The following is a 115,343-nucleotide window of genomic DNA, read 5'->3' as shown; positions in this document are numbered from 1 at the left end:
CCTGAGGCTTCTCTCGGTGGAGCACCGAAGATGATTGTGTGGGCTGCGGTTGCGGAACATTCTTCGCTCTTTAGTCTGGGCATGATGTTCTTCATGTACAGTCATGATCGAAAGTTCACCTGGCACATTCCGTACTTTGCAATTCTGGCTTCCCTCAACGCAGCGCTGATGCATGATCTTGCTCATGGAATCGGTGTGGCGCTGATTAGCCTGGTGTTCTTCATCGTTGTATACCTGAAGAACGTTCCGGTACTTGCAAAGGGTCCGCTGAATTTCTTGGGACGTATTTCCTACCCCCTGTACTTGGGCCACGCTATGGTCGGCTATATGCTGGTGGATCTGTTCTACCCGGTGGCTGGTCCCTGGGGGGCACGTATTATTGCATTGGTTTTGGTGGTTTGCTTCGCCTACCTGGTGCATATTTCCATTGAAACTAAGGTTTCTGCATCCTTCCGTTCTTTCCTCACTCGAAAGTTGACTAAGGCATGACCTCTACACCAACGGCTCTATGGGTCGTTCCGGTTCCCGATTTTGGCGGGGTAGCTCGGCACGTTGTCGATATGGCACGTGCCGGGCTCCCCGGCTTTAACCTGGTGGTTCTCGCACCCGAGGGTAAGCTCACGAACCGCCTTGAGGAACTGGGCGTCACCGTCATCAAAGCTGACTTCGGCCCCGACTACGGTTTTAAGACTTCCTTTGCTTCTCTACAGAAGGCTATTGAGCAGGTCCGCCCGGATATCGTGCACAGCCACCTGGCGTATGCGGACGTTGTAGCGACCGCTGTAGTCAACGCGCTACGCATCCGTAGCGTCATCAAGCGCGGCACCTGTGTGCCGAAGCTCCTGACCACTGAGCACGGTATCGCCGGTAATGACTCCGTGTATCACGGTAGCTCTTGGCGTTCTAAGCTCATGGAGACCGTACACCGTGTGCGTCTGTGGGGTACCAATCAGGCGATTGCTGTTTCTCGTTCTACCGCTGATCAGATGCGTGCCAAGTGGGGCGCTCGTGGCGTGGAGCTGGTGTACAACGGCGTGGATATTCCCGAGGTGCACGCGGCTGTTGAGCAGCAGTGTGTGCCTGCTGATGGCGGTCCGCGTATTCTTTCGCTGTCTCGCCTGTCCCCTGAGAAGGGTATTGACGTGCTGCTGGACGCTTTTGCGCAGCTTCGTGCTGATTACCCGCAGGCTCATCTTGAGATTGCGGGCTCTGGCGATTTGGCTTCCGAGTTGCAGGCTCAGGCTCAGCGCCTGAAGCTGGGTGATTCGGTGACCTTTAGCGGTTTCGTTAACCCGATTGAGGCGATGGGCCGCAGCGACATGATTGTTCAGCTGTCGGTGTGGGAGAACTGCTCCTACACTCTGCTGGATGCTAAGGCAGCCGGCTTGAAGACGGTCGCTACCGCTGTGGGCGGCAACCCGGAGATTCTGGGCGCCGATGAGCTGGTGGACCGCCAGAGTGCAACTCTGACTCAGGATGTTCTGCAGGCTATGCGCGCGCAACTGCAGAAGGGGGAATCGGTGCCTTTTACCTGGATCTCAAACGCGCAGATGGCTGCTCAGACCGCCGAGATATACGCTCGTATTTTGGAGAAGAAATGACTGTAGCTCACTCTCAACCTGCATCTGGAACCCAGTATCCAGGTGCCGCATCGAGCAATGCCACTCGCTTTGGGCAGGCTGCGAAGGCTGAAGCAAAGTACCTTGCTGGTAGTGTGTCCAAGCTATCGATGCTCGATTTCTGGGCGGGGTTCGGCCTGATTTTTATTGGTATTACAACAGCGTTCTTCGCCATGCCAGTTGGAACTGTTGTGGTGATGGTGCTTGTACTCTACAACTTGACTAAGCCTGCCAAAATCGAGAACACCTACAACGGCTTGTTCTTTACGATTCTTCTGTTGGCCATTGGCTGGGCACTATTTGAGACTTTGACGTTCAACAGCTTCCCTGTTGAATATGCGATTCGTCGTGCTGTGCGTATGGCGGTTGTGGTACTGCTTGCTCTGCAGATTGCGCAGAAGAAGATTGATATCCGTTCTCTACTGTTTGGTGTGGCCTTTGGCCTCTTGATCAACGTCATTGGCTTCTACGCGGGTATCGCACCTGATAACTATGGTGGTACGTTGACCGGTTGGCTCAATGATAAGAACCAATCGGGTCTGTACTATGCGCTTTTCGGTTTCCTCTTTGTCGCTATGGTCAGAAAGACAAGCCACCGTATTGCTGCTATTGCTGTTAGCGCGGGCATGTTGTGGCTGACTGGTTCTCGCACTTCATTGGCGGCGTACGCATTCGCCGTCCTGTGGTTGTACTTCTCCTACCGTCTGAATCTCTTCGGCAAAGCTGTTCTGGCGTATCTGTTCTATCTAGGCGTGAACTACCTGGAAGATAACTTTGCTCGTGCTGGTGCTTTCTCGGATCGCCTCGGTAGTGACCTATTGCGTCAGCGAATTGACGAAGGAATGTACCGCATGATTGATGTGGTTCCGTGGTACGGCGGCGGTTTGGGTACTGCACAGGTTCCGCTACAAGACCGATACTTTTACTTCCACAACTCATATATGACGCTGGTCCAGGAGGCCGGATGGGTCTATATGATTGTGGTTGTATCCTTGATGATTTCTGCCGCATTCATCTGGAAGCAGCAGCGTACTCAGCGCATTGTTATTGCCGAAGCCGCAATGGTGATTATCATTATTACCTCTCAGCGTCTTGGAGAGGTGATTCTGACTGTGCCGTGGGCTATCGTGGTGGGTCTTGCATTGCTGTACCTGAACCCGGATAAGGATCTGGATGCTTCAGATAGCGGACAGCAGGAACCAGGTGCTATGCAGAAGGTGCAGAGTAGCGATAAAAAACCTGCGCTGCAGAACGGCGAGCTCATCGAGAATGAAGCTCCTGCCTCTGTAACCCATCAAGAAACGCCTAAGAAGTTGACTACTTCTAAATCGTTTGACGTCAGTTCTATCCGTCAGCAGGCGAGGAAAGTATAACGATGAAAGAACTCTACATCGCCACCAATAACGGTGACATGGGCGGCGGCGAGGTCATGCTCCTGAACATTGCCCGCGCAGCCCGTAGCCTTGGCTACAAGGTCACTATTGTGGGTCCTTCCGAGCCGAAGCAGCTTGTAGAAGCTGCTGCGGATGAGGGGTTCCCCCGCATTGTCTTGCCAGCTAAGAACCGCGCACAGTACATGGTGGCTCTGCGTAGCTGGCACGCTCGCCATAAGGACGTTCTGTTGTGGTGCAATGGTCTGGTTCCCGCAGCGGCAACGGGCGGCCGTAAGAACCGCATCGTGCACCTGCACCAGCTGCCTACCGGTGTGAACGCGAAGCTCGTACCCTTTGCCCGCCATAAGGCGTCTGTCACCCTGGTGCCTAGCCGCTATGTGGCTCGTGCCTGCCCCGGTAGCGAGCTGTTCGCGAACTGGGTCAGTGGCGTATCCACCGAGCTGGATCACCGTGTGGGGGAGCGCCGACTTCGCGTCGGTTACCTGGGGCGTTTGACTCCGTCTAAGGGCATCGCGACCCTGTGCCAGGCGATGAGTTCCTTGAACTCTAACGGTATTGAATACGACCTGGTGATTGGTGGCGAGCCTGTCTTCGCATCTGATGAAGAACGTGCTGAGGTTGAGGACGCCCTAGCCCGTGTTGCTACGTTCAGCACGCGTTTGGGCTGGACTACCCCAGACCGTCTTTTCGGTGACATTGACATGCTTGTTGTACCTTCGATTGCCCCTGAGTCCTTTGGCTTGGTGGTCGCTGAAGCGATGAGCGCGCGCGTCCCTGTGGTGGTCAGTGATGCTGGTGCTCTGTCGGAGGTGCTGGGCGGCGCGTCGTACCCGTACGTTGTGCCTGCTGATCAGCCGGTAGCTCTTGCGCAGGCCATTAAGAGCCTGGGTACTGAGCTTCGAGAAGATACGGATGCCCTGGCGGAGCGAACCTCCGAGCTGTTCTGGCGTTGGCAGGAGAATTACTCGCCTGAAGCAGGCAAGGTCCGTGTTGGTGAGATTCTGGAGCGTTTTATCCGCTAAGGTGCCTCTAAACGTATAGGCCATTCCCAACGGATATCCTCTCACTCAAACCCCGAAGGAAAATTATGACGACTACTCACCGCTACAAGGCTGCGGTTATCATTCCGTCTCGCGGTGGTGCAGATATTCTGCACTACCCGCTGGATGCGCTTGCCGCCCAGACCGAGAAGGACTTCCAAGTTATCGTGGTCCTCGACGGCGATATCGATAACAGTGAAGCTGTGCTTGACCGCTACATTGCCGAAGGCAAGCTGAACCTGACCAAGATCGTTTTCGAGGAGAACCGTGGCCGCGTGGCTGCGCTGAACGCTGGCCACCGTGCGGCTGATGCGGATGTCCTCATCCGTTGCGATGACGATCTTGAGCCGGCATCCGACTACGTCGAGGCGCAGATCCGCCTGCACCGTGATTATGACGGTGTGATTGGTACCTTGAAGAACGTGTACCCGGACACTCCCTACTCTCGTGTGTACGGTAACTTCCGCGATGCTCGATTCAAAGAGGGCGCCCTCAGTGTAGCTGAAGAAGGCCGTTGGCTGTACTGGAACGGTAACTCTTCTATCTCTGCGGAGTACTTTGAGCGTACTGGCGGCTACGACCCCGCGTACCGTCTCTACGGCTGGGAAGACGTAGACATGGGCAAAATGGTTCATGACGCTGGTGGCCGCATCATCATCTCTGATGAGGTTGAGGTCAAGCACTACGCCGAGGCTACCACCACTGCTGTGCGTGCCCTGCGTGCCCTGCACTCGGGTTCTGCCCGCACTATCTTCGTGCGTAAGCATGGTGAAGAAGCACACCCCGCCCCGAATCCGACGGGTCCGTGGGGTTTGCTGGTCAAGACCCTCGCTCGTTTCACCACGGAGAAGACCATTAAGGCTCTGGGCGATGCGAGCGATAAGATTCTGCTGAAGCTGCCCGCTAAGGCCGCTGAGAAGCTTGTGGCACTGCAGGTTGAGGCTGCATCTTACGCCGGTATTCACTACCCTGAGCGTGCTCAGAAAGTCTTTTAGGAGGAAAAGAAAATGTCACTCACTCAGCTCTTGACCTCCGCTCCGTTTACCGGGCCGAAGAACCCTGACGCGGTGCTCGCGGATATCCCGAAGAGCCTCAAGAAGCTTGCCCATCTGGCGCGCCGTTACGTGCCGCTGGTCAAGCCTGAGGCTACTGAAGAGATAGCAATTGCCCACGACTACCTGACTCAGCGTGGCGGTGCGGAGCGTGTTGTGCTGGCAATGCATCGTGCATTCCCTGACGCACCGATTTACACGACTTTGTACGACCCGGAGGGCACCTTCCCGGAGTTCAAAGATGCGAAAATCATCACCAGCCCGCTGAACAAGATTGGTTACCTACGTCGTAACCACCGCATGGCTCTGCCAATTCTGCCGATTGCTTCTTCTTTCCTGAAGGTACCGGCTGAGCGCGCTGTGGTATCGACGACCGGTTGGGCGCACGGCTTCAACTTCGCCGGCCGCAAGTTCATTTACTGCCATTCGCCGGCGCGATGGCTGTACTTGAGCGATCAGTACCTGGGCGAGAAGAGCACCGGTCCCGTGCCGCTGTTGCTGAAGACCTTGCGTCCTGCACTGATGCTGTGGGATCACTGGGCTGCTCACCGCTCGGCTGTGTATGTGGCGAATGCGAGCGTCATTAAGAAGCGTATTGAGAATGTCTACGGTAAGAAGGACGTTCCGATTTTCTTCCCGCCGCACTCGGTAGACACCACCGCACCGGTTGAGCCTATCCCGGGCCTGGAAGAGTTCACCGAATCGGACGATTATTTCCTGATCGTTTCTCGCCTGCTGCCCTACAAGAATGTTGATAAGGCTGTTGAAGCCTGCAATGAGTTGGGTAAGAAGCTGCTGGTGGTTGGTCGCGGCCCGGAAAAGGAACGCCTTGAAGCGCTTGCAGGCCCCACTGTTCGTATCGTTTCTGGCATTTCGGACGCCCAGCTGCGTTACGCGTACCGGCACTGTCTGGCTCTGCTGGCTATCTCCTATGAAGACTTCGGTATTACTCCGTTGGAGGCTGGCGCCAGCGGTAAGGCTGTGATTGCGTACCGTGCGGGCGGCTTCCTGGACACCATCCAGGAGGGCAAGACCGGCATGTTCATCAACCAGCCGACCGTGGAGCAGCTGGTGGAAGCTCTCAAGGCTTTCAACCCGACTGACTGGGACGCTGACTATATCCGCGAGCACGTTGACGGTTTCTCGGAGGCTCGTTTCATTAGCCGTCTAAAGACGTACGTGCAGGCTCTGCCCGAAGACTAAAAAGAGCTAGGCTGCTCATAGAAGAAGGCGGGGCGGTAGAAACTTTATAGTTTCTACCGCCCCGCCTTCTTTGTGTCTTCTGGGAGGCCTAGCGGGCTTCTAGGAGCCCCTTGGCTAGCAGCTCGGGGATAAACCCCTCGATCTGCGGTCCCATGGTCTCTACGGGCTGTTCATACATTTCGCAGAGCAAATCGATAGCTTCCTGTAGAGACATTGGGTCCTCAAAGATACTCCAAATAATGGAGGCAGAATCCTGAAGAACAGACAGCTCACCATTGGCAAGATTTGCAAGATACGTTGCTGTGGGGGAGTACTTAGCGAACTCTTCAGAATGAACGTACGCGATGTTCTCGGGGATACCGTAGACGGTCTGGAGGGAATCTACCGGGTTGCTCATTTTTTCACCTTGATTCCGAAACGTTCAAAGAACTTGGCACGAATTTCAGCCTTGGTGGGGGTACGTCCCAGCTGCATCGCCAAGTGGTCCTTATTCACGAAGAAAATATTTTTGAGGGTGCGTAGCTTATCGTGCAGGGTGGTCGCCGCCTGCAGGCGCCCAACCCACTGAATATAGTGGGGGACGTCCTGAGAGACAGACAGCCACAGCAGGTAGTCGCGGTCGTCACGGTACTGCTCCAAGCCGCCCATAGCCGCGCTATACGCCAGGGATGAGTCAAGCTCCTCCGCGCGGGCTCGCAGGCGCTGCCAATCGCTGTACGAGAGCAGAGAGACCAGATAGTTAATATCTGCGCTGTAGCGTGATGCTGCGCGGGCGCGGTGAAGCACCACGAGAAGACGCGCGTCCAAATCACTGGGGACAACGCAGGGACGGTGAGCAATCATACGGGTCTTGCGTGCCGCCCAGACGCGTTCAAAAGCCTTCTCATAATCGCCGTGGCGTCCAAGACCGGGGAAGAAACGATGAATATCGGTCAGACCCCATGAAGCGTGGTAGAGCGTCATCGCGTGTTCGAACACGGAGCCTGTCTCGAAATGGGCTTGGATACGCCATCCATCTGCCAAAAGGATCTCTACAAAGCGGTCCACGTGAGAGGGACGGACCAGCAGGTCGGCATCGGAACTGTACCTGCCTTTGCGGTAAATTTCCTGGGAGAAAGCGTAGCCTTTGACATGCATAATATCGATGGAGTGCATGTCGGCAATTCGCTGGAAGTAGGCGTGCGCAAGCCGAATCCGTGCCGCAAGAGGAGTGGTCTGCGGCTCCGGCGTATTGGGTGAGTGAGTGGTCACAATAGCCTTTCGGTGCACATGTATACCAGATAAGTATAAGGCGGGACGGGCAGAAAAACTGCCCATCCCGCCCTAAGTCGCTCCCTATGTTTTAGGGCGCTTATTACGTTATTACTTCTTGGTCGAGGACTTCTTTGACGACTTCTTGTCGCCTTCCTTGCCGTAACCGTAGTAGGTTGCATAGCCAACGTAGGCACTTGCGTAACCGAAGCCGTAGTAGGAGTTACCCAGACCCTTACGGGGAGCACGGTTCAGAACCATACCGAGGAGGTTAGCGTTGACCTTCTTCAGGATGTTGGAAGCTTCAGTCATCTGTTCACGGTGGCTTCGGCCGATAGAACCAACGAGAATCACGCCATCCACGGAGTGGGAGAGCAACGAAGCGTCGGTCACGGGCAGCAGCGGCGGAACGTCGACGACCACGATGAACTCTTCGGAGAGTTCGTTAATCAGCTGGCGCATCTTATCCGAGCCCAGAAGTTCGGAGGGGTTCGGGGGGATACGGCCTGCAGGCAGGACGAAGAGGTTCGACTCACCAAGCTGGTGCACAGCGTTAGCAATCTCAACCTGGCCAGCCAGAACCTGGGTCAGACCAACCTTAGCGTCCAGCTTCAGCTTCTTAGCCACAGTCGGGCGGCGGAGGTCGGCGTCAATGAGGATGACGGGTGAACCCGCATCAGCCATTGCGCGAGCCAGCGACAGCGACACGGTCGACTTACCTTCACCGGGCACCGCGGAGGTGACGATGAACGAACGCGGGGGAGTGTCAACGTTCACGAAGCGCAGGTTGGTGCGCAACTGACGAATGGATTCCTGAGCGATGTGGTCGTCGGTGTCGCCCTTAACGATGTTGTCTTCGTTCAGGTCGTCACTGACGGGCAGAACACCGAGGACGCTTGCGCCGGTTGCCTTGGTAGCGTCGTCACGGGTACGGATGCGCTGATCCAGTGCACGGCGCAGGAAGATTGCCGCGTAGACCAGAACCAAACCGGTGCCAGCACCGATGAGCACGTTCTGCTGGTAGTTCGGAGCTACCAGCGGCGGGTTCACGCTCGCGTTATTCAGCGGAATCACGCGAACGGTGTTGCCACCGGTCGGGGTTGCGCCGGTGTTTTCGCCGTTCACCAGAGCCTGAGCGTTACCGGGGTTCTGCTCAATTTCCTTGATGTAGTCGGCAGTAGCCTGCAATGCACCGTTAGCAAGCAACTGTGCATTCTTCGGGGAAGAAGCCTTAGCGCTCACGGTAATCAGTGCAGCGTTTTCACCTGCAGTTGCGGTGAGGCTACCGCGAATTTGACCGGTGGTCATCGATAATTCGGGGTTGTTCTGCTTAATCTTCTGTGCCACGGCCTCAGAGGAGACGATAGCTGCATAGGAGCGAGCGCGCTCCTTAGCGGCTGTAGAGCCAGAGAGAACATCCACCGTACCGGATTCGCCCACGGTCACGTAGCCCGAGGAGGACGCGGCGTAGACCTTCGGCTGCAGTGATGCATAGCCGAAGCCCGCTGCGGCACCGACAACGATGCCAATAATCAGCAGCCAGAGGTTAGCCCTCGTGGTGCGGAAAAATTCCAAAATGGTCATGGTAGTGAGAATACTCCAGAAAGTTTGAGTTAGTGTACCTGCAACGTGGAGTGTTGTTGCAGGCGGTGAAGGGATACGAAGATCCCCTGGTGGGTTATTAGCGGAGCAATCCGAGCAGGTAGCTACCGTAGCCGCTCTTGACGAGGGGGGTAGCGATGTCGCGCAACTGATCATCGGAGAGCCAGCCGTGGCGCCACGCAATTTCCTCCGGGCAACCAACTGACAGGCCCTGACGGCTCTGAACGGTGCGGATGAAGTTAGTGGCATCAGCGAGTGAATCAAAGGTTCCGGTATCGAGCCACGCAGTGCCACGAGGCAGAACCTCAACCTTCAGTTTACCCTGTTCCAGGTAGACGCGGTTAAGGTCAGTGATTTCCAACTCACCGCGCGGAGAAGGCTTAATCTGACGTGCATACTCTACAACCTTCGAGTCGTAGAAGTACAGACCCGGAATTGCGTAGTCGCTCTTGGGGTTCTCGGGCTTCTCTTCGATAGACAGCGCGTTGAAGTTCTCATCGAATTCCACCACACCGTAGGCGCGAGGGTCAGCAACCCGGTAAGCGAAGACGGTTGCGCCGTCCTTCTGCTCGTAGGTGGCAAGCTGAGTACCCAGGCCGGGGCCGTAGAAGATATTGTCACCGAGCACGAGTGCTACAGGGTCGTTACCAATAAAGTCAGCACCCAGAATGAATGCCTGTGCCAGGCCATCCGGAGAAGGCTGCACCTTGTATTCGAGATTAATACCGAAACGGGAACCGTCACCGAGCAATCGCTGGAACTGCTCCTGATCGGCAGGAGTGGTAATAATCAAAATATCGCGGATACCCGCCAGCATGAGAGTGGACAGCGGGTAGTAAATCATCGGCTTGTCATAGACCGGAGTGAGCTGCTTGCTAATACCCTGAGTGATAGGGTGCAAACGGCTTCCGGTACCGCCGGCAAGAATAATTCCCTTCATAACTTCTTATTGTGTCATGTTTATCTCGTTGTTGAGGCATAAAAATCACCGTTTAGCCAGGTAAAATCTACCGTATGGCTCACATTCTTGTTACCGGCGGTGCCGGTTTTATTGGTTCGAACTTTGTTCACCACCTCATCGATAACACTGATCACACTATTACTGTGCTGGATAAGATGACCTACGCCGCAAATGCTGCGTCTTTGGAGGGTCTTCCTGAATCCCGCTTCAAGCTCGTCGTAGGCGACATCGCCGACCGCGAGCTGGCTGACGAACTGGTCGGCAAGGCAGACGCTGTCGTTCACTACGCTGCGGAATCGCACAACGACAACTCCCTGTCCAACCCCGAACCGTTCATCCACACTAACCTCATCGGTACTTTCAGCCTTCTGGAAGCAGTCCGTAAGCACGGCACTCGCTACCACCACATCTCCACCGACGAGGTCTTCGGCGACCTCGAGCTGGACGATCCTGCAAAGTTCACCGAAACCACCCCCTACAACCCCTCTTCTCCTTACTCCTCCACCAAGGCAGGTTCCGACCTGCTCGTGCGTGCATGGGTCCGCTCCTTCGGTATTGAAGCAACCATCTCTAACTGCTCCAACAACTACGGCCCCTACCAGCACATCGAGAAGTTCATCCCCCGCCAGATCACTAACATCCTCTCGGGCCTGACCCCGAAGCTGTACGGCGAGGGTCTGAACGTTCGTGACTGGATTCACGCATCCGACCACTCTTCTGCTGTGCTGCGCATCCTGGAGCAGGGCAAGATTGGTGAAACCTACCTCATCGGTGCAGACGGCGAAGAGAACAACATCACCGTTCTGCGCACCATCCTGCGCCTGATGGGTAAGGATGAGAACGACTTCGAGCACGTGGTTGACCGCCCCGGTCACGACCTGCGTTACGCAATCGACGGTAGCCGCCTGCGTGCAGAGCTCGGCTGGGAGCCGAAGTTCACCGACTTCGAGTCCGGTCTTGCCGACACCATTAAGTGGTACACCGACAACCGCGGCTGGTGGGAGCCCCTGAAGGCTGAGGTTGAGGCTAAGTATGCAAAGGCTGGCCAGTAATGACCAAGGAATTGAAGGTTACTGAAACCGAGATTCCCGGCCTGCTCATCATTGACCTGCCGGTTCACGGCGATAACCGCGGCTGGTTCAAGGAAAACTGGCAGCGCGAAAAGATGGTCGCAGCCGGTCTGCCCGACTTCAACCCGGTGCAGAACAACATTTCCTTCAACGCTTCGGTAGGTACCACCCGTGGTATCCACGCCGAGCCGTGGGATAAGTACGTTTCTGTTGCAACCGGTCGTATCTTCGGTGCGTGGGTTGACCTGCGCGCCGGCGAGTCCTTCGGCAAGGTCGTCACCGTTGAGCTGGGCCCGGACACCGCAATTTTCGTGCCCCGCGGCGTGGGCAACTCCTTCCAGACCCTGGAAGAGAACACCGCCTACACCTACCTGGTGAATGACCACTGGTCGGCGGACGCAGTATCCGGCTACAGCTTCCTGAACCTTGCCGATGAGACCGTCGCAATTGACTGGCCCATCGACCTGGCGAAGGCTGAGCTCTCTGAGAAGGACCGTAACCACCCGCGTCTGAACGAGATTAAGCCCCTGGAAGCCGACCCGATCCTGATTATTGGCGCGGGCGGTCAGCTCGGCACCGAGCTGGTTCGCCAGCTCACCGAGCAGAACGTACCCTTCCTGGCTGTGGACCGCGACCGCCTCGACCTGGGTAAGCCCGAGCAGTGGCGCGACGCATTCCGCTGGCGCTCCTTCCGTGCGGTCATCAACGCTGCAGCGTACACCGCAGTGGATCAGGCAGAAACCCCCGAGGGTCGCCGCGACGCCTGGGCAGCTAACGCCCTGGGCGTGAGCGCTCTTGCCTCCATCTGTGAAGAAGCTAACCTGCCGCTGGTACACGTATCCACCGACTACGTCTTTGACGGTTCCCTGCCCCTGGGTGAGGAATACCCGGAGGATCACCCCTTGGCACCGCTGAGCGTCTACGGCGCATCCAAGGCAGCCGGTGAGGTTGCCGCCGCCGCGTGGCGTAAGCACTACACCCTGCGCACCAGCTGGGTTGTCGGTGCTGGCAAGAACTTCGTGGGCACCATGGCCTCCCTGGCAGAGCGCGGCATCGACCCGTCCGTGGTCGCCGACCAGTGGGGTCGCCCGACCTTCACCCAGGATTTGGCAGCTGCTGCTCTGCACCTGCTCTTCTCGGGCGCGGAATACGGCACCTACAACGTGTCGAACACCGGCGAGGTCATCAACTGGGCGCAGTTCGCCCGCGCGGTGTACGAGGGTACCGGCCACGACCCGGCACGCGTCAGCGACACCACCACCGAGGCCTACTTCGCCAACGTTGAGCTTTTCGCTCACCGTCCGACGAACTCGGCAATGGACCTGTCCAAGCTGATTGCTGCAGGCTTCACCCCGCGTGATCACCGCGAGGCGCTTGCCGCCTACTTGGCAGAAATGGGCTCCTAATCCTCTAAGGAATTGGCTCTATATCTGCTGACAACAGCATAAAAGGCGTGAAAAGCGCCATATCACAGGTTCCCGGCCCTTGAAGAAGAGCCGGGAACCTGTACAATATTGTCTTGGCCAAGGCGGTGGAATACACGAAACGTGTAGGTCCGTAACTGACGGTGGCTGGTTGGAAAGAGATTTCTGGCGCCAGTCCCTATTCCACTTGGCGCATAACTTCTAACCAAGAAAGGGTGGACAACTCATGTCAGATACCATCAAAATTTCAGCTACCGTACGTAGCGACTTCGGCAAGGGCTACGCGCGCCGCATCCGCATGGCAGGCGACATCCCCGCCGTCATCTACGGCCACGGCGAAGAGCCCAAGCACGTAGTACTCCCCGGCCACGCAACCACCCTGGCTGCCCGCGTCCCCAACGCTATCCTCGACCTCGACATCGAAGGTGAATCACACCTCGCAATGATCAAGGACATCCAGCGTCACGCAATCCGCCCTGAACTGCAGCACATCGACCTGCTGACCGTTAAGCGCGGCGAGCGCGTTGAGATTGAGGTTCCTGTACACGTTGAAGGCGAGCCTGCTGTTGGCGCCGTTGCTAACCAGGAAGAAACCGTTCTTCTGGTTGAAGCTGACGCATTGAAGGCACCCGAAGCTTTGACCGTGAGCATCGAAGGCCGCGAAGCTGGCGCTCACGTTCTGGCATCAGACGTTGAACTGCCCTCAGGCGTAACCCTGGTTGCAGACGCTGAACTGCTGATCGTTAACGTTTCTGAGCCCGAGGAACTCGACGTTCCCGAGCCCGGTGAAGAAGGCGAAAACGCACCCGAGGGTGACATCGTTGAAGCTTCCGAGGAATCAGATCAGGCTGGCGAAGCTCACGACTCAGATAACTCAAAGCACTAGACCGCGCCCTGCGCCTAGCGCAACAATGATTTGTGGATGGCCCGCCGCTACCTCTCTTCTGAGGTGGTAGCGGGCCATACTCATAGAATGGTGTAGTCCATGAATTTTCTAAAAACCTTTTACAGCGCCGTGGAAAGGGCGAAGATATGTCTGATGCGTGGCTCATTGTTGGTCTGGGGAACCCGGGCCCGGAGTACGAGAAAACCCGCCATAACATCGGCCAGATGGTGGTTGATGAACTGGCGCGTGAAGTAGGCGGTGGCTTCAAGAAGCACGGACGCGCGCGCGCCCAGGTGCTGGAAGGACGTTTGGGTATAGGCGGACCCAAGGTAGTGCTGGCCAAGCCCCTGACCTATATGAACACCTCGGGCGGCCCGGTATCGGCTCTAGCCCAGTTCTACGATATTAACCCCGACCGTATCATCGCGGTGCACGATGAACTGGATATCCCCTTCGACACCATTAAGCTCAAGATTGGTGGGGGAGAGGGCGGCCATAACGGTCTGCGTGATATCACCAAGGCGCTGGGCACCAAGGACTACTACCGCGTGCGTACCGGCATCGGTCGTCCGCCCGGACGCATGGACACCGCGGACTTCGTGCTCAAACCCTTCAGCAGCACCGAAGCGAAGGCTCTGCCGTTCCTCATCTCGAACGCCGCGGATGCAACCGTCATGCTCATCAAGGAGGGCCTACAGGCTACCCAGCAGCGCTACCACGGGGCCGCATCCTAGCCGATTGCCTCGCCGCTGTGCGCCCCGCGAACTAGGCTCTACCTAACTATGCAAGAGCCACTCAAGGGAATAAGCTAGAAAAGAATGACGTTATACGCTCCACGACGGGAAAATACCCGCCCCGTGGAGCGTATGAGCGAGAGAAGAAGGTACCCGTGGCTGAATACTCCACCCCCGCCAACATCCCCCTGAGCGACGACGTTGTGCGTCAGCTCCGCCAGGACTTCCCGATCCTCAACACCGAGGTCAACGGGCACCCCCTGGTCTACCTGGATTCCGGGGCTACGAGCCAGAAACCCCTGCAGGTTCTCGACGCAGAACGCGACTTCTACCTGCGCGCCAACTCCGCCGTACACCGCGGCGCGCACACCCTTGCCGTCGAGGCGACCGACCTCTTCGAGGACGCTCGCCGCACCGTGGCCGGCTTCGTGGGTGCCACGGAGGAGGAGCTGGTGTGGACCTCCAACGCCACCGAGGCGCTGAACCTCATCGCCTACAGCATCGGTAACGCCTCCCAGGGCATCGGCGGCAAGCCTGCCGAGCGTTTTGCGCTGGGCCCCGGCGACGAAATCGTCACCACCGAGATTGAGCACCACGCGAACCTGATTCCCTGGCAGATTCTTGCCCAGCGTACCGGCGCAACCCTGCGCCACATCCCCTCCACCGAGGATGGTCAGCTCGACTATGAGGCAGCCGAGGGCATCATTAACGAGAAGACCCGCATTGTCGCGTTCACCCACGTCTCGAACGTGACCGGCGCGATTACCGATGTGCCCCGCATGGTCGCCATGGCTCGCAAGCACGGCGCGCTCGTTGTGCTGGACGCCTGCCAGTCCGTGCCACACATGCCCGTAGACTTCCACGCCCTGGACGTCGACTTCGCGGCGTTCTCCGGTCACAAGATGCTGGCGCCCACCGGCATTGGCGCCCTCTACGGCCGCGCCGAACTGCTGAACGCCCTGCCGCCCTTCCTGACCGGTGGCTCCATGATTACTCGCGTGGGTCTGCAGGACGCCGAGTACATGCCCGCCCCCATCAAGTTTGAGGCAGGCACCCAGCGCGTCTCCCAGGCGGTAGCTTTCGCCGCCGCTGTGCGCTACCTGCAGCACCTGGGCATGGAGAACGTTGAGGCATGGGAACACGAACTGGGCGCTCGCCTGGTTGAGGGTGTTCAGAAGATTGAAGGCGTGCGCCTGCTTGGCCCCACTGACCCCTCCAAGCGTGCCGGCCTGGTTGCTCTCGCAATCGACGGCGTGCACCCGCACGATGTCGGCCAGCTGCTCGACACCCAGGGCATCGCCGTGCGCGTGGGCCACCACTGCGCCCAGCCACTGCACCGCTGCGCCGGTGTGACCGCCTCGACCCGTGCCTCCACCTACATCTACAACACCACCGAAGACGTGGACGCTTTCCTGAAGGCACTTGCTGAGGTGCGCCCCTACTTCGGTCTCTAAAACAGACGCGTTAGACGCTAACGCCCCAATTTTTCAGACATACCAACTGACGGAAGAAGAACACAGTGTCTCTTGAATCCCTGTACCAGGAAATCATTCTGGAGCATTCTAAGCAGCGCAGCGGCGAGCACCTCGTTGAGGTACCCGCCGGCCATGCAAGCGCCGATAACCACCAGTACAACCCCACCTGCGGTGACGAAATCAACCTGCGTGTGGTGCTCTCTGACGAGCTGAAGGACGGCGAGAAGACCATCGAGTCTATCTCTTGGGAAGGTGACGGTTGCTCCATCTCCATGGCTGCCGCTTCTGTGCTTTCTGAAATGGCTCCCGGTATGACTACCTCCGAGCTTCAGCGCCACGTGGATGCGTTCCGCGAGATGTTGCGCTCGCGCGGCAAGGTGACCCTGGACGAAGAAGAGTACGGCGATATGGCGGCATTCTCAGGCGTTTCGAAGTTTATGGCGCGCGTGAAGTGCGCAATGCTTTCCTGGGTTGCTGTTGAAGAAGCTACCAAGGAAGCTGTCGCGAAGAACTAACTCTGTGCTGGGAAGTCAGACTGAAACGGCGGGGGAGTAGCCAATATTTGAACGCCAATCGAAAATACCGAATGGCTACTCAACCTAAAAGATTGCACGAGAACGTAAGCATGCGCGGTCAAAGCCTGCAGAAAATACTGGCTAAAAATCTTCGCTAAAACCTAGCAAATAATTGTTTATCTATATAAGCTTTCTTTGATTTCAGGTAAGGTATAGAAAATATGAGGCGGATACTACACTGTATCCGCCTCATATTTATATCTTCCCCTTTTTCCTCCAAAAAGGTGACTGGTAAAATAAAAGGACGAAGGGCGCCCAACCAGCACCCTCGAGAAACTCTTTTCGGACCCGCACGTTCTAAGGCAACAGCGCGAAGAAATAGGGCAATATAAGAAAATATTTTCTCAATATTGCACATTCTTCGTTTCATCTCATGCTCTCACCCTAGACCGCGGATACGTTTCTCACCCTCCGGTACCTCAACCACACCGGAATACCCATCGCCGCTACCAACCACAAGGAAGCCCCATGATTATTGGCTACGCCGCAGGCGCCTACGACCTTTTCCACTACGGCCACCTCGAGATTCTCCGCAAGGCCAAGGAAAACTGCGACTACCTCATTGCAGGCGTCGTGCACGACGACGTCCTGGAAGTAACCAAGGGCCGCCGCCCGGTCATCCCCATCGAAGAGCGTGCCGCCATCGTCAGCCACATCGACTACGTGGACGAAGTGCACGTCGAAACCACCCCCGACAAGCTCGAAACCTGGAAGCAGAAGCCCTTCAACGTCTTCTTCAAGGGCGACGACTGGAAGGGCACCGACAAGGGTAACGCTCTCGAAGCACGCTTCGCAGAGGTCGGCGTGGAGGTACACTACTTCCCCTACACCGAGCACACCTCCAGCACCAAGCTCCGCAAGGTTGTTGATCTGCTCGAAGCAGAACACGACCTGCGCGTAGAGATGCGCCGCTTCGCCGAGCTGCTCGGCGAGCGCGAGTACTCCGAGGCGATTGTTGCTTCCTAACGCTGTCGCTTCCTAACGCGCATAGGCCCTCATACGGGCGCTAGAGCTCGTAGAGAACCATAAAGAACAGAGGATCCCCGCCGTAATTACTTACGACGGGGATCCTCTGTATATCGGCGTATCTAGCCGTATATCAGCTACACCTCCAAAGGCGAGCGTTTATAAGCTTTAGCGCTGTGCCAGCCACTTCTCAGCGGAGGTGCCCAGAACCTTCAGCACGCGGCCAACCTGCGGCTCAGCTGCGGCAGCGATCTTCTTGCCCACCAGCGGGATGGAGCAAGAAACCTCGCCGTTGACGTCCAGGCGGGTCTGCTCACCCTCGGGGGTCAGCTTCTGGGTAGCCTGAGCGGAAACGGGCACGCCGTTAACCTTCACCTCGGTGGAGACGGTGCGTGCACCATCAGCTGCCGGTGCGCTCACGGTGTCCACCTGAGTCATGGAGACACCGCTACCGACGAACTTACGAGCGATGTCCGGTACGCGCTCAGCGGGCACGGTGCGCTCGGTGGTTGCGGTGAACTCTGCGGAGGTGTCACCGGAAACGGAGAAGCTACCGAACTCAACGCCAACCTCGGAGCAGACGAAGCGTGCGAAGTCCTCGCTGGAGAACGCCTCGATAACCTGCTCAACGCTTGCGTTGATAACGGTCGATTCCTGAACTGCCATAATTGTTCCTTTCGTAGTGCGCGAAAACCCCGCGCATTATCCCTTACTAAGGATACGGTGCGCGGGGTTTCGCAACCAATGTAAAGACGCGAATCCACCTGAGAATATGCCGTGAACAAGGGAAAACATCCACAGCCTCTCACAGGGTGGTTGGAGGATTCGCATGCCGGTCTAAAAATGTGGGAAGCACCCGGCAGAGCACCTCCCACACCGCATCACGAGGATGCTGAGCTTAGAAAGCAAGAAAACCTTAGGCGCTGGGAGCCATCGCGTCGATGCGAGCCATCTCAGCCTTACCCGCACGGTGCGCGCGAGCGGCCTGCTTCAGACGGCCCCAGAAGGAATCCTTACGGTGGGTCTTGCCAGCGAGCAGGTCCTGCAGTTCCTCGCCCAGCTGAGCTGCGGAAATCTCCGGGGTGGAGACGTACGGGTCAGCGGTGCGGAACAGGGAGGGGTTCGCTAGAGCAAGATCGAGCTTAGCGAAGAGATCTTCACGGCTCTCAACAACAACAGCGTGGCCGCGCTTCTCCATCAAAGCGGTGAAGGGGACCTGGTGGTTGTCAACAACCTCATCGAACTCTGCGCGGCGCGGAACAGCCAGGGGCAGAGCGCCGGTGCGGCGGGCATCCTGGATAGAGCCGGGGCCGCCCTGAACCAGCACCACGCGTGCGGTTGCGTAGTAGTCCAGCAGTTCGGAGGCGGGAAGAAGCTTAAGGTTGTCTGCGTGCTTAATGGGCGCAGTGTGACCGTGCTGCACGAGGCAGGTGACCTCGGGGTGAGCCTCAAGGTAAGCCTCAACCCAGCGCAGAAGACGATCAAAAGTGTGAACGTCGGTGCCGAGGGACACCACCAAATCGTAAGTCTTGGTAGGAATACGAACGGGCGCGACGGCAGGGGTAAATACGGGCAGGTCGAACTTGGAAGTATCAACGCTGACGCGGGGGAAGTTCTGAATAGACATCGCCTATTCCTCTCTATGTATTTATCGGTAGTAACCCCGTATACCTGACGCAAAAATCCGGAGGGCATCATGGGTATACGCGGTGGCGTCGTGCCGGAGAAAATGGTGAGTAATCTCCGCATACGCTTCTCTGGCGAGTGGTTAGTTCGCTTGGATGGTGAGTCCACAGTGGAGCGCACGACTTATGCGTATCTGTATGTATTAATAAATACTATACCCTGAAAATAACGCCCCCAGCACACGCGGGGACGCTATTTTCAGGATAAATTCATCACTCTTAGAAAATGGGATGAATTACACGAGAATCAGGGAAATTCTCCTGCTGTTCCTCGCTCTGAACAATAATTCGATCAGCAAAGGTGTACAGCATCTTGCCGGTCATCGTCGGCAGAGTCGGGCGGTCAAAACACTCAATATAAAGAGTCTTTACGCCAAAAAGTTTAGCCGCAACAAAGAAAGGAACAGCAACACCCGCACCCGCAGAAACAACCGCATCCGGGCGTTCCTTCGGGAAAATACGAAATGCCAAGAACAAATTACGAATAGCGTTCTTAATATTTCGAGTGGTCGGGTAATACGCCCAATAGGTCTTCTCGTCAGCGAGAGAAGATTCAACATCGGGCTGCTTAAAGCTAACCCACACACGGTCATAATCCTGCCACGCAGCAGAAGTAGCCGTCAGATGCTTCAAGTGTCCGCCACTGCTAGAAACTAGCAGAAGCTTCTTCTTCGGTGCCTGAGAGGAAGTTGCCTCAGTCATAGTGTTCTCCTAAAGCCCCAATACAAGAGAAAAATAAGAAGAGAAGATAAGGGTGAGCTGCCGGGCCCGGCAACACCTGCATCAACAGACCTGCCGCAACAGACCTGCCGCAACAGATCCGCCTCAGCAGGTGTCACCGCACCCTACGCTCAAGGACGAAGGACGAACCCGCACAGCAGCGAGGCATCCATTAATAGACCCCGATTACTCGCGAGCCAACTATTCGCGGTCCAGGAACACAGCCAGAGCGTTCACGCCCTCAAGCTGATCCAGCTGAGCGAAGAGCTCACGAACCTGCTGCAGAGAAGTAGCCGCAGTCACCGGAACCAGAGCCACGCCGCCAGCCTGCACGAAACGCAGCTGGGTCGACAGGGGAGTAGCGGTGCTCAGGCTAATCACCAGAGGAGTCTCGCTCTTCTCAACCAGCGACTCGGGAGTGTGGCGGGTCAGAGCGTCACGGACCGAAGCGTAATCGGTGAAACGTGCGTACTCGGTCGGCAGAACACGCTGCAGCATCTGGTACAGATGCTCAACACCTCGGTCAGTACCGGGCAGAATCACAATGCCGGAAGCGCCAGCGCTCTTCACATCGCCGTCAGGAGCACCAATGGTGCGCAGCAGCATGAACGCGTCATTCGCCTCAGAAGTGGAGCCCAGCTCGTGAACCGGGATGCCAGCATCCTCCAGACGATCAGCGTAACCAACGTGACGCATGGTGCGGTCACGACCATACGCCAGCACAGCACCAATCAGCAGACCGGCAACAGCACCAACAATACCCATCTTCACCGGGCCAAGAGCCGAGGACGAAGAAGGAACCTGAGCCTCGCTCATCACGCGGCCACCGGTGGTGGAAGTCAGCTGAATCTGAGCGCGACGCTCCTGCAGCTGAGAGAGCAGAGCCGCACGGTTGTTATCACCCTCGAGAGCAGAAATCTGCTCATCAATCTGGTGCAGAGCAGAATCAACGCTGCTCTTCAGCGCCTCAGAACGAACCTGCAGGTACGCGTTCGCCATAGCGTTAGCGTAACGTGCCGCTTCCGTGCCGTTAGAGCGGGTCACCTCAATATCCAGAACAGCAGTCTGGGAGGTGCCAGTCACCTTGACGGAGTTCATCAGGCGGCTGGTCAGCTGAGCCTCAGAGAGGGTATCGCCATTAGCAATCAGAGACTTTGCCGCGTTCTGTGCAACCTCGCGAGAGGATGCAACGCGAGACTCGGTCGCAATATCCACCTTCGCGGAGTTAGCGCTACCGGTACCGGCGGGATCAACCACCAGCGGGTAAACAACCAGCGAAGCCTTAGAAGTGTACTTGCTATTGGTCATGTAGCCGTAGACGGCACCCGCCACAGCAAAAACCACAACCGACAGCAGAATCAGCAGACGGTGTCGGAAAATGCGACGTACCTGGCTGCCAAGGGTAACCGAGGAGGTATGAGAGGTGTTATCCATGAGGACATCCTTGAGGAAGAGAAACGGACACTAAATATCGGAGAAAAACTGTAGAAGAAGCGGAAGGCTAAGACTTCGCTCGGCGGGCGGAAAGGAAACGCTCAATACCGAGTGCTTTGCGGAAGCGGAACAGCACCGCACCGTATACCGGCACCAGCAGCACCACGTACACGATGACACCCAGCACGCTCTGACCCAAGACGGCCAAAGACGCCAGAGCACACACCGTCGGAACAGCCGCACCCAAGAAGAGCGACGGAGCCATCTCACGAACCGAAGCGCGAATACCGACCAAACGGAACACCTGGTAGCTCGCCAGGAAGGTATCAATCAGCAGAGCAGACGCCCACGCCGTTACCGCACCGTACAGGCCCCAGATCGGAACCAAAGTGAAGTTCAAGGTCACAGCCACCACCAGCGAGGAGAGCTTGTTCAACAGCTGCCAGCGGCTCTTACCGCTCATCAGCAGAACGGACTGCACGCCACCGGCACTCATCGACAGCATCGCTGCCGGGCAAATCACCCAGAGAATACCGGCGCCAGCCTCAAAGCCCTTGCCGAAGAAATGCAACAGCACGGGACCGAAGAACGCCAGAGAGAGGTAGAACGGCCAAGACAGCGCAGTCAACACGCGAGTGGTCGACAGGAAAATCTCTCGAGCACGATCTAGCTGACGGGTAGCCAACGCCGCACTAATCGACGGGCCGGTCACCACGCGTCCGGTGTGCTCAATCATGGTGCCCACACGAACACAACGGTTCACAGCACCATAGATACCACCGGCAGCGGCACCCAAGAACGCCGTCACGACCAGCACGTCAATCCACTCCAGGATTGTCTCCACAACGGTAGCGACACCGCGTGCAGAACTGAAACCCCAGAACGACCGGAACGTTTCGGTCGGAGAATCCTCAGAAGGAAGAACCTCCACATGCTCCTCGGAGGGGAACGCCCGCTCCAAAAGCCACAGGGCAACCACCGCAGTAATCGCCACCGGAACAGTCCAGGCGTACACCAGATCCATGAGCTGACCCGAGAACAGAACCACCAAACCCACAGCCGCAAAACGCAGCGTAGGAAGCAGAACATTCTGCAGAACCGTAAAGGTCACCACACGGTGCAGGCCACGCAGAGCACCGAAAAACACCGTCATCAGCGCCGCCACCAGCACGAAAGCCGAGCTGACGCGCATCGCCGCCTGATACTCGGGAGCCATCGGCACCATAGCGGTGTAGATGTACACGCCCGCCACCAGAAGCACCGAAGTCACCAGCGAAGGAATCAGACCGTACCGAATCAGCTGCGGAAGCACACCGTAACGACCCAGCGCACGCTGAGCACTCATCGTACGAACCAAGCCAGTATCCGCGCCAAAGGTCACCAGCGAAATCGCAATCGCGAACAGCGCCATCAGACGGAAAAACTCGCCCGAACCCTCAGCACCAATACCATTCGACACCACCATCGTGGTCACGAACGCGATACCCGCACCGTACATTACGCACAGAGAAGCAAGAGAGCCGCTCTTCGCGAGGCTGGGCTGCTTACCCTTAGCGGGAGCCTTCTTGACTGGTGCATTGACTGGCGTATTGACCGGTGCATCCTTCACGGAGGCGCTATCAGCCTGCGCCTTAGAATCGGCAGACTCAGCAGTAGCCGAGGCAACCCGACGGGAACCGGGCAGATGAGCACCCGCTACAGCGGTGGCGCTCGCATCTGCAGAATCTGCTGCCTCGGAACCCGCTACCAAAGAACCGGGAAGCGGTTCCTTAGCGGCAAAGCCCTGAGCCGGAGGCACAATCGACAGCGCCGTAGTCGCCGGAAAACGACCCGAACGGATGTCGTCCACCGTGGGAGCAAACTCATCGGCAGAAGACTCTGCCTGCGGGTCAGCCTGCTCCACTACCGGCTCCACATACTCGCCGCTCTCACGCAGACGCGCACGGCGGCTAGGGTGACCACCCGTCGAATACGCATCCTCGAAAGATGAAACCGCAGAAGTATCTAAGCCACGAGGGGACTGATTCTTCGTCATAGCCCCTCACCATCCCGAATGGAACGAATGCACGCCATTGACGCGAGCATCAGAATGGTCAGCTGAGCAATATCGAAGCTGTAGAAGATAAAGACGACGCAGCACGCGACCGGCACGCTATGCAGCCAGTACCCGGAGGCGGTCTTCACCCGCGCGCCGCTTGCCACAGTGCACACCATGAAGAGCGCGAACAGGGCCAGGCCCACGAAACCGAAGCAGAACATCAGAGTCCACAGGTAACCCTGGGTACCCATCGACACGCCAATGCTCGGTTCCATACGCGGAGTGCCATAACCAATAATCGGGGACTCCAAGGTCGCCTTCCAGGTAGCGCGGTAGAGCGCCGCACGACCACCGGTGGAGTCCGAGTAGTCCTGACGACCCAGAATATTGTCCACGGTGCCTGAAGCAAAGAGTGCAACAACCACAGCTGCAATCGCCGCAATACCCATACCTACAGCACGCCAATTAGCCGCCAGGAACTGACGAAGCAGTACGTACGCCGCGCTAATACCCAGGCCAATAAACATGCCGCGGTTACTGGTAGCAATTGCCGGCACGGTAGAAAGAGCCATACCGACCAGCAGTGCAATACGCAGCCAGATGGAACGCAGACGCAACAGGCAGGCCAGCATCACCGGAGTAAGCAGGGTATACGCCAAACCCCAACTATTCGCGTAAGGGAACGGCGCGGAGGGGCGAATATACGCCTCGGGCGCGCCCCACGGACGCTGAACCTCCGCCAGCGGAGGAAGCATGTAGTCGCGCACCAGGGGGTTCTGCATAAAGCCAGAAGGCATGATGAAGCTCATCGGGGTACGCAGACGGAACTCAGGGAAGAGCACACCGCCGTAACCCAGAACAATGAGGGTCACCCACAGAGTCGCCAGACCACCCAACAACCTGTTGAGGCTAATAGAGGAACGCGCATTGTAGTAGTACAGGGCGTAAATGCCTGCACTGAGAATGTTCACAAAACGCAGACCCCAACCGATCATGTCGGTGGAACGGGTCAGAGCAAGCGCCGCAACAACAACCCACACGCAGAATGCACCCCACACCCACAGGGAGCCGGGCACACGCACATTACCTCGAATAATGAGGTAAAAGAGCATGATCGCTGCCAGTACCAGCGGCGCAATCTGAAGCAACCCCATAGCCCACAGTGCCGGGAAGCCATAGAGCAACGCCAGCAGGGGCCAGGCAGGGAGCTTCTTCTGCGCTGTCGACATCGGGCGGATGCGCGCGCGGGCACGCAGAATACCGCTGGGCGGCGTACTAGCCGACCCCGCGGAATCCTTTAGCGCCACGGGCGAAGCACCCGGATGAGAAAGAACGGAAGAAGAAACCATGTCTGTGCGATACCTGGTTAGAGACCTCGACCGGTCTTCTGGACGAGATCAAGAAGAGTAGCGGGCTTAATAACACCGGTGGACACAACATACGCCGCCCACGCACGAAGCTGCTTGGGGTCGCGACGCAGAGCCGCGCGAGCGTAAGCGCGCGCCTCCTTGTTGTTGCCCAGGGACGCCTGAGCGTAGGCAATCTGACCGGCAATACGTGCCAGGCCCTTGGGATCCTGCTCAAATTCGGGGAACTTACGCAGAATGTAGCTCAGGCCGTCAACCATGGACTGCCACTTGCCGGAGAAGAAGGAGGGGCGGTCCCAGAGCACCAGAATCAGCGGCTCGGGCACGCTCAGTACATCGCCGTGGCGGGTTGCGCGCAGCAGCAGGTCGTAGTCTTCGCCGTATGCGGCGGGCAGCTCCTCATCGACCAGGCCGATGCGGGCGGGCTGACCGTCAACGCCGAGCAGGTCCTCGCGGGAGTACAGCATGGCGGAGGGGTGAATTTCGGTGATGCGCGAACGCAGGAAGTCCGCGAAGGTTGCGCGCTCGGGCGCCAGGCGTACGATGTCCTGACCGCCGGAGCGGACGGTAATACCCGAAGAGATAGCGGCTGCTTCGGGGTTTTCGCGCCAGAGAGCGACCTGCTGGGTGAGCTTGGACGGCATCCAGTAGTCGTCGTCATCGCAGAAGCCAATCATCTCACCGCTGGAGGCGATAATGCCGCTGTTGCGGCCGCCCGCCAGACCGCCGGAGCGGGTGTTGGAGACAATCTTCAGGGCACGGTTCTCACCGACCTCAATATCTTCGAGGCGGTCGGGCTCAACACGGTCAAAGACGACAACAACCTCAACGAAGCCGCGGTAGCTCTGCTCAAGGATGGAACGGACCGCCACGCGCAGCAGTTCGGGGCGCTTGCCGTTGGTTGCAATCACGGCGGAAACAGCGGGGGTGCGAGAGGTGAAGTGCATCATTGGGTTTCTCCTTACTCAGCGGGGGTCGCGAGGCTAACGTACTTGCGACGCATGGACAGCAGGACGGTTGCGGCGTTAGCCAGCAGAAGCAGCGCGTAGACGATGACGAATACGGGGCCGAAACCAACGAAAATGTAAATCCAGCAGAGGGTGCCGGCGTCCATGTGCAGGTTGATGAAAGAACGCAGGGGGCCACCGGTCGGAGGAGCAGCGGTCTTGCGGTTGTTGCGCAGCTGCTCAGCAAGAATCTGGCTCATGAAGTGACCTGCGGTCAGCGCGGTGAAAATCATCGGCATAGCAATAATCCAGCCGTTGAATGCGCTGGAGCCGGTGAAGGAGTAGTGCGCCGGGTAGAGCAGGAAGGAAAGCAGAGTTGCCATGTGCACGGAGGGCACGCGGATGGAGTCGACCACGTGGTCGAGCCACTCACCGGCGGGGGAGGACGCACCGGTCACGCGAGCAACCTGGCCGTCAGCGGAATCCAGACCGTAACCGAGAGCGAAAAGCAATGCAACGCAGATACCCACACCAACGCTAGGCGGGCAGGTAATCAGAACGATGAGGCCAGCTGCAGAACATGCAGCGGAAATAGCGGTGACGCCGTTGGGAGTGATGCCCAGTGCGACAGCTGCCGCAGCGAAGTAGCGTGCTACTCGGCGGTTGACCCAGCGGGTGTAGGCGGGAACGCCAATGCCGGGCTTCTGCGCTGCCTCAAGGGAGCGCAGGGTGTGGGAGAACTTCGCAGAAAATCCCGAAGCGGGTGCGGAGTTCGGGGCGTGAGGTGCCTCAGAGGTGGACATGCACATTCCTTTTTAATCGGTGAGAGGAGTGAAGGAGAGTGAATTACTCCCTTTCGGGGTGGTTGCGAGAAAGTCCGGAAGTCCCGCACGCGAAAAAAGAGGTGGTTGGTCCCTTTTTTCACATACACCACTATATAGATATTTTACAACGAGATAAAGTGCGACAGGGTGGGTGTGGTCAGGGTCAATAATTGTGTCGCAAAAAGCCCCTGACAATGCGCTTTAGTGCAGATTTGCGGGATTCATTAGGTGGGTTCGGCGTGCTGTTAGGCGGGGTTATCGGCGCTTTGTTCCTGTGAATTCTGGCTTTAGAAAATATTTCTGAACATTGTGCAGAGACACACATAACAGAATCACAAATAATGGGAATAAATGATGCAAAAAACACAGAAAAGTGGGGAGCATACGCAAATGGGGTTTGATTTCCTGAATCGTTCAGAAAATCAAACCCCATTTAGCTGAGATTGTCTAGAAGGTATTAGTTCCTTCGGGACTGCATCGGAACGCGGGTTCCGACTCCGTTATTGGCGACGCGTCGCTCGCCCTGGTCGGCTGCTGCGTTGTTCGCGTTATCGACCACGGGCTGCTCAGCCTCGTTTGCGGCGGGAGCCTCCGCCTCCTTGTCGGCTTCCTTCTCGGCGGGCTGCTCAGCAACCGGTGCCTTGGAAGTAGCCTGCAGATCGAAGCTCACGTTCGGTAGAATATTGCGTCGAGTGAATGCCGGGTGAACCTCAACAGCAATCAGGTTCTCGCCAGCCTTCAGCTGAGAAGCCGGAACCGTGAAGGTCACCGGAGTCTTCTGGGCCTCAGCGGTATCTACCGAGCTGGAAGCTACCACGCTATTCCACAGCTTGCCCCTGGTGTCGAAGTTGGAACGACCAACCTCTTCACCGTTGACACCCACCGCAATAGCGTCATCCGCGTAGGTGGTCAGCACCAGGTCGCGGCTCGCCTGCTCACGAGTGAGCTGGATGGTGGTGTAGGCGTAGATGTTGTGGCGGGTACGCACGAGCGGAACATTAACGGAGGTGTTGAGGTTACCGGTACCGACACCAATCGGGGTCTTGCCGGTCTGCCATGCTTCCTGCGCGATATCTTCCAGGGTGAAGTGGAAGTTGTACTTCCAACCGTACTTACGGTTGGGAGCATTGGCAGCAACCATGTACTTCCACTCGGATGCGTAGGGCAGAACAATCTGGTCCTTAGCGGCCTCATCCTTCTGATCGTCCTTAGGAGTTTCTTCCTTCGGGTCCTCGGGCTTAGGATCAGCAGGCTTAGGCTCCTCAGGCTTCGGATTCTCTTCCTTCGGTGCCTCAGTAGTTGCTTCTGCACTCGGGGTAGCGCTTGCCGAAGCACTGGGGTCAGCGCTCGCGGTCGGGTCAGCACTTGCCGTCGGATCAGCGCTAGGAGTCTCGGTCGCGGTCTCCGTGGGGGTAGGAGTCGGGCGAACCGGAGCTACCTGAACCGGAGTGGACGCAGAGTAGTTGTCCGAGCTGTCCACAGCGCGCACAAAGTAACGTGCGTTATCGGTGTGGTCAATCTCGAACTTCGTACCCGAAGTGCTAGCAATGACGCGGTCATCACGCAGAATCTGGTAGCGGACACTACCGGTATCCTGTACAGCATCCCAGGTCAGAACGTCCTTATCGTCCTTCAGCTCAACCTGCAGGTTCTGCGGGGTAGCCGGAGGAGTCACATCGCGGGCCTCAAAGCGCGCAAAACCGACGGTGTCCTGAGTGCCGTGAACACCCAGCGAACGGTGAATATCGCCACCAACCCACAGGGTGCCCTTCGAATCCACGAAAGACTCCCAGATACCGAAACCGTGGTCACCCTTAATCGCGGGGGAGAACTCCGGCAGCATCTTACCGCTGTCCTTATCGAACGCAGCAACCAGCTTGACCGAGTGAATCACGCTCGAACCGCCCACGGGGGTCCGCTTGTTACGCGAATCCTGGTAGAGGAAATCACCGCAGTGGCAGGCGCCATAGATGGTGTTACCGTGCAGGTGCAGATCCTGGAAGTCGCCACCTTCGCGGGTAATCGCGGTGTAGGTGGGGGTCAGAGAGGCCTTATCGTAACGAGAGATGAGGTGCTCAGTACCGCCCACCCAGACGCCGGTACCGGCATCCTGGACGTCGAACTGGAAACCCCAAATTTTGGTTTCATTACGCAGGTCAGAGACATTAGCGCCGGCAGGAATCTCAGAATGCTGGTACGCCCACGGGCTGCCCTTCTGCATATGCTGAGTAATATCAGCCACGCGGTAGGCAAGGCCGCCGTTGAGCCAGGTGAAGTAACCGGCTACGTAAACATGAGAGTTATCAGCGGAGGCGCTAATACCGTTGACAGTACCGTTGAACACCTGGCGCCAGTTACGGTCTATACTCACAATACCGGGCACACCGTTAGAAGGCTCGCCCAACTTAAAACGGGCAATATTGCGCGAATACGCCTCACCCGCCTTTTCACTTTCATAAATGTGGGTAAAGGTGCCGCCAATATACACGTAGTCACCCTGACGGTGAATGGTCTTCACCGTCATGACCTCGGTACGAATGCGATCTTCGACTTTAACCTGGGCCCATTCAGGGGCAACTTCACCGGTCGTAGCGTCAACAACGACGAAGCTCTCATGCTTCTTACCGTTAACCAGGGTAAAGGTGCCGCCAACCGCCAGACGGTTATTCGGCAGAGCCTCAACAGCCTTCACCTGACCATTAACAGTCAGCTTGAAGTCGCGGCGCAACTCGCCGGTTTCCGGGTCAAAAGCAGCAATATTAGATTGCGCAACATGCTCACCGGTAGAGGACTCAAGGTACTCGAAGTCGCCGCCAATAAACACGCTGGAGGTGCCGTTGCCGTGATCGACCTCGGTGATGGCCTCAACATAGGTGTTCATCTCGCCGGTTTTACCGGAGGCGGTCTTAGCACTGGTGCGCCAGCGCCAATCCGCCGAACGGCTACTGGGCAGGGCACGACGAGCGCTCGCCTGAGTACCGGAATCCGGGATAGCGCCCAGATGCAAATCGTTCTGGGTCAGCTTCGGGCGCAGGAACATCTGGGTGTAACCGAAAGAGGTTTCACCTTTGCTTTCCTTGCCGTAGATGTAGGAGTTCTGCGCGTCGGTCATCGCCGGCTCAGAGCCATCCTGCGAAATGGGAGCGTTCGCACCGTAACGGAAGCCCATACGGTAATCCTGCGAGGCCATTTCCTCAAAGAGCATCGTCCTGAAGCCGTAGTTCTGGCCGCCCAGCATATGGTCCTGCCACTCGCCGTTAAGCCAGTCCCTGCGGCCATTCTCGTCGTAGGAAGAGAACTCGCTAGGGTTCGTGACGACCGCGTTAGACCAGACAGCGTTCGAACGCAGAGCCCAGGTCCACTCGGAGGTCTGACGGCGCTCCACCGTCGCCTCCTGCCACTTAGTGCCAGAAGTGTTTACAGCGCGACGGAAACGGTAACCATCGGACAGCTGATCGGGGCGGGTGCCGTTGAGCAGCTGAGAAATAGTGGTACCCGAAAGCTGAATCGGGGTCTTTGCGGCGGGCAGGGAGCTCAGAGGCTTGCCCTGCTCGAGAGTCAAACCGGACGATGCGGGGGCGGCATCGCTGTAGAGCTGGGAGGTGTCACCCTGGCCCTCATAGTTTTCGGTCCAGCCGTCACGGCCCTCACCAATCTTGACCCAGCCGCCGCCATCAGTCTCCTGATCGCAGTAGAACTGAGTCGGCTGGCTCATCGCGGGAGTGTACAGCCAGTAGGCGCCGCTCTTTGCCTCGGGGTTAGCCTGCTTGGCTTCCCAACAGCTAGCGGCAGCACGCTCGGAGGTCGTGCCATTGTAGAAAGCAGAGTCCCTTTTATCCGCAGTCTGTTCGACAGCGGTACTCGGCGTAATAGCGGGGATAGCTACGGGCAAAGCCAAGGCCGTAGCAATGCTCAAGCAAAGAGTTGAGCGGGTTATAGCAGAACGAGAAAAGCCTGAGCCCGTCATGCCAAGTTGGGCTTTCATAATATCTCCAAATGAATGCCAAGAAATGTTATTGAACGCGCATCAACATTAATGCGCTATGGACGATAATGCGCGGTTTCCAGCGAATCATAGCTGGAAACCGGCATCTTTAGTTAGACCCTAACAATCAGGATTGTTCGGGAAATCATGGGTCGCAATCTTCCACTGACCATCGACCTGAACGAGGGTGTAAATATTGAGTGAACGCTTGGGAGAATTGTCATCCTTAACGGGCTGATTATTCTCGTCATAGATCTTCACAGAGGAAGAATCCATGCATACTTCCAGCATGCGTGCGGGCTGACCCTTGTACTGAGTTGCAGTCATACGGGGAGTGCCCACCACAGTGGAAGAACCTTCATAGTGCCAGCCTGCCAGTGCGTATTCGGAAGCCTGCACGGCAAACTCAGCCGCAGCGGAATCAACAGCCACAGCCTCGATGGAGCGAATCGTCTCATCATCGAGAACGGCACGAGCCTGCTCAACGTTCTGCTGCTCAGCCTCTTCATCACTGCTCGGGTCAGCGGTGCGTTCGGGAGAGGGAGCAGCGGAAGGAGCTGCCTTAACCTTGGTCAGAATGTTCTCAAAAGAATTGACCAGCTCGGTAGTCTTCTTCACTTCTTCAGTATCAACGGGCACGGAAGAAGCATTCTTCATTTCCTCCGAACCGGTGTAAATCTCTTCAAGCTTCTGGCCATCAGAAGAAGTAGCCTTAGCATCCGCCTTGGGGGACGCCTCGCCCGAAGCCTCAGCGGATGCAGAAGCGGTGCCCTGTTCAGAGACCTGGGGAGAGGTGCTCGACGACTGGTTTGACGAAGCGTGTGCAGAAGCGGAAACGCTTGCGGAAGCAGAAGCAGAGGAAGAGCTGTCGGTGCTCGGGTTTTCAGTGGCGCATGCGCTCAGAACCAGAGCAGATACTGCAAGGGTGCCCAGAGTGCCCAGAACGCGGGACCGGGAGGGCTGCTTGAAGAATGCTGACATAGGAAGCCTCTTTAGTGGTTGGAGTGAGATTGACTATATTCCGGAAGATAATACCTTGCGCGATGGCAAAGCACCTAAAGGCTAGCACGCAAAGCTGGGAGAATACTTAGACTCGCAAAAATAACGTTTTTATAAATGATGAGAATAGAACCTAGATAATGACCTAATATGCCCTATTTAGAAGGTAAATGTATATCTCTGGCTGAAAAAACCTTCATGTAAATGAATGAAATAGATTCACTATGTGCAAAAAAGTCCCGGACTGGTTATAAAACCAGCCCGGGACTATAGGACGAACGTCACTAAAATTCTTTGTCATAAAAGTGCATATCGTCCTGATGAGGGGTTATGCCGCCTGAACTGCCTCGGTACTTGCCGAATAGTTATCCGCAGTATCTACCGCACGCACATAGTATCGGGCGCCGTCGCGGTGGTCCACCGAATAGCTCGTACCAGTCACCGTTGCAATCGGACGATCATCGCGCAGAACCTGGTACTTCACATTACGTTCGGAAATACCCGACCAAGTCAGCTGATCCTTCGAGCCGTTCTTCGTCACCTTCAGGTTGCTCGGGGTAACCGGAGGAGCCACATCGCGAGGTGCGTAACGAGCGAAGCCAATAGTCGGCTGCACACCATTAGCACCCAGTGACTTACGGATATCGCCGCCAACCCACAGAGTGCCAGTAGAATCCACGAAGGACTCCCACACACCGTAGCCATACGCGCCGCTCATAATCGGTGCGAACTCCGGCAGCATCTTGCCGCTGTCCTTATCGAAGGCAGCTACCAGGCGAATAGTCTGAGCATCCTGTGCACTCTCCCACGCTTTCTCCCAAGTAGTTGAGTTCTGGTAGATGTAATCACCACAGTGGCACGCACCGTAAATAGTGTTGCCGTTCAGGTGCAGATCCTGGAAATCGCCACCCTCACGAGTAATCGCGCTATACGTGCGGCGCATGGTTGCCTTATCGTAACGGCTAATCATGTGCTCAGTACCGCCAAGCCACACCGAAGAACCAGCATCCTGAACGTCGAACTGGAAGCCCCACATCAGACGCTCATTCTTCAGATCATTCAGACGGGCACCTTCAGGAATATACGAAGGCTGGTGGTTCCAATTGCTGCCCTTCTGAGAGCCCGACTTCATGTGTGCAATACGGAAAGCCTCAGCACCATTGAGCTGAGTGAAGTAACCAGCGACGTACACATCGGTGTTGCCCTCAGAAGCGCTCACGCCGTTGACCGTACCGTTAAAGACCGGACGCCAGTTCCAGTCCACCTCGCCATTGCTCAACTTAATGCGAGCCAGGTTCCTAGCGTACGCATAAGTGGGGGAGGTCTGACCCTTCAGGTGAGTGAAGGAGCCACCAATATACAGGTAACCATCACGCACATGCAGAGTCTTAATCTGCACCGGGACAGAAGCAATGCGGCTCACCGGGCGGATATCCCAGTCCTTAGCGATCTGACCGGTCTGCGGATCCAGAATCACGAAGCCATTGTAGTACTCACCGTTCACCTGGGTGAAGGAACCGCCCACAGCAAGCAGACCGTTCGGCAGGGCCTCAACGGACTTCACCTGACCGTTAATCTTCGGGCGGAAGGAACGGCGCAGCTCGCCGGTACCCACCTCGTAACCCGCCAGGAACGCCTGCTCAACCTTCTCGCCGCTTGCCGACTCAACGTACGCGAAATCGCCACCGGTAAAGACAGCGCCACCAACCTCGGTGATAGCCTCAACCTGGGTGTTCATCTCACCCTTCTTGCCGGTGCCGGTGTCAGCGCTGGTGCGCCACTTCCACTTCTCAGAGTAGCTATTGGGTAGTGCGCGGCGATTACTTGCCGGAGCACCCTGCTGACCGTAAGCGTGCAGACCCTTAGCCGCCAAATCGTTCTGAGTCACCTTCGGGCGCAAGAACATCTGAGTGAATACCAGGGGAGGGTTTGTATCATTCGCCGGGCGGTAAATGTACGAGGACTGGTTGTTCATCTTGTACGCAGTCAGCCAGTTACCAATCTGGGCATGCACACCATACGAGAAACCCTGCTTATATCCCTGAGAGGCTTGCTCCACAAAGTACAAGCCGCGGAAGTCGTACGCATCATGGGAGAAAATACGACCCATCTGCGACTCGCGGGAAGAATAGTTATAACGAGTGTAGGGGTAAGGGTTCTTGATCGTAATATCAGACCAGTACATCCTCGCACGCAAAGACCAAGACCACTGGGGGCTTGCCACACGCTTAGCGGTGAAATCCTGCCACTTAGTTCCTTCAACATTCAACGAACGGTGGAAACGCACGCCATCCGCCAAATCCTGCGGGCGACTACCGTTCAATAGAGCATCCACCTTATTCGAGGGAAGCTGCACCGCATCAAAACCGGTAGGGTTCTTATACAGCTGGTCAGCGTTACCACGACCGTAGTAGTTCTCGGTCCAGCTCTCACGACCGCGGCCAATCATGACCCAGCCGCCACCTTCAGTTTCCTGATCGCAATAGAACTGCTCAGGAGCACTCATCGCAGGAGTGTACAGCCAATAAGCGCCGCTCTTAGCCTGCGGATTATTCTGCTTAACCTCCCAACAGCTGGCTGCGGCTCGCTCGCTCGACGAACCATCGTAGTAGCGCGCATCAGCAGCCTGAGCGCCCGAAGCAATTGGGCCCAAAGAAGCCGCAACCATCGCAAAAGAAGCCGCCGCCGCACCCAAAGCGCGGGAGCCAGAACGAGAAGCTACGCGAGAGCCCTCAAAAGCGGAGGAAGCAACGCCCTGCGAACGCCCTCCACGCGTGAACGGAAGAAAATTCATTTGTCTCTCCTAGAGACCTCAACCGGCACATAGCAGAAAAATGCAATTCACACAGCAACACCCACCCAACACAAGGCACAGCATAGTGACCACGCATCGGGGAAAGAAGAAGCGGTATGAACTGCACTAACAGCGAGTCTGCTGCCGGAATCAGTGAGTGTAGTTATCGGAAATTGAATGAATACGCCCCACAACATCAGGCACGAAGCCAACAATGGCAACGCACCCGTACGAAGCGGAACGCTAAAAATCTGTGAAGCCTCCCCTGCCGTACCAACAGCGAAGAAACACTACAGACAAAGATTCAGCCCATCATTGAAAAGGACGGAAGCAACCCATCCGACGCAATGAATCCCAACCCATCATAGCCGCCACAGGGGCGAAGAGATAGCAAACTGGGAAATCCGGACCAAACCAAAACTATAGGGGGGGCATACACCCCGGGTGCACCACCGCCTGATCCGGACCCCGCAAACCCTGCAGAGCCCGAATCAGGCGGCGGATCAAAGAAACTAGATCAGCAACCTGACCTAAGCCTGAGCAGCTCCCGTAGAAGCCGAGAAATTCTCAGACGCATCGATGGAACGCACGTAGTAGCGAGCGCCATCGGTGTGCTCAACCTCGTAGCTGGTGCCCGAGACCGTAGCAATCACACGGTCATCACGCAGCACCTGGTAACGGGTGCCCGCCTCGCGAACGCCAGACCAAGACAGCTTATCCATCGAACCATCACGCTGAACCGACAGGTTCGACGGGGTCGACGGGGGAGTTACATCGCGAGGCGCAAAGCGAGCGAAACCGACAGTGCGCTGCTCACCATTAGCACCCAGCGAACGGTTGATGTCGCCGCCAACCCACAGGTTGCCGCGAGAATCCACGAAGGACTCCCAGACACCGTAGCCGCTAGCACCCTTCAGAACCGGGCTGAACTCGCCAACAACCTCGCCACTGTCCTTATCGAACGCTGCGACCAGGCGCATACGGTGAACCGCCTTCGACTCCTTCCAATAGGTGTGGTAGCCGGTGGAACCCTCAAAGAGAACGTCACCGCAGTGGCACGCACCGTAAATGGTGTTACCGCTCAGGTGCAGATCCTGCCAGTCGCCACCGTACTTAGAAATCGCGGTGGAGATACGGCCGTAACCGTTCTTCGAGTAGTTCGCAATCAGGTGGTCAGCGCCAGCAGTCCACACGGTCGAGCCGGCATCCTGAACATCGAACTGGAACGCGTACACAATACGGTCAGTAATGTTCAGCTTCAGCGACGGCTCCCACTCCCACTTAATGTTCGAAGCGTTAGAGCCATTCAGCGCAGCCAAGCGGAACGCACGCTGGTTATTCAGCTCAGTGAAGTAACCCGCAGCGTGAACAGTAGAGTTATCGGACGCGGCGGTAATGCCGTTGACCGTACCGTTGAAGTTCGGGCGCCAGTTCCAATCCACCGCACCGTTCGAAAGATTAATACGAGCGGCACCACGAGAGTAAGCGTACGCCTTAGAAGTGTTGCCCTTCACGTGGGTGAAGTTACCGCCAATGTACAGGTAACCATCCTGAACCAGCAGGGTCTTCACCTGAGCCGCAGCACCGTTACGGCGCTGAACCTGAACATCCCACGTGCGGTCAATCTGACCGGTGGTCGCATCCAGAATGACGAAGTGATCAACCTTCTCGCCGTTGACCTCGGTGAACTCGCCACCGACCGCCAGGCGGTTATTCGGCAGCGCCTCAAGAGCCTTAATCTGACCGTTGAAGGTCGGGCGGAAGGAACGAACCAGCTCGCCCGAATCCACGTTGTAGCCAGCCAGGTACGACTGGTCCACGCGCTCGCCGCCAGCAGACTCAACGTACTTGAAGTCGCCACCGGTGAAGACGGTGTCACCCACCTGAGTAATAGCCTGAACGTAGGTGTTCATCTCGTTCTTCTTGCCGGTGCCAGTCTGCTCACTGGTGCGCCAGCGAACGGGCATCGTGTAGCTATTCGGCAGGGCGCGGCGGTTACTAGCCGCGGATCCAGAACCAATCTGCGAGAAGTGCAGGTCACGCTGAGTCAGCTTCGGACGCAGGAACACCTGAGTGAAGGGGATAGAGTAACCGGCAGAACCGCGCTTGTGGTAAATGTACGAATCCGAGTTCTCGTTACCAAAGTTCACCAGCGCACCGTACGCAAAACCGATCTGGTAGCCCTGGTTCGGGTTAGCGAAGAAACGCACCGAGCTGGTGGTAATACCCGGAGCCATCTCCGAAGCGGAACCGCCCATGTGAGCGGTGCGGTTAATGCCGGCACCGGTGAACTTCACGGTGCCCCAACGCTGACCGTAGCTCATCGCCCAGGTCCACTGCTCAGTCTGAGGACGCTGAACATAAACGTTCTGCCACTGGGTGCCCCTCGCATTGTGGGCACGGTGCAGGCGCATACCGTCGGGAAGATCCTGAGGCTTAATGCCGTTCAGCAGAGCATCGACAGTGTTTGCGGGAAGCTGGACCGGAGTAAAAGCGGAAGGACCGGTAGGGTTCTGGTGCAACTGGTTCGGGTCGCCGGTGCCATTGTAGGACTCGGTCCAACCTTCGCGACCGCGGCCAATCATGACCCAGCCGCCGCCATCAGTTTCCTGATCGCAATAGAACTGCGCCGGGCCGCTCATCTGCGGGGTGTACAGCCAGTAAGTGCCAGAAGAGGCAGAAGGATTAACCTGCTTGACCTCGTAGCAGGAAGCAGCCGCCTTATCGCTACTAGAGCCGTCATGGGTTCCGGTTGCAGCCGAGGCGGGGGTAGTAGGAGTAAGCGGTGCCGCAGTAAAAGCAGTACCAAAAGCGAGTGCGAAAGCGGCCCACTTCTTAGAGGACCATGAACGGGCATGGTGCTTTTCGGCGGGTTTGTTCGTGTATGTGGTTGTCATATGCGTCTTTCTGATGCGACGTTCCGGAAGAAACATCGAAAGATACGGTGAATTATTGCACTAGAAAAACCGCAGTAAATACTGAAAACCTGAGGTTGGTTGGAAGAGGCAAACAGAATCCGGAAGAGGATATACCGTCTGGTTTTTCTGTAAGTGTTAATGATTAGGGTACAGGATTAAGCTGTGAAAATAATGGTGCACAAAGTGCAAAGATGCCTGTGAGTGTGTGATTTACGCCCCATGTAATGGGCGTTGTGACACAGGAAAAGACACAGAAGAAAACCATATTCAAATATCACCCATGAAAGTGACAGCCGAGTGCAAAAAGACATATATTCCACCGCGGAAGAACGCAGGAGAAAAATGCCAGAAAATGCAGACAAGTCCTACAATGGAAAAGTCGCATAAAACACCCCAAAACACACAAAAGCACCGTGAAATAAAGGCAAAACCACTCGGGTACCCAACACGGCACACACCACCGACGTACCCGCCCCAACCGAGGACCGCAGATTCAGGAGAACCCGTGAGCACCACCCGAAAAGCTACCGCACAGCCCCTCGAGGCGCCCCTGCAGCCCCTCCTGAACACCCTCAACCAACTCAGTAACTGGGCGGCGATCCGCACCGCCGCCTCCGCACAGCCCAGCGAACGCAGTGCACGCACCCTCATCGGCGCAGTTGCTGGAACCCACGCCGCACTCATCGCAGACATCTCCACCGCAGTACGCGGTGCCACCGGTGAAGCGCTCAGCCTCATCATCGCCCCCACCGACCGCCAGGCAGAAGACCTCGCCGCAGCGCTGCGCTCCTACCTGCCTGCCGCCGACATCGCGCTCTTCCCTGCTTGGGAAACCCTTCCGCACGAACGCCTCTCACCGCGCTCCGACACCGTCGGCCGCCGCCTGCAGGTGCTACGCGCCATCACTGGGGAAGCATCCAAACGCCCCCAGGTTGTCATCGCACCCGTGCGCGCCGTCATCCAGCCCATCGTCACCGGCATCGAAAAGCTCGAACCCGTGCACCTGGTCCGCGGTGAAGAATACCCCTTTAAAGACGTAGTACGAGGCCTCAACGATGCCGCCTACTCCCGCGTAGACCTCGTCGCCAAGCGCGGCGAGTACGCGGTGCGCGGCGGCATTATCGACGTCTTCCCGCCCACCGCAACCACCCCCGTACGCCTCGAATTCTTCGGCGACGAACTCGACGAAATGCGTCACTTCTCCGTCGCCGACCAGCGCACCCTCAATGGGGGAGAGGAACTCACCGAACTCACCCTGCTGCCCTGCCGTGAACTGCTCATCACCCCCGAGGTGATGAGCCGCGCCGCACGCCTGAAGGCAGACTACCCTGCCGCCGCAACCATGCTCGAAAAGATTGCGGGCGGAATCTACGTCGAAGGCATGGAATCACTCACCCCGCTACTCATCGAATCCATGAACACCCTCACCGCGCTGCTGCCGGCAGGGTCCATGATCATCAACGTCGAACCCGAACGCGTGCGCGCCCGCGCCGAAGACCTCGTCGCCACCAACGAGGAATTCCTCGCCGCCGCCTGGGACACCTCCGCAGAAGCCGATGCTGTAGCACCCATCGACCTGGGCCAGCTGCGCATGAGCGACAGCGGATTCCGAACTATTGACCAAACCACCGCACAGGCACTCGAAGCCAAGCTCAGCTGGTGGGAAATCACCGAACTCGTCACCGACGCAGACCTGCTCGAAGACGCCGCCGGAGCAATCCAGAGCCAGAGCATCGCCGACGCTATCGAAGACGGAATCGACACCTACACCGTCAATGCTACCCCCGCAACCGCATTCAACGGCTCCGTCGAACGCATGCTCAGCCAGGTTGGCGACCTCATCCAGAAGCAGTGGACCGTCCTCGCCCTCACCAACGGCCGCGGCTCCACCGACCGCCTCATCGATCTCTTCCACTCCGGGGAAGGGGCGCCCGCCGTACCTGCAGCCCGCCGCACCAGCCTCGAGGAGGACCCCGCCGGCGACCTCGAACACGGCATCGTTGAGGTGTGCGAAGCGCCCGCCTCCGCAGGCTTCCTGATTGAGGAGGCGAAACTCGCCGTCTTCACCGAGGCCGAGCTACTCGGCCGCCGCGGCACCTACGCACCCCGAGGCGCCGCCGGACAGAAATTCAAGACCCGCCGTCGCCGTAACGCAGTCGATCCGCTCGCGCTGAACCCCGGCGACTACGTGGTGCACGAACGCCACGGCATCGGTCGCTTTGTCGAGATGACCTCCCGACCGGTGGCGGGTGCCTCCCCGGTCAACGGCGTGCAGCCCATGAAGGAATACCTGGTCATCGAGTACGCCCCCGCCAAGCGCGGTGGCGCGCCCGACCGTCTCTTCGTGCCCTCCGACCAGCTGGATTTGATCTCCAACTATGTGGGTGGCGAGAACCCGAGCCTGTCCAAGATGGGTGGCAGCGACTGGGCGAAGACCAAGTCCCGCGCCCGTAAGGCAGTCAAGGAAATCGCCGCCGACCTGGTGAAACTCTACTCGGCACGCCAGGCATCGCGCGGTCACGCCTTCGCCGCAGACACCCCCTGGCAGCGTGAGCTGGAAGAGTCCTTCCCCTACAACGAGACTCCCGACCAGCTCACCGCCATCCACGAGGTGAAGGAGGATATGGAGAAAGAAATCCCCATGGACCGCCTCATCTCTGGCGACGTGGGCTTCGGTAAAACCGAGGTCGCCGTGCGTGCTGCGTTCAAGGCGGTGCAGGACGGCAAGCAGGTCGCCGTGCTCGTGCCTACGACCCTGCTCGCCCAGCAGCACTACGAGACGTTCAGCGAGCGTTTCTCTGGCTTCCCCGTGAAGATTCGCGTGCTCTCCCGCTTCCAGAAGGCGAAGGAAACCCGCCAGATTGCCGAAGAAATCGCCTCCGGCGCGGTGGACGTGGTGATTGGTACGCACCGCATCCTCTCGGACAGCGTGGTGTTCAAGGACCTGGGCCTGGTCATTATTGATGAGGAACAGCGCTTTGGCGTGGAGCACAAGGAAAAGCTCAAGCAGATGCGCACGAATGTGGACGTGCTCGCCATGAGTGCGACCCCGATTCCGCGCACCCTGGAGATGTCGCTGACCGGTATTCGTGAGACCTCCACCCTGGCGACCGCGCCGGAGGAACGCCACCCCGTGCTGACCTTCGTGGGACCGCGCACCGACAGCCAAATTACGGCTGCGATTCGCCGCGAGCTCATGCGCGAGGGCCAGGTGTTCTTCGTGCACAACCGAGTGGCTGATATTGACGATGTTGCCGCAGAAATCGGCAAGCTCGTGCCGGAGGCGCGCATCGCCACCGCCCATGGCCGTATGAGCGAGTCGCGCCTGGAACAGATTATCGTGGACTTCTGGGAGCGCCGCTTTGACGTGCTGGTGTGCACGACCATCGTGGAGACTGGTCTGGATATTTCGAACGCGAACACGCTCATTGTGGATCACGCTCAGAACTACGGCCTGAGTCAGCTGCACCAGCTGCGTGGACGTGTGGGTCGTGGCCGCGAGCGCGCCTACGCGTACTTCCTGTACCCGGTGGATAAGACCCTCGGCGAGATTGCGCACGAGCGTCTGAAGGCTGTGGCGACCCATAACGAGCTGGGTGCGGGCCTGCAGCTGGCCATGAAGGACCTGGAGATTCGCGGTGCCGGCAACCTGCTCGGCGGCGAGCAATCCGGTCATATTGCCGGCGTTGGTTTTGACCTGTACCTGCGCCTGGTCGGTGAGGCGGTGGCGAACTACCGCGGCGAGAAGGAAGAGCGCGAGGTCGAAACGAAGATTGACCTGCCCGTCAACGCGCATATTCCCCACACCTACATTGATTCTGAGCGTCTGCGCTTGCAGGCGTACCGCCAGATTGCTGCCGCCGATACCGAAGAGAAGATCGCGGAGGCACGCGAGGAGCTGGTCGACCGTTACGGCGAACTGCCGGAGGCGGTGGAGAACCTGCTTGCCGTGGCGACGGTGCGTATGCACGCCCGTGCCGCCGGTATTCACGAGCTGGTGGTGTTGGGCCCGAAGGTGCGCGTGGTGACTGCTACGCCGCTGCCGGAGTCCCGCCAGATGCGTCTGAAGCGCGTGTACCCGGGTTCCACGCACGCCCAGCCGAAGGGTATGGACACTTGGCTGACTCTGGTGCCGCGCCCGAAGACCATGCCGGTTGGCGGCAAGGACCTGGTGGATGGTGCGATGCTGCAGTGGGCTGAGAAGTTCATCAACTCGATTTATGCCGAGAAACCGCAGGCTCTCGAAGAGTAGGGGAGCGCCCCGTCTAGCCGGCATGCCTCAAGTAAATGCTCGCCGTGCAGGTTGCCATAATGTGGCATATCTGCACGGCGAGTGCGTTTGCCCCGTAGCGGCGGCATAGCTCACAATTAAGGCATGACTTCAACGGTGAACTATGCATCTCAGCGAATTGTAATTATTGGTGGTGGCCCCGGTGGCTACGAGGCAGCGATGGTGGCTGCCGCATCCAACGCGGACGTGACTCTGATTGAGCGCAATGCCATTGGTGGCTCCGCCGTTCTGACCGACGTTGTGCCCTCTAAGACCCTGATCGCTACGGCGGATATGATGACCCGCTTCTCCGAGGCAGGTAGCTTGGGCATTGAGAACACGAAGGGCAAGGCGCCTCAGCTGCGTGTTGATATGGACCGCGTGAACCGCCGAGTCCGCGACCTGGCTCAACAGCAGTCTGCCGACATCAAGCGTGCCCTGGCTTCTGCTGGTGTGAAGATTATTCACGGTACCGGTAAGCTCCTGGACCGCCACACCGTTCAGGTGACTGATGAGGCTGGTCTGGTCTACCCCCTGCAGGCGGACTTTGTGCTGCTGTCGGTGGGTACGCATCCGCGTGAAATGGCGACCGGTATGCCTGACGGTGAGCGCATTCTGACCTGGACTCAGCTGTACAACCTTTGCGAGGTTCCCGAGGAACTGATTGTGATTGGTTCGGGTGTGACCGGTGCGGAGTTCGCCTCGGCATATAACGGCCTGGGTTCGAAGGTGACCTTGGTGTCTTCGCGTGACCGTGTGCTTCCCGGCGAGGACGAGGACGCAGCCCGTGTGCTGGAGGACGTCTTTGAGCGTCGCGGCGTGCGAGTGATGCCGCGTTCTCGTGCCGCTGCTGTTGAGCGCACTGAGGATGGTACCGGCGTCATCGTGACCCTGTCGGACGGCCGTAAGGTCTCTGGCACTCACTGCCTGGTTGCTATTGGTTCGATTCCGAACACTGAGGATTTGGGCCTGGAAGCTGCCGGTGTGGAGCAGACCTCGAGCGGCCACATTAAGGTGGACGGTGTGTCCCGCACGAGCGTGAACAGCATTTACGCCGCTGGTGACTGCACGGGCGTGTACCCGTTGGCTTCCGTGGCTGCGATGCAGGGCCGTATTGCTATGGCGCACATCCTCGGTGATGCGGTGCGTCCGTTGCGTACCGATAAGGTTGCCGCGAATATCTTCACCTCCCCGGAGATTGCGACCGTGGGTGTGAGCGAGAAGGATCTTGCCGAGGGCGCCTACCGTGGTGATGTGGTAACCCTGCAGCTGGGTACGAACCCGCGCGCGAAGATGATGGCGATGCGCGATGGCTTCGTGAAGATTTTTGCACGCCGCCACTCCGGCACTGTCATTGGTGGCGTGGTGGTTGGTCAGCGTGCTTCCGAGCTGATTTACCCCATTGCCCTGGCGGTGGAGAAGAAGCTCGCGGTGGATGACCTGGCGGATACCTTCACGGTCTACCCCTCGCTCTCCGGCTCGATTGCTGAGGCTGCGCGCAAGCTGCACACTCGCGGCCTGTAGGCGTCAACCTGTTAGGTGCTGAGCCGGGCGTTGCCCGCCTGGCGCAGTATCCCGGAAGAAAACATTAAAGCGGTGGGGGTCGCCTCCTGAAATCTAAGGAATTCAGGAGGCGACCCCCACCGCTTTGCCGTTAGGAGGCGTTAGCTGCTCGAAGCGTTACTTCGTGGTGCTGACAGCGTTCATATCCACGTCACGGGTTTCGTGAGTGAGCAGGATGAAGACAACGCTCAGGATCGAGGCGAATGCCAGGTAGCCGCCCACAGCGCCCACACCGTAGGAGGAGTTCAGCCACACTGCCACGAACGGGGTCAGCGCCGCACCGAGGATGGACGCCACGTTGTAGGCGATACCGCTGGCGGTGTAGCGCACGTTGGTGGGGTACAGCTCCGGCAGGTATGCGGACATGGAACCGAAGGACAGACCCATCAGGCACATACCGATAAAGATGAAGAGGGTAACCACAGTTGCGTTCGCGTTCTGACCGGTACCAACGACGGAGGGGGAGATGAACAGGCCGAAGGACAGACCGAAGACTGCCATAGCGATGGTGGTCCACAGCTGCTGGGTGCGGCGGCCGTACTTATCAGCCAGCCAGCCCGAGATTGGGATGAAGATTGCGAAGCCAATAATGGAGATCAGCTGAATAATCAGGAACTCGCGGTAGGGGATAGCCAGACCGCCCTTATCGACCTTGCCGATGCCGTAGGAGAGAACCCACGCGGTCATCAGGTAGAACAGTACGTAGCACGCAACCATGATGAAGGTACCCTGAATCATGGGCCACCAAGCAACCTTGAACGCCTCAACGAGCGGGGTCTTAACCTTCTCGTTGTTAGCGGCAGCCTTGGCGAAGACGGGGGTCTCCTCCAGCTTGAAACGCACGTACAGGCCGACAGCGACCATCACGATGGACATCAGGAACGGAATACGCCAACCCCAGATGAGGAAGGGGTGATCAAAGTTCTTAGCGTCGGTTGCGGAGTTGAAGGAAATCCAGCTGGTCAGCAGCAGCATGAAGCCGTTCGCAAGCACGAAGCCGATGGGTGCACCGAGTTGAGGCCACATGGCGGCGCGGGCACGCTTACCGTCCTCAGCGTATTCGCTGGCGAGCAGTGCCGCACCGGACCATTCGCCGCCCAGGCCCAGGCCCTGGCAGAAACGCATAATGGTCAGCATGGTCGGTGCCCACAGGCCAATCTGGTGGTAGGTGGGCAGCAGACCAATGATGAAGGTTGCCAGACCCATGGTGAGCAGTGCACCGACGAGGGTTGCCTTACGGCCAATCTTGTCACCGAAGTGACCGAAGATCACGGAACCGAGGGGGCGCGCGATGAAGGCGACGCCGAAGGTTGCGAAAGACGCCAGAAGCTCGGTGGTTGCGTCCTTCGAGGGGAAGAACAGCACGGGGAACACTGCCACTGCTGCGGTGGCGTAAATGTAGAAATCGTAGAACTCGATGGTGGTACCAACGAGCGAGGCAAGAATAACTCGACTGCGAGGAGTCGTATTCTTCACCGATGCAGCGGACGCTTTCGTGTCGGGTGCAGAGGTGCTCATGAGGAAAACTCCCGAAAAGGTGAACTGTGTGTACAGATGGAGCCGGGGCGTCCGTTACCGATCAGCGCGGGAGGCGGGTGTGCCGTAGGCGCGTACCGGGTGCCGTGACCGCACCGGGTGGGGTGCAGTGGGCGTAGGAATCTGAAAGGCTCCTCTAAAGTGCAACATTATAACTCTGTTCAGAAGAGACCCAACAAATACAGCCACTATTTGGACGTAATCGCAATAGATAGTCGCTCAAACCCCACAGAAACAGACAAGAGCGCAGAAATAGACAGGAGCGGAGAAATAGACAAGGGCGGACATAGAAAATCCCCCGGAAAGATACGAGAGAGGACCTCATACCCTTCCGGGGGATTCGTATAGCCTATAGCGCTTGCGTGACCGCGGTATCGCGGCGAAGCGTTACTTGATGGTAGCCAGCACCGCACCGGAGGTGACGGTATCGCCGGCCTTAGCGGACAGACCCGAAACCTTACCCGCCTTGTGCGCGGTAATGGGCTGCTCCATCTTCATAGCCTCCAGCACCAGAATCAGGTCGCCTTCAGCGACGGTGTCGCCGTCAGAAGCCGCCACCTTCACGATGGTGCCCTGCATGGGGCTGGTCAGCTCGTCGCCGCCACCCTTTGCCGCGCTACGTGCCGAACGGGACTTGCGGGTCTTGGCGGCGGGCTTAGCGGCAGGCTTCGCGCCACCGCTCAGATCCGGCAGGGACACCTCCATGCGCTTGCCGTTGACCTCAACGACCACGGTGGTGCGCTCATCCTCATCGGAATCCACGCTGCCGGGCGCGCCGGAGTACATGGGGATGGTGTTGTTGAACTCGGTCTCAATCCAGCGGGTGTGCACCTTGAAATCGCCGCCCTCAGCCGGCGCGAAAGCGGGGTCATCCAGCACGACGCGGTGGAACGGAATGACGGTCGGCATGCCCTCAATGGTCAGCTCAGCCAGGGCACGGCGGGCACGCTGCAGAGCCTGCTTGCGGTCCGCGCCGGTGACAATGAGCTTAGCCAGCATGGAATCGAAGTTACCGCCGATAACGTCGCCAGCCACAAAGCCGGAATCCCAGCGAACACCGGGGCCGGTGGGCACGGTCATCTTCTCGATGGTGCCGGGGGCGGGCATGAAGGAACGGCCCGCATCCTCACCGTTAATACGGAACTCGAAGGAGTGACCGCGCAGAACCGGGTCCTTCTCCTCAATCTTCTCGCCGCGGGCAATACGGAACTGCTCGCGAACCAGGTCCAGACCGGAAATCTCCTCGGAGACCGGGTGCTCCACCTGCAGTCGAGTGTTCACCTCAAGGAAGGAGATCGTGCCGTCAGTGCCGACCAGGAACTCACAGGTGCCGGCGCCCTGGTAGCCAGCCTCACGCAGAATCGCGCGGGACGCCTCGTACAGGCGCTCGTTCTGCTTATCGCTCAGGTAGGGGGCGGGCGCCTCCTCAACGAGCTTCTGGTTACGGCGCTGCAGGGAGCAGTCACGGGTGGAAACCACCACGACGTTGCCGTGCGCATCCGCCAGGCACTGGGTCTCAACGTGGCGGGGCGAATCTAAGAAACGCTCGATGAAGCACTCACCGCGACCGAACGCCGCGGTAGCCTCGCGAACAGCGGACTCGTACATCTCAACAATGCTCTCGCGGTCGCGTGCCACCTTAATGCCGCGGCCACCGCCACCAAATGCGGCCTTCACCGCAATGGGCAGGCCGTGCTCATCAGCGAACGCGACAACCTCATCGGCGGACTTAACGGGATCCTTGGTGCCGGGCACCAGGGGAGCACCCACCTTCTGCGCGATGTGGCGTGCCGCCACCTTATCGCCCAGCTGGGTAATGGACTCGGGGGAGGGGCCAATCCAGGTCAGACCCGCGTCGATGCACTTCTGAGCGAACTGCGCGTTCTCGGAAAGGAAGCCGTAGCCGGGGTGTACAGCGTCAGCGCCGGAGCGGATAGCAATCTCAATGAGCTTGTCCATCACCAGGTAGGACTGCGCCGCGGTGGCACCGCCGAGAGCGTAGGCTTCATCGGCAAGCTTCACATGCTGGGCGTCGCGGTCCGGGTCAGCGTAGACGGCGACGGTCTGCAGACCCTCATCGCGGGCTGCACGAATCACGCGGACAGCAATTTCACCGCGGTTAGCGATCAGAATCTTGCTGACCGGGCCGGTGTGGCGGCCGGGGACTGCAGTAAATTTCTTGGCGGCTTCTGCCTGGTGCTGAGTCACTTAAAGCTCTCCTTTAATCTCCTGCTCCAAGGATACATCGGCAGGATTGGCGAATATAACGCGCATCATACTGTTCTATCTTATCGATTGGTGTTCAACAATGTATATTTCAGGGCGCGCTTTGAGACAGATTTATGCTGTGGGTTGGTTCTAATTCTCTTCCTCAGGCGGTAGCCACAAATCGGTCACCGCTACTTCGCGGCGGCGCAGCATATCGCGTAGCGCGTGGATGGATAGACCCACCACCGTATGGAACTCGCCCTCAATACCGCGAATGAACGCGGAACCGTAACCGTCCAGGGTGAAAGAACCCGCCACCCAGAGCGGCTCGCCGGTGGCAATGTATGCCTCGATTTCTTCGGGGGTGAGTTCGTCAAAGTGGACGGTGGCGCTGCGCAGTTCGGAAACGGTAGGCAGGTCGGAAGCAACAGGCAACTCGGCGCCCGGCTCAATACCGCGCAAATCCACGAGCGCGTGACCGGTGTGCAGTACGCCGTGGTTGCCACTCATCGCACTGATGCGCTCGCGTGCCGCCTCGGCAGTGTGCGGCTTGCCGTAGGCGACGCCCTCAAACTCGAAGACCGAATCGCAACCCAGAACCAGCGCATCGTGCACACCCTCGGCGGCAAGTTCCGCGGCAACCGCTTGCGCCTTCAACTGCGCCAGCAGGGAGGCGGTTTCAGCCGGGGTGAGTCCCGCACGTCCCTGCCCTCGCGCCTGCTCGTTGGCGGCGGCGAGCGCAGCGTCCTCATCGACGGAGGAGACGCGCACCGTAAAAGCAATGCGGGAATCCTCCAGGAGCTTGCGCCGCGCGGGGGACGCGGAGGCGAGAATCAGGCGAATCGGTGTGGTACTCATAGGTTCTATTTTAGTGCCTCGCGGGTGAGGTTTACCCTCGGGTGCAGATTGAAGGGCACTGAGAAGCTGGGGAAGGGGGAGGTGAGGGGATATGAAAAGAGCGTGTCCCATCCCCCTCAACCACGTAGGAGATGGAACACGCCGTTCAAAATCATAACTCTTCTCAAACGTTAAAGAAAAGAAGAATCAATAGTGACACTTTTATGACGCTTGACAAATGTATTTCGCCCATGCTGAGGCACGAGATTAAGAAAGCTACACGGCGCTAGGCAGTACAGCCTAGCGCCGTGTAGCTTCAAGAGTTGCCAGGTTAGCGGCGTGCCGCGACGGTGTTGTCCTCCACCTCGTGCAGACGCTGCGCCTCACCGGCGATACGCTCATCGTAGAATTCCTGAGCCACGAAGCCGCCCTCCGAGCGGGGAGCGTTGTAGAGCTCCTCATCCAGGATGCCCTCGCGGCGAGCCACAATCGCGGGAACCAGAGCTTGACCGGCAACGTTCAGGGCGGTACGACCCATGTCAACGATCGGGTCAATCGCCAGGAGCAGACCCACACCGTCCAGCGGCAGACCCAGAGTGGAAAGGGTCAGGGTCAGCATCACGATAGCGCCGGTGGTACCGGCGGTTGCGGCCGAGCCGAGCACGGACACCATCACAATCAGCAGGTACTGGGTGAAGTCCAGCTGAATACCGTAGAACTGCGCCACGAAAATTGCGGCAAGAGCCGGGTAAACCGAGGCACAGCCGTCCATCTTAGTGGTTGCACCCAGCGGAACCGCGAAGGATGCGTAGGCGCGGGGCACGCCCAGGTTGCGTTCTGCAACGGTCTGGGTCATCGGCATCGAACCCATCGAGGAACGGGAAACGAAGCCCAGCTGGAGCGCCGGCCACACGCCCGAGAAGTACTGGCGGACCGACAGGTCGTTCGCGCGCACAATAATCGGGTAGACCACGAGGAAGACCAGCAGCAGGCCAATGTAGAGGGCGATAACGAACGCGACCAGCGAACCCATCGACGCCCAACCGTACGCGAACACTGCCTTAGCAATCAGACCCACGGTGCCCAGTGGTGCCAGGCGGATAATCCACCACAGGATCTTCTGGATAATCGCCAGAGCGCTCTTGACCACGTCGATGAAGGATTTAGCTGCCTCGCCGACCTTCAGCGCGGCAATGCCGACCGCACCGGAAATGACCAGAATCTGCAGTACGTTAAAGGACGCCGACGCGGTGATGCCGGAATCACCGGACTTGGCGCTGACGCCCAGACCCAGGAAGTTCACCGGAATCAGGCCGGTCAGGAATGCGGTCCACGAACCGGTCGAGCCGGTGTACGCCTTGCCCTGCACCTGCGCACCCACGCCCGGCTGAACGATCAGGCCCATCGCAATACCGATGAGCACAGCGAAGAATGCGGTAATCGCGAACCAGATGAGCGTGTTAACCGCCAGGCGTGCCGCGTTCGTCACCTGCGACAGGTTCGAGATGGAGGCGACCACGGCGGTGAAAATCAGCGGAACAACAGCCGCCTTCAGCAGGGTGACGTAGGAGGAACCGATGGTATCCAGGGTCACCATGAGCCAGTTGGGGTTGCTCTTCGCGTCCCCGCCCAGTGCGAGGGCGAGCGCGCCAAGAACAATACCCAGAATGAGGGAGGCAATGATTTGGTTGCCGAAAGACGTAGCCCACTTGGGCAGACGTGAACGAGATGATGCATGCGGTGTAGACATGTGGCATACTCTAAAACTTTTGTGCACTCGCGCGCGAGTTTGTGTGAAGAAGTGTTTCAACCAGGCGCAGGGCAGGGCTGATGTGACGAATCGTGACCTTCCGGCTGGCCTGCCTGCAAGCGAGCGTAACGGCAGTTCGTTGAGGTAGATAGAGGCAGATATTTAAGGGGGAATCATCACAAAAGCAAACAGCAGGGAAACAACTGCGCAACAAGCGGCGAAGCTTACTGAGATTTTGCCGTCAGCTAAGAACCCGAAAGCTGGGGCTTGATATGCTGGAATCACACCGATAGTCCGGCGAAAGTCGCCGGATGATGCTGTACCCACTCAGCTTCATGTACGCGTTGAGCGTTACGCCACGCACCACCCCTCAAGGAGAGATGCATGAGTTCTGCTCCCCAATACCCCGGCGGAACCACCACCCCCAACGGCCCGAAGAAGCCTCGCAACCGCATGGAAGCGGTCGCAGATTTCGCTACCCGCGCCGCACAGACCTCTGCCCAGCAGACCCTGAACCTGGGTGCGACCCGCCCCGGCATCGCCAAGATGATTGCCGTAGCTGGCGCTGGCGTGCTGCTGGTTGGCGGTGGCATCTTCGCCTACAACTCCATGCACCAGGAAGAGAACGCATTCCTGTCGCAGGGCGAAGAGTACGCCCGCGTCTGCCAGGACGCGAAGACCGGCCTGCGCGTGGAAGATAGCGAATGTGAGAAGGCAGGCGTTCAGGAGCCGACCGACTCATCCAGCAACGGCTCGTCCAGCAGTGATTCCTCGGGTTCCTCTAACTCCTCTGGCTCCTCCAGCTCTTCCGGTTCGTCTGGTTCCTCGGGCTCATCTGGTTCGACCACCAGCCACAATACGTCGAATGCTTTCCTCTGGTACTACCTGGGCCGCCAAAGTGCCGCGAACTCTACCGGCACCCCCACGGTTCCCGGTGTGGGCACCAAGCTCTCCGGAGGCAGCACCACCCGCCCCAGCAACGGCACCGTCTACAGCGGTGTGTCCTCCAAGGGCGGTAGCTTCGAAGACTCCTACCGCAGCGCGAAGAAGTCCTCCACCGTCTCCTCCGGCAAGGTGACCAGCACCAATAACTCCGGTAAGACCTCCACGGTGCGTAACAAGACCACCGGCTCGGTCTCCAGCGGTAAGCAGGGCACCAGCAATAGCGGTAGCACCGGCTCCTACAGCAAGTCGAACACCTCCAAGTCGGGTTCGTCCTCGAAGTCTGGTTCCTCGTCCAAGTCTGGCTCTTCCTCGAAGTCCGGTAGCAAGGGCGGTTTCGGTGGCGGCTCGAAGTCCGGTGGCGGCCGCTCCGGCGGCTAAGCCATCAGCCATGACACTGAATGCGGGCAGGGACTGAGCGGTCCCGCCCGCATTTTCCTCACTAGAACAACCACACCCGCGGTGACGTAACAACACCGCTTTCCATTCACTACTTCGAAGGAGCCTAGCCCCTCATGCGCCGCGAAGAATTTCCCGTCGGCCGACCCGACTGGGAGAACGTCATCATTGAGGAAGGCCTCACCTACAGCGTGGACGGCCCCCACGACACCGACCACTATTGGAACGAATACGCCGCCTACATTTTCAGCCCGCAAGAAATGGACTCTGTGCGCGCCCAGGCGGAAGAAATGCACCGCATGTGCTTGGAAACCGTCGAGTACATTGCCTCCGGCGCGTTCGGCACCCTCGGCCTGCCCCAGGCGGCGTTCAACCTTGCCGTAGAATCCTGGAACCGCCGCGACGCCGACTTCTACGGACGCTTCGACTTTAGCTACTCCGGTGTGCCCGGCGACCCGATGAAGCTGCTCGAATACAACGCAGACACCCCCACCGGCATCGTGGAGGCGGCAGTCAGCCAGAAAACCTGGGCGAAAGACCAGCGCCTCGACACCCGCGGCTACGCCCACTGGGGTGAAATCGGCGAAGCCTTCACCAACCGTTGGCGCCACATCTTCGCCCCCGAAATCACCGCGGGCGTGCAGCCCGTACTGCACCTGGCACACGTGCCCCCCGAGATTGACGAGACCAACGAGGACTACAACAACCTCTGGCTCATCGCCTACTCGGCACAGCAGGCGGGCATCAAAACCCACATGATTCCCATCGACGAAGTCATCTTCAACGAAGACACCAAGAGCTGGGAAGACGCACAGGGACGGCGCATCACCAACCTCTTCAAGCTCTACCCCTGGGAAGACCTCGTCACCGACAGCGAAGCAGGCTACGACAAGCTCCTCTTCGCCTACCACGGCGCCATGGACCGCTGGATCGAGCCTGCGTGGAAGATGTTCCTCTCCAATAAGCTGCTGCTCGCCGCGCTCTGGGACAAGTACCCCGGACACCCGAACCTCGTACCCACCTACGCGGGGCACCGCGGCGGTATGCGCAACTGGGTTCGCAAGCCCCTCTTCGGACGTGAAGGCGACGGCGTAGAAATCTACGCCCCCGACTACGACGTCTTCATCAAGCCCGAAGAGGACGACTTCTTCGCCAACGCCCCCGAAAGCGAATTCATCTACCAGGAATACATCCCGGCACCGCGCTACGAAGGCATCATCAACCCGGTTAGCCACCCCATCCTCGGCGTGTGGGTGGTCGACGGACGCACCGTAGGTGTGGGCATCCGCGAATCGAACGGGGCGCTCACCGACTACTGGTGCCGTTTCGCCCCGCACCTGGTGGACCTGAACGACTCCACCGGCATGGGATTCGGCACCACGGACCCCGGCACCGCAAACTTCGGATAGCCCAGAATCCCGATAGATAAACCTCGCACGAAAATACAGCGAAGCCCCCGCCTCAGCCACAAAGCTGAAGCGGGGGCTTCATCTATAGAGCATCTCCCGGAGATACTCCAGAAGCGGTGAGGAGCGAGCAGACTAGAATCTACTCGTCGTCGTCCTCATCGTCGTCATCCTCAGTGTCCAGAGGAAGCATCATCTCATCAGTCAGCGCGCGGCGCAGAGTGTCCAGACCCACCGAACCGAGCAGAAGCGCACGCGTGTGGAATGCACGCATGTCATCGCCGCGGCGCACAGCCTGATCGCGCAACTCCAGCCAGAGGCGCTCGCCAATCTTGTAGCTCGGCGCCTGACCCGGCCAACCCAGGTAACGCAGGAACTCGAAACGCAGGTGGCCCTCGGACTCGTCCAGGTTCAGCTTCAAGAACTCGTAACCCAGCTCAGAAGTCCAGATGGTGCCCGGCTCAACGCCCAGCTGCTCAGCCCACTCATCGGGAATCGGCATCTCGCAGTGAACACCAATATCGAAGACCACGCGGGCGGCGCGCATACGCTGAGCATTCAGCATGCCCATGCGGTCACCCGGATCCTTCAGGTAGCCCAGCTCCTCCATGAGGCGCTCGGCGTACAGCGCCCAGCCCTCACCGTGACCGGACACCCACAGCATGTTCGTACGCCAGGAGTTCATGGTGCCCTGCAGAGCCGTAGCAATCGCAATCTGCAGGTGGTGACCCGGAACGCCCTCGTGGTACACAGTGGAGGTTTCACGCCAGGTCGTGAACGTGTCCTCACCCTCGGGAACCGACCACCACATGCGGCCCGGACGCGAGAAATCAGGGGAGGGGCCGGTGTAGTAAATACCGCCCTCGTTCGTGGGCGCAATGCAGCACTCAATACGGCGCATGGGGCCGCCAATTTCGAAGTGGCTACCCGCCAGGTTCTCCACGGCGGCGTCGGCGAGCTTCTGCATCCACGCCTTCAGCTCATCGGTGCCGTGCAGCTGACGCGCCGGATCCTCATCGAGCAGCTGCTTAGCGCGCTCAATGCTTGCGCCCGGCTCAATCTCCTCGGCAACCTCACGCTGACGAGCGATAATGCTCTCCAGCTCCTTCACGCCCCAGGCGTAGGTCTCGTCCAGGTCAATGGTGGTGCCCAGGAACGAATGGGAGTGCAGGCTGTACGCCTTACGGCCCACAGCGTCGCGGGAGGGCGCGACCGGCTGCAGCTTCTCCACCAGGTAGCTGTTGAGGCGGCGGTAGCCTTCCTTCGCAGCCTCGGCACCTGCGGCAGCCTCGTCCTTCAGTGCGGGGACAGCCTCGGCGACCTCAGCCGCCAGCTCATCAAAGAAACCACCGGGGGCGTAGTACGCGGCGGTCTGCTCAATGACAATATCCACCTGGCGGCGCGGGGCGACCTTGCCCTCTTCACGAGCCGCCTCCAGGGTCTGGATGTAGCCTTCCAGCGCCTCGGTGACGCGGTGCATACGACTGACAATGTGCTCCCAATCCTGCTGGGTGTTGCGCTTCATCAGGTCAAAGACCGAACGAACTTCCTGCGGGACGGAGGCAATATTGTTCATCTGCCAGCCGCCAAAACCAGCCTTGTACTGCTTGCGGTACAGGCTCAGACGCTCCTGCAGAGCATCCAGGGTGACCAGGTCGACGTCATCAATAGGCAGGACGTTATCGACCTTCTTCAGAGTCTTCTTCGCAAGGCGCGCGAAAGCCTTCTCGCCGGCGGGCGAGTAATCGGGGTACAGGGTCTCTACGCCCTTACGACCAAGCTCGGTTGCATGGACGGGGTTCAGGTCGAGGACCTTTTCAAAGTATTCGTTAGCAATCTGATCGACGTCGGTCAGCGAGCGCTTCAATCGGTAGATGCTGGGAAGTTCCTGGTAAGTGCTCATGTTCATATCCTAACGCAGGGGTGTGCCTCCGACCACGATTTTCGGTGATTTAGCTCGCTCGAACTGGCAATATTACGAAGTGAGATATACCGAACGCGACGAAAACAGCCCGGCTGTGGACAACGCATCGGGGGTGCAAGCGCGGGCATAGTCGCAGTCACAGGCGCAGCCGCGGGCACGGGCGTAGCGTGAGCGCTGCAGGAACGTTGCATGAGCGCAGGTACGAAAACGCCCCGGCTTTCTCCCTCAAACATATAGAAGGGGAGAAAACCGGGGCGGCTTCAAAACGGCTGGCCGCTACTAGCTTGACCTAGCCGGCGAAGTACTCGCCGTTCAGCTCGAGCAGACCGTTCGCGCCCTCAACCACACCGAGGCGGTGCGCAATGAGGCGGTCCTGTAGCTCATCGCCGGACACCAAGTCCACCAGGATGTTCGGGTACTTGGTCGAGCAGCGGATGAACTCGTCGTACGCCTCGTCGCTGAACGCGGCGTTCGTGATGAAGGTGCCGAGCTGGCCGCCACGGGCGTGAATCGCCAGGAAGAACGCGGTAATGTCCTGCGGCTGAACGCCCGCGGACAGCACACCGTTCGCTGCCGGGCGCAGAGTACGAACGTAGAACGCCCGCTCTTTTTCACCGGTGGCGGGGGTAGCCACGCCGTCCACACCCTGAGCCTCCAGAGCCTCCACGGTGTAGCCGCGCATCAGGAACAGATCGAAACCAATACGGCGGAAACGCTCCTCAGACACCTGAGCCAGCGCCGGAGCCAGCGCCTCACGGCGGAAGACCTGACGGTAACGCTTCAGGGCCTCACGCACCTGCGCGGCAGCCACCTGCAGCGCGGTCGACGGGTCACCGGCAGAAGGCGACTGAGCTACAACAGCCGGAACGGAAGCAGCAATAGCAGGAGCAGTCGCCGCAGGCTTGGCGGCAGCAACCGGTGCCGCCGGAACCTCAGCGGGAGCCTGCGCAGAAGCCGTCACCGGCGCACCAGCCGGACGCGCCAGCAGAGCCGGAGAAGCACCCGGCACCGGAGCCAGCGGCTCACGCGAAGCGCCCTCACGAGCCCCCAGGCGAGCCTGACGCTCCGCAGCACGCGCCTCCTTCGCAGCCTGAAGAGCCTCCTCACGAGCTTGCAGTTCAGCCGCAATATCCAGAGGCAGCTTATGCTTGAGCGACTGCGGCGGCAACGGCGCCATGCGGGCGGTCACCGCCTCCGGAGCACCCTCCGGGAAACGCTTGAGTAGCTCCTTACCCGCCTCGCTCAGCTCGTAACGCTCCGGGTTCTTGCGGGACGTGCGGCCCGTACCCTCACGCAGAGCGTTCAGGTAGCGCTCGCCCTTCAGAACGTGCATCGCCACCGAGTAGCGGTTACGCAGACGCGGGGTCAGCTTGTAGCGGTGCGGCGCGACCTCACCCTGCAGGTAGGGGATGTCCAGGGCGATCTTCAGCTCATCGTAAATGTCGTAGTAGGAGATGCGGGGGTTCTCCTCAACCAGCTTCAGAATCGGGTACAGCAGCTGATGCGGGTACGGCAGGGCATCCACCGCTGCAGGATCCAGCAGAGCCGAAGCCACCAGCTTCTGAACGCTCGGCTCAGCCATCTGTGCCAGAGTGGGCGCAAACGCGGAACCCAGCGAGTAGACGGTCTCACGCTCGGACAGGTAGTGGTGGGCGATCAGCACATCGTAGAGGTAATCCTGCGCGTCAATCTGCACAAAATAGGGGTTCGAGGACGCCTGCTGAATACGCTCGTCGCGGTCAAAGACCTGCTCCAGGCTCGGAAGGCTCAGCTCCACATCGGCGCCGTGGTCGTTGAGAGTATCGAGCAGAAGTACGCCCATGTGGGTCAGCAGAGCATCGGTTGCGGCAATATCCTCGGCAGTAATCGAGGTGCCCTCATCCTTCACCAACGCCAACACGGAGCTCAGCTCGCTCGCGGGCACACCGGTCTCCTCGTGACGAGCCACCAGCTCCTTCGCCGACGGCGACAGCGAGTACAGGGTCACCGGCGAATCCGTGTGCTCGTGAAGAGTCTTGGTGCGCAGGTAGCCCTCGCGGGTCAGGATGCTCAACGCCTGAGCAATCACCGGTTCCACAATGCGCTGCTCCAGGTACGACAGGCCGTACCAGCCCTGCACGAAACCGCACTCGCGCAGCACCAGCTCACGAATCTTCACGGGAGCCGCCGCGGGGTAGGCCGGGGTAACGCTCAGAACGATGGGCAGAAGCTCACGCACCGTAATGTGCGAGAGCAGAATCGGGTAGAACTGCTTCAGATAGTGCAGGTACACGCCGCTCTGCAGAGGCAGAACCGGCAGAAGAGCCTGCGCCTGCTGCTCCTTCGCGGTGCCCAGAAGCTCGCGGCCCGCCTCGCTCAGAGTGTAGTGCAGATTGCCCGGATGCAGCTGACTGAGGGACACCTCAAGATAGTCAGCGTTGACCAGCGCCGCAATCAGCTTATTAAGCGCCTCACGGAAGAGGACATTGTCACCCACCGCAATGAAACGCTGAGTCATATTGAAACCCAGGTCTACGCCAACCGGGGTGTACATATCGGGGAAGAAAACCTTCTCGCCACGATCCTGCGCGCGCTCAAAATGGCGGAGCAGAGAGAAAGCCGCAGCAACGCTGAGAGTGCGTGCTTCCTCAGGTAGAGCCTCCCACGAGGTTTCCTGCTGCAAAGAGTGCAATTCGGAATGATCGATATGGAGCATTGTTTTATTCACAAAAGCCACGCCGGGCTCCTTATCTAGTGTTATTTATCGTGCAGGCGTTCTTCATGAAGTGCAGTCATACGAACGGGAAAATAATCACGAAAGTGAGCGGCACCATCTTTATTTTTGGGCCGGCACTTTGAAATCCCGCAGTGAAGAGAAGCAGGGTAGGTAGTTTTTCTCAACCCGTCCCGCTTACGCACCGTCTTCAACGACGAACACCTTAGAAAGAACGCTATAAATTGGGGTGAAGTGCTGATACCGTCACGGGTATATTCACTTCGTGAAATAATGCGAAGAATATATAACGCATTACCTTCTCATTGTATCGGCTGGTTCGAGAAATAACCCAAATTTCTAAAACCAGCCGATATGTGAAAAATATCCTCAAGGAAAAGTGAAAATACATTAAGTGAAATGACGCGGGAAATGCGTGAAGATCAGAGATATTCGGAGAGAAATACTCGCCCCAAAACACCCCCGGCTACTCCATGCCACGGGCAAAATACTCCTCGTCAATGCGGTAACCGCATTCGCCCTCACCATCAAGAACACCCACACGGTGACGAATCATCAACTCCACCAACTGGTGCCGATCAACCAGCGCAATATTGCGAGCGCCTGGCAAACCCTGCAGATACTCGGGAACCGGATGCGCAAAAGCACCGCAGGTCACCAAAACACCCTGCAGGCCGCCGTGCAAAAGCACTGCACCGGCAAGCTTCTGAACCTCGTTCGGGGTGACCTTCATGGTTCCGCAATAATGCTTCACCTGAATATAAATCGGCGCAAAATCCAGACCGTCAGAATAGCGGGCAATAACATCCACGCCCTTATCGTCGGCACCTCCGGTTACCTCGGTCGTAAAACCGAGAGCCGTAAAAATATCGGCAACAATCTGCTCAAAGTACTCCGGCGTCACCGCGTGAATATGTTGAATCAAATCCTGCGTAAAATGCTCCGCAAATTCTGCCTGAGCGTGAATGACCGGCGAATCGCTGGCACGCAAAATAATATCCAGAGGCGACTGACCGGCGGGCCAGGACCCCGCAGCCTCCGCAGTGCCTGCAGAATTCAAAGCATGCGCAAGATGCGCCGCGCCGGTTGCCTCATAAGCAGCGGTGGCGGCATCAGCATGATCAGCGTCTGAGAAAGACGGTAGCGCATTAAGCGCACCGGTATCAGTAGCACCAAAAATGAGGCGATGCTCCGCCTCCGCAGTCTCCAGTAGGGCATTCGCCTGCTTCTTCAGCTTCTTCGTGGTCCTCGCCGTCAGACTCTGAGCACACAGAGCATGCACCTGCTTCACCACACGCGGCGGCACCGAACCGTGCAGATGCGGGGTGCAGGTCAGCTCAGCACCCAGAGGTGTGAGCAGATACTTTCTCTTCTCCCACGGGGTCAGGCGAGGCATCAACTGGGCATAACGAAGCGCCACCAAGATTTTCAAGGTGGTACGCACAGCCACCGCAAAATCGGTGGATTCAAGATCGGGTAGGTTCTTCTTCGACCCCAACGCCTTAGTCTGCTGCCGCAACTGCTCGCTAACATAGGCTGCGGTGCGAGGTACAGTCTTCGACAAGCGCCGTAGCGTCGGCAACAGAAGCGCGATATAGACATCCGGTGGGGGCCTATGGTTTTTATTCAGCATCTTTGCCATGGTCCCTGCCAATTTATTAACACTAATGTGATGGTATATACATCGTAGCATCAGTACGTATCATCATGACTTTATCGTTTCTAATATGACAAAACCGCGAGAATCAACGCATTAGATGTTGAATAACGCAATATAAATCTTGAATTTGAGGCAAAACAAGAAATTCCCGCCGCACCAGTCGGTGCAACGGGAATTTACTATTCAAATGAGCCACCCACACTACATGGGGCGGGCGCGCCTCCACGAACCGGGGCCCGGACGCAAGGACGCACCCAGGCGCTGGCGACGGTTCAGCAGACGCGATGCCGCACCCACCAGTGAGTTCTGCTCCTGCTTCGCGGCGCTCGCCTGCATCATCGCCACCACGGCGGTCAGCGCGGCAATCTCCTCCGGAGTGGGGGAGCCCTTGACCACCTTCAGCAGCGGCTCCTGTTCAGTATCAGTATCTACCGAAGACTGAACGGGTTCCTTCGTTGCGCTGGACGCGGTAGCCGAGCGTGCCGAAGACCGAGCGGAGCCACGCTCAAGCTGCTCGGAACCCTCAGCGGACTCCGAACTATCCTTCTTCTTGCCGAACGAGAAATAACTCAGCGGATTGTAGCCTGCCAAAGGCACGCCTCCTTAGAAACCTAAAATCGTGCGAACGCCTGCACCACAAACGGTGCGGGCACAACGGAAGCCTACAGCGGGATGTTGCCGTGCTTCTTTGCCGGGGTAGACGCACGCTTATCGTGCAGGGCACGCAACGAAGAAATAATGCGCACGCGAGTCTCACTCGGGGCAATAACCTCGTCAATGTAACCCAGCTCAGCAGCCTGGTACGGGTTCAGCAGCTCTTCCTCGTACTTGGCGATCAACTCAGCGCGGCGAGCCTCAACATCGCCACCCTCAGCCGCCAGCGCGGCCAGCTCACGACGGTACAGAATATTCACCGCACCCTGAGCACCCATCACACCAATCTGAGCGGTGGGCCACGCCAGGTTAATATCGGCACCCAGCTTCTTCGAGCCCATCACAATGTACGCACCGCCGTACGCCTTACGGGTAATGACGGTGACCAGCGGAACGGTCGCCTCCGCGTAAGCGTAGAGCAGCTTAGCGCCGCGGCGAATAATGCCGTTGAACTCCTGATCGGTGCCGGGCAGGAAGCCGGGAACATCCACAAAAGTCAGAATCGGAATGTTGAACGCATCGCAGTGACGCACAAAACGGGCAGCCTTCTCGGAGGCGGAAATGTCCAGGCAGCCGGCGAACTGCATCGGCTGGTTTGCCACAATACCGACCGTGCGGCCCTCAACGCGGGCGTAACCGATCATCACGTTCGGGGCGTACAGTGCCTGCATCTCCAGGAAGTGGCCGTCATCGACCACGGACTCAATGACCGCACGCATATCGTAGGGCTGGTTTGCCGAATCCGGAATCAGGGTGTCCAAATCCAGATCGTCCACGGTTACCACGGGCTCCTGGTCGTGCTCCAGGGGCAGGGGCTCAGCAAGGTTGTTCGAGGGCAGGAACTCCAGGAGCTCACGCACAAAGTCGAACGCGTCTTCCTCATCCTCAGCCAGGTAGGTGCTGGTACCGGTCACAGAGTTGTGCTGACGCGCACCACCGAGGGTTTCCATGTCCACGTCCTCACCGGTCACAGTCTTAATGACGTCCGGGCCGGTAATGAACATGTGCGAGGTCTTATCCACCATGATGATGTAGTCAGTCAGGGCGGGGGAATACGCGGCACCGCCGGCGCAGGGGCCCATAATGACCGAAATCTGCGGAACCACACCGGATGCACGCACGTTCATACGGAAAATATCGGCAAACATCGCCAGGGAAGCCACGCCCTCCTGAATACGGGCGCCACCACCATCGTTAATACCGATGACCGGGCAGCCGTTCTTCAAAGCGAACTTCTGCACCTTCACGATCTTCTCGCCGTTCACCTGTGAGAGGGAGCCACCGTACACGGTGAAATCCTGAGAATACACGGCAACCAGGCGGCCATCCACGGTGCCGTAACCGGACACCAGGCCGTCACCCAGAGGCTTCTTCGCCTCCATGCCGAATGCGGTGGTGCGGTGGCGGGCGAGAGCATCAAACTCAACGAAGGAACCCTCGTCCAGAAGCATTTCGATGCGCTCGCGGGCGGTGTTCTTGCCGCGTGCGTGCTGCTTCTCGATAGCTGCCTCACCGCTGGGCGCGAAGCTGCGCTCTCGACGTGCATAAAAATCAGCGAGCTTACCGGCGGTGGTGCTCAAATCAAATTCCTGCTGGAGGTTCTCGGACATCATTCCTCGTTCCTGCTCCACCCGATTGTCGGGAGCCAGTGGTTGCGGTGATGGTTGTTCAGAAGGCCCCGAAGAGCACTCTTGAACAATGTGCATATCCCTCAACTATAGTGCGAACTAGGGCACATATGCCAGGCGAGAAGCCAGAATATCAACACTAGATACACTTTTATGCACTCAGCACCCAAGAAGGTGCATACAGTAAACAAAAAGCGCGAAAGAACCGCCCAAAAGAGCACAGAAAACCCCCTTCCGCCTCGGCAATCCTTGCCTGCGGAAGGGGGTTTTCGTTCAAGCTATTCCAGCGTGAAATGACGCTTAGATGGTGCCCAGAACCGGGTTCCACTCGGTCACAGTGTGGGACAGAACCGCGCCACCAACGTTCATCGGGTCGTTAGCCACGATCTTCTCCGCAGCCTCAGCGGAGTCAACCTTTGCAATCAGTAGAGCGCCAGCGGGGGTCTCGCCATCCAGCAGGGGACCGGACACGATCAGGTTGCCTTCCTCAATCTGCGAACCAAGGTACTCGCGGTGAGCCGGGCGGTACTTCGCCTGCTCCTCGGGAGCTGCGTAAACGTAAGTAATTGCGTAATAAGCCATAACGGTCTTCTTTCGAGCAGGGCGGAGGAACCTCCGCAGCCGGTCGGTGCTTGATGCACCCTCACTGTCTAATGTACCGTCTCGGGCGCCGGGTGGGCATCACCGGCGGCAAGAAATTGATATGGTGAGAAGCCAGTGCGACTCGACAGAAACCGGCAGGTTTCGGCGGTGAGCTGAAAGCGGGTCGACATACTGCAGAGCAGTTTCGAGCAGAGTAGAAAGGCGCAAGCTATGGAGGAGAATATGCATACCGAGAGCGATCATTCGGTTTTGGATGCGCCGCGCATCCGCACCACCGCGCTGGATATGGGCTACTCCAGCGTGAACCTCTACGATGAAGTTGACTCCACCACCACCCGCGCCCGCGAACTACTTATGGACGGCACCGACCCCGGACGCGAACAGCTTGGTGAGCTCTCCGTCTACGCCAGCCTCTACCAAAGTGCCGGACGCGGCCGCCTCGCCCGAGCCTGGACCGCCCCTCCCGGGGCCTGCCTCGCCGCGAGTATCGTGGTGCGCCCGCACGCCTCCACCGACCCGCTCGCCCGAGAACTCCCCGAAGGCAGCTACCACTGGATGACCCTCATCGCCGGGCTCAGCGTGGTCGATATTTGGCGCGGCTACGGCGTGGATGCCGCCCTCAAATGGCCCAACGACGTCATCGCGCAGGGAGCCAAAGGCTGCGGAATCCTTGCCCAGCTCGTCCCTGAAAGCGGCGCTACCGAGGGGCAGCGCAGCATCATCGTGGGCATCGGTCAGAATACGAATATGTCCGCCGAACAGCTGCCCGTACCCACCGCCACGAGCCTGAGCCTGTGCACCGGGCAGGTCATCGACTCATCCGAGGTCCTCACCCGACTGCTCGGCATCTTCGCTCGCCGCTACCGCGCCTTCGTGCGCGCCGGCGGCGACCCCGAACGCCCCGACCCTCTCAACCCTGATAGCCTCAGCTTGCTTGACCAGGCGCGCGACGCCACCGCCACTCTCGGCGCCAGCGTGCGCATGAGTCTGCCCGACGGAAGCACCGTAGAAGGCGTTGCCGAAGACCTCGACGCGCAGGGGCGCATCCTCATCCGCCGCGAAGACGGGGCCCTAGAGCCCTACGCGGTGGGCGATATTGAGCACCTTCGCCCCGCCAACAGTAGCTACGGAGATTTTCAGCAGGCACACTAGAAGCAGCCCCTAAAATTTCAGCCCGGCACGGCAACATCCCTCAACCCACACCACCTCAACCGGCGCCTCTAGTCGGAATACAACAACCAGCACAGCTAAGGAACACCATGCGTTTGCGCGGAAAACTCAACCCCGGTGAGCATGTCATCATTGCGACCCGACAGCACTACGGTGCACTGCTGCCCACGCTTGCCTACCTGCTGGTTGCAATCGCCGCGTCAACCTTCGCCTCCACGGCACGGTCCTCACCGATTCTGTGGACTCTCGGCACGATCTGTGCGGTAGGTACTCTGCTCGGTGCCGTGCGCACCGCCTGGCGTTGGGCAACCACCTACTACCTGCTGACCACCCACCGGCTCGTGGTGCGCCGCGGCATCATGACCCGCAGCGGAGATGAGTCGCTCTACCTGGATTCCATGGGGGAGCGCTGGGCAAAACAACCCGGTCCGGGAGCCTGGCTGGGGTACGGGTCGGTGTACGTGGTGTGCCGCGGGGTGCACCACCGCCTGACCTACGTGCCCGATCCCAAGCGCTTTGAAAAAGAAATTAAAGCCGCCCGACGCGACTACTACGCCCTGCGCGCTCGCTATATTTAGGGCTTCATCGCCTCTGCAACCGAGTTGGGGAGGGAACCGTCGGAGTGGCTCAGAGCCTAAACTCGCCGCTAAATCTGCCGAAAAAATGCGGACTAGAGTATTCTTAAATGTGAATTACTCCACTAAACTATCCGGGGGTGCGGGCGCTTTTGTGACCCAAACACCACGGCGGAGGGGTATATTAACAAGGCGCTACACGGTGAGCATCATCGCAGTGAGGCAATGCGAAACCCGCAGAGCACAACGGTGTACCACATAACCTAGCGCCACCACGGTATAAACCAGACAGTATTTTCCGGCAGGGATGAAAGGAGCGGCAGCGGTAATGAGCACGGCAGACCACCATGAACTTGCGCGCTCTCCGCAGGACACCGGCGCCACCATGGGCCCCGAAACCCAAATGCTCAACCTCAAAATCCTGCAGAATCTCGCGCAGAACAATATCTACCGCGATGAGGATTCCAAGGCAGGAATTCGCGCCCTCGAAAAGTCGCTCCTGGGACAGGGTCGCCGCTACACCCCCGTAGAAGCCGCAGAATGCGCCGGACTTCCCTTCGAAACCGCCCAGCGCATCTGGCACAACATGGGCTTCCCGACGATTCCCAACCACTCGCCCTACTTCACTGAAACAGACGTGCAGATGCTCGCCGACCTACAGAAGTTGGACGCAGAAGGCGACATCCGCATGGAATATGTGGCATCCCTCGTGCGCGCCGAAGGTCAACTGACCGACCGCACCGTCGCCTGGCAGATTGAGGCGCTCGTGCACAACATCATGGTCACCGAAAACCTCAGCGATAATGATGCCCGCCGCAAGCTTCTTAAAGACTTCCCACGCTACCTTGAGGTTCTCGAGCGTCTGGCGCTGTACGCATACCGCCGTCAGATGTACGCCGGAATCCTGCGCCTGGGATTGCGCGAAAACAACGTGACCACCTCCGGCCTCTCCCGCCTGCCCCTGGTGCGCGGCGTGGGATTCGTGGACCTGGTCTCCTACACCTCCCTGGTGCGTAACCTGGATGCAGCGGCACTTTCTCAGCTCATCAACCACTTTGAGCAGAGCTGCCTGGACGTTATCGCACCCCTGGGCGGCCGCATTATTAAGACCCTCGGTGACGAAGTTTTCTTCCTCACCGAAACTCCGGACGCTATCGCAGAGATTAGCCTGCGTCTGTCCGAAAAGATTGGTGCCGACCCGCAGCTGCCGGACTCCCGCGTCGCCTTCATCTGGGGCGAGGTCCTGGCTAACCGCGGTGATGTGTACGGCTCCAGTGTGAACCTGGCTGCGCGCCTGGTTTCCCTGGCTGAACCGGGTACCGTGCTGACCGATAATGAGACAGCAAACACGCTCCGACAGGTGGGAAATCGCTATACTCTCACCTCTCAAGGAACGCGAAATGTTAGAAGCTTTGGTAACGTAGACCCCGTGGCGGTGACTCGTCGCGTGAACTACACAATGGAGATAGACCTCTCATGACTGAACTGAAACTACGTACCGGTGGTGCAACGCACCGCGGCGCACATCGAGAAAATAACGAAGATTCGATGGTCGTCGCCGGTTCCCTTTGCGTGGTCGCGGACGGCATGGGAGGCCACGAGGCAGGCGAGGTTGCTTCGCGCCTGTGCGTGCGTCAGCTCGCCTACTCACCCTTCTTCACCATGCCCGGTGGCCGTAGCGAAGAGGAACAGCAGGCCTACGTTGAGCGCCTGGCCGCTATTGACGAGGAAGACCCCACCAAGCGCCGCCGCCGCGCGAACACCCTGCTCAACAACGAAATTGTGGGCACCCTCAACCGTCTGCACGACATCATTGGCGAAACCAACGAGGAGATTAAGCAGGCGCTTTCCCGCTCCGGCGGTACGACTGTGACGGGTGCCTGGTTGACTCGCATTGGCGACCGTAACCTGTGGGTTATCTTCAACGTGGGTGACTCCCGCACCTACCGCCTGCTGCGTGAGGACGAGGGTATTCACCACTCCGCCATGGAGAAGCTGCCCGGTTCCGAGGGCTCCGCTTCGCTGGAGCAGGTCACTAGCGACCACTCCGAGGTGCAGTACCTGGTCGATGAAGGTCAGATTACCGCCCTGGAGGCGCTGACCCACCCGCGCCGCAACGTGATTACCCGTGCGTTGGGTACCGGCAACTACTGGGAGCCGGACTTCTGGGTTCTGCCCGCTCGTCCGGGTGACCGCCTGATGCTCTGCTCCGATGGTCTTTCCGGTGAGCTTTCGCACGAGTACATGGCGCGTGTGCTCACCTCGATTCGCCACCCGCAGGATGCCGCTGACGTTCTGCAGCACGAGGCTCTGCGTTCGGGTGGGCGCGACAACATTACGGTGATTGTTGCCGACGCTGTCGAGGCCTAAACTCGAAGCCTAAACTTCATACCTGATGGTTCATCCCCGTTTTCTTCGGGTGCTCATGCGAGTGCCTGCAGGAGGCGGGGGTGAACTGTATCTGCGTTCAGCATTGCTGGGAGTAGATTGCTTGGCGTAGATGCGGCGATTATGCGCTCGCGGCCCCAGCAATATGACGAGCGATAGGGGAGAGGAACGGCAAAAACGTTAAACTGGACGGGTGACTGAGAACAACACCACCCAGCAGACTGCCCCCGCCGAGACTGCGGCAGAGATTACCGAGGCTCTGCGTGCCGAGTACGCGGAACTGACCGATAAGATTCGCGCCGCCCGCCGCGCCTACTACAACGAAGACGCACCCTTCCTCTCGGATGCCGAGTACGATGCGCTCTACCGCCGCCTCGAAATCATTGAGGCGGAGCACCCGCTCATCATCGCCAACGACTCGCCCACCCAGGAAGTCGGCGGTGAGGCCATCGAGGCTTTCGCGCCCGTCACCCACCTGCAGCGCATGTACTCCCTCGAGGACGTCTTCTCCTTCGAGGAGCTGCGCGCCTGGCTGACCAAGACCGAGGAGAGCACCCGCAACCTTACCGGCAGCGCACCGCAGTGGCTGACCGAGCTGAAGATTGATGGCCTGGCGGTGAACCTGCTTTACCGCAACGGCACTCTCGTGCGCGCGGCAACCCGCGGCGACGGCACCACCGGCGAAGACGTCACCCACAATGTGCGCACCATTGCGAGTATCCCGCAGCAGCTGACCGGTGAGAACCACCCCGAAGAAATTGAGATTCGCGGCGAGGTGTTCATCTCCTCCGCCGATTTTGAGAAGCTCAATGAATCCATGATTGCCGCCGGTAAGAACCCCTTCGCGAACCCGCGTAACGCCGCGGCAGGCTCCCTGCGTCAGAAGGATGCGGCGATTACGGCATCGCGCCCGCTGAGCATGTACGTGCACGGCATCGGTTCACGTACCGGCCTGGACATCGCCACCCAGTTTGAGACTTACGATCTGCTTGCTTCCTGGGGTCTGCCCGTGAGCCCGTACAGCGAAATCGCCGCAAACACCGAGGCTGTCTTCGACTTCATTAACAAGTACGGCGAGCAGCGCCACTCCCTGGTGCACGAAATCGACGGCATCGTTATTAAGGTCAATGACTTCGCGACCCAGGCTCAGCTGGGTTACACCTCCCGCGTGCCGCGCTGGGCGGTGGCGTACAAGTACCCGCCCGAAGAGGTGCACACCAAGCTGCTGGACATCCGCGTGGACGTGGGACGCACCGGCCGCGTGACCCCCTACGGCGTCATGGAACCCGTGTTTGTCTCCGGCTCGACCGTGGAACGCGCCACCCTGCACAACCAGGATGTGGTCAAGGCCAAGGGCGTGCTCATCGGTGACACCGTGGTGCTGCGCAAAGCAGGCGACGTGATCCCAGAGATCGTCGCCCCCGTGGTTGCCCTCCGTGACGGCACCGAACGAGAGTTCGTCATGCCCAGCGAATGCCCCTCCTGCGGCTCGCCCCTGGCACCCGGCAAGGAAGGCGACGTGGACCTGCGCTGCACGAACCCGCGCTCCTGCCCGGCGCAGCTGACCGAGCGCGTGTACTATGCGGCAAGCCGCGGCGCCTTCGACATTGAGGCGCTCGGCTTCGAAGCAGCAAAGGCACTCACCAGCCCCGCAACCCCGGATACCCCTCCGCTAACGACCGAAGCGCACCTGTTCAGCCTCAACATTGAAGACCTGCGCGAGGTCACCATCGAACGTGAGAAGAAGGTCAAGGGCGTGGGCACCGGAAAGATGGAGCGCGTGCCCTACTTCTACACCAAGCCGACCAAGGCGCGCCCCGAGCCGAAGCCCACGAAGAATACGCTGAACCTCTTCGCCGAACTGGAGAAAGCAAAGCAGCAGCCGCTGTGGCGCGTGCTGGTTGCCCTCTCGATTCGCCACGTGGGCCCGACCGCCGCCCGCGCGCTCGCCGCAGAGTTTGGTTCGATGCAGGCGATCCGCGAGGCTGACCGTGAACGCCTTGCCGCTGTGGACGGTGTGGGTACCACGATTGCCGACTCGATTATTGAGTGGTTTGCCGAGGACTGGCACGCTGAGATCGTGGACTCCTGGGCCGCCGCCGGTGTGCGCATGGAAGATACTCGTGACGAGTCCGTGGAACGCACCCTGGAGGGCCTGACCGTGGTCGTGACCGGCACCCTGAACGGCTACACCCGTGACGGTGCGAAGGAAGCCATTATTTCTCGCGGCGGTAAGGCGTCCGGTTCGGTGTCTAAGAAGACCCACTTTGTGGTTGCTGGCGCGAACGCTGGGTCGAAGCTGGATAAGGCTCAGCAGCTGGGTCTGAAGATTCTGGATGAGGAGGGCTTCACCGCCCTGCTCGAGGGTGGCCCGGAGGCAGTTGAGGCTCCCGCGGAGTAGACCCGGTAGCGGGGTCATCTGAATCTGACCCCAGCAATATATAGAGTATTCAGGCTCTGGAGTGCGTGCTCCAGAGCCTGAATGCCGATTTTTGGCATTTATAATTACCACAGCTTTTAAGGCGGAAGCGCCTTAAAACACTCCCAAAGCGAAGAAATATTTAAAAAATATTTACACGCTGTTCAAAACCCTTAAAGGGGGCGTGCGCCAACCCCGAATCAGAAAGCTCAGCGGGGGAGCGCATCCGAGTTAAACCCCTAGAAAACCCCGAAATTCCGGGGTGAAACCCTTAAGGCGCGCGGGGCTCAAGGTCTTAAATAATGTTTCCTGCACTTTTAACCTGGAAGAACCCTGGGAGAACCCGGGACGTTCGCTGTGAACTTGAAATCGGGTTGGAATCATAAAAAACCTCGGCTATCTTTGAGACCAGATGGATTCTCGCAAGAGAATCACCTGTGTGGTTTCAAGCTTGGAATGCTTGAAACGATGCCCGGTTCTACCGCACGTCCCCATCGAGGAAGTGCCACCCGGATTCCGCACATAAGTGCAGAATCGCTCACGGTGACATGAAATCGGTGGAGAGCCGCTCACATGGTAGAGCCAGAATATGAGTAACCTACTTCGTTATCAAAGGGTGAGCGGCGGCGCGCTAGAGTTCCGGGGACGGAACGAGCGGGGACGGCCCCAAGGAGCATTATGAAGAACACTTCCATTCGTCGTACCGCAGCAGCTCTCGCCATCGGTGGCGCTGTAGCAGCTACCATGTCGATGCCCGCTGCAAACGCAGTAGACGGTGCTACCTGGGACGCACTGGCACAGTGCGAGTCCGGTGGCAACTGGTCCATCAACACCGGTAACGGCTTCTACGGCGGTCTGCAGTTCACCCAGCAGTCCTGGAACGGCGTCGGCATGTCCGGCTCCCCCGCGACCGCTACCCGTGCACAGCAGATCGAGGCTGGCGAGCGTCTGCTCGCTATCCAGGGCTGGGGCGCATGGCCCGCATGCTCCGCTAAGCTTGGCCTCTACGGCAAGACCGGCGCAGCTCCCACCTACACCGAGCCCACCACCACCGTGGCTGCACAGTCGCAGACCCAGCAGACCTACACCGCACCCGCGGCACAGGCTGCACCCGCAGCTCCTGCAGCTCAGGCTGCACCCGCAGCAGTTGAGGCTCCCGCAGCAGCTCCCGTTGCACCGGTAGCACCCGCTGCACCCGCAGTTGAGGCTCCCGCAGCTCCCGCAGCAGCACCGGCAGTTGAGGCTCCCGTAGCAGCAGCTCCCAAGGCTGCAGCAGGCACCTACACCGTGGTTCCCGGTGACTCCCTCTCGCTGATCGCTGCAAAGCTCGGCGTTGCAGGCGGCTACCAGGCAATCGCAGCTGCGAACACCGACATCATCTACAACGTTGACCTGATCTTCCCCGGCCAGGTTCTGACCATCCCCGCCTAAGGATTAACCCCCAAGCGTAACGTGGACACGTTGTAGCCCAACGCCCCGCACCTCACACGAGGAGCGGGGCGTTGAGCATTTAACCCGAAAACAGGGGAGAAGAACACCGCCTGAACACGCAAACCAGCAGGTAAACCCTCCAACCCCCAATGAGACGGAAAACGCAACCTCCACTACACTAGAGAAGAGACAAGAAAACAAACTACGGGAGAACCATGTCTGCCATCACCTTTGAACAGGTAAAGCACCTGGCATCGCTGGCACTCATTGAGATGACCGATGAAGAACTCACCGCGATGGCGTCTGAGCTGGACGTCATCGTCGCATCCGTTGAGACCATGTCGCAGAAAGCAACTGCCGACATCCCCGCGACCAGCCACCCCATCCCCCTCGAGAACGTCTTCCGCGAAGACGTACCCGTCACCACCCTCACCCAGGAAGAGGCGCTCTCCGGCGCCCCCGACGCACAGGACGGCAAGTTCCGCGTGCCGGCAATCCTCGACGAAGACTAAGAGGAGAACAACCAAGTGAACGAACTGATCCAGCTCACCGCCGCAGAAGCAGCAGAAAAGCTCGCATCCGGCGAAATCACCTCCGTCGAGCTCACCCAGGCACACCTGGACCGCATCGCAGCCACCGACGGCGCACCCCTGAGCGACAACCGAGCAGACGGCAAGAGCGGCCTCAACGCCTTCCTGCACATCAACGCCGAAGAAGCACTTGCCACCGCAGCAGCAGTGGACGCAGACCGCGCAGCAGGCAAGGAACTGCCCCCGCTCGCAGGCGTACCCATCGCCGTCAAGGACCTCATCGTCACCAAGGGCCAGCCCACCACCGCAGCATCGCGCATGCTCGAAGGCTGGATGAGCCCCTACGACGGTACCGTCACCCGCAAGGTCCGCGAAGCACGCATGCCCATCCTCGGCAAGACCAACCTCGACGAGTTCGCAATGGGCTCCTCCAACGAGCACTCCGCATTCGGCGTAGTCCGCAACCCCTGGGCACTCGACCGCGCACCTGGCGGCTCCGGCGGCGGCTCCGCAGCAGCCGTCACTGCCTTCCAGGCACCCCTGGCGCTCGGCACCGACACCGGCGGCTCCATCCGCCAGCCCGCAGCACTGACCGGTAGCGTCGGCGTCAAGCCCACCTACGGCTCCGTCTCCCGTTACGGCGTCATCGCCATGGCATCCTCCCTCGACCAGGTAGGCCCCGTCGCCCGCACCGTCCTGGACACCGCACTGCTCCACGAAGCAATCGCAGGCCACGACCCGCTCGACGCAACCTCCCTGCCCGATGAGCCCGGCAACTTCGTTGAAGAAGCCAAGGCAGGCGCAGAAGCCGCACGCAAGCGCGACCTGTCCGGCCTGCGCATCGGCGTCATCAAGGAACTCGGCGGCGGCGACGGCGAAGGCTTCGAAGCAGGCGTCCTCGCACGCTTCCGCGAATCTGTCGAAGAGCTGCGTGCCGCAGGCGCAGAGATCATCGAGGTCTCCCTGCCCTCCGTCACCGAAGCCATCAGCGCCTACTACATGATCATGTCCTCCGAGGTGTCCTCCAACCTGGCACGCTACGACGGCGTCCGCTACGGCCTGCGCGTCGTACCCGAAGACGGCCCCGTCACCATCGAACGCGTCATGTCCGCAACCCGCTCCGCAGGTTTCGGCCACGAGGTCAAGCGCCGCATCATCCTCGGCACCTACGCACTGTCCGCAGGTAACTTCGACGCCTACTACGGCGCCGCACTGCGCGTACGCACCCTCATCCAGCGCGACTACGCAGCAGCATTCGAAAAGTGCGACGTGCTCATCTCCCCGACCGCGCCCTCCACCGCGTTCAAGCTCGGCGAGAAAACCGAAGGCGACCCCATGGCAATGTACCTGGGCGACGTCGCAACCGTGCCCGTCAACCTGGCAGGCGTCCCGGCGCTCTCCCTGCCCGGCGGCCTCTCCGAAGAGAACAACCTGCCCGTCGGCATCCAGTTCACCGCACCCGCACGCGAAGACGCACGCCTGTACCGCGTCGGCGCAGCACTGGAAGAACTGCTCACCGCAAAATGGGGCGCACCGCTCTACAAGAGCCTGCCCGACACCGAAACTCTGATCCGCGACTTTGACTTTGGGGGAACCAAGTAATGAGTGAAGAAGTCCTCAGCTTCGAAGAAGCCATCGAAAAGTACGACCCGGTCCTCGGCTTCGAGGTGCACGTCGAACTGAACACCAAGACCAAGATGTTCGACTCCGCACCCAACGAGTTCGGCGACGAACCCAACACCAACGTCACCCCCGTATCGCTCGGCCTGCCCGGCGCGCTGCCCATGGTGAACAAGACCGCTGTTGAGTCCGCCATTAAGCTCGGCCTGGCACTGGGCTGCGACATTGCAGACAAGTCCTACTTCGCCCGCAAGAACTACTTCTACCCGGACTCCCCGAAGAACTTCCAGACCTCTCAGGCTGGCGGCCCCATCGCGGAAAACGGCTCCCTGGACGTCGAGCTCGAAGACGGCACCATCTTCACCGTCGAAATTGAGCGCGCCCACATGGAAGAAGACGCAGGCAAGCTCACCCACGTTGGTGGCGCAGACGGCCGAATCCAGGGTGCAACCTCCTCCCTGGTCGACTACAACCGCGCAGGCGTGCCCCTGATCGAGATCGTCACCCGACCCATCGTCGGTGCCGGCGAGCGCGCACCCGAACTGGCACGCGCCTACGTTGCCGCAATCCGCGACATCGTACGCTCCCTCGGCATCTCCGACGCCCGCATGGAACGCGGTAACGTCCGATGCGACGCCAACGTCTCCCTCATGCCCAAGGGCGCAGAGAAGTTCGGCACCCGCTCCGAAACCAAGAACGTGAACTCCCTCCGTTCCGTCGAGCGCGCCGTCCGCTACGAGATTCGCCGCCACGCAGCGATCCTCGAACGCGGCGAAAAGGTCACCCAGGAGACTCGCCACTGGCACGAAGACACCCGCGAAACCTCCTCGGGCCGCCCCAAGTCCGACGCTGACGACTACCGTTACTTCCCCGAACCGGACCTCGTACCGGTCGTCACCAACAGCGAATGGATTGAGCGTCTGCGCGCCGAGCTACCCGAACCCCCGGCAGAACGCCGCCGCCGACTCAAGGGCGAATGGGGCTACTCCGACGAAGAGTTCCGCGACGTCGTCAACGCTGGCGCACTCGACGTCATCGAAGAGACCGTCGCCGCAGGCGCAACCGCAGCAGCAGCCCGCAAGTGGTGGATGGGCGAAATCGCCCGCCGCGCAAAGCAGGCTGAAGTTGAGCTCACCGCTCTCGGCGTGGAGCCCGCAACCGTGGTCGCCCTCGAAGCACTCATCTCCGAAGGCAAGATCAACGACAAGATCGCCCGCCAGGTGCTCGAGTTCGTCCTCGCCGGTGAAGGCACCCCCGCCGAAATCGTTGAGGCACGCGGCCTCGCCGTGGTCTCCGACGACGGCGCACTCACCGCAGCCGTTCAGGAAGCACTGGCAGCAATGCCCGACGTTGCCGACAAGATTCGTGCCGGCAAGATTCAGGCAGCCGGCGCTATCGTCGGTCAGGTCATGAAGGCTACCCGCGGTCAGGCTGACGCCGCTCGCGTGCGTGAGCTGATTCTGGCTGAGTGCGGCGTGGAAGGCTAAGCTTTTCCGCTGACCCGGCTCTAATGAAAGAGGCGCTGTCTCCCGATGTGGGAGGCGGCGCCTCTTTCGTTTTTCCCTAGTTTCGCTTGTGATACGGCGTTCCGTTTGGCTTTGCACGTTAGCTCCGCTTGGAAAGGCGGTTATCGTCCTCGTTCCGCACCATAGCGTTTGGGGAGGCACGCCGCATGTTTCCTCCGCGCCTACGCAGGGGCACCCGTCACCCGGACGCTCCGCCCCTCCTTGCTTCGCTGCGGAGAGCGTCCGTGTGACACCCTGAGGGCGCTTCCGGAAAACACGGCGCGCCACCTTGGGTAGCCTAGCGTGTGCGGAGGGGTGGTGTCGTCCGTAGTGACATCAGGGTGCCCGAAGCGAAGCGAGGGCGGGTTCCCTGTAGGAACGAGGACGAGCACCGTCCCCCCCCCGCGTAGCGCAACGTGCTGAAACGAAGAACGCTCCGTCCGCATCACTCAGATACAGACGGAGCGTTCTATTTAAGAGATGAGCTACTCAGTAACGCCGAGGTTAGTCAGCAAGAATGCATAATCCCAGGCAATCTCACGCCAACGCGCTGGAGCATGCAGATTCCGAGCGCGCGAGGCACCAAATCTGCATGCGGAAGGGTATACGCGGTTGGCGTGCCTTAGACTACTCAGTAACGCCCAGGTTGGTCAGCAAGAATGCGTAATCCCACGCGATTTCACGCCAACGCGTATACCGGCCCGAACCACCACCGTGACCGCCCGACATATCAATCTTCAGCAGCGGCACCGGCGACGACGGGTCAATCTGCTCACGCAGCGCCGCAACCCACTTGGCGGGCTCCACATAGAGCACGCGGGTGTCGTGCAGGCTCGTCACCGCAGCAATCGCCGGGTAGCGGACCGGACGGATATTCTCGTACGGGGTGTACGACTTCATGTAGGCGTACACTTCCGGGTCCTCAATCGGGTTGCCCCACTCTTCCCACTCCATTGCCGACAGCGGCAGCTCCGGGTCGAGGATGGTGGTTAGCGCATCCACGAACGGCACGGCAGCCAGGCAGGCGGCGTACTTCTCGGGGGCGAGATTCAGCACGGCACCCATGAGCAGGCCGCCGGCGCTACCGCCGTAGCAGCCGATACGTGCCTCATCAGCCCAGGGCTTAGCCGCAATGTAGCTGGTGACGTCCACGAAGTCGGTGAAGGTGTTCTTCTTCGCGAGCTTCTTGCCGTTCTGGTACCAGGAGCGGCCCATTTCGCCGCCGCCGCGAATATGCGCGATGACGTAGATGACGCCGCGGTCCAGGATCGACAGCATCGGGATGGAGAACATCGGGTCCATGGACGACTCGTAGGAGCCGTAACCGTACTGGATGACCGGGTTCGGCTTGCTCATGTCCAGGTCGGCGCGGTGAATCACCGAGATCGGGATGAGCGTGCCGTCTGCCGCCGGTGCCCAGTCGCGGTAGGCGCGGTAGTCCTCGCGGTTGTAGCCGCCGAGTACCGGGGTTTCACGGCGTAGTAGCAGGGTCTGCGACATGGGGAAGTAGTCGTAGACGCGGCGCGGCGTCAGGTACGAGGTGTAGGCGATGCGCAGCACGGGGGAGTAGTTCTCCGCACGCAGCACCGAGGCGGTGTACAGCTCCTCGTCGAAACCGGCAGGTTCCATGAAGGTCACGCCCGCGGGTCGGCGGCGGCGCCACTGGATGGGCAGCTGCTCACGCGGTGCAAGGAATATGCGGGTGGTCGTGTCTGCGCGGGCGGTGACGACCAGGTGCGTTGCGGTGAAGGTGAAGCCCTCCAGACGCACATGTTCGCTGTGGCGGATGACCGGCACCCAACGCTGTGCGTACTCCTCGAGGCTTTCACCCTCGCGCGGCATATCGGCGAGCACCAGTTCGGAGTTCAGCGCATTGTAGTCGTGCTGAATCAGCAGGTGCTGCTCACCGGCAATGTTGAGCGGCTCAGCGTAGTATTCGATGCCCGCGCTCTTGGGAATGAGCAGGGTCGGCTCGCCCTTGGGTTCGCGGGTGGGGACGATGCGCACCTCGGTGTACTCGGAGTTCGAGCTGGTGAGCACCACGGAGGAACGGTCGGAGCTCATGGCCGCCGAGAGCCACATGGTGTTGTCAGGCTCTTCGTAGATGAGGTGGTCTTCGGTGCCCTGTCCGACGTCGTGCACGTAGACACGCCAGGGGCGCCAGGAGTCGTCGGGGACCACGTAGATGAGCTGCTCGGCGTGGTTGATGAAGAAGGAACCTGCCGCAATGTTGGGGATGGTGTCTTCGAGGAAAGTGCCGGTTTCCATGTTGAGGAAGCGCTGTTCGTAGCGTTCGTCGCCCTTCTCATCCACGGAGATGCTCAGCAGCTTGCCGTTACGTGCCGGCTGGAAGCTGCCCAGGGAGAAGAACTCCATGTCCTTGGCGTATTCGTTGCAGTCGAGGATGACGACCTCACCCTCAAGCACCTCACCGGGGGTGACGGTCGGCGGGGTGTAACGCACCACCTCGTCGCCCTCGTGCAGGGCGGGGTAGCGGTAGAAGACGGGGTACTGGCCGCCGGGCACCATACGGCTGTAGTACCACCAGTCACCGATACGGTTCGGGACGGTCAGATCCGACAGCAGGGTGCGGTTCTTAATCTCGTCGAAGATGGATTCGCGGAGGGGCTGCTGGTCTGCGGTGATAGCTTCGGTGTATTCGGCTTCTGCCTTGAGGTAGTCGAGGACCTCTTCGCTTTCCTTATCGCGGAGCCATTCGTAGTGGTCGATGAAGACGTCGCCGTGGTGTTCGCGGCGGTGCTCGACCTTCTTCGGTACGGGCGGGGTGAGGTTCTGTTCAGCCATGCTGCCACCTCTTTCATGAGTTATGGGTTTGTGAATGGTGTGTGCCGTCTGCGCCCGCGTTCCTGTGCCGCCGGGTGGCGGTGAGGATGCGCGGGGGACTGTGGGCACGCCTAGTTCTAGTGTATCGAAGAGTGAGGCAGGCTACTATATTGCTGCCTGTGCAGGATTGCCCGGCTCAGCTTGTGGAAGCCTCGCCGGGATGTGCGTTCGGCAGCTAGTTGGCGCGCCCCTTAATGGACATGAGGGTGCGGCGGCCCGCCTTGTTCGCCTTCGTGAAGGCGCGGTTACTCTGCCGGTACTCGCGCTCCTGAGAACGCAGGCGCAGGCGCGCGGATTCCGCCATCATCCTGCGGTAGCGTTCGAAGCGTTCGGGGTCGAGGGTGCCGTCGGCGAGCGCCTGCTGCACCGCGCATCCGGGTTCGGAGCCGTGGGAGCAGTCGCTGTACCGGCATGCGGAGGCGTAGCTGGAGACGTCGTCGAAGGTCTCGTCAATGGCGGAGCTATCACTCGTTGCGGCTAGGGCTCGCACGCCCGGGGTGTCGATAAGCACCGTGCCTGCCGAAGATTCTGCACCGGATTCTCCAGCACCGGGCAGAACGATCATTTGGCGGCTGGTGGTGGTGTGGCGTCCCTTGCCGTCGGCGCCGCGAACCGCGGAGGTTGCTTGCACCCGGTTTTCTGAGCTGGCCTCGCGGGGGTCGGCTCCCGGGTTGAGCAGGGCGTTGACCAGGGTAGATTTTCCGGCACCGCTGCGGCCCAGGAATGCGGCGGTGCGTCCGGCGACGAGCTCCGCCACTGGAGCGGGGTCGTAGCCGTTGTCCGTGCAGACGGCGAGCACCGCATCCACGCCGCTACCCAGGGATTCCTGATACCCGGCGAGCTGTTCCGCCGTCACCAAATCACCTTTGGTGAGAATTAGTGCGACCTGCACCCCGGAAGCGTGTGCCAGGGCGGTGTAGCGTTCGATTCGCCCGATGGACGGCTCGGGAAAGCACGGCTCAACGATGCAGAGCATATCCACGTTGGCGGCGACGGGCTGATCCGAGGATTCGCGGGTGGCGCTGGGGCGGGTGAGGTAGCTTCGGCGGGGCAGAATCGCGAGGGTTTTATGCTCCGCGGGCTGGGTTTCACCGCCGGTTCCGGGGATGGGCTGAGCCAGTACCCAGTCGCCTACGACGGGGTATTCCTCTTCGCCGTAGTCGTTCTCGACCGAGCGCAGGGGAGCGGAAAGCTTCACGAGCTCGCCCCGCTCGCAGGTCAGCAGCTCGCAGCGGGTGCGGTGCACGGCGCTCACACGGGCGAGGGTGAAATCATCAAGGGTGCCGTCGAGGGTGAACGCGGCGCGGATTGCCGCGCCCTGCCAGGAGGGGTCGAAGCCGAGGGTCTCTAAGGTGTATGAGGCGGGAGTAATGGTCACAGGAATAGTCTTTCGTGGTTGCGGCGCCCGGTTGGTTATTATGCCTGGATAGCGCACTGGGGGAGGGGGCGTTTAAAAGGTTTGTTCTATTTGGGTTTCACGCCTTATAGCAGCGAGGCACGGGCACCGGCGCGGATGCGCCGGGCGGCAAGGAAGGTAAGCCCCAACCCCACTGCGGCGTAGAGTACTGCCAGCGCCGCGTCTGCCGCCAGGAGCGCGAACAGGTCCGGCGCGTTACCGTTCGCGATACCTCCATAGGTATCTAGAGCCTGCACCAGCCGGGAACCGGGAACCCACGAACACAGCCACGCAAGCCACGCGGGGTAGGTGCTCACCGGAACAATCACACCCGCGCTCACCGGCAGAATAATCGACAGAAAATTCGACCCCGTGTACGGATCCGACAGGTACAGGCCCAGCCCGGCGGCAAAAATACCCAGGCAGACCCCTCCCAAAACCGCAACCGGCATCAGCGCAATGGCTCCAAGCAGAAGCCCGGAACCCGCCCCGGTAGAGGGTGCCGTGAGGGACAGCAACCACACGATGCCCACATTGCTCAGCCCCGTCACGGACGCCAACAGCGCGGGCACCGCCGCCGCACCCAGCCAGTAGCCCGCATCCACCGCTCGTGCCGTGCAGACGTACTCGAAGACGCCAATCCAACGGTCGGTAGCGACGCGCGCAACAATACCGGCTGCCACCGAGCTGAGGGTGGCAATCAGGGCGGTCGCGCAGCCGATGCGCACCGTATCGTTCGCGGCGAGGTCGGCGCCCAAAAGCACCGTAAAAAGCACGTTGAGGCCCGGCACGAGAACCAGGGTCGTGATGGCCGTTCCGAGGGTTGCGAAGGTAATAGAAGATGACCAGCCAATAGAGGCGGTAGACAGAGCCCGACGCACCGCGCCAGACAGAGCTACAGCGCCGGGCAGGGAATCAGTAGAGAGAACACGCACGCTACATCGCCCCCAGGGTGCCGCGGCGACGGGCAGTGGCGAGAGCCCTTCGGGCAAAGAGAAAAGCACACAACGCCCAGATGAAGCTCACGACTAGGGTCTGAATTACTGGCAGAAGCGCATCTGCCGGGGTAGTGATGGCGGTACGCCCAAGCAGCAGGTGCACCGGCGTCTGCAGGGGAATGAGCACGCCCGCGGCATCCAGCCAGGCAGGCGCCTCAACGGTCGTGAAAAGAACCCCGGAGAGAATAAACACCGGCACGAGGAGCAGCTCCTCGTAGGCGATAGCGTTCGGCGTCGCCACGAAGAACACCGCAATCATGAACGTGACCGACAGGCAAGCAACCCACAGCAGGGGAACGCCCAGAACGTAGCGCGGCCAGAGCTCAGAAAAGTCTGTGACCCGCGGATTGAGCGTCACAAGAGCCCAAACCACCCACGATAGGGGCAAAGCCGCCAGACCCACAATGGAGGCGCTCGAAACGATAGACGCCAGCACCCGCACCGGAGAAATCGACCCCGAACACAGGTACACGAGGGTCCCGCGGAAACGCTCAAAATTGATAATGCCCGCAGACACGATGCAGACCGACCACATACCCACAATGCCGGCGCGGGTCCACGCCAGGGTCGGGTCGACAGCCTGACCTGCGGAGTTCTGCGCCGCCGCGTGTACGGCGAGTGCCTGGAGGATAACCGAGCCGAGCACCGTACTGATAAGCAGCTGAATAAAGTACGGGACCGTCAGGAACTGGCGCAGGCTAAAGCTCATCAGCCGCAGCTGGCGGGCGCACTCCTGCCACAGGTCGTACCGCCGATCCTGCCGCTGGGACTCCTCCGAGCGTCGCGTCTGAGTACTCATCGCTTGAGCCCCTCCGCCATCGCCAGGTAGGCCTCCTCCAAGGTCGCCGGGCGCGTGTACGGCTCGGTTCGTGCCCCAATGTTCGCGGCGGCGAGTCCCTCCGCCAGGATGCGGTGCGCCCCTCCCGACTCGAACGTAGCGCGCTCGCCGTGCCAGTAGAGGGTCAGCTCCCAGCCGGAACCGCGCGGGGCGAAGAGCACCGCAGCCCGCTCGCCGAGGAATCCGCGGAGCGTATCAAGCCCCTCGGTGGCGGTGGCCTCGACCTGTACCACGGTCGTGGCGGCAATACCTGCGTGCGCGGCAACGTCCTCGAGGCTGCCGCTCACGGCGACGGAACCGGCGCCCAACACGGTGATGGTGTGCGCCAGGTCCTCGATTTCGCCGAGCAGATGGCTCGTCAGCAGAACGGCGGCACCATCTTCCGCGAGGGAGCGGATGAGGGTTCGCACGGTCAGGGCGATATCGGGGTCGAGCCCATTGGTCGGCTCATCCAGCAGGAGCAGGGCGGGGGAGCCGAGCAGCGCGCGGGCGATGTGCAACCGCTGCTTCATGCCGCGGGAAAACTCCTGAAAGGGTCGCGCCGCCGCATCGGTGAGTTCCACGCGGGCTAGGGCGTGGTCCACCTCGCGCCGCCGGCTCCGCCCGGAAACCCCCGCAACATCGGCGAAGAAGAGCAAGTTGTCGCGGGCGCTGGCGCGCGGGTAGAAGCCGCTATCCCCGCCGAGTGCGAGACCCACGTGACGGCGTGCCCGCTGCGGGTGGGCGATGGCGTCGATACCGTTCACGGTGAGGGCGCCGCCGGTGGGGGTGAGCAGGGTCGAGCACATTTGCACGGTGGTTGTTTTGCCCGCGCCGTTGGGGCCGAGGAGGGCGTGGATCTCGCCGGAGCTAACGCGAAGCGACACCCGGTCGACGGCGGTAAAAGCGTTTTCACCTTTGCCAAAGACGCGGCTGAGCTGCGCGGCATCAAGAACAAGAGACATGGTAGGTAACCTTCGGGTATGGCCCTCTGGCCCCTATACCGGAGGGATGCTGGGCAGGATAAACGGCGTAGTGCGCCGCGCCCTGCACGAGTGTATGTGTAGTCAGTGTTGTAGTCTCAGTGTACCGAAAAGCGCGGATAAAAGTGATGGGGGTTACTGTATGTGGAAGGGGGCTTTCAAACCCCTCGGTTGCCACCCGGCATTGTCGCCAACGTTTTGTTGCAGGCGGTTTTTTGTTACGGACGTTAAAAAACGTCATCTTTGCAATGAAATGTCTTAAAGTGCCGTCTACCCACAAAACCCTTGACCCCACCCCGTGCCCTATGACACTCTAAATAACAGGTCAAGAGCGCCAGCGATAAGCCCCAGCTAGCTGGCCGGCAACCCTCCTCCGCGGTGGGGTGCCCTGGGTGAAGACCAGGCGGCACGCACAAGCGTGACGCAAGCGCGGGACCGATGTGACCGAAACCGGTACATCAATCGTGACAGGATTATTCGACGACGATTCCTGTACCGTCGGCATGCGGCCCCCTAAGAATCCCCAATAGGAGCCACGCATGAGCAACAACACTACCGTCCCGACTCCCGCCAACCCCGCAGGTTGGAAGTTCGAAACCCGCCAGATCCACGCAGGTCAGGCGCCGGATGCCGCAACGGGAGCTCGGGCACTACCCATCTACCAGACCACTTCCTTTGTCTTTGACAGCGCCGAGCAGGCAGCGAACCGTTTCGCCCTCGCCGAGCTGGGCCCCATTTACACTCGCCTCAACAACCCCACCCAGGAAGCTATCGAAAACCGTATCGCCTCCCTGGAAGGCGGCGTTGGCGCGTTGTTGCTGGCATCCGGTCAGGCAGCTATCACCTACGCGATTCTGAACATTGCCGGCGCTGGCGACCACGTGGTCGCCTCGCCCTCCGTGTACGGCGGCACCTACAACCTGCTCAAGTACACCCTCGCCGACCTCGGCATCGAAACCACCTTCGTTGAGGACCCGGACGACCTGGACGCATGGCGCGCCGCGGTTCGCCCCAACACCAAGCTCTTCTACGGCGAGTCCGTGCCCAACCCCCGCAACGACGTGCTCGACATCGAGCCCATCGCCGCAATTGCGCACGAAAACGGCGTGCCCCTGATCGTGGACAACACCGTGCCCACCCCCTACCTGCTGCGCCCCATCGAGCACGGCGCGGACGTGGTGGTTCACTCCGCCACCAAGTACCTGGGCGGTCACGGCACCTCCATCGGCGGCGTGATTGTTGACTCCGGTAACTTCGACTACGGTGCAGACCCCGAGAAGTTCCCCAAGTTCAACCAGCCCGCACCCGGCTACCACGGCCTGGTCTACGCACGCGACCTGGGCAAGGACTCCGCATTCGGCGCGAACCTCTCCTACATCCTGAAGGCACGCGTTTCGCTGCTGCGCGACACCGGTGCTGCTATCTCCCCGACCAACGCCTTCAACATCGGCATCGGCCTGGAGACCCTCTCCCTGCGCATCGAACGCCACATTGAGAACGCCACCAAGGTCGCCCGCTGGCTCGAAGCAAACCCGCAGGTCGACAAGGTCATTTGGGCTGGCGTGGAATCCTCCCCCTGGTACGAGCGTGTACAGAAGTACCTGCCCAAGGGCCCCGGCGCGGTGCTCGGCTTCACCCTCAAGGGTGCAACCCTGGAGCAGACCCGCGACTTCGTGGATGCACTGAAGCTGCACTCCAACGTGGCGAACATCGGTGATGTGCGCTCGCTCGTGATTCACCCCGCCTCGACCACCCACTCCCAGCTTTCCGCTGAAGAGCTGGAGAAGATTGGCGTGTACCCGAACTTCGTGCGCCTGGCAGTCGGTATTGAGAACATCGACGATATTCTCGCCGACCTGCAGCTGGGCTTCGACACCCTCTCCTAAACGGTGATGCAACCCGCAGGTGGACCGGAAAGACTACGGCTTTTCGGTCCACCTGCGGATTCCCCGTTACGGAGCATTTTGTGACTGATCGGCGTTGTTGCCGCCCAACCTGTTGCTTCTTCTACCCACAGACGAGTACCCCGCTCACACCCGGCACCACCTCGCCGGCCAACCCAGTGAAGGGAACCCCCATGACCGCCCAGAGCACTAGCCAGTCCGGCACCACCCAGCCCGGCACTATCAACCAGCCTGTCACCGCACCCATCCCCGTGGCGGGTACCCAGCGCGAGCACCCCGAAGCGCAAGGCTACCTGCGTCAGCTGAACATCGGCGACCTGGAGCTCGAATCCGGCGTAACCCTGCCGCAGGTCACCATCGGCTACGAAACCTGGGGCACCCTCAATGAGGCTGGCGATAACGCCATCCTGATTCTGCACGCGCTCACCGGTGACACGCACGTCTCCCGTGGCGTACCCACCCCGGATATGCCCGCCCCGCTGATTCGCGCTATCGAATCGGATGGCTGGTGGGAAGGCATCGTGGGCCCCGGCTCGGTCGTGGACACCAACCGCTACTTCGTGATTGCCCCCAATATTCTGGGCGGCTGCTACGGCTCCACCGGCCCGGCAAGCATCATTCCCGAAGGCTACCCGGGTGCCGGTGAGCATTGGGGTTCCCGCTTCCCACAGGTAAGCATCCGCGACTCGGTACGTGCCGAGGCGCACCTGGCTCGTGCACTGGGTGTGACCAGCTTCCGCTACGTGATTGGTGGTTCCCTCGGCGGCGCTCGCGCCTTGGAGTGGGCGGCAACCAACCCTGAGCTGGTGCGCGGATGCGCGGTGATTGCCTCCGGTCCTTCGGCGACGGCTGAGCAGATTTCGTGGGCTCATACCCAGAACATTGCGATTCGTTCGGACGCGAACTTCGCCGGCGGTGACTACTATGCTGGCCCCGCGCCGACTGCGGGCCTTGCCCTGGCGCGCCGTATTGCACACACCACCTACCGTAGCCCCGCCGAGCTGGAGCACCGCTTCGGCCGCGAGGAAAACCGCGGCGAAAGCACCGTGGGTGGCTCTCTGGGTGAGCCGCGTGGCCGCTACGCTATCGAAAGCTACCTGGACCACCACGGCGCCAAGCTGGTTGAGCGTTTTGACGCGAACAGCTACCTGGCGGTCAACGAGGCACTGATTTCGCATGATGTGGCTCGTGGCCGCGGCACCCTGGCGCAGGCGCTGGCTCACACCGATTGCGAGTGGACCATTGCGGCGGTAAACACGGACCGCCTGTTCTTCCCGCATGAGTCGCACCGCCTGGCGGAGGCGTTGCCCACCCCGGTTACCGTGGACATTATTGAGTCGAACCACGGCCATGACGGCTTCCTGATTGAGTCGAAGCAGGTTGAGCGTATCCTGGCTCGTGCGCTGGGTGTTGAGGAGGGGTCTGCTACCCCGAGTGAGGCGCAGCGTGAGCGTGAGGCACTGGACTCGATGACTCGCCTGTACGGTACCGTCACCCACTAGAACCACCAGCATCGGGGGCATCGGCTAGGTGCCTTCTGAATGCTGCTTATGCCACCTACATACGGGTAAATTCCGTGCCGGCAGAGAGTGTCTTCACAGGTTCTTTCGCCCGCCGAGAATTAACCTTCACCCTAAAGGTTAGGTAAGGAGATGCCGGGTGCTTGCACAATGCGAGCATTCGGCGTTTCTTTGCGCATATTTGTGGGCTATTGTTCCAGGTCAGGGAATATTTTCCGGTTTTTCTGGCGCTTTTTGAAAGCTCCGCGAGATACCGCGGAAGTAGCCTCCTGTTGCACTGGAAGGTAAGGGTTCTCAGTTTGCTTTAGACCAGCTCTAACCCCATAGCATTAACGCTGTGGTAAGTATTCAAGAGGTAGCGGAGCAGTTGGGGGTGAGCACCCACGCCCTGCGCTATTACGAGAAAGAGGGGCTCATAGCGGTGCCCCGTGATGCTCACGGAACCCGTATTTTTGATGAGGAGTCTATCTCCGCAGCACGGTTTATTGCTACCTGCCGTCAGGCCGGCATGAGTCTTGCCGACATTCGTACAATCTTGGACAATCCGGATGATCACGCCCTGTCCATTGATGTGATGGAGCGCGCCCGCCGAAAGATTGAAAACGAGATTGCGGGGTTGCAACAGAACCTTGAGCACCTGGACCGCCGTATCCAGGAGCACCGCAGCCACCTCGATGGCACCCGCTAGATAACCGTCTAATTTTCATGCAGGTATGCATGCCGACGCCCGGTATTCCCACACAGGGAATCCGGGCGTCTTTTCGTGCTCAGCTACTCAGGCTCAGTCACGAGGTATCTTCACCTCGGAAGTCTACCCCCAAGTAGTTTTCTCCGGGTCAACACCGTGCGCACGAGCGTTCTCAAAGATGACCTCCCGCAGCCACTCCGCAAGCCCGGGCGCGAGCTTCTCGTAGTGCGCCTTGAAACGGGCATCCCCAACGTAGCCGCGAGCCAGAATCGCGTGCTTGGCGGGGGTGACCTCAAAGAAGAACAGGGAGGCGCGGTGCCGCTCAGCGAGTGCGTTCGCCTCCTCGCTGCCCGGCTGCACGCCGCGGTTGAACGCCTCGACGAGGGCGTGCTCCACCTCCTCAACCTGCTGTTTGCCGTTCTGCCAGTCGGCACGGTTCATCGTTGCAGTACGGCGCTGGTACTCGGCCCAGTCGTCAGTTTTTCCGTAACGCTCCTGCGCCTCCTGCTGGTGGGCTAGGCTGAATCCCTCGCCCATAATTTCTGCTTTTTCGGCAGCGCTGAGCTGCTCATTTTTAGGTGCCATAGTGTCCTCCAAAAGATGTTCGATGGTTTCAAGCATGCGCTTGTACGCGACGATTTTGCGTTGAAGCATATCCCGCTGAGCGAGTAGATGCTCGGTGCTGTTCGCTTCGTCCTGCAGTATGTTGTGAATGGCGTCAAGGCTCATGCCGGTGGCGCGGTACCCCATGATGACGGTGATTCGTTCAAGATCTGCGTCGGTGTAGTACCGGTACCCGTTGAACTCATCATGCGCCGGGTTGAGTAAGCCTCGGTGCTCCCAGTGGTGCAGCGTGCGGACTGTTAGCCCGTGCAATGATGCCGCTTCTCCTACGGTGTATTCGTGCTGCCCGTCAGGTGGTGTTATGTTCGCGTCCATGGTTTCACTGTAGAACCTGACGTTAGGTGAGGGTCAAGCTAGCGGCGGAACCCGCGGTGCAGGTTTGTGGGGGAGTCCTCGCTAAGATGGGTGCATGAGCGAAAACAAATACGTCGTCGAATACACCCGCCCCGAGAACGAACGCGCAGGCACCCACCTGGTGCTCATGCTGCACGGCTACGGCTCCCAGGAGCACGATCTGCTGTCCCTGGCGGCGCACCTTCCGCAGGAGGGCTTCACCTACGCCTCCATGCGCGCCCCGCAGCCGGTCGGTACCCAGTTCTCCGCGGACTCGACCGGCGCCTACATTGCCGCGGACGCTATCGGCTACCAGTGGTACCCGCTGAACCAGCAGCTCGAATCCGATCAGCGCGCCATCGAGCAGGCGAGCGACTACGTGCTGGAGTGGGTGCGCGCAAACCGTGAACCGTACGCTTCGGTGACCCTGCTGGGCTTCTCGCAGGGCATGGGCATCGCAACTTCGATGGTGCGTCACGCCCCCGGCGAGTTCGCCGCCGTGGTGGGCCTGTCCGGCTACGCGGTGGATTCCGACTCGCCCTATTTCAAGGATGAGGAGCTGAAGAAGACCGAACTGCCGGTGTTCTTCGGCCGCGACCAGGAAGACCCCGTCATCCCGCAGGAGATAGTGAACTACACCTACGACTGGATCCGCAAGTACACCGACGGCATCAAGGTGCTGTACGCCGGTATCGGCCACGGCGTTGGCCCCATGGAGATTCGCCATGTGGGCGAGTTCCTGGAGGTGAAGGTGCAGGGTAAGGAGCCGCGTGTTCGTGCGCAGAAGGTTGCGGAGGCGACCGGCGCCGTGGAAGGCTCCGACGCCTAAATCGACTATATGGAAAGCCCCCGGGTCTGACGACTCGGGGGCTTACGTGTAGTTCCGTTTGGAAAGGCGGTTATCGTCCTCGTTCCTACAGGGAACCCGCCCTCGCTTCGCTTCGGGCACCCTGATGTCACGTTCGGACGATACCGCCTTTCCGTGCTGGGGTACTGTGCGGGCGCGGCCGCGTTTTCCGGATGCGCCTTCCGCCTCCCACTGTCCCCTCCCGACAGTGAGGAGGCTGCTCGGTGACCACACCCTGCCCCGCATGAGGGCAGTGCCTCCACCTCTTGAAAATATACCCCAGGGGGGTATATGCTGGAGAGTAGCATTGCCGCATCCCACCGACCCGTAGGAGCTTTCCCATGATCACCTCCCCGCCCCGCCTCTTGCCGATGGCCTCCCACGGCTGCAGCTGTTGCGGACCTGCCTCACATGCCGACACCGTCTCCAACCCTGCCGCCAGCGACTCGTCAGCAGGAGGGTCCTCCTCTAGCTACCAGGTCACCGGCCTGACCTGCGGGCACTGCGCGAAAAGCGTGACCCAGGCCCTTCAGACCCTCCCCCAGGTCGACGACGTCCAGGTTGATCTCGCTGCTGGTGGTGTTTCCACCGTCACGGTCACCGGTGTCGTACCTCCGGAGATGGTTCGCCGGGCTATCGAGGCGACCGGCTACACCGTCTTATCCTGATCGATTTACCCATCATCTCGACCCCGACCGGGTTGAGCGAAAGGAACGTCATGAACACTCCCCACCATTCCGGCGATCACCATGGTGATCACCCCGCTCCGGAAACAGACCACACCCACCACCCGAATCATGCCAGCCACGAACACCACGCAGACGCCGACACCCACGGCCAGGCGATGCACCACGGTCACCCGCACTCCGTCCTGGACGAAGACCACCAGGTTCATGGTCACGGCGAACACGCCGGGCACAGCACCGCAATGTTTCGGGAACGCTTCTGGTGGTCACTGATTCTGTCCATTCCCGTCGTTATTTTCAGCCCCATGGTCGCCCACCTGCTCGGCTACCCCCTCCCGGAATTCCCCGGATCCACCTGGATTCCCCCGGTACTGGACACGATCATCTTCGTCTACGGCGGAACGCCTTTCCTCAAGGGCGGATGGAAGGAACTGAAATCCCGCCAACCCGGGATGATGCTCCTGATTGCCATGGCCATCACCGTGGCGTTTGTCGCCTCCTGGGTCACCACTCTGGGGCTGGGCGGTTTTGACCTCGACTTCTGGTGGGAGCTGGCCCTGCTGGTGACCATCATGCTGCTGGGCCACTGGCTGGAGATGCGCGCTCTCGGGGGTGCGTCCTCCGCGCTTGACGCGCTGGCTGCCCTGTTGCCGGATGAGGCCGAGAAAGTCATCGATGGGACCACCCACACCGTGGACATCTCCGAGCTGGTCGTCGGCGACGTCGTACTGGTGAGGGCCGGTGCCCGGGTGCCGGCCGACGGAACCATCATCGACGGAGCTGCCGAATTCGATGAGGGGATGATCACCGGCGAATCCCGTCCCGTCTTCCGCGACACCGGTGACAAGGTGGTCGCTGGTACCGTGGCCACCGACAACACCGTCCGCGTCCGGGTGGAGGCTACCGGCGGGGACACCGCCTTGGCCGGAATCCAACGCATGGTTGCCGACGCACAGGAGTCCTCCTCCCGGGCCCAGGCCCTGGCGGATCGGGCGGCGGCGTTGTTGTTCTGGTTCGCGCTGATCTCTGCTCTGATCACCGCGGTGGTGTGGACCACCATCGGCAGCCCGGACGATGCCGTGGTGCGCACGGTCACGGTGCTGGTCATCGCCTGCCCGCACGCCTTGGGCCTGGCGATTCCGCTGGTCATTGCGATCTCCACCGAGCGGGCCGCGAAATCCGGGGTGCTCATCAAGGACCGGATGGCGCTCGAGCGGATGCGCACCATCGACGTGGTGCTCTTCGATAAAACCGGCACCCTGACCGAGGGCGCGCACGCGGTCACCGGTGTCGCGGCAACTGTCGGCGTCACTGAGGGCGAGCTGCTGGCCCTGGCCGCCGCCGCGGAGTCCGACAGCGAGCATCCCGTGGCCCGCGCCATCGTGGCGGCCGCGGCCGCCCATCCCGAGGCCTCTCGTCGGCAAATCCGTGCAACTGGTTTCAGCGCCGCCTCCGGCCGGGGGGTCCGGGCCACTGTCGATGGCGCTGAGATCCTCGTGGGCGGGCCGAACATGCTGCGCGAGTTCAACCTCACCACCCCGGCCGAGCTCACCGACACCACCAGCGCCTGGACCGGGCGTGGGGCCGGTGTGCTCCATATTGTCCGCGACGGTCAGATTATCGGTGCGGTGGCCGTCGAGGACAAGATCCGCCCCGAATCCCGCGCCGCTGTGAAAGCCCTGCAGGACCGCGGGGTGAAGGTCGCGATGATTACCGGTGACGCGCAACAGGTGGCCCATGCGGTTGGCCAGGACCTGGGGATCGATGAGGTCTTCGCCGAGGTCCTGCCCCAGGACAAGGACACCAAGGTCACCCAGCTACAGGAGCGTGGCCTGAGCGTGGCCATGGTCGGCGACGGTGTCAACGACGCCCCGGCCCTGGCCCGCGCCGAGGTCGGCATCGCCATCGGGGCCGGTACGGATGTGGCAATGGAATCCGCCGGAGTGGTCCTGGCCAGTGACGATCCCCGGGCAATATTGTCGATGATTGAGCTCTCGCAGGCCAGCTACCGCAAGATGATCCAGAACCTCATCTGGGCGTCCGGTTACAACATCTTGTCCGTGCCCCTGGCCGCCGGCGTGCTCGCCTCTAGCGGCATTCTGCTTCCCCCGGCTGCTGCTGCGGTGTTGATGTCGCTGTCGACGATTGTGGTGGCGCTTAACGCTCAGCTGCTACGCCGGATTGATCTGGACCCGGCCCACCTGGCTCCCACCAGTCCGAAGGAAGAACACACCACGCCTACTCCGGCATCCACCGCCGTCCACTGATTCACCACTTCTCTCCACTGCCCCATATGACCCTGAAAGGCTCCACCATGAAGCGCACCCTTTCAGGGTCATATGGGAACCATGGACGAGATGGGTGGAATGGATCACGGCGTGAGCGCCATGGAGATTCGCCACGTGGGCGAGTTCCTGGAGGTGAAGGTGCAGGGTCAGGAGCCGCGTATTCGTGCGCAGAAGGTTGCGGAGGCGACCGGCACCGTGGAAGGCTCTGACGCCTAAATCGACTAAACGTATAGCCCTCGGGTCATGACGACTCGGGGGCTTTACGTTTAGCCTTATTTTCCGCGCTGAAGGCGGTTATCGTCCTCGTTCCTACAGGGGCTGGGTGGGTGGGTACGCTATACCCTTCCTCCGCTCCTGCAGGGGCACCCGCCGCACCCGGACGCTCCGCTTCTCCTTGCTTCGCTGCGGAGGGTGCCCGAAGCGAAGCGAGGGCGGGTTCCCTGTAGGAACGAGGAGGAGCACTGCCCCTCACCGTTCCCAGATTCCAAACGTGTAATCAGACGGTGCTAGCCCTCGTGCGCAACCTTCACGGTCACGCCGTTGAAGGTCACGGTATCGCCGGGGTGTAGCTGCTTGCCGCGTGCTTCTTCAATGTCGCCGTTGACCTTTACCAGGCCGTGCTGAATGACCTCGCGTGCCTGCGCGCCGTCCTCTACGAGGTTGGCGAGCTTGAGGAACTGGCCGAGGCGGATCATGTCGTCGCGAATAAAAATTTCTTCCATGCTTCCTAGTTTATCCCGCCGGGTACGTCCTGGCTTCCCGAAAATGGGGGAGCGGTGGGCAGGGTGGGCATACCCAGGGGCGGGGTGGTGATGGTACCCTAGTGTCTTGCATCAAAAAGTGTGCATATTGCGCCGATGAGCGCGAATGCGGGCGCCCCGTTCTGGGCGGCGTCCCTTATGAACCCGAACTCACGCACGTCACAGCCGGTGGCGGGGCAGAAGGAGTAACTATGGCTGAAAAGTCCACCCTCGATAACGTTATTGCGCTTGCGAAGCGCCGCGGCTTTGTTTTCCAGGCCGGTGAAATTTACGGCGGTTCCCGCTCCGCATGGGACTACGGCCCCCTCGGGGCGGAGCTGAAGGAAAACATCCGTCAGCAGTGGTGGCAGCGTTTCGTCCGCTCCCGTGCGGACATGGTTGGCCTGGACTCCTCCGTTATTCTGCCTCGTGCGGTGTGGGAGGCGTCCGGTCACGTGGCGACCTTCACCGACCCGCTGGTTGAGTGTCTGTCGTGCCACAAGCGTCTGCGTCAGGATCACCTGCTGGAGAACTTTGAGGCGAAGAAGGGCCGCGCGGCTGAGGGTATGGAAGAGATTGCTTGCCCGAACTGTGGTACTCGTGGCGAGTGGACTGAGCCGCAGAACTTCTCCGGTCTGATGAAGACTTACCTGGGCCCGGTTGATAATGAGGAGGGTCTGCACTTCCTGCGTCCGGAGACCGCTCAGGGTATTTTCGTGAACTTCAACAATGTGGTCACTGCTTCTCGTAAGCGCCCGCCGTTCGGTATTGGCCAGATTGGTAAGTCGTTCCGTAACGAGATCACTCCCGGTAACTTTATTTTCCGTACTCGTGAGTTCGAGCAGATGGAAATTGAGTACTTCGTGCACCCGGATGACGCTGATAAGTACTTCAACGAGTGGGTTGAGGACTGCTGGAACTGGTTCGTTGACCTGGGCATTAACCCGGATAACATGCGCCGCTTCGACGTCCCCAAGGAGGAGCGTGCACACTACTCGGCTGGCACTATTGACGTTGAGTACCGCTTCGGCTTCCAGGGTTCCGAGTGGGGCGAGCTGATGGGCGTTGCGAACCGTACCGATTACGACCTGGGCGTGCACAACGAGCACTCCAACGCGAAGCTTGAGTACTTCGACCAGGCTACCGGTGAGCGTTACGTGCCGTACGTGATTGAGCCGTCCTTCGGTCTGACCCGCTCCATGATGGCGTTCCTTGTTGACGCATACGTCGAGGATGAGGCACCCAACACTAAGGGTGGCGTGGATAAGCGCGTCGTGCTGAAGCTCGACCCGCGCCTGGCACCGGTGAAGGCTGCTGTTCTGCCGCTGTCGAAGAAGGCTGAGCTGTCTGAGCCGGCAACTAAGCTGGCGAATGAGCTGCGTGGCCTGTGGAACGTGGACTACGACGAGGCGGGCGCTATTGGCCGCCGTTACCGCCGCCAGGATGAGATCGGTACCCCGTTCTGCATCACCGTGGACTTTGACACTCTTGAGGATCAGGCTGTGACCATCCGCGAGCGCGACACCATGAACCAGGAGCGTGTGGCTCTGGATCAGGTGAAGTCTTACCTGGCTGCACGCCTGGCAGGCTAAAAATAATTTATAACATGGTCGGCGGGTAGCTTCTTAGAGCGAAAGAGGCTACCCGCCGTCGTGTATTTGGGCTACCCTGGTTAGACTGATTGGCACGTTTGACGCGAGCAAAGGAAAGGTGCACGGATATGGCTGAACGCCTCAGCGAAAAATTTGAGATTCGCCCCTGGCAGGAGGGTGATGACCTTGCCCTGCTTGAGATTTGGAACTCTGCCCGCAATGAGGTTGAGGAGCGCCAGCGTGGCCTCTTTGGCCCGGATACGGATGCGCCGTTTAGCCGCACCCTGGTGGTGACTGTTTCTGGTGTGCCGGTGGCTGCGGGTACTGTGGTGGCTTCGCTGCTGCATCCGACGCGTCTGTGGTCCTACATCGAGGTGGCTGCTGACCACCGCCGTCAGGGTATTGGTACCGCCCTGCTGAATGCGTTGCGTGAGATTGCGGCGGCGCACGGTCAGACCACCGCTCTGCGCGTGAAGCTGTCGCCGTTTAGTGACGGTGAGGAGTTTGCGCATGCTGCTGGTATGAAGCTGATTCAGCGTTCCCGTATGGTACGTGTGGAGCCGGGTGCGATTCCTCCGGTGTCGCTGCGTGAGGACGCTGACGGTAATGAGACTCAGGCGATTGAGGATTTGGCGACCGGTTCGGTGGAGCTGACTTCTGCGCTGTGGAATTTCTACCGCCGCGCCCACGAGTGGGATGTTCCTGCTGAGGTGGGTATGGGCACGGTGAACCGCTACTTCCTCTCGGATGAGGTGCGTGCTTTTGGAGCCGTGGTGCTTCGTGACCATATTCGTGAGGCTGCTGCCGAGGGTAAGAAGGGCCCGATTGTTGCGTTTGCGGTGAGCTACCACCCCTTTGAGACGGACCCGGAGGCGGCGCTGGTGGATGAGAAGACCGCCACGGAACTGCTGCTGGGCTACGACTTCGATAATGAGGGTGCCGTGGAGGCGATTATGCAGGTGTTGTCCCTGCTGAGTGCTAAGTACCCGGTGCTGGTTGAGGTTGATGACGCCATGGAGGCGCTGGTTCAGGTGACCGATGTGCTGCTGCGTGCCGGTACTGCTTCGGTGGAGGGTGACCCGACCTATATTTACGTGACCGAGTAGGTTCTCGGGTAGGTTCGCGGTATTGAGCCTGCTGGCTGACTCTTGCTCAAGAGGGGCGGGAGAGCGGAATGCTCCTCCGCCCCTCTCGCGTACCTGCGCATCCTCGCGGTTGCTGAGCTTGCACTGGGCTCCTGTACCCCCTCAGCTGAGTCCGGTTCTCGATTTGCCCCCGTATGCCACAATATAGGGGTGAATTCTGAAGTACCCCGTCTTACCCTTCCGCCCCTGAAACTGGGCAAACTGACCGTTGACACTCCCGTGGTTCTCGCCCCGATGGCCGGCGTGACCAATAAGGCTTTCCGCCGCCTCTGCAGTGAATATGGCGGCGGCCTGTACGTTACCGAAATGGTGACTGCGCGCGCCCTGGTGGAGCGTAAGCCCGAGTCCATGCGCATTATTGAGCATGACCCGGACGAGAAGATTCGCTCCATCCAGATTTACGGTGTGGACGCGGTCAACGTCGGTAAGGCTGTGCGCATGGTCGTTGAAGAGGACCGTGCCGACCACATTGACTTGAACTTTGGCTGCCCGGCTCCTAAGGTGACTCGCCGCGGTGGCGGTGCCGCCCTGCCCTGGAAGACTGACCTGTTCACGGCGATTGTGCAGACCGCGGTGAAGGAGGCGTCCCGCAACGATATTCCGCTGACCGTTAAGATGCGTAAGGGCATCGACGATGAGCACATTACGTTCTTGGAGTCCGCCAAGATTGCTCGTGATGCCGGTGTTGCGGCGATTGCTCTGCACGGTCGTACTGCGGCTCAGCATTATTCGGGTAAGGCTGACTGGGATTCTATTGCGCAGCTGCGTGAGCTGATTCCGGATGTGCCGATTCTGGGTAATGGCGATATTTTCTCCGCTGAGGATGCGGTGCGCATGGTTGAGCAGACCGGCGTGGATGGCGTGGTGATTGGTCGCGGCTGCCAGGGTCGCCCGTGGTTGTTTGGTGACCTGCAGAATGCGTTTGAGGGTTCGGCGGAGCGTATCCGCCCGACCCTGACTGAGGTGTCGGACATGATTTACCGCCACGCAGAACTGCTGGTGGAAACCTTCGGCGATGAGACCCGAGGCCTGCGCGAGATCCGCAAGCACGTGGCGTGGTACTTCAAGGGCTACCCGGTTGGCGGCGAGTTGCGCGCGAAGATGGCCCAGGTGCCCGACCTGGCGACGTTCCGTGAGCTGATTGCTCAGCTGGACCACTCGATTGGCTACCCGGGTGCCGCCGTTGAGGGTTCGCGCGGTCGCGCCGGCAGCCCCAAGCAGCCGCACCTGCCCGATGGCTGGCTGGATTCGCGCATCCTCGGCGATGCTGAGCGTCTGGGTCTGGTGGAGGCTGAACTGGATATTTCCGGCGGCTAAACACCGTCACTTGTGTGCCGCGGCGTGCTGTTTGCGCGTCGCGGCGCATCCTTTTTGCGAGCCTGTTCGCGCGCTATTTCCCGCTCCTGCACCGCCTGTAGGCGCTACCTGTTGACCCCCACCGTAGAATTGAGTTTATGGCTGGATTAATCCGCAAAGAAGACATTGACGAAGTCCGCGCCCGTACCGATATCCGCGAAATCATTGAAGGCTATGTGAGCCTCAAAAGCGCCGGTATAGGCACCTTCAAGGGTCTGTGCCCGTTCCATGACGAGCGCACGCCCTCCTTCAATGTGCGCCCGCAGGTTGGCTCGTACCACTGCTTCGGCTGCGGTGAATCCGGTGACGTGTACTCCTTCGTCATGGCGATGGAGCACACCAGTTTCGTTGAGACGGTGGAGCGTCTTGCCGCCCGCATCGGCTACACCCTGCACTATGAGGGCGGTAAGCCCGGCGACCGCTACGAGGCGGGTATGCGCCGCCGCCTGCTCGACGCGCACAAGATTGCCGCCGAGTTCTTCGAACGCAACCTCTACAGCGCTGATGCGCAGGAGGCGCAGCGCTTCCTCGGTGCCCGCGGCTTCGACCCCGCCGCAACCCGCAAGTTCGGTGTCGGCTACGCACCCCGCGGCTGGGACCACCTGCTCAAGCACCTTCGCTCCCAGGGCTTCACCGACGAGGAACTGAAGGCGACCGGCATGTTCTCCGAGGGCAACCGCGGCCTGTACGACCGCTTCCGCGGTCGCATCATCTGGCCGATTCGCACCATCGCCGGTGAGACTATCGGCTTCGGTGCCCGCCGCCTCTTCGATGACGACCAGGGCCCCAAGTACCTGAACACCCCCGAGACGCAGCTGTACAAAAAATCCCAGGTGCTCTACGGCATTGACCTGGCAAAACGCGATATGACCAAGACCAAGCAGGTCGTCATCGTGGAAGGTTACACGGACGTCATGGCGGCACACCTTGCTGGCATCACCACCGCCGTAGCCACCTGCGGCACTGCGTTCGGTCCCGGCCACATCAAGATGGTGCGCCGCATGATTACCGACGACGGCTCCGGCGGCGAAATCATCTTCACCTTCGACGGTGACGCCGCAGGTCAGAAAGCCGCCATGGCTGCCTTCCAGGAGGATCAGCGCTTCGTCGCGCAGACCTTCGTGGCGGTTGCCGAGAACGGCATGGATCCCTGCGACCTGCGCCTGCACAAGGGGGACGCCGCGGTGCGCTCGCTGATTGCTTCGCGCCGCCCGCTGTTCGAGTTCGCGATTGATTCGACCCTCGCCAAGTATGATTTGGCGACCCTTGAAGGCCGCGTGCTGGCGATGCGCGCCATCGCCCCGATTATCGCCGGAATCAAGGACCGTGACCTGCGCCCCGCCTACATGCGTAAGGTATCCGGTCAGCTCGGCCTGGAGCTCGATGAGATTCAGCGTGCCGTGGCGTACGCGCAGAACCACCCGAAGCTTTCACGCACCCAGCAGGCGGAGGCCGCCGCCGCGCCGCGTTACGAGCGTCTGAATGAAGGGCCGCAGGGTGCGCCTGGTTATGCGGGTGCGCCGGGTTATGCGGGTACCCAGGGTGCAGTTCATGCTGACGCGCCCTACGACCCCGCCTACGATGCACCGCCTCCCGAGGATTACACCGCACCCAGCGCCTACGCTGGGCAGAACGCTGCCGCGCACCCACCGAGCAGTATTCAGCCCGCCGCACCCCAGCCGCAGCCGGAGGCGCCCGCCGTCGAGGAGTTCCTCACCCCCGACCCGCGCGACCCGGTCGCCCGCCTCGAAAAGGCGGCGCTCGAGATTGCCCTGCAGCACCCCGAGCTCATCAGCGTGGAGCAGTGGCGCAACCTCGCCACCGTGCAGTTCCGCTACCGCACCCACCGCGAGGTGGCCGCAGGCATTATTCATGCCGCAACCGTCATGGCACCCACTCCCGGCATCGAATGGATCAACTGTGTGCGCTCCGGCGCGGTAGAAGGCGTGCACCCCGCCATCGCGGAGCTTGCCGTCTCACCACTACCGGTCAGTAGCGCCGAGCGTCTGCCCGGTTTCGTCACCGGCGCACTCAACGCCCTGTTCGAACAGCAAATCGCCCGCCAAAAATCCGACCTAATGATGCGCCTAGAGCAGCTCAGCGCCAACCCGGACGACGAAGAATTCGAAGCGGTACAGCGCCAACTCCTCGAACTGGAAATGCGCCGCCGCCAGCTCGCCGCACAGCGCGGCTAGCCCAGGCTCTTGAGGACGCACCCCCGGCTACCAGCAGAACCTTCATGTTCCGCAGGTGGCCGGGGGAGTAGCGCGGGTTAACCGGAACCCAAACCCCAATCTAGCCGCACAACCCAAAAAGTGATACACTTCACGGCATTTCAAGTTGCGGAGCCCAAACAGCCCCGGTATAGTTATTACTCGTTGCAAGGGAAACCGGCAACGAAAACAAAATAATCCCCCGTAGCTCAATTGGCAGAGCATTCGACTGTTAATCGAAGGGTTACTGGTTCGAGTCCAGTCGGGGGAGCAAATACTGAAAGCCTCAGAACGAAGTTCTGAGGCTTTTCCATTTTCCAGACGGGACTCGAACCAGTAACCCCTCGGGCTTACGCCCTCGGCGAGGCAAAGATGCCCCGCCATGCAGAATTATGAAGCCTTGCGCTCAAGAAAAGTTCACCCCACCCGCGCACCCTACGCGCCCATCCAAAGCACAGCGGGGGAACGCCTCCCCAACCATCTTTCGCACCTACTCCAGAGCAAATCCACAGGCGCAACCAAGCTCAGAATGCTACGCCCGCAGCTCAATACAGACCTCAGAAAGTCGAAAATACCTGAAGAGATAGCGCAAACCCCCGTTCAAACGGTCACGCAGGGGTACCATAAGGGGCTAAACTATAGGAGGTGGAGTGCGAAAAAGAAGCCTCCAAAAACACGTCACGGAGAGGTGGTCATGACCACTACTACTAATCCCAAGGCACCCAAGGGTTTCTTTGCTGGCATCAGCGGGATTAAGTCCGGCGTCGCGAACATCATCGACGCTGGCAAAACCTTCAAGACCCTCGGACCCAGCCAGGTCAAGGACGAAATCCAGATTGCAAAGCACGAGCTGAAGACCAAGGGCATCGCCGTTGGTAAGGGCGCAGCCTTTTTTGGCGTCGCAGCAGTCTTCGGTCTGTTCCTGATTATTGCGCTGGTCGCCGCAGCAATCCTCGGCCTCGGCACCGTCATGCCCTACTGGGCATCCGCGCTGATCTTCGCCCTCATCTTCCTCATCGTCCTCGCTATCTGCGCACTGGTCGGTCTGAAGAAGGTCAAGGCTCAGCTGCCGTTCAAGCCCGAATCCGCAATCTTCGGTCTGCTCTTCGACCTCGGCGTACTCAAGGAAGGTACCGCCATGTCCGCTGAGCGCCTGAAGAAGGAACAGGCAGAGCGTGCCGAGCAGAAGGCTAAGGAAGCCGAAGAAGCAGCAGAACGCGCCCGTAAGGAAGCTGAAGAGCGCAAGGCACGCGGCGAGGAAGAGCCCAAGCCTCCGACCTTCGAAGAGCTCAAGCAGCGCACCGCAGAACGTCGCCAGCACCTGGCAGCCCTGCGCGACGACCTGCAGTCCTACACCGGCGACGTTCAGTCCAACACCCAGCAGGCCCTGGATGCACTCAAGGCAGTGCCCTCCGAGGTTGCTGCAGGTGCAGCAGCTACCGGCCGCGGCCTGGCAGAGAACGTGCGCAAGCCCGAGGTTCTGCAGGCACGCTGGAAGTCCTTCGCCGCACTGGGTGCATCCATTGCAACCGTCCTGCACTTCCTGAACCGCCTGGTACGCCGCTAAAACCGGCACAAGGGTTTAACGCCAAGCGTCCAAACGCCCCGATATTCGTATCGGGGCGTTTGTGCGTCTACGGGCAGGTTCCGGGCGTCTGTCTCAGCGGTTGGTTTAGAGGTAACTCCCAGCCAAAGCCGCCCGCCACAAGTCGGAGAAGGACGCAGCTCACAGGTAGAATAGACAAGTGCTGTACGTACTGGACCCACCCGGTGCACGCGGCAGACAGAGGTAGAAGCGGCGCACCGTCGCACCCGAAACCCCAAAGTCACCGACACACTACACCCCGATGAGGAGCCCCGTCATGGAACAGGCAAAGACGATTCTGATTGGCGCAGAAACCTACCCGCCGGACATCAACGGTGCAGCACAGTTCGGTCACCGCCTGGCCACTTCCATGCTCAAGCGCGGCCACTCCGTACACGTAGTCGCTGCCAGCCCCATCCCCGGCCCCAGCTACCGCACCGAGGTAGAGGGCGGCATCGTGGAGCATCGCCTGCGTTCGCATCTGCCCCCGACCCACGAGACGAACCGCATCTGCCTGCCCTGGGAGATTTGGTCCGAGGTTGGCGCGATTCTCGACGAGGTGCGCCCGGACGTGGTGCACGTGCAGTGCCACTACATTATTGGTCGCGCCCTCATCTTCCAGGCGAAGCGTCGCGGTATCCGCGTCATTGCGACTAACCACTTCATGCCCGCGAACCTGGATCCGTTCCTGCCCTTCCCCTCTCCCGTGAAGCGCGTGATTGAGAAGGTGACCTGGAAGGATATGCGTTTCTGCTTCTCCAAGACCGCGGTCGTCACCACCCCCACCCAGATCGGTGCGGATGCGATGCGCGACCTGGGTCATTTTGACCGCCCGGTCATGCCGGTTTCTAACGGTATTGAGATCAGTGACTACGAGCTGGCTGAGGGCGCCGACGCCGGTAAGGTCCCCGGTGAGTTGCGTATTGCATTCGTGGGTCGCCTTGCCGAAGAGAAGAACGTGGACGTGCTCATTGAGGCGCTGTCCCTGCTGCCGGATACCCTCGAGCACGTGGTGCTGGATATCGCCGGTGGCGGTGAGCTGCGTGAAGCACTCGAGCAGAAGGCGCACGATTGTGGCGTTGCTGATCGCGTGATTTTCCGTGGCTTCGTTCCGGATGAGCATCTGCCCGAGGTGTACCAGATGGCTGACGTGTTCTGCCAGCCCGGTACCGCCGAGCTGCAGTCCCTGGTTTCCCTGGAGGCGATGAGCGCCTCCACCCCCGTGGTGCTCGCGAACGCACTGGCTTTGCCGCACCTGGTGGAGGATGGCGTGAACGGTTACCTCTTCGAACCCAATAACGCTCAGGATTTGGCGAAGAAGCTGGAGGCGGTGCTCTCCCTGCCCGCCGCTGAGCGTGAGCAGATGGGCCGTGAGTCCCGCCGCATCGTGGGCTTCCACAGTGCTGAGAACACCTGGCGTACCTTCGAGGAACTGTACGTGAGCGACGCTCCGTACCAGCGTTACCTGGATTCGCGCCGCTAAGTTTCTTTAGGTGCTGAGTGGTTGATTGAGCGTTTTTCGTTCTCAGTCGCCGTTCAGGTACTCTAGAGGATGGTGCTGGCGCCCATTGCGCGCCGTCGCTGCACCGGATGGGGAGTTAGCTCAGCCGGTTAGAGCAGGGGACTCATAATCCCTTGGTCGCGGGTTCGAGCCCCGCACTCCCTACGGCCCCGCCCGTCGACTTCACCCACTTGTCGGCGGGCGGGGCTTTTTCGCGCTCTCTTTTCGTGCTCTCGGAAGCGGTTATTTTCGTGCGTGGAATGCATCAATGGTGATGAAAATGAGTAAATGACGAACGAAGACGCATCATACCGTTCAATACGGTAGGGTTGAAGAGTCTTGTCACGAAAGACAGTGTGATGCCGCCGGTAGATGCCGATTCAGCCGGTAGGTGTTGCTTCCACACACCATACGAGAGGATCTCAATGTCGGAGAACACTCCCAACAACCCGTCGCAGGGTGCAGCCGGAGGCTACGGCTACGACGCCGGCGCGCGTCCCGCGCAGGATGCTTCGCTTCCGGGCCAGGCTGCTCAGCCGGGTAATGCAGCTCAGGCTGCTCAGCCGAGCCAGCCGGGTAATGCTGCTCAGCCTGCCGCAACGGTAGCACCTCAGCAGGCGCCTCAGCCCGCTCAGGTAAACGCTAATGCGCAGTCGAATGCTGAGGCTCAGGCAGCCCCCGCGCAGCCCGGTACTGCTCAGCCCGGTGCTGCGCAGCCGGGTCAGCCCGGCCAGGCAACCTATGCGCCGAGCGCACCGCATCCGGCGGTGAAGGCACTGGGTGCTACCTGGAACGCGTTCTTGGACGTTTTCTCCAGCAACCCGGCGACCGCGCACGCTCGCATCTCTTCCGCAGGTGCGTGGGGTTGGATTGTTCCCACGACTCTGCAGGCGCTGGTGGGCGCGTTCTTCTTCAGCCAGCTGGTAATTCTGGCGGCGGTTGTCATGATGTCCATGTTGGGCTACATGTTTGGTGGCCGAAGTGGTGCCGCCTACGGTGGTGCCTACGCCGCACAGGCTGTGCCGACCGGACGCATGATTCTGGCGTACGTGCTGATGGCTCTCGCCATCTTCGGCGTGCAGGTTCTGCGCGGTGTGCAGCTGCAGCTGACCGCGCGCATTGGCAAGGCGCCGGCGTCCTTCACCGCGAGTATGCATGCTGTGTCGGTGTCTTCTCTGGTGCTGATTCCTTCGTTCCTGCTGCTGAACCTGCTCGTGTTCTTCTTGCGCCTCACCCGTAGCGGTGACGGCGCGTTCTTCCTGACCATGCTCATGGTTCTGGTGCTTGCTTTTGCGGTGTTCTCGGGTGAGGCTCTGACCTACCTGGGCCTGAACCGTCTGGGCCGCTTCGCGAAGTCCCCGATTATCATGCACGCGGCGCTGAGCACCGCATGGGTTCTGGCATCCATGGTTGTTTACTACGTGGCTATTCGCCTGATGGGAGCCTAGAATGCACGCGATGACTCATACCCCGGCTGCACCGGCTCGTCAGCGCTGGATGTTCCTGGCGGTTCTGCTGACCATTGCAGCGCTGATTCTGAGTGCCTGCAGCGCGAAGATTGAGACCCAGCTGGGTCTTGAGAGCGCCGAGAAGGGTACTCGTACGATTCTGGTTTCCTTCAACATGAAGGATAACCAGGACAAGGTTAAGGGCGGCACCCAGGCGCTGGATGCGTCCGTTCGTAAGCACCTGCCCGAGGGCATGGAGTACGAAGGTATTCAGTCTGAGGGCGAGAAGGCTCGTGCGACCTTCAAGGTCTCCTTCTCCTCCGTGGACGAATACCACTCCAAGGTGACCTCTCTGCTGAAGGCTTCGGGCTCCGACATCAAGCCGCAGATTAGCATCATCAACTCTGACCAGGGCCTGGTGCAGGGTATCCAGGTGAAGGAAAACTTCAGCTCTGGCGACCTGCTGGGCTGGCTTCCGGAAGCGCTGGTCGTGGATGGTGTGGTGTCTGCTTCTAATAAGAACAGCGTCCTCAGCAGCAGCGATGAAACCACTGTGAAGTTTGGCGAGAAGGAAGTGAAGAACTCCGGTGGTTCTAAGATTTCTGCGAAGGATGTTCAGGACCGCGGTTTCCGTAACGTCATTCTTGACGTGAAGGAGAAGGACGGCGGTTACTCCGTGATGGTTTCCTTCGTCGCGAAGGAAATCATGAACACCGAGACCGCCTCGGCGGTCGACGCCTACCTGAACCAGGTCAAGCCTGAGGGCTCCGAGCTGAAGAAGGGTCTGGAGTCCTCGCAGGCGAAGGCATACGCTCCTTCCGCATCGACCGCCAGTGCGAAGGAAGAAGTGGGTCGTACCCTGACCTTTAGCGCTTCTTCGATTGAGGACCTGGGCAGCGGTCTCAAGAAGCTGTTTGGCGCAAGCAGCACCGATTTCTCCGCCAGCCGTGAGGTAGTGGCGAAGGACAACAACTTCACCGTTCAGAAGAAGATTTCGGGTCTGCTGGACTGCTCCCTGCTGTGCTCCCCGAACGGTGATGGCCTGACCCTGACCATCGTGGACAGCAACGATAAGTCCTACATGGTTGACCCCGAGGGTCGCGCTAGCTCCTCCCGTTCTGGCGGTAGCAACACTCTCATCGCGGTTGACCGTGTTTCTTCGCGCCAGATCGAGATGAAGAGCATGAAGGTCGCTACCTCCCTGGGCCTGGACGGTTCCATGGAAGCGCGTTTCCTCTACGCATTCCCGACCGAGGATGTTGCGGGCGCTGAGCAGAAGCTCAAGGACGTTTTCGCGGGCGGCGGCGATGACGAGACCGAGGTGCGCCAGGACAGCGACTCCACCATCGTGAGCGTCAAGGTTCGCGGTAAGGACGAAGCAGAGTTCAACCAGCGTCTGAACGCATACCTGCCCGACTCGAAGATTACCGTGACCCGCCCCGGTGGCTACCACCCCTTCGGCTCCGACTACACGGTGACCCCTGAAATCAAGCTCTCTTCGAAGCTGGGTAACTACTACTCGGCTCCCTTCGAGTTCACCTTCAAGGCTCCGACCTTCTCCTCGCTGGACCAGCAGAAGGTAGATGCCGCGAACAGCCTCGCGAAGAACTCTCAGCACGTGCAGCTCACCGTCAACGGTGGCGAGCTGAGCGTCAAGACTGACCGTGGTGTCAGTAGCACCTCCGGTCTGACTGTTCCGGTGTCAGGTCTGAGCATGACTGACGTAATCGTGGACGCGGTTATTGTGGGTCTGCTACTGCTCATCCTGATTCTGCTCTTCCTGTTCCGCAAGAAGATTGCGGCGGCTCGTGCGAAGGGCCGTGAGCGTCGTGCCGCTTCGGCTGCTGCACTGGGTGCGGCGGCTGGTGTTGCGACCGGTTACGGTGCAACCCAGGCTGACGCACAGGGTGGTTACGCAGCTCAGAATGGTTACCCGGCACAGGGTGGTTACGCTGCTCAGCCCGGTTACCAGGCACAGGGCGGCTACCCGGCGCAGAACACCGCCTACGCTGCGGGTGACGATTCGCCGACTCAGGTATTCACCCCGCAGCACGGCCTGAACTACGGTGAGAATGAACCGACCAAGGCAATGCCTGCGTACGATGCGCAGGCCGCGCAGACCGCACAGCCTGCACAGCCGGTTCAGCCTACTCAGCCCGGTCAGCAGGTTCAGCCCGGTCAGACTGCTCAGCAGCCTGTACAGCCGAACCAATTCGGTGCTGATGACGGTGACGTCCTCCAGTAAGTAGCTGCCTCTAGCACCTACGATAGTGAGCACAACCTAGACTGGCTCCTGTGGCCCGTTGCCTCCTTTTGGGGAGGTGACGGGCCACAGCCGTACCCAATGACTGCCAGCGCGAGTACTCGCCACCTAATATCCACCCGGCACGGGTAGCAGAATGCTTGGTTCCTTCGAGCCCAGCAGGCTCATGGGGTTGATGTACTCGGCTTCCTTGCCGCTGCCGTCCCCGCGGGCGCCTCCCTGGCGTACGCCCCAGTACAGGCACGGAGTGGAGCACCGCCGGTAGGGGCGCTCGCTGTTGCCGCCTGCCGTGACTGCGACGGTGCCGATGACCTCACCGGCTGCAACGGTGGTGCCGGCCGGGAGTGCCTCGTCCATGGGTTCGAAGGTGCTGCGCCGCCCATCCGGATGCGCAATGACCAGCACTTTGCGGTTGACGACCGTGCCGCTGAACACCACTTTGCCGGGTGCCGGTGCGTAGACGCGCCGGTCGTGTTCGGGCACGGCGAGGTCTACGCCGCGATGCCCGGCACTCCAGCGTTGGGCGGGCTTCTCAAAGGGATGGATTACCCGCGGTCTGGAGGTGGCGGTGGGGGAGCGGTAGCGTAGTCGGCTCGCGGTGAGCTCAACGGTAGTGGGAACCTCCGCATTTGAGGCGGCACCGTCTGCAAAACCAGCCCCGCCCGTCAAGCCATCTCCACCCGCGCACACGAGCGCACCCAGCAGGCAGCAGGCCGTCAGCGTTGCGTGCCGTAGCGTTGTCGCTAATGTCTTCATGTTCTGCTTCATCTTCTGAGCACATCACGAATTGCCTCGCCCCGCAGCGCCTCACGAAAAATTGTGGATAACCCCGCCGTTTTCGCCTTAAAATCCTTTATCCACAGTGCCCCTGCACACACCCGCCGCGCCTACACAGGTTTTAACCCCAATCCGGCGGATTAATCGCGGAATATACGGTACAATGTCGTATTGCAGTGTGCCTGCGCGGGTATTCTCCCTCTTCGAGGGGGCCGCACAGTACCACTGACGACGCGCGGCGTGAGCGGCATCCCCAGATGGGGAGCCGATAAGGGACCTTCGGTCCACCCACACGGGGTGGTTAGGGCCTGAGCTGAACGGGCAACCGTGAACGCTAACCGCCGCCAGGAAAAACTGATAACTACTATGCGCGCGTTGGGCTAGCCCGAATGGGAGGTCCGCGCGGCACCACAAAGGAGACGACATGCCCGTCGTAACTATGCGTGAAATGCTGGACTCCGGCGTTCACTTCGGTCACCAGACCCGCCGTTGGAACCCCAAGATGAAGCGTTTCATCCTGACCGAGCGCAACGGCATCTACATCATCGACCTGCAGCAGTCCCTCGCCTTCATCGACAAGGCATACGAGGCTGTTAAGTCGACCGTCGCACACGGTGGCAACATCCTGTTCGTGGGTACCAAGAAGCAGGCTCAGGAAGTTATCGCTGAGCAGGCAACCCGCGTGAACATGCCCTACGTGAACCACCGCTGGCTCGGTGGTATGCTGACCAACTTCAGCACCATCTCCAAGAGCATTGAGCGCATGAAGGAACTCGAGCAGATTGACTTCGACGATGTAGCAGGTTCTCGCTACACCAAGAAGGAACTGCTCCTCATGCGTCGCGAGTTCGAGAAGCTCGAGAAGACCCTCGGCGGTATCCGCAACCTGTCCAAGGTTCCCTCCCTCCTGTGGGTTGTTGACACCAAGAAGGAGCACCTGGCAGTTAACGAGGCTCAGAAGCTGGGCATCCCCGTTGTTGCTATCCTCGACACCAACTGCGACCCCGACGAGGTTGCTTTCCCGATCCCCGGTAACGACGATGCTATCCGCTCCGTCAACCTGCTCACCCGCGTGATTGCTGACGCAGTGGCAGCCGGCCTGATCGAGCGCAACGCTAAGAAGAACGGCAAGGCTGAAGCAGCTGAGGAGCCCATGGCAGCTTGGGAGCGCGAGCTCCTGGAGCAGCACGAGGCTGCACAGGCTGAAGAGGCAGCTAAGTAAGCTTTCTTAGCCCACTATAAGCTTTATGCTTTGTGGTCCCCGCCCGCGGGGACCACGTTCGGACGGCGCCCGCCCTGACCTGGGCGCGGCGCCGTCCGCCATATGTACCACCGGGATGTCATCCCGATTTATTACAGCAACACAAGGAGTTCACAATGGCGAACTACACCGCAGCAGACATCAAGGCACTGCGCGAGAAGACCGGCGCAGGTATGCTCGACGTCAAGAAGGCTCTGGACGAGGCTAACGGCGACCAGCAGAAGGCTGCCGAGATCATCCGCGTTAAGGGTCTGAAGGGCATCACCAAGCGCGAGGGTCGCGCAACCGCTGAGGGCCTGGTGGCTGCACGCGTTGAGAACGGCGTTGGCTACATGATCGAGGTCAACTCCGAGACCGACTTCGTGGCAAAGTCCGACCCCTTCATCGCTTTCGGCCAGAACGTGCTCGAGGCTGCTATTGCTGCTGACGCTTCCACCCTGGAAGAGCTGCAGGCTGCATCCTACGAGGGCAAGACCGTTGAGGAGCTGACCACCGACGCTGGTGCACTGCTCGGCGAGAAGATCGTTGTCCGCCGCGTTGCACGCGTTGAGGGCGAGAACGTTGCAGTTTACCTGCACAAGACCTCCAAGGACCTGCCCGCACAGGTTGGCGTTCTGCTGGCTGTCTCCGGTGAGAACACCGACGAGATTGCACACGACGTTGCAGTTCACATTGCTGCAATGAGCCCCAAGTACCTGGATTCCGAGTCCATCCCCGCAGACCAGATCGAGACCGAGAAGCGCGTTGCTCGCGAGACCGCAATCGCTGAGGGCAAGCCCGAGAAGATTCTGGACAAGATCGTTGAGGGTCGCCTGAAGGGCTTCTTCAAGGAGAACACCCTGCTGGATCAGGACTTCGCAAAGGACTCCAAGAAGTCTGTTGCACAGGTTCTGTCCGAGGCTGGCGCAACCGCTACCGCATTCGCACGTTTCCGCGTGGGTGCATAAGGACTCGCTGCAGTTCTACCCTCCCGTAGTGCGGGTTCCCGGTAAGGGAAATCGTATGAGGTTGGGATTATAGCCTGAAGCCGGGTAGTCACCACTGGTGGCTACCCGGCTTTGCTGTATCCTTGATAAGGACTAGGCGGCAGGAGCCCGCCCCGATCACCTATAACAACCCCTAGGTAAGCCACTGGAGGAACCATGACCGAAGCTATTTCGCACCCGATTCACCACGATGAGACCGGCCGTCGCCGCGTTTTGCTCAAGCTTTCCGGTGAGGTTTTTGGTGGCGGCGAAGTTGGCATTTCGACCGAGGTCGTGCGCAGCATCGCTAAGCAGATTGCCGCAACTGTTGGCGAGGTTGAGACCTCCATCGTGATTGGTGGCGGTAACTTCTTCCGCGGCGCTGAGCTCTCTCAGGCGGGTATGGACCGCTCCCGTGCAGACTACATGGGTATGCTCGGCACCGTGATGAACTCCCTGGCTCTGCAGGACTTCCTGGAGCAGGAGGGGATTGACACCCGCGTTCAGTCCGCTATCACTATGCCTCAGGTTGCTGAGACGTACATTCCTCGCCGCGCGATCCGCCACATGCAGAAGGACCGCGTCGTGATCTTCGGTGCTGGTGCGGGTCTGCCCTACTTCTCCACCGACACTGTGGCTGCTCAGCGCGCCCTGGAAATCCACGCAGACGAGGTTCTGGTTGCTAAGAACGGCGTGGACGGCATCTACACTGCTGACCCGAACAAGGACCCCAACGCTGAGCGCCTGTACAACCTCACCTACGATGAGGCTATGCAGCGTAACATCCGTGTGCTGGACCAGACCGCGTTCTCCCTGTGCCGCGACAACAACGTGACCATGCGCGTGTTCGGCATGCAGGGTGACGGTAACGTGACCCGCGCAATCCTGGGCGAGAAGATGGGTACCCTCGTTACTCGCTAACACCTAAATTTTTAGGTTGGGGCATGCCTGATGCCCCCTCTGATTGTGACCGTGCTCGATAGCGCGGACTTATTCTGGACGGTACCGCGCGGGTGAGCGCTAAAACTCGCTTATGCCCGCCGGTACCGTCTAGACTTATATCAAATACGACGTTCTGCCTCTTTCCCGCCGACTTTGTGTTATTCCTAAGGTTTTTGCCTCGGATGCGCCGTGGAGCCGGTAGGGAATCATGAGGGCTGAGCGAACGCCCACCGACAATTCTGGCACCCCAGAATTCCGACAAAGGAGATCCTTTCGTGATCGAAGAAATCCTTGCCGAAGCCGGCGAGAAGATGGAAAAGACCATCGAAGCAACCAAGACTGAGTTCGCTAAGGTTCGTACCGGTCGTGTGAACCCCGCAATTTTCAGCGGCCTGACCGCCGAGTACTACGGTGCACCGACCCCGCTGCAGCAGCTGGTGTCCTTCAACGTTGAGGACGCACGTACCGTCAAGATCGTTCCCTTCGACGTGACCGCACTGGCGGCTATTGAGAAGGCTCTGCGTGACTCTGACCTGGGTGTTAACCCCAGCAACGACGGTGCAGCTATTCGCGTTGTCATGCCCGAAATGACCGCTGAGCGCCGTAAGGAATACACCAAGCTCGTCAACAGCAAGGCTGAGGAGTCCCGCGTTTCCATCCGTAACGTTCGCCGCCACGCTAAGACCGCTATCGACAAGCTCGTCAAGGACAGCGAAATCGGTGAGGACGAAGGCGCACGCGCTGAGAAGGAACTGGACGCACTGACCAAGAAGCACATCGACCAGGTCGACGCACTGTACAAGCACAAGGAAGCTGAACTGCTCGAGGTCTAAACCCCAAATGAGTGCACGCAAAGAAGCGAAAGAAGAGAGAGGCACGCCGCCTGCTCCACAGTCGAGCCCGCAGACCGCTGCAACGCCGGTGAAGTCGCGTAGCGCCAAAGCAGGTCGTAACCTGCCCGCCGCCATTGGTGTGGGTGTTGGTTTCGGCATGCTATTGGTGCTGGGCCTGATGTACCAGCCGATTTTTGTGGCGCTTGCAGCTGCCGCGGCTGGCCTGGGCGCCTGGGAGATTGGGCACGTGCTCAATACTCGCCGCGGCTACGGCATCCCGGAGTATCTGCTGGGTGGTCTGTCTGCCGCGATTGTGGCGGTGTCTTACCTGTTCGGTTTTACCGGGCTGGGCATCGCCCTGGCGGTGAGCCTGCTGGTGCTGCTGCTCTCTTCTGCTCTCGTGCGTGCTGACCGTCAGGTCTCACTGGGTAAGTCTTTGAGTGGTAGCGCCCTGGCTCTGCTGTGGGTGCCGCTGATGCTGGGTATTGCCATGGTCTACTTCCAAGCGGACCACGGCGAGCGCGGCGTCCTCATGATTCTGCTGATGGCAATCTGCAATGACACGTTCGGCTTTATTGCCGGCGTGAATTGGGGTAAGCACCCGATGGCGCCGAAGATCTCCCCGAAGAAAAGCTGGGAGGGCCTGGCTGGTTCCTTCGTCGGTTCGGCGGTGGTTGGTGCTATCGCGTTGGCGGTCATGGGTTCGCCCTGGTATTGGGCTATTCCGTTGGCGGCGGTCATGGTGGTCGCTTCGACTGCCGGTGACCTGGTCGAGTCCGTGTTCAAGCGCCGTATGGGTGTGAAGGACATGTCGAATATCCTGCCCGGTCACGGCGGCATGATGGATCGCCTAGACTCGATTCTTTTCGCTGCGGCGGCTGGCTGCCTGATTTTCCGGTTTATTATGCCGCTCTAAAGCCTGAAGCTTTTATCGCTTATGGAGGCGGGGCGTTTCTTCCCACGAGTGGGGGAGGGGCGCCCCGCCTCTGCTGTACCCGCTTTCGCTGTACCCGGTGAATAGGGGCGTAAAAGGCTATATCTAAGACACCGCCCGCCAACCTTGCACCAGGTAGCCTGCGCATTGGTATTCTTAAAGTTCAATCGTCGAGAGGAGCCCACCTTGGCAAGCACCACCCACGGAGGCGGATTTGCCCGTGCAGGAGAAACCGAACCCGGCTACAAGCGCAGTGAAGTAGACCGCCTGTTCACCCGCCTCGCCGAGGACTACGAGAAGCTCAGCGGAGCCGCCGAACTACCCGAAGACCTCTACACCTCCCGACGAATCCGCCAGGTCGTCTTCCGTGAAGAACCCGGCGGCTACCAGCTGGATGTGGTCGACCGCGCCCTCGAAAAGATTGAGGAACGCTTCGCCAAGCTTGAACGCAGCCGCTACATTGAGGCGTACGGCCTGGACAACTGGGAACGCTCCCTCGTAGAGACCGGCGAGCTGCTCGCTGGCCGCCTGGAACGCCCTGCCGGTGAGCGTTTCCGCCGCCCCAGCAAGCGCCGCCACATGGGCTATTTCGTCGGCGACGTGGACGCCATCTGCGACCGCGTGTACGCCCAGCTCAACAGCGAAGAGCCGCTGGACCCCTCCGTGGTGCGCCACGCAAAGTTCCGTCCCGCCTCGGGCACCGTCAGCTACGAGGAATCCCAGGTGGACGCTTTCCTGGACCGCTGCATTGAGCTGCTGCAGGATCTGCTCTAAAACGTGAAGTGTTGAATCCCCCGCCCCGTATGACAGGGTGGGGGATTCTTCTGCGCTGGGGTCTTCTAAGATGAGAGGCGGCGCCAGTACCCGAATCCACCCGCGAGCTCATGAGACACTAGAACCATGAAGTTTGGATCCTCAGCACGCGTCGGCGGCAACCGCGACCGCCTCACCGACGCCCTCACAGAACTCACCCGCGCACCGCAGAGCGTCACCCTCCTCGGCTCAACCGGCTCCATCGGCACCCAAGCCATGGAAGTCATCGACCACCTCGCCGCACTCAAAGGCACCAGCGCCTCCGCCGCCGACGCACCGCTGAAAGTCGTCGCCCTCTCCGCAGGCTCCCGATCCCTCGAACTGCTCGCACGCCAGGCAGTGCACGTGCGTGCTGAACTGGTCGCCACCAGCGGCACCGCCGACGACGCGCAGCGCCTCCGCGAACTCATCGAGGCGGCAGCCTCCGAAGCAGGCGTTACCGGCTACACCCCGCAGATCGCCCACGGCGCCGAAGCATCCGTACAGGCGGCAGCACACCCGGCAGACACCGTCCTCAACGGCATCACCGGCTCCATCGGCCTGGAACCGACCCTCACCGCCCTCAACAGCGGCTACCGCGTGGCACTGGCCAACAAGGAATCCCTCATCGCAGGCGGCCCGCTCGTCCGTGCCGCCGTCGACGCATCCCCCCTGAACACCCCCATGGTGCCCGTCGACTCCGAACACTCCGCCCTCGCGCAGGCGCTCGCCTCCGGAACCGACGCAGAAATCGACCGACTCATCCTCACCGCATCGGGCGGTCCCTTCCGCGGCTACAAGCGTGAACAGCTGCACGACGTGACCCCCGCGCAGGCGCTTGCACACCCCACCTGGGACATGGGCCTGGTCGTCACCACCAACTCGGCAACCATGGTCAACAAGGCACTCGAAGTGCTTGAGGCACACCACCTGTTCGGCGTGGACCTGGACCGTATTGACGTGGCGGTGCACCCGCAGTCCATCGTGCACTCCATGGTGCAGTTCGTGGACGGCTCGACCATTGCGCAGGCGTCCCCGCCGAGTATGGTTCTGCCCATCGCGCTGGGTCTGACCTGGCCGCACCGCATCCCCGGTGCCGTGCCTGCTTGTGACTGGTCGAAGGCGGCATCCTGGACTTTTGAGCCGCTGGACGAGGAAGCATTCCCCGCCGTGCGCATGATCAAGGACGCCGGCAAGGTCGGCGGCACCCACCCGGCAGTGTTCAATGCCGCCAATGAGGAAGCCGTGGCAGCATTCCATGCGGGTGCGATTCGCTTTACCGACATTGTCGATTCGGTGGCGCGCGTGCTGGAGGAGCACACCGGCAGCGCTGAGGCTGTTTCTGACGCTGATTTGACGCTGGAGGCTGTGCTGAACGCGGAGCGTTGGGCTCGCGTTCGGGCGAATGAGCTGCTGGGTATGACCGGACGCTAAATCGCTTCTGCGGTGCGGTGTTCGTCCTCACCCTGCTGGTTGGGACGGCACGCCGCATGTTTCCTCCGCGCCTACGCAGGGGCACCCGTCACCCGGACGCTCCGCCCTCTCCTCGCTCCGCATCGGAGAGCGTCCGGGCTGACACCCTGAGGGCGCATCCGGAAAACGCGGCCGCACCCGCACAGTACCCCAGCGCGGAAAGGCGGTATCGTCCGAAAGTGACATCAGGGTGCCCGAAGCGAAGCGAGGGCGGGTGCCCCTGTAGGAACGAGGACGAACACCGTCCCCCAACCGTATCCCGAAAGAAAAACACGCGGCGTGCCATCCCAGACACTGCATGAGGCGAGAGGACGAACACCGTCCCCCTTGCCTCCCCTCCCGGCGCATAGTAGGCTAGTGTTCAAAATATGTTCTCTCAAGGGCAAACAACGATGAGCCCCTGAACGAGCGGACAAAGATGCAGCTATATTTCACGAGGAAGTGCCCACCTATGCGTCGACAGAATACCCTACGAACCCTCGCCGGGGCTCTACTCCCGCTGACCCTGCTGCTTAGCTCCTGCGCGTCCGGGCAACCCAGCGCCGGTTCCTCGGCGTCCGCTAACGCTGAGAAGGCGTATAGCGCCTCCACGAGCCCCGATAGTCAAGCTATCGAAAAAGTAGAGAACCTCGCCTCACTTTCTGACAACGTTGTTCGTGCCTACCAGCGTTCCCTGAGCCAGTGCATGGCTGAACGAGGATTCCCGAACTACAAGGCTCCTGCAGGAGAAACTGAACCCCCGCTGCTACAGACCACTGGTTTCGAACCTCTCACCGTCGCGGATGCCCGCACTCGCGGATACAAAGAGCGCTGGTCTTTGGTAACTGCTGAGCTGGAAGAGCAGAGCCGCACTATGAGCGACGCTGAAATGCAGGCTCTTAACGGCACCGAAGGAAAGGGCGGTTGCCAGCAAGAAGCCACCCGCGCAGTCTTCGGCTCAGAAGAATCCCGCGCGACCATACGAAAGGTCTACATTACTGCGGTTCACTATCTTAACAACGACGCGATTACCAAAGACCTTGGGCCTGCCACCGAGAAGTGGGCACAGTGCATGAAAGAACGCTTCGGAGGCGACTACACGTCTCCGGATATGGCTCGCCTACAGTACCGCCAGAACAACCAGGACACCCACGAACTGGCGATCAACGATGCGACCTGCCGTGAAGCAACCGGGCTAGATGCAGAACAGCGAAAGATGGCTATCGCTTACCTGAGTTCCTTCCTCGAAAAGGAGCAGGGCCTCATCGAGCAGGTGACCACGATCAAGAAAACTGCTGAAGAAAACGCCCGAAAGATTCTGAGCTAATCCTCCGGACTAATCAGACCGGGCTATCCAGACCGGACTAACCAGAACAGGCGTACAGAGTAGCCACGGAGGCTGCACCTCGTCACAGCGTATTGTGCCCGGCACGTATCCCCGTGCCGGGCACAAACTAACCCCACACGGCATCGCCGCCCCTAATCCCAAACGGCACAGACAATAGCGTTCCCGTACGCGCACCCAAAGAAGGGACACCATGAGCGCCACCCCCACCCGCCAGAAGAAAACCCTCTGGCTCTACGGCATTATCGCCCTGCTCCTCATCATCACCGTGGGTACGCTCATCAGCGCCCAAAACATCAAAACCACCGCCCAAAAAGACGCGGAAGCGGCACCCCCGAGCCCCTCCACCATCACCGCCACGGTCACCCGCGAGAAACTGCGCACCACCGTGCCCCTGACCTGCACCGCGAACTACGCCACCTCAACCCCGCTACGCTACAGCGGCGAAGGACAGTACACCGCAATCACCATCAAACACGGTGACACCGTCGGCAACGGCACCCTCATCGCAGAAGTCAACGGTGAACCTCTCATCACCCTCACCGGCGGCTTCGCGCTCTACCGCGACCTCAAACTCGACGACAGCGGCCCCGACGCCGCACTCCTCAACGAGGCACTGACCGCCATGGGACGTCAGGGCCCGCAGCCCGCGCGCATTACCGAAGACACCTACGAGGCTCTCAACAACCTCCTCGACAGCCTCGGCTACGCGCACGTCAAGACTGACCAGCCTATTCCCGCCCGCTACTTCCTTATCATCAACCGTGCCGGACTCGTCACCGGCAACCCCCGCGCCACCGGCGCTATCGCAGATGGTCCCGTAGCCACCATCGCAGAAGGTAGCAAGACCCTCAGCTGCACCGGAACCACCGGCAGGCTCACCCCCGAAGCCCGTAGCGGTCAGAAGGTAACCGTGCCCTCCCTCGGTGATACTGAGTACGTCGCAACCCTCGGATACAAGAACACCACCGAAGCCGCCGGTGCCGCAGGCAACAGCCAGGCCGGTCGCCAGGCCAATGGTGCAGAAGGTGCGGCTGGCTCCAACCTCAAGGGCGCAGCCGGCGCGGCTGGAAGCACCGAAGGGGAACGTATCCTCACTCTCGACGTAGGGGATAAGGCGGACAGCCTCCGAGGCGCCGTCAACGCGGAACTCACCCTCGAAGAAACCCCCGAAGCGCACCTGGTCGTACCCTCATCGGCGCTCTACACCCGTGACGGACAGACCCGAGTCATCGTGCTCGGCCCCGAAAGCTCCAACGGATCGAAGGCACGTGAAGAACGCGAGGTAACCGTTACCGTCATCAGCAACGCCAACGGCAAGAACGCCGTCACCGGTGACCTGCACGAAGGCGACAGCGTCAAAATCATGCGCGAGAAAAAGTAGGGAGTAGCCATGACTGACTCCCGCGCCGCTCACGCGCACCCACCAGCCTATAGCGTCGATATTCAGGGAGTGTCCCAGCACTTTATGCAGGGTGACACTCGAATTGACGTGCTCAAAAATATTGACCTGAAAGTCCGCTACGGAGAAGTCGTCGCAATCCTGGGGCCGTCCGGCAGTGGCAAATCAACCCTGCTGAACATCCTCGGTCTGCTCAGCACGCCCGCCTCCGGCAGCTACCTGCTGGACGGTACAGACACCGCAACCTTCAACGCGGCACAGCGAGCTGAAGCGCGCCTAGACAACATCGGTTTCGTCTTCCAGGCGTTCCACCTCATCGAGCATAAGAACGTGTACCGCAACGTTGAGCTACCGCTCATCTACCGTGGCGTGCCCAAAGCGGAGCGAGCGCAACGGGTTGCGGATACTCTCGCCCTGCTGGGGCTGAGCCACCGAACGGATGCGCCCATCACCACTCTCTCCGGCGGCGAGAAGCAACGTGTGGCTATTGCGCGTGCGCTCATCGGGGAACCGACGTTGCTGCTCTGCGATGAGCCGACCGGCTCGTTGGATGAAGAGCTCACCCGTGAAGTGATTGATCTGCTGCGTGAATGCACGGGTAATCAGCAGAGCACGATTGTGATTACCCACGACCCGCTCGTGGCGGAGCACTGCGACCGGGTGCTGCGCATGCACGAGGGGCAGCTCATCGAGCAGGATGCACCGCGGCAGGAGGAAACGACCGCCCGTGCGTCTCTGAACCAGCCTAGCTTTACTGAGGAACAAACATCTAAGCCGCAGGGGAGCGGACGCACACCCTGGGCGCTCGCCTCCCTCAAAGAAGCGTGGGACGCTACCGTGCACCGGGTGAGGCGCAATATCTTCACCATGCTTGGTGTGGTTCTGGGTATCGCTTCGCTCGTGCTGACCGTTGGTCTGACCGCCACCATTTCTGGGCAGCTGGCGGACAGCTTCGACATTTTTAGGGCTAAGCACCTGACGATTAGCTCTACCCGAACCGAAGCCATGAGCCGGGCTGAACTCTTGAGCCTGGCGGCAAGCGAGAATTACCGGCGTGTTAGCCAGCTGAACGGAGTGACCGGTACCGCGCTGGTGGATCAGCTCTATGAATCCGCGGATATTCAGCGCGGTCCAGACAACTTTGGTGAGCGCGGTGCTAACGTGACGGCTGCCGTCCTTGCGGCAACCCCCAGCATCTTTAGCGTGCAGGGTCATGAACTGGTGTGGGGTCGCACTTTCGACGAGGGGCATGTGGAGCGGAACGATAAGGTCGTGGTGCTCAGCGAAAGCGTGATGCGCCAGCTCGGGCTACCCTATAGCCCCGGAGTTACGGTCTATATTCACGATGAGCCGTACACTGTCATCGGTGTGGTGCGGGAGAATCCCTCGCTGACTCTGTCGTACGGTTCGGTCTACCTGCCTCTGGGCGCGAAGCCTGGTGCCGATGTTGAAGAGGCGCAGCCCGCTGCCGGTGGCGGTGCCGTTGCGGCGCAGACCGGTAAGCGTTCCACTCAGATTGTGGTGAGTACTGTTGCAGGTGCCGCAAACCAGATTGCGGAGGAAGCACCGTACGCGCTCTCGCCGGAACGTCCCGCCCTGTATAGCGTGAGTGTGCCGCCGGAGCCGAAGACCCTTCGTGAGGCTGTCGACCAGCAGCAACGCACGATGCTTCTTGCCATGAGCGTTATTACCCTCGTGATTGGTGCGATGGGCATTATGAACACGTTCCTGGTTGCGGTGATGGAGCGTCGCCGTGAGGTGGGTTTGCGTCTGGCTATTGGTATGCGCCCTTCGGGTATTCTGCTGCAGTTCTCGGCGGAGGCGCTACTGACCGGCATCTTGGGCGCGGTGGCTGGTATTGTGCTGGCGGTTAACGGCATTTCGATTGTGTCTTTGCTGAACCGTTGGACGCCGATTATTAGCGCTGACACTATTCTGCTGGGCCTGGGCGCTGGCGCACTGGTTGGTGTGTTGGCTGGTCTGTACCCGGCGGCGAAGGCTTCTCGTATTGATCCGGCACAGACCCTGGCGGCCGGATAGTCTCGTTGAGAGTAGGTGCTTGCCCCCGGAATGGGGCTTGGAGGGGGCGGTGCTCGTCCTCGCCCCGCTGGTTGGGATGGCACGCCGCATGTTTCCTCCGCGCCTACGCAGGGGCACCCGTCACCCGGACGCTCC

At 60.0% G+C, this 115,343-nt stretch carries 85 protein-coding genes, 2 tRNA genes and 1 riboswitch (1 of these 88 running past the window's edge); of the genes, 53 read left to right on the top strand and 34 right to left on the bottom strand.

From position 1 onward, the window contains the following. From QZ822_RS04040 to QZ822_RS04015, 6 genes are all read left to right on the top strand, one after another. Window positions 1–489, top strand: the 3' end of a protein-coding gene (locus tag QZ822_RS04040) for an acyltransferase (RefSeq protein WP_294642776.1). It extends 597 nt beyond the left edge of the window; 489 of the gene's 1,086 nt are visible here — the last part of the coding sequence; the start codon falls outside the window, past its left edge; its stop codon occupies window positions 487–489. Then, a complete protein-coding gene (locus tag QZ822_RS04035) occupies window positions 486–1,601 on the top strand; it encodes a glycosyltransferase (protein ID WP_049355029.1) in 1,116 nt (371 codons plus the stop codon). The genes QZ822_RS04040 and QZ822_RS04035 overlap by 4 nt, the downstream gene beginning before the upstream one ends. After that, window positions 1,598–2,992 carry an O-antigen ligase gene (locus QZ822_RS04030; protein WP_294642774.1) on the top strand — a complete coding sequence of 465 codons (1,395 nt, stop codon included), beginning with the start codon at window positions 1,598–1,600 and terminating at the stop codon, window positions 2,990–2,992. The genes QZ822_RS04035 and QZ822_RS04030 overlap by 4 nt, the downstream gene beginning before the upstream one ends. 2 nt (window positions 2,993–2,994) lie before the next feature. Beyond that, the gene (locus QZ822_RS04025; protein WP_049346739.1) at window positions 2,995–4,035 is read left to right on the top strand and encodes a glycosyltransferase family 4 protein; all 1,041 of its coding nucleotides are present in this window, start codon (window positions 2,995–2,997) and stop codon (window positions 4,033–4,035) included. Between the two features lie 65 nt (window positions 4,036–4,100). Further along, window positions 4,101–5,048 carry a glycosyltransferase family 2 protein gene (locus QZ822_RS04020; RefSeq protein WP_049352040.1) on the top strand — a complete coding sequence of 316 codons (948 nt, stop codon included), beginning with the start codon at window positions 4,101–4,103 and terminating at the stop codon, window positions 5,046–5,048. A gap of 12 nt (window positions 5,049–5,060) precedes the next feature. Then, a complete protein-coding gene (locus QZ822_RS04015; protein ID WP_049355031.1) occupies window positions 5,061–6,308 on the top strand; it encodes a glycosyltransferase in 1,248 nt (415 codons plus the stop codon). Between the two features lie 88 nt (window positions 6,309–6,396). On the opposite strand, the gene QZ822_RS04010 is transcribed toward QZ822_RS04015, so the two are convergent. From QZ822_RS04010 to rfbA, 4 genes are all read right to left on the bottom strand, one after another. After that, window positions 6,397–6,705, bottom strand: coding sequence for a PqqD family protein (locus tag QZ822_RS04010; RefSeq protein WP_294642769.1), 309 nt, complete (start codon window positions 6,703–6,705; stop codon window positions 6,397–6,399). Beyond that, a complete protein-coding gene (locus QZ822_RS04005) occupies window positions 6,702–7,559 on the bottom strand; it encodes a nucleotidyltransferase family protein (RefSeq protein ID WP_049355186.1) in 858 nt (285 codons plus the stop codon). Before QZ822_RS04005 ends, QZ822_RS04010 begins: the two co-directional genes overlap by 4 nt. Before the next feature lie 111 nt (window positions 7,560–7,670). Next, a complete protein-coding gene (locus tag QZ822_RS04000; protein WP_049346727.1) occupies window positions 7,671–9,143 on the bottom strand; it encodes a polysaccharide biosynthesis tyrosine autokinase in 1,473 nt (490 codons plus the stop codon). Window positions 9,144–9,240: 97 nt separating this feature from the next. Further along, on the bottom strand, window positions 9,241–10,101 hold the full coding sequence (gene rfbA / locus QZ822_RS03995; RefSeq protein ID WP_294642767.1) for a glucose-1-phosphate thymidylyltransferase RfbA: 861 nt from the start codon (window positions 10,099–10,101) through the stop codon (window positions 9,241–9,243). A 74-nt stretch (window positions 10,102–10,175) separates the two neighbouring features. Between rfbA and rfbB the strand changes: the two genes are divergently transcribed. From rfbB to QZ822_RS03960, 7 genes are all read left to right on the top strand, one after another. Then, a complete protein-coding gene (rfbB, locus tag QZ822_RS03990) occupies window positions 10,176–11,174 on the top strand; it encodes a dTDP-glucose 4,6-dehydratase (protein WP_044142793.1) in 999 nt (332 codons plus the stop codon). Further along, window positions 11,174–12,598, top strand: coding sequence for a dTDP-4-dehydrorhamnose reductase (rfbD, locus tag QZ822_RS03985; protein ID WP_294642765.1), 1,425 nt, complete (start codon window positions 11,174–11,176; stop codon window positions 12,596–12,598). Before rfbB ends, rfbD begins: the two co-directional genes overlap by 1 nt. Window positions 12,599–12,842: 244 nt before the next feature. Then, window positions 12,843–13,502: a 50S ribosomal protein L25/general stress protein Ctc gene (locus QZ822_RS03980; protein ID WP_012904012.1), complete on the top strand. Its 660-nt coding sequence runs from the start codon at window positions 12,843–12,845 to the stop codon at window positions 13,500–13,502. A gap of 146 nt (window positions 13,503–13,648) precedes the next feature. Continuing rightward, window positions 13,649–14,236 (top strand): aminoacyl-tRNA hydrolase, encoded by a 588-nt coding sequence (gene pth / locus QZ822_RS03975; protein WP_294616762.1) that lies wholly within the window; start codon window positions 13,649–13,651, stop codon window positions 14,234–14,236. 155 nt (window positions 14,237–14,391) lie between these two features. Continuing rightward, window positions 14,392–15,690: an aminotransferase class V-fold PLP-dependent enzyme gene (locus QZ822_RS03970; RefSeq protein ID WP_294642764.1), complete on the top strand. Its 1,299-nt coding sequence runs from the start codon at window positions 14,392–14,394 to the stop codon at window positions 15,688–15,690. Between the two features lie 65 nt (window positions 15,691–15,755). Beyond that, a complete protein-coding gene (sufU, locus tag QZ822_RS03965) occupies window positions 15,756–16,226 on the top strand; it encodes a Fe-S cluster assembly sulfur transfer protein SufU (RefSeq protein ID WP_294642762.1) in 471 nt (156 codons plus the stop codon). 528 nt (window positions 16,227–16,754) lie between these two features. Continuing rightward, a complete protein-coding gene (locus QZ822_RS03960; RefSeq protein ID WP_005508886.1) occupies window positions 16,755–17,252 on the top strand; it encodes an adenylyltransferase/cytidyltransferase family protein in 498 nt (165 codons plus the stop codon). A 168-nt stretch (window positions 17,253–17,420) separates the two neighbouring features. Here QZ822_RS03960 and QZ822_RS03955 read toward each other — a convergent pair whose 3' ends face one another. The 12 genes from QZ822_RS03955 to QZ822_RS03900 form a co-directional block, all read right to left on the bottom strand. Beyond that, window positions 17,421–17,918, bottom strand: a complete 498-nt coding sequence (locus QZ822_RS03955) for a DUF2505 domain-containing protein (RefSeq protein ID WP_294642761.1) — start codon at window positions 17,916–17,918, stop codon at window positions 17,421–17,423. A gap of 250 nt (window positions 17,919–18,168) precedes the next feature. Continuing rightward, window positions 18,169–18,879 (bottom strand): glycosyltransferase, encoded by a 711-nt coding sequence (locus tag QZ822_RS03950; RefSeq protein ID WP_294642759.1) that lies wholly within the window; start codon window positions 18,877–18,879, stop codon window positions 18,169–18,171. Between the two features lie 277 nt (window positions 18,880–19,156). After that, entirely contained in the window at window positions 19,157–19,639 is a 483-nt protein-coding gene (gene pssD / locus QZ822_RS03945; protein WP_049327955.1) for a PssD/Cps14F family polysaccharide biosynthesis glycosyltransferase, read from the bottom strand. Between the two features lie 219 nt (window positions 19,640–19,858). Beyond that, the gene (locus QZ822_RS03940) at window positions 19,859–21,091 is read right to left on the bottom strand and encodes a Wzz/FepE/Etk N-terminal domain-containing protein (RefSeq protein WP_294642758.1); all 1,233 of its coding nucleotides are present in this window, start codon (window positions 21,089–21,091) and stop codon (window positions 19,859–19,861) included. Between the two features lie 67 nt (window positions 21,092–21,158). Continuing rightward, window positions 21,159–23,126 carry an oligosaccharide flippase family protein gene (locus QZ822_RS03935; RefSeq protein ID WP_294642756.1) on the bottom strand — a complete coding sequence of 656 codons (1,968 nt, stop codon included), beginning with the start codon at window positions 23,124–23,126 and terminating at the stop codon, window positions 21,159–21,161. Next, complete coding sequence (locus tag QZ822_RS03930) at window positions 23,123–24,478, bottom strand: O-antigen ligase (protein WP_294627826.1); 1,356 nt, start codon at window positions 24,476–24,478, stop codon at window positions 23,123–23,125. Before QZ822_RS03930 ends, QZ822_RS03935 begins: the two co-directional genes overlap by 4 nt. Before the next feature lie 17 nt (window positions 24,479–24,495). Then, window positions 24,496–25,446, bottom strand: a complete 951-nt coding sequence (locus QZ822_RS03925; protein WP_294642754.1) for a glycosyltransferase — start codon at window positions 25,444–25,446, stop codon at window positions 24,496–24,498. Window positions 25,447–25,457: 11 nt separating this feature from the next. Continuing rightward, a complete protein-coding gene (locus QZ822_RS03920; RefSeq protein WP_049355041.1) occupies window positions 25,458–26,246 on the bottom strand; it encodes a CDP-alcohol phosphatidyltransferase family protein in 789 nt (262 codons plus the stop codon). A 478-nt stretch (window positions 26,247–26,724) separates the two neighbouring features. Beyond that, complete coding sequence (locus QZ822_RS03915; RefSeq protein WP_294642752.1) at window positions 26,725–30,159, bottom strand: fibrinogen-like YCDxxxxGGGW domain-containing protein; 3,435 nt, start codon at window positions 30,157–30,159, stop codon at window positions 26,725–26,727. A gap of 213 nt (window positions 30,160–30,372) precedes the next feature. Then, window positions 30,373–31,233, bottom strand: a complete 861-nt coding sequence (locus QZ822_RS03910; RefSeq protein ID WP_294642751.1) for a hypothetical protein — start codon at window positions 31,231–31,233, stop codon at window positions 30,373–30,375. A gap of 346 nt (window positions 31,234–31,579) precedes the next feature. Beyond that, window positions 31,580–34,045: a fibrinogen-like YCDxxxxGGGW domain-containing protein gene (locus QZ822_RS03905; RefSeq protein WP_294642749.1), complete on the bottom strand. Its 2,466-nt coding sequence runs from the start codon at window positions 34,043–34,045 to the stop codon at window positions 31,580–31,582. A 530-nt stretch (window positions 34,046–34,575) separates the two neighbouring features. Continuing rightward, window positions 34,576–36,942: a fibrinogen-like YCDxxxxGGGW domain-containing protein gene (locus tag QZ822_RS03900; protein WP_294642748.1), complete on the bottom strand. Its 2,367-nt coding sequence runs from the start codon at window positions 36,940–36,942 to the stop codon at window positions 34,576–34,578. Between the two features lie 526 nt (window positions 36,943–37,468). On the opposite strand from QZ822_RS03900, the gene mfd reads away from it, so the two are divergent. Then, complete coding sequence (gene mfd / locus QZ822_RS03895; RefSeq protein ID WP_294642745.1) at window positions 37,469–41,215, top strand: transcription-repair coupling factor; 3,747 nt, start codon at window positions 37,469–37,471, stop codon at window positions 41,213–41,215. 123 nt (window positions 41,216–41,338) lie between these two features. Next, the gene (locus tag QZ822_RS03890) at window positions 41,339–42,757 is read left to right on the top strand and encodes an NAD(P)H-quinone dehydrogenase (RefSeq protein WP_294642744.1); all 1,419 of its coding nucleotides are present in this window, start codon (window positions 41,339–41,341) and stop codon (window positions 42,755–42,757) included. Window positions 42,758–42,913: 156 nt separating this feature from the next. Here QZ822_RS03890 and QZ822_RS03885 read toward each other — a convergent pair whose 3' ends face one another. From QZ822_RS03885 to QZ822_RS03870, 4 genes are all read right to left on the bottom strand, one after another. After that, window positions 42,914–44,314: an MFS transporter gene (locus QZ822_RS03885; RefSeq protein WP_294642743.1), complete on the bottom strand. Its 1,401-nt coding sequence runs from the start codon at window positions 44,312–44,314 to the stop codon at window positions 42,914–42,916. A 405-nt stretch (window positions 44,315–44,719) separates the two neighbouring features. After that, window positions 44,720–46,540 (bottom strand): biotin carboxylase N-terminal domain-containing protein, encoded by a 1,821-nt coding sequence (locus QZ822_RS03880; protein WP_294642742.1) that lies wholly within the window; start codon window positions 46,538–46,540, stop codon window positions 44,720–44,722. A 150-nt stretch (window positions 46,541–46,690) separates the two neighbouring features. Continuing rightward, entirely contained in the window at window positions 46,691–47,398 is a 708-nt protein-coding gene (locus QZ822_RS03875; protein ID WP_294642740.1) for a nucleoside triphosphate pyrophosphatase, read from the bottom strand. A 310-nt stretch (window positions 47,399–47,708) separates the two neighbouring features. Beyond that, complete coding sequence (locus QZ822_RS03870; protein WP_294642738.1) at window positions 47,709–49,127, bottom strand: dicarboxylate/amino acid:cation symporter; 1,419 nt, start codon at window positions 49,125–49,127, stop codon at window positions 47,709–47,711. A gap of 384 nt (window positions 49,128–49,511) precedes the next feature. Between QZ822_RS03870 and QZ822_RS03865 the strand changes: the two genes are divergently transcribed. After that, window positions 49,512–50,450 carry a hypothetical protein gene (locus QZ822_RS03865; RefSeq protein ID WP_294642736.1) on the top strand — a complete coding sequence of 313 codons (939 nt, stop codon included), beginning with the start codon at window positions 49,512–49,514 and terminating at the stop codon, window positions 50,448–50,450. A gap of 134 nt (window positions 50,451–50,584) precedes the next feature. Continuing rightward, window positions 50,585–51,877, top strand: a complete 1,293-nt coding sequence (locus QZ822_RS03860; RefSeq protein ID WP_294642734.1) for a glutathionylspermidine synthase family protein — start codon at window positions 50,585–50,587, stop codon at window positions 51,875–51,877. Between the two features lie 139 nt (window positions 51,878–52,016). On the opposite strand, the gene QZ822_RS03855 is transcribed toward QZ822_RS03860, so the two are convergent. The 6 genes from QZ822_RS03855 to QZ822_RS03830 form a co-directional block, all read right to left on the bottom strand. Beyond that, complete coding sequence (locus QZ822_RS03855; protein ID WP_294642732.1) at window positions 52,017–53,777, bottom strand: DUF885 domain-containing protein; 1,761 nt, start codon at window positions 53,775–53,777, stop codon at window positions 52,017–52,019. Between the two features lie 310 nt (window positions 53,778–54,087). Next, window positions 54,088–56,460, bottom strand: coding sequence for a restriction endonuclease (locus QZ822_RS03850; RefSeq protein ID WP_294642729.1), 2,373 nt, complete (start codon window positions 56,458–56,460; stop codon window positions 54,088–54,090). A 517-nt stretch (window positions 56,461–56,977) separates the two neighbouring features. After that, the gene (locus QZ822_RS03845) at window positions 56,978–58,075 is read right to left on the bottom strand and encodes a restriction endonuclease (protein ID WP_294642727.1); all 1,098 of its coding nucleotides are present in this window, start codon (window positions 58,073–58,075) and stop codon (window positions 56,978–56,980) included. 297 nt (window positions 58,076–58,372) lie between these two features. Beyond that, window positions 58,373–58,768: an acyl-CoA carboxylase subunit epsilon gene (locus QZ822_RS03840; protein WP_246827281.1), complete on the bottom strand. Its 396-nt coding sequence runs from the start codon at window positions 58,766–58,768 to the stop codon at window positions 58,373–58,375. A 65-nt stretch (window positions 58,769–58,833) separates the two neighbouring features. Continuing rightward, window positions 58,834–60,435 (bottom strand): acyl-CoA carboxylase subunit beta, encoded by a 1,602-nt coding sequence (locus QZ822_RS03835; protein WP_294642725.1) that lies wholly within the window; start codon window positions 60,433–60,435, stop codon window positions 58,834–58,836. A 318-nt stretch (window positions 60,436–60,753) separates the two neighbouring features. Next, window positions 60,754–61,035 carry a YciI family protein gene (locus QZ822_RS03830; RefSeq protein ID WP_070634125.1) on the bottom strand — a complete coding sequence of 94 codons (282 nt, stop codon included), beginning with the start codon at window positions 61,033–61,035 and terminating at the stop codon, window positions 60,754–60,756. Window positions 61,036–61,278: 243 nt separating this feature from the next. Here QZ822_RS03830 and QZ822_RS03825 point away from each other — a divergent pair, with 243 nt between their 5' ends. The 9 genes from QZ822_RS03825 to gatB all read left to right on the top strand — a co-directional run bounded on the left by QZ822_RS03825 (window position 61,279) and on the right by gatB (window position 72,676). Next, window positions 61,279–62,208 (top strand): biotin--[acetyl-CoA-carboxylase] ligase, encoded by a 930-nt coding sequence (locus tag QZ822_RS03825; RefSeq protein ID WP_294642723.1) that lies wholly within the window; start codon window positions 61,279–61,281, stop codon window positions 62,206–62,208. Between the two features lie 107 nt (window positions 62,209–62,315). Continuing rightward, a complete protein-coding gene (locus QZ822_RS03820; RefSeq protein WP_005508853.1) occupies window positions 62,316–62,804 on the top strand; it encodes a hypothetical protein in 489 nt (162 codons plus the stop codon). A gap of 325 nt (window positions 62,805–63,129) precedes the next feature. After that, a complete protein-coding gene (locus QZ822_RS03815; RefSeq protein WP_294642721.1) occupies window positions 63,130–64,281 on the top strand; it encodes an adenylate/guanylate cyclase domain-containing protein in 1,152 nt (383 codons plus the stop codon). Continuing rightward, entirely contained in the window at window positions 64,278–65,171 is an 894-nt protein-coding gene (locus QZ822_RS03810) for a PP2C family serine/threonine-protein phosphatase (RefSeq protein WP_070629083.1), read from the top strand. Before QZ822_RS03815 ends, QZ822_RS03810 begins: the two co-directional genes overlap by 4 nt. A gap of 211 nt (window positions 65,172–65,382) precedes the next feature. Further along, the gene (ligA, locus tag QZ822_RS03805) at window positions 65,383–67,590 is read left to right on the top strand and encodes an NAD-dependent DNA ligase LigA (RefSeq protein WP_294642719.1); all 2,208 of its coding nucleotides are present in this window, start codon (window positions 65,383–65,385) and stop codon (window positions 67,588–67,590) included. Between the two features lie 696 nt (window positions 67,591–68,286). Then, the gene (locus tag QZ822_RS03800; RefSeq protein WP_294633743.1) at window positions 68,287–69,039 is read left to right on the top strand and encodes a transglycosylase family protein; all 753 of its coding nucleotides are present in this window, start codon (window positions 68,287–68,289) and stop codon (window positions 69,037–69,039) included. Between the two features lie 215 nt (window positions 69,040–69,254). Beyond that, the gene (gene gatC / locus QZ822_RS03795; protein ID WP_005507016.1) at window positions 69,255–69,551 is read left to right on the top strand and encodes an Asp-tRNA(Asn)/Glu-tRNA(Gln) amidotransferase subunit GatC; all 297 of its coding nucleotides are present in this window, start codon (window positions 69,255–69,257) and stop codon (window positions 69,549–69,551) included. A 15-nt stretch (window positions 69,552–69,566) separates the two neighbouring features. Next, complete coding sequence (gatA, locus tag QZ822_RS03790) at window positions 69,567–71,171, top strand: Asp-tRNA(Asn)/Glu-tRNA(Gln) amidotransferase subunit GatA (protein ID WP_012903973.1); 1,605 nt, start codon at window positions 69,567–69,569, stop codon at window positions 71,169–71,171. Continuing rightward, a complete protein-coding gene (gatB, locus tag QZ822_RS03785) occupies window positions 71,171–72,676 on the top strand; it encodes an Asp-tRNA(Asn)/Glu-tRNA(Gln) amidotransferase subunit GatB (protein ID WP_049355301.1) in 1,506 nt (501 codons plus the stop codon). The genes gatA and gatB overlap by 1 nt, the downstream gene beginning before the upstream one ends. 645 nt (window positions 72,677–73,321) lie before the next feature. Here gatB and QZ822_RS03780 read toward each other — a convergent pair. The 5 genes from QZ822_RS03780 to QZ822_RS03760 form a co-directional block, all read right to left on the bottom strand. Continuing rightward, window positions 73,322–75,499, bottom strand: coding sequence for a S9 family peptidase (locus QZ822_RS03780; RefSeq protein ID WP_294642717.1), 2,178 nt, complete (start codon window positions 75,497–75,499; stop codon window positions 73,322–73,324). A 214-nt stretch (window positions 75,500–75,713) separates the two neighbouring features. Beyond that, a complete protein-coding gene (rsgA, locus tag QZ822_RS03775) occupies window positions 75,714–76,916 on the bottom strand; it encodes a ribosome small subunit-dependent GTPase A (RefSeq protein WP_294642715.1) in 1,203 nt (400 codons plus the stop codon). Window positions 76,917–77,020: 104 nt separating this feature from the next. Beyond that, window positions 77,021–77,869, bottom strand: a complete 849-nt coding sequence (locus QZ822_RS03770; protein WP_294642713.1) for an ABC transporter — start codon at window positions 77,867–77,869, stop codon at window positions 77,021–77,023. Window position 77,870: 1 nt separating this feature from the next. Further along, the gene (locus QZ822_RS03765; protein WP_294642711.1) at window positions 77,871–78,731 is read right to left on the bottom strand and encodes an ABC transporter permease; all 861 of its coding nucleotides are present in this window, start codon (window positions 78,729–78,731) and stop codon (window positions 77,871–77,873) included. Next, window positions 78,728–79,714, bottom strand: a complete 987-nt coding sequence (locus QZ822_RS03760) for an ABC transporter ATP-binding protein (RefSeq protein ID WP_294642709.1) — start codon at window positions 79,712–79,714, stop codon at window positions 78,728–78,730. The genes QZ822_RS03765 and QZ822_RS03760 overlap by 4 nt, the downstream gene beginning before the upstream one ends. A gap of 341 nt (window positions 79,715–80,055) precedes the next feature. Beyond that, window positions 80,056–80,168, top strand: a riboswitch (SAM riboswitch). Between the two features lie 103 nt (window positions 80,169–80,271). On the opposite strand from QZ822_RS03760, the gene QZ822_RS03755 reads away from it, so the two are divergent. From QZ822_RS03755 to QZ822_RS03745, 3 genes are all read left to right on the top strand, one after another. Further along, window positions 80,272–81,618 carry a bifunctional o-acetylhomoserine/o-acetylserine sulfhydrylase gene (locus QZ822_RS03755; protein WP_294642707.1) on the top strand — a complete coding sequence of 449 codons (1,347 nt, stop codon included), beginning with the start codon at window positions 80,272–80,274 and terminating at the stop codon, window positions 81,616–81,618. Window positions 81,619–81,809: 191 nt separating this feature from the next. Next, window positions 81,810–83,138 carry a homoserine O-acetyltransferase gene (locus QZ822_RS03750; RefSeq protein ID WP_294642705.1) on the top strand — a complete coding sequence of 443 codons (1,329 nt, stop codon included), beginning with the start codon at window positions 81,810–81,812 and terminating at the stop codon, window positions 83,136–83,138. A gap of 355 nt (window positions 83,139–83,493) precedes the next feature. Beyond that, window positions 83,494–83,844, top strand: a complete 351-nt coding sequence (locus QZ822_RS03745) for a MerR family transcriptional regulator (protein WP_294642703.1) — start codon at window positions 83,494–83,496, stop codon at window positions 83,842–83,844. Window positions 83,845–83,967: 123 nt separating this feature from the next. Here QZ822_RS03745 and QZ822_RS03740 read toward each other — a convergent pair whose 3' ends face one another. Beyond that, window positions 83,968–84,783 carry a MerR family transcriptional regulator gene (locus QZ822_RS03740; protein ID WP_294642701.1) on the bottom strand — a complete coding sequence of 272 codons (816 nt, stop codon included), beginning with the start codon at window positions 84,781–84,783 and terminating at the stop codon, window positions 83,968–83,970. A gap of 94 nt (window positions 84,784–84,877) precedes the next feature. Here QZ822_RS03740 and QZ822_RS03735 point away from each other — a divergent pair, with 94 nt between their 5' ends. From QZ822_RS03735 to QZ822_RS03720, 4 genes are all read left to right on the top strand, one after another. After that, window positions 84,878–85,630 (top strand): alpha/beta hydrolase, encoded by a 753-nt coding sequence (locus tag QZ822_RS03735; protein WP_294642699.1) that lies wholly within the window; start codon window positions 84,878–84,880, stop codon window positions 85,628–85,630. Between the two features lie 359 nt (window positions 85,631–85,989). After that, a complete protein-coding gene (locus QZ822_RS03730; RefSeq protein ID WP_294642696.1) occupies window positions 85,990–86,316 on the top strand; it encodes a heavy-metal-associated domain-containing protein in 327 nt (108 codons plus the stop codon). Window positions 86,317–86,576: 260 nt separating this feature from the next. Then, the gene (locus QZ822_RS03725; protein WP_294642840.1) at window positions 86,577–88,601 is read left to right on the top strand and encodes a copper-translocating P-type ATPase; all 2,025 of its coding nucleotides are present in this window, start codon (window positions 86,577–86,579) and stop codon (window positions 88,599–88,601) included. Window positions 88,602–88,682: 81 nt separating this feature from the next. Continuing rightward, window positions 88,683–88,838, top strand: a complete 156-nt coding sequence (locus QZ822_RS03720; RefSeq protein WP_294454201.1) for a hypothetical protein — start codon at window positions 88,683–88,685, stop codon at window positions 88,836–88,838. Window positions 88,839–89,128: 290 nt separating this feature from the next. Here the strand turns inward: QZ822_RS03720 and QZ822_RS03715 are convergent, their stop codons facing one another. Continuing rightward, window positions 89,129–89,344, bottom strand: coding sequence for an RNA-binding S4 domain-containing protein (locus QZ822_RS03715; protein ID WP_070832751.1), 216 nt, complete (start codon window positions 89,342–89,344; stop codon window positions 89,129–89,131). A 230-nt stretch (window positions 89,345–89,574) separates the two neighbouring features. On the opposite strand from QZ822_RS03715, the gene QZ822_RS03710 reads away from it, so the two are divergent. From QZ822_RS03710 to QZ822_RS03665, 10 genes are all read left to right on the top strand, one after another. Beyond that, window positions 89,575–90,954, top strand: coding sequence for a glycine--tRNA ligase (locus QZ822_RS03710; RefSeq protein ID WP_005507052.1), 1,380 nt, complete (start codon window positions 89,575–89,577; stop codon window positions 90,952–90,954). A 128-nt stretch (window positions 90,955–91,082) separates the two neighbouring features. Then, the gene (locus QZ822_RS03705) at window positions 91,083–92,060 is read left to right on the top strand and encodes a GNAT family N-acetyltransferase (protein WP_005507053.1); all 978 of its coding nucleotides are present in this window, start codon (window positions 91,083–91,085) and stop codon (window positions 92,058–92,060) included. A 189-nt stretch (window positions 92,061–92,249) separates the two neighbouring features. Next, window positions 92,250–93,416 carry a tRNA dihydrouridine synthase DusB gene (gene dusB / locus QZ822_RS03700; protein ID WP_294642693.1) on the top strand — a complete coding sequence of 389 codons (1,167 nt, stop codon included), beginning with the start codon at window positions 92,250–92,252 and terminating at the stop codon, window positions 93,414–93,416. A 137-nt stretch (window positions 93,417–93,553) separates the two neighbouring features. Next, window positions 93,554–95,650 carry a DNA primase gene (gene dnaG, locus QZ822_RS03695; protein ID WP_294642691.1) on the top strand — a complete coding sequence of 699 codons (2,097 nt, stop codon included), beginning with the start codon at window positions 93,554–93,556 and terminating at the stop codon, window positions 95,648–95,650. Window positions 95,651–95,866: 216 nt separating this feature from the next. Continuing rightward, a tRNA-Asn gene (locus tag QZ822_RS03690) sits at window positions 95,867–95,939 on the top strand. A 423-nt stretch (window positions 95,940–96,362) separates the two neighbouring features. Next, complete coding sequence (locus QZ822_RS03685) at window positions 96,363–97,235, top strand: phage holin family protein (protein ID WP_294642690.1); 873 nt, start codon at window positions 96,363–96,365, stop codon at window positions 97,233–97,235. Between the two features lie 295 nt (window positions 97,236–97,530). After that, window positions 97,531–98,736, top strand: a complete 1,206-nt coding sequence (locus tag QZ822_RS03680) for a glycosyltransferase (protein WP_294642688.1) — start codon at window positions 97,531–97,533, stop codon at window positions 98,734–98,736. Window positions 98,737–98,845: 109 nt separating this feature from the next. Beyond that, window positions 98,846–98,919: transfer RNA gene (locus QZ822_RS03675), tRNA-Ile, on the top strand. Between the two features lie 260 nt (window positions 98,920–99,179). After that, window positions 99,180–100,202 (top strand): hypothetical protein, encoded by a 1,023-nt coding sequence (locus tag QZ822_RS03670; RefSeq protein WP_294642686.1) that lies wholly within the window; start codon window positions 99,180–99,182, stop codon window positions 100,200–100,202. A 10-nt stretch (window positions 100,203–100,212) separates the two neighbouring features. Next, the gene (locus QZ822_RS03665; protein ID WP_294642684.1) at window positions 100,213–102,447 is read left to right on the top strand and encodes a flagellar motor protein; all 2,235 of its coding nucleotides are present in this window, start codon (window positions 100,213–100,215) and stop codon (window positions 102,445–102,447) included. A gap of 126 nt (window positions 102,448–102,573) precedes the next feature. Here QZ822_RS03665 and QZ822_RS03660 read toward each other — a convergent pair whose 3' ends face one another. After that, complete coding sequence (locus tag QZ822_RS03660) at window positions 102,574–103,221, bottom strand: M23 family metallopeptidase (RefSeq protein WP_294642683.1); 648 nt, start codon at window positions 103,219–103,221, stop codon at window positions 102,574–102,576. A gap of 445 nt (window positions 103,222–103,666) precedes the next feature. Between QZ822_RS03660 and rpsB the strand changes: the two genes are divergently transcribed. The 10 genes from rpsB (at window position 103,667) to QZ822_RS03610 (ending at window position 115,208) form a co-directional block, all read left to right on the top strand. Next, complete coding sequence (gene rpsB / locus QZ822_RS03655; protein WP_005508818.1) at window positions 103,667–104,464, top strand: 30S ribosomal protein S2; 798 nt, start codon at window positions 103,667–103,669, stop codon at window positions 104,462–104,464. 155 nt (window positions 104,465–104,619) lie between these two features. Then, window positions 104,620–105,450: a translation elongation factor Ts gene (gene tsf, locus QZ822_RS03650; RefSeq protein ID WP_005507065.1), complete on the top strand. Its 831-nt coding sequence runs from the start codon at window positions 104,620–104,622 to the stop codon at window positions 105,448–105,450. A 195-nt stretch (window positions 105,451–105,645) separates the two neighbouring features. After that, a complete protein-coding gene (gene pyrH, locus QZ822_RS03645; protein ID WP_070684859.1) occupies window positions 105,646–106,389 on the top strand; it encodes a UMP kinase in 744 nt (247 codons plus the stop codon). 296 nt (window positions 106,390–106,685) lie between these two features. Next, a complete protein-coding gene (gene frr, locus QZ822_RS03640; protein WP_005508814.1) occupies window positions 106,686–107,243 on the top strand; it encodes a ribosome recycling factor in 558 nt (185 codons plus the stop codon). An 88-nt stretch (window positions 107,244–107,331) separates the two neighbouring features. Beyond that, entirely contained in the window at window positions 107,332–108,159 is an 828-nt protein-coding gene (locus QZ822_RS03635) for a phosphatidate cytidylyltransferase (protein ID WP_294642678.1), read from the top strand. Window positions 108,160–108,363: 204 nt separating this feature from the next. Beyond that, window positions 108,364–108,951: a hypothetical protein gene (locus QZ822_RS03630; RefSeq protein WP_005507072.1), complete on the top strand. Its 588-nt coding sequence runs from the start codon at window positions 108,364–108,366 to the stop codon at window positions 108,949–108,951. A 126-nt stretch (window positions 108,952–109,077) separates the two neighbouring features. Then, window positions 109,078–110,403 carry a 1-deoxy-D-xylulose-5-phosphate reductoisomerase gene (gene dxr / locus QZ822_RS03625; protein WP_294642675.1) on the top strand — a complete coding sequence of 442 codons (1,326 nt, stop codon included), beginning with the start codon at window positions 109,078–109,080 and terminating at the stop codon, window positions 110,401–110,403. Window positions 110,404–110,893: 490 nt separating this feature from the next. After that, the gene (locus QZ822_RS03620; protein WP_294642673.1) at window positions 110,894–111,748 is read left to right on the top strand and encodes a chromosome partitioning protein ParA; all 855 of its coding nucleotides are present in this window, start codon (window positions 110,894–110,896) and stop codon (window positions 111,746–111,748) included. Between the two features lie 211 nt (window positions 111,749–111,959). Next, window positions 111,960–113,150: a secretion protein HlyD gene (locus tag QZ822_RS03615; RefSeq protein ID WP_294642671.1), complete on the top strand. Its 1,191-nt coding sequence runs from the start codon at window positions 111,960–111,962 to the stop codon at window positions 113,148–113,150. Window positions 113,151–113,159: 9 nt separating this feature from the next. Further along, window positions 113,160–115,208: an ATP-binding cassette domain-containing protein gene (locus QZ822_RS03610; RefSeq protein ID WP_294642669.1), complete on the top strand. Its 2,049-nt coding sequence runs from the start codon at window positions 113,160–113,162 to the stop codon at window positions 115,206–115,208. The last annotated feature ends 135 nt before the right edge of the window (window positions 115,209–115,343 follow it).

The organism is uncultured Rothia sp., assembly GCF_916715725.1.
GTDB lineage: Bacteria > Actinomycetota > Actinomycetes > Actinomycetales > Micrococcaceae > Rothia.
The sequence above is the reverse complement of the archived record's forward strand: the minus strand, read 5'-3'. Positions and strand labels throughout refer to the sequence as shown.

Coding starts and splice junctions, on each gene's coding strand:
- QZ822_RS03780 (WP_294642717.1), bottom strand. CDS start 75,499: ATGGCTGAACAGAACCTCACCCCGCCCGTACCGAAGAAGGTCGAGCAC.
- QZ822_RS03835 (WP_294642725.1), bottom strand. CDS start 60,435: ATGTCCGAGAACCTCCAGCAGGAATTTGATTTGAGCACCACCGCCGGT.
- tsf (WP_005507065.1), top strand. CDS start 104,620: ATGGCGAACTACACCGCAGCAGACATCAAGGCACTGCGCGAGAAGACC.
- dxr (WP_294642675.1), top strand. CDS start 109,078: ATGAAGTTTGGATCCTCAGCACGCGTCGGCGGCAACCGCGACCGCCTC.
- rfbB (WP_044142793.1), top strand. CDS start 10,176: ATGGCTCACATTCTTGTTACCGGCGGTGCCGGTTTTATTGGTTCGAAC.
- QZ822_RS03925 (WP_294642754.1), bottom strand. CDS start 25,446: ATGATGCACTTCACCTCTCGCACCCCCGCTGTTTCCGCCGTGATTGCA.
- QZ822_RS03980 (WP_012904012.1), top strand. CDS start 12,843: ATGTCAGATACCATCAAAATTTCAGCTACCGTACGTAGCGACTTCGGC.
- QZ822_RS03940 (WP_294642758.1), bottom strand. CDS start 21,091: ATGGATAACACCTCTCATACCTCCTCGGTTACCCTTGGCAGCCAGGTA.
- pssD (WP_049327955.1), bottom strand. CDS start 19,639: ATGACTGAGGCAACTTCCTCTCAGGCACCGAAGAAGAAGCTTCTGCTA.
- QZ822_RS03900 (WP_294642748.1), bottom strand. CDS start 36,942: ATGACAACCACATACACGAACAAACCCGCCGAAAAGCACCATGCCCGT.
- QZ822_RS03930 (WP_294627826.1), bottom strand. CDS start 24,478: ATGGTTTCTTCTTCCGTTCTTTCTCATCCGGGTGCTTCGCCCGTGGCG.
- QZ822_RS03715 (WP_070832751.1), bottom strand. CDS start 89,344: ATGGAAGAAATTTTTATTCGCGACGACATGATCCGCCTCGGCCAGTTC.
- QZ822_RS03725 (WP_294642840.1), top strand. CDS start 86,577: ATGTTTCGGGAACGCTTCTGGTGGTCACTGATTCTGTCCATTCCCGTC.
- QZ822_RS03685 (WP_294642690.1), top strand. CDS start 96,363: ATGACCACTACTACTAATCCCAAGGCACCCAAGGGTTTCTTTGCTGGC.
- QZ822_RS03910 (WP_294642751.1), bottom strand. CDS start 31,233: ATGTCAGCATTCTTCAAGCAGCCCTCCCGGTCCCGCGTTCTGGGCACT.
- QZ822_RS03865 (WP_294642736.1), top strand. CDS start 49,512: ATGAGTTCTGCTCCCCAATACCCCGGCGGAACCACCACCCCCAACGGC.
- gatB (WP_049355301.1), top strand. CDS start 71,171: ATGAGTGAAGAAGTCCTCAGCTTCGAAGAAGCCATCGAAAAGTACGAC.
- QZ822_RS03870 (WP_294642738.1), bottom strand. CDS start 49,127: ATGTCTACACCGCATGCATCATCTCGTTCACGTCTGCCCAAGTGGGCT.
- QZ822_RS03815 (WP_294642721.1), top strand. CDS start 63,130: ATGAGCACGGCAGACCACCATGAACTTGCGCGCTCTCCGCAGGACACC.
- QZ822_RS03660 (WP_294642683.1), bottom strand. CDS start 103,221: ATGAAGACATTAGCGACAACGCTACGGCACGCAACGCTGACGGCCTGC.
- QZ822_RS04035 (WP_049355029.1), top strand. CDS start 486: ATGACCTCTACACCAACGGCTCTATGGGTCGTTCCGGTTCCCGATTTT.
- QZ822_RS03955 (WP_294642761.1), bottom strand. CDS start 17,918: ATGGCAGTTCAGGAATCGACCGTTATCAACGCAAGCGTTGAGCAGGTT.
- QZ822_RS03935 (WP_294642756.1), bottom strand. CDS start 23,126: ATGACGAAGAATCAGTCCCCTCGTGGCTTAGATACTTCTGCGGTTTCA.
- QZ822_RS03620 (WP_294642673.1), top strand. CDS start 110,894: ATGCGTCGACAGAATACCCTACGAACCCTCGCCGGGGCTCTACTCCCG.
- QZ822_RS03890 (WP_294642744.1), top strand. CDS start 41,339: ATGACTTCAACGGTGAACTATGCATCTCAGCGAATTGTAATTATTGGT.
- QZ822_RS04025 (WP_049346739.1), top strand. CDS start 2,995: ATGAAAGAACTCTACATCGCCACCAATAACGGTGACATGGGCGGCGGC.
- QZ822_RS03825 (WP_294642723.1), top strand. CDS start 61,279: ATGCATACCGAGAGCGATCATTCGGTTTTGGATGCGCCGCGCATCCGC.
- QZ822_RS03705 (WP_005507053.1), top strand. CDS start 91,083: ATGGCTGAACGCCTCAGCGAAAAATTTGAGATTCGCCCCTGGCAGGAG.
- QZ822_RS03720 (WP_294454201.1), top strand. CDS start 88,683: ATGGACGAGATGGGTGGAATGGATCACGGCGTGAGCGCCATGGAGATT.
- dnaG (WP_294642691.1), top strand. CDS start 93,554: ATGGCTGGATTAATCCGCAAAGAAGACATTGACGAAGTCCGCGCCCGT.
- QZ822_RS03740 (WP_294642701.1), bottom strand. CDS start 84,783: ATGGACGCGAACATAACACCACCTGACGGGCAGCACGAATACACCGTA.
- QZ822_RS03615 (WP_294642671.1), top strand. CDS start 111,960: ATGAGCGCCACCCCCACCCGCCAGAAGAAAACCCTCTGGCTCTACGGC.
- pth (WP_294616762.1), top strand. CDS start 13,649: ATGTCTGATGCGTGGCTCATTGTTGGTCTGGGGAACCCGGGCCCGGAG.
- QZ822_RS04015 (WP_049355031.1), top strand. CDS start 5,061: ATGTCACTCACTCAGCTCTTGACCTCCGCTCCGTTTACCGGGCCGAAG.
- QZ822_RS03610 (WP_294642669.1), top strand. CDS start 113,160: ATGACTGACTCCCGCGCCGCTCACGCGCACCCACCAGCCTATAGCGTC.
- QZ822_RS03730 (WP_294642696.1), top strand. CDS start 85,990: ATGATCACCTCCCCGCCCCGCCTCTTGCCGATGGCCTCCCACGGCTGC.
- QZ822_RS03860 (WP_294642734.1), top strand. CDS start 50,585: ATGCGCCGCGAAGAATTTCCCGTCGGCCGACCCGACTGGGAGAACGTC.
- QZ822_RS03950 (WP_294642759.1), bottom strand. CDS start 18,879: ATGTCTATTCAGAACTTCCCCCGCGTCAGCGTTGATACTTCCAAGTTC.
- QZ822_RS03765 (WP_294642711.1), bottom strand. CDS start 78,731: ATGAGTACTCAGACGCGACGCTCGGAGGAGTCCCAGCGGCAGGATCGG.
- QZ822_RS03710 (WP_005507052.1), top strand. CDS start 89,575: ATGGCTGAAAAGTCCACCCTCGATAACGTTATTGCGCTTGCGAAGCGC.
- QZ822_RS04010 (WP_294642769.1), bottom strand. CDS start 6,705: ATGAGCAACCCGGTAGATTCCCTCCAGACCGTCTACGGTATCCCCGAG.
- QZ822_RS03810 (WP_070629083.1), top strand. CDS start 64,278: ATGACTGAACTGAAACTACGTACCGGTGGTGCAACGCACCGCGGCGCA.
- QZ822_RS04020 (WP_049352040.1), top strand. CDS start 4,101: ATGACGACTACTCACCGCTACAAGGCTGCGGTTATCATTCCGTCTCGC.
- QZ822_RS04000 (WP_049346727.1), bottom strand. CDS start 9,143: ATGACCATTTTGGAATTTTTCCGCACCACGAGGGCTAACCTCTGGCTG.
- QZ822_RS03665 (WP_294642684.1), top strand. CDS start 100,213: ATGACTCATACCCCGGCTGCACCGGCTCGTCAGCGCTGGATGTTCCTG.
- QZ822_RS03905 (WP_294642749.1), bottom strand. CDS start 34,045: ATGAATTTTCTTCCGTTCACGCGTGGAGGGCGTTCGCAGGGCGTTGCT.
- QZ822_RS03750 (WP_294642705.1), top strand. CDS start 81,810: ATGACCGCCCAGAGCACTAGCCAGTCCGGCACCACCCAGCCCGGCACT.
- QZ822_RS03820 (WP_005508853.1), top strand. CDS start 62,316: ATGCGTTTGCGCGGAAAACTCAACCCCGGTGAGCATGTCATCATTGCG.
- QZ822_RS03735 (WP_294642699.1), top strand. CDS start 84,878: ATGAGCGAAAACAAATACGTCGTCGAATACACCCGCCCCGAGAACGAA.
- QZ822_RS03875 (WP_294642740.1), bottom strand. CDS start 47,398: ATGAGTACCACACCGATTCGCCTGATTCTCGCCTCCGCGTCCCCCGCG.
- rfbD (WP_294642765.1), top strand. CDS start 11,174: ATGACCAAGGAATTGAAGGTTACTGAAACCGAGATTCCCGGCCTGCTC.
- pyrH (WP_070684859.1), top strand. CDS start 105,646: ATGACCGAAGCTATTTCGCACCCGATTCACCACGATGAGACCGGCCGT.
- QZ822_RS03960 (WP_005508886.1), top strand. CDS start 16,755: ATGATTATTGGCTACGCCGCAGGCGCCTACGACCTTTTCCACTACGGC.
- gatC (WP_005507016.1), top strand. CDS start 69,255: ATGTCTGCCATCACCTTTGAACAGGTAAAGCACCTGGCATCGCTGGCA.
- QZ822_RS03680 (WP_294642688.1), top strand. CDS start 97,531: ATGGAACAGGCAAAGACGATTCTGATTGGCGCAGAAACCTACCCGCCG.
- rfbA (WP_294642767.1), bottom strand. CDS start 10,101: ATGAAGGGAATTATTCTTGCCGGCGGTACCGGAAGCCGTTTGCACCCT.
- QZ822_RS03755 (WP_294642707.1), top strand. CDS start 80,272: ATGAGCAACAACACTACCGTCCCGACTCCCGCCAACCCCGCAGGTTGG.
- QZ822_RS04030 (WP_294642774.1), top strand. CDS start 1,598: ATGACTGTAGCTCACTCTCAACCTGCATCTGGAACCCAGTATCCAGGT.
- rpsB (WP_005508818.1), top strand. CDS start 103,667: ATGCCCGTCGTAACTATGCGTGAAATGCTGGACTCCGGCGTTCACTTC.
- QZ822_RS03800 (WP_294633743.1), top strand. CDS start 68,287: ATGAAGAACACTTCCATTCGTCGTACCGCAGCAGCTCTCGCCATCGGT.
- QZ822_RS03855 (WP_294642732.1), bottom strand. CDS start 53,777: ATGAGCACTTACCAGGAACTTCCCAGCATCTACCGATTGAAGCGCTCG.
- QZ822_RS03760 (WP_294642709.1), bottom strand. CDS start 79,714: ATGTCTCTTGTTCTTGATGCCGCGCAGCTCAGCCGCGTCTTTGGCAAA.
- QZ822_RS03920 (WP_049355041.1), bottom strand. CDS start 26,246: ATGTCCACCTCTGAGGCACCTCACGCCCCGAACTCCGCACCCGCTTCG.
- QZ822_RS03670 (WP_294642686.1), top strand. CDS start 99,180: ATGTCGGAGAACACTCCCAACAACCCGTCGCAGGGTGCAGCCGGAGGC.
- QZ822_RS03830 (WP_070634125.1), bottom strand. CDS start 61,035: ATGGCTTATTACGCAATTACTTACGTTTACGCAGCTCCCGAGGAGCAG.
- QZ822_RS03885 (WP_294642743.1), bottom strand. CDS start 44,314: ATGAGCACCTCTGCACCCGACACGAAAGCGTCCGCTGCATCGGTGAAG.